This window comes from Pantoea sp. JV6 (assembly GCF_025910055.1).
GTDB lineage: Bacteria > Pseudomonadota > Gammaproteobacteria > Enterobacterales > Enterobacteriaceae > Pantoea > Pantoea agglomerans.
In genome coordinates, this window is record NZ_JAPCIM010000023.1 from 56,864 (window position 1) to 172,206 (window position 115,343).

At 56.3% G+C, this 115,343-nt stretch carries 97 protein-coding genes, 7 tRNA genes and 1 pseudogene (2 of these 105 running past the window's edge); 81 read left to right on the forward strand and 24 right to left on the reverse strand.

The genetic code is table 11. The features are described from left to right. From recJ to lysS, 3 genes are all read left to right on the forward strand, one after another. Positions 1-199 carry the final stretch of a single-stranded-DNA-specific exonuclease RecJ gene (gene recJ / locus OK412_RS21355; RefSeq protein WP_010671048.1) on the forward strand. 1,535 nt of this gene lie to the left of the window's left edge, so only the last 199 of its 1,734 coding nucleotides appear in the window; the start codon falls outside the window, past its left edge; its stop codon occupies positions 197-199. A gap of 231 nt (positions 200-430) precedes the next feature. Then, positions 431-1,529 (forward strand): peptide chain release factor 2 gene (gene prfB / locus OK412_RS21360; RefSeq protein ID WP_099257461.1). Its coding sequence is split into 2 segments (ribosomal slippage): positions 431-505 and positions 507-1,529, totalling 1,098 coding nucleotides; the frame shifts between segments, so codons are not numbered across the junction. A 9-nt stretch (positions 1,530-1,538) separates the two neighbouring features. After that, on the forward strand, positions 1,539-3,059 hold the full coding sequence (gene lysS / locus OK412_RS21365; protein WP_264353526.1) for a lysine--tRNA ligase: 1,521 nt from the start codon (positions 1,539-1,541) through the stop codon (positions 3,057-3,059). 378 nt (positions 3,060-3,437) lie between these two features. Here lysS and OK412_RS21370 read toward each other — a convergent pair whose 3' ends face one another. Continuing rightward, positions 3,438-4,064: a serine protease gene (locus OK412_RS21370; RefSeq protein WP_029519406.1), complete on the reverse strand. Its 627-nt coding sequence runs from the start codon at positions 4,062-4,064 to the stop codon at positions 3,438-3,440. Positions 4,065-4,425: 361 nt separating this feature from the next. On the opposite strand from OK412_RS21370, the gene OK412_RS21375 reads away from it, so the two are divergent. Then, complete coding sequence (locus OK412_RS21375; RefSeq protein ID WP_010248677.1) at positions 4,426-5,589, forward strand: MFS transporter; 1,164 nt, start codon at positions 4,426-4,428, stop codon at positions 5,587-5,589. On the opposite strand, the gene OK412_RS21380 is transcribed toward OK412_RS21375, so the two are convergent. Next, on the reverse strand, positions 5,586-6,506 hold the full coding sequence (locus tag OK412_RS21380) for a LysR family transcriptional regulator (protein WP_010248675.1): 921 nt from the start codon (positions 6,504-6,506) through the stop codon (positions 5,586-5,588). The genes OK412_RS21375 and OK412_RS21380 overlap by 4 nt on opposite strands. Positions 6,507-6,608: 102 nt before the next feature. Between OK412_RS21380 and lysA the strand changes: the two genes are divergently transcribed. After that, positions 6,609-7,865, forward strand: a complete 1,257-nt coding sequence (lysA, locus tag OK412_RS21385) for a diaminopimelate decarboxylase (RefSeq protein WP_033758716.1) — start codon at positions 6,609-6,611, stop codon at positions 7,863-7,865. 32 nt (positions 7,866-7,897) lie between these two features. On the opposite strand, the gene OK412_RS21390 is transcribed toward lysA, so the two are convergent. Beyond that, positions 7,898-8,206 carry a PTS lactose/cellobiose transporter subunit IIA gene (locus OK412_RS21390; RefSeq protein ID WP_264353527.1) on the reverse strand — a complete coding sequence of 103 codons (309 nt, stop codon included), beginning with the start codon at positions 8,204-8,206 and terminating at the stop codon, positions 7,898-7,900. A gap of 178 nt (positions 8,207-8,384) precedes the next feature. Here OK412_RS21390 and OK412_RS21395 point away from each other — a divergent pair, with 178 nt between their 5' ends. The 5 genes from OK412_RS21395 to OK412_RS21415 all read left to right on the forward strand — a co-directional run bounded on the left by OK412_RS21395 (position 8,385) and on the right by OK412_RS21415 (position 12,819). Further along, the gene (locus OK412_RS21395) at positions 8,385-9,743 is read left to right on the forward strand and encodes a PTS sugar transporter subunit IIC (protein WP_010248669.1); all 1,359 of its coding nucleotides are present in this window, start codon (positions 8,385-8,387) and stop codon (positions 9,741-9,743) included. After that, on the forward strand, positions 9,740-11,167 hold the full coding sequence (locus tag OK412_RS21400; RefSeq protein ID WP_264353528.1) for a glycoside hydrolase family 1 protein: 1,428 nt from the start codon (positions 9,740-9,742) through the stop codon (positions 11,165-11,167). Before OK412_RS21395 ends, OK412_RS21400 begins: the two co-directional genes overlap by 4 nt. Before the next feature lie 15 nt (positions 11,168-11,182). After that, positions 11,183-11,500 carry a PTS sugar transporter subunit IIB gene (locus tag OK412_RS21405; RefSeq protein WP_010248665.1) on the forward strand — a complete coding sequence of 106 codons (318 nt, stop codon included), beginning with the start codon at positions 11,183-11,185 and terminating at the stop codon, positions 11,498-11,500. Between the two features lie 96 nt (positions 11,501-11,596). After that, a complete protein-coding gene (locus OK412_RS21410) occupies positions 11,597-12,370 on the forward strand; it encodes an FCD domain-containing protein (protein WP_010248663.1) in 774 nt (257 codons plus the stop codon). Then, positions 12,367-12,819: a GNAT family N-acetyltransferase gene (locus OK412_RS21415; RefSeq protein ID WP_022623821.1), complete on the forward strand. Its 453-nt coding sequence runs from the start codon at positions 12,367-12,369 to the stop codon at positions 12,817-12,819. The genes OK412_RS21410 and OK412_RS21415 overlap by 4 nt, the downstream gene beginning before the upstream one ends. A gap of 40 nt (positions 12,820-12,859) precedes the next feature. On the opposite strand, the gene OK412_RS21420 is transcribed toward OK412_RS21415, so the two are convergent. The 4 genes from OK412_RS21420 to mutH form a co-directional block, all read right to left on the reverse strand. Beyond that, positions 12,860-13,900: an NADP(H)-dependent aldo-keto reductase gene (locus OK412_RS21420; RefSeq protein WP_010248659.1), complete on the reverse strand. Its 1,041-nt coding sequence runs from the start codon at positions 13,898-13,900 to the stop codon at positions 12,860-12,862. A gap of 140 nt (positions 13,901-14,040) precedes the next feature. Continuing rightward, positions 14,041-14,259: a YgdI/YgdR family lipoprotein gene (locus tag OK412_RS21425; protein ID WP_003853956.1), complete on the reverse strand. Its 219-nt coding sequence runs from the start codon at positions 14,257-14,259 to the stop codon at positions 14,041-14,043. Between the two features lie 118 nt (positions 14,260-14,377). Next, the gene (locus tag OK412_RS21430) at positions 14,378-15,088 is read right to left on the reverse strand and encodes a TerC family protein (RefSeq protein WP_010248654.1); all 711 of its coding nucleotides are present in this window, start codon (positions 15,086-15,088) and stop codon (positions 14,378-14,380) included. Positions 15,089-15,187: 99 nt separating this feature from the next. After that, the gene (gene mutH / locus OK412_RS21435) at positions 15,188-15,865 is read right to left on the reverse strand and encodes a DNA mismatch repair endonuclease MutH (protein WP_010248652.1); all 678 of its coding nucleotides are present in this window, start codon (positions 15,863-15,865) and stop codon (positions 15,188-15,190) included. A gap of 684 nt (positions 15,866-16,549) precedes the next feature. Here mutH and rppH point away from each other — a divergent pair. From rppH to recD, 12 genes are all read left to right on the forward strand, one after another. Beyond that, on the forward strand, positions 16,550-17,077 hold the full coding sequence (rppH, locus tag OK412_RS21440; protein ID WP_009087042.1) for an RNA pyrophosphohydrolase: 528 nt from the start codon (positions 16,550-16,552) through the stop codon (positions 17,075-17,077). Between the two features lie 12 nt (positions 17,078-17,089). After that, on the forward strand, positions 17,090-19,336 hold the full coding sequence (ptsP, locus tag OK412_RS21445; RefSeq protein WP_010248647.1) for a phosphoenolpyruvate--protein phosphotransferase: 2,247 nt from the start codon (positions 17,090-17,092) through the stop codon (positions 19,334-19,336). A gap of 326 nt (positions 19,337-19,662) precedes the next feature. Beyond that, positions 19,663-20,544, forward strand: a complete 882-nt coding sequence (gene lgt, locus OK412_RS21450; RefSeq protein WP_010248645.1) for a prolipoprotein diacylglyceryl transferase — start codon at positions 19,663-19,665, stop codon at positions 20,542-20,544. Further along, the gene (gene thyA / locus OK412_RS21455) at positions 20,541-21,335 is read left to right on the forward strand and encodes a thymidylate synthase (RefSeq protein ID WP_010248642.1); all 795 of its coding nucleotides are present in this window, start codon (positions 20,541-20,543) and stop codon (positions 21,333-21,335) included. Before lgt ends, thyA begins: the two co-directional genes overlap by 4 nt. 187 nt (positions 21,336-21,522) lie before the next feature. Continuing rightward, positions 21,523-21,993, forward strand: a complete 471-nt coding sequence (locus OK412_RS21460) for a prepilin-type N-terminal cleavage/methylation domain-containing protein (protein ID WP_132499429.1) — start codon at positions 21,523-21,525, stop codon at positions 21,991-21,993. Further along, entirely contained in the window at positions 21,990-22,517 is a 528-nt protein-coding gene (locus OK412_RS21465; protein ID WP_187501498.1) for a prepilin peptidase-dependent protein, read from the forward strand. Before OK412_RS21460 ends, OK412_RS21465 begins: the two co-directional genes overlap by 4 nt. Then, positions 22,514-22,918: a DUF2509 family protein gene (locus OK412_RS21470; RefSeq protein ID WP_033758709.1), complete on the forward strand. Its 405-nt coding sequence runs from the start codon at positions 22,514-22,516 to the stop codon at positions 22,916-22,918. The genes OK412_RS21465 and OK412_RS21470 overlap by 4 nt, the downstream gene beginning before the upstream one ends. 25 nt (positions 22,919-22,943) lie before the next feature. Next, complete coding sequence (locus tag OK412_RS21475) at positions 22,944-23,204, forward strand: prepilin-type N-terminal cleavage/methylation domain-containing protein (protein WP_022623816.1); 261 nt, start codon at positions 22,944-22,946, stop codon at positions 23,202-23,204. A 101-nt stretch (positions 23,205-23,305) separates the two neighbouring features. Further along, positions 23,306-26,683 (forward strand): exodeoxyribonuclease V subunit gamma, encoded by a 3,378-nt coding sequence (recC, locus tag OK412_RS21480; protein WP_264353529.1) that lies wholly within the window; start codon positions 23,306-23,308, stop codon positions 26,681-26,683. Between the two features lie 108 nt (positions 26,684-26,791). Beyond that, positions 26,792-29,689, forward strand: a complete 2,898-nt coding sequence (gene ptrA, locus OK412_RS21485; RefSeq protein ID WP_264353530.1) for a pitrilysin — start codon at positions 26,792-26,794, stop codon at positions 29,687-29,689. Next, entirely contained in the window at positions 29,686-33,225 is a 3,540-nt protein-coding gene (recB, locus tag OK412_RS21490; RefSeq protein WP_264353531.1) for an exodeoxyribonuclease V subunit beta, read from the forward strand. Before ptrA ends, recB begins: the two co-directional genes overlap by 4 nt. Then, on the forward strand, positions 33,222-35,063 hold the full coding sequence (gene recD, locus OK412_RS21495) for an exodeoxyribonuclease V subunit alpha (RefSeq protein ID WP_010671032.1): 1,842 nt from the start codon (positions 33,222-33,224) through the stop codon (positions 35,061-35,063). Before recB ends, recD begins: the two co-directional genes overlap by 4 nt. A 50-nt stretch (positions 35,064-35,113) precedes the next feature. Here the strand turns inward: recD and argA are convergent, their stop codons facing one another. Then, positions 35,114-36,442, reverse strand: coding sequence for an amino-acid N-acetyltransferase (argA, locus tag OK412_RS21500; RefSeq protein ID WP_010248624.1), 1,329 nt, complete (start codon positions 36,440-36,442; stop codon positions 35,114-35,116). Positions 36,443-36,674: 232 nt separating this feature from the next. Between argA and amiC the strand changes: the two genes are divergently transcribed. Then, positions 36,675-37,919, forward strand: a complete 1,245-nt coding sequence (gene amiC / locus OK412_RS21505) for an N-acetylmuramoyl-L-alanine amidase AmiC (RefSeq protein ID WP_264353532.1) — start codon at positions 36,675-36,677, stop codon at positions 37,917-37,919. Between the two features lie 110 nt (positions 37,920-38,029). On the opposite strand, the gene OK412_RS21510 is transcribed toward amiC, so the two are convergent. The 3 genes from OK412_RS21510 to OK412_RS21520 form a co-directional block, all read right to left on the reverse strand. Next, positions 38,030-38,106, reverse strand: a tRNA-Met gene (locus tag OK412_RS21510). Positions 38,107-38,160: 54 nt separating this feature from the next. Continuing rightward, positions 38,161-38,237, reverse strand: a tRNA-Met gene (locus OK412_RS21515). A gap of 65 nt (positions 38,238-38,302) precedes the next feature. Continuing rightward, a tRNA-Met gene (locus tag OK412_RS21520) sits at positions 38,303-38,379 on the reverse strand. Between the two features lie 203 nt (positions 38,380-38,582). On the opposite strand from OK412_RS21520, the gene mltA reads away from it, so the two are divergent. Then, complete coding sequence (gene mltA / locus OK412_RS21525; protein ID WP_010248620.1) at positions 38,583-39,731, forward strand: murein transglycosylase A; 1,149 nt, start codon at positions 38,583-38,585, stop codon at positions 39,729-39,731. A 48-nt stretch (positions 39,732-39,779) separates the two neighbouring features. Beyond that, positions 39,780-40,592, forward strand: a complete 813-nt coding sequence (tcdA, locus tag OK412_RS21530) for a tRNA cyclic N6-threonylcarbamoyladenosine(37) synthase TcdA (RefSeq protein WP_010248618.1) — start codon at positions 39,780-39,782, stop codon at positions 40,590-40,592. Here tcdA and csdE read toward each other — a convergent pair. Together csdE and csdA are read right to left on the reverse strand one after the other, a co-directional pair. Further along, positions 40,571-41,026, reverse strand: coding sequence for a cysteine desulfurase sulfur acceptor subunit CsdE (gene csdE / locus OK412_RS21535; RefSeq protein WP_010672147.1), 456 nt, complete (start codon positions 41,024-41,026; stop codon positions 40,571-40,573). The genes tcdA and csdE overlap by 22 nt on opposite strands. Positions 41,027-41,028: 2 nt before the next feature. Further along, positions 41,029-42,237, reverse strand: a complete 1,209-nt coding sequence (gene csdA, locus OK412_RS21540; RefSeq protein ID WP_264353533.1) for a cysteine desulfurase CsdA — start codon at positions 42,235-42,237, stop codon at positions 41,029-41,031. 209 nt (positions 42,238-42,446) lie between these two features. Between csdA and OK412_RS21545 the strand changes: the two genes are divergently transcribed. The 4 genes from OK412_RS21545 (at position 42,447) to rlmM (ending at position 45,462) form a co-directional block, all read left to right on the forward strand. Next, complete coding sequence (locus tag OK412_RS21545) at positions 42,447-42,671, forward strand: YgdI/YgdR family lipoprotein (protein WP_010248613.1); 225 nt, start codon at positions 42,447-42,449, stop codon at positions 42,669-42,671. A gap of 334 nt (positions 42,672-43,005) precedes the next feature. Further along, positions 43,006-43,923: a transcriptional regulator GcvA gene (locus tag OK412_RS21550; RefSeq protein ID WP_003854641.1), complete on the forward strand. Its 918-nt coding sequence runs from the start codon at positions 43,006-43,008 to the stop codon at positions 43,921-43,923. A 50-nt stretch (positions 43,924-43,973) separates the two neighbouring features. Further along, on the forward strand, positions 43,974-44,369 hold the full coding sequence (locus OK412_RS21555; RefSeq protein ID WP_010248611.1) for a DUF423 domain-containing protein: 396 nt from the start codon (positions 43,974-43,976) through the stop codon (positions 44,367-44,369). Then, positions 44,362-45,462 (forward strand): 23S rRNA (cytidine(2498)-2'-O)-methyltransferase RlmM, encoded by a 1,101-nt coding sequence (rlmM, locus tag OK412_RS21560; protein ID WP_010248609.1) that lies wholly within the window; start codon positions 44,362-44,364, stop codon positions 45,460-45,462. The genes OK412_RS21555 and rlmM overlap by 8 nt, the downstream gene beginning before the upstream one ends. 24 nt (positions 45,463-45,486) lie before the next feature. Here the strand turns inward: rlmM and xni are convergent. From xni to queF, 3 genes and pseudogenes are all read right to left on the reverse strand, one after another. Beyond that, positions 45,487-46,241, reverse strand: a pseudogene (gene xni / locus OK412_RS21565) (flap endonuclease Xni). Positions 46,242-46,275: 34 nt separating this feature from the next. After that, positions 46,276-47,640, reverse strand: coding sequence for a nucleotide 5'-monophosphate nucleosidase PpnN (gene ppnN / locus OK412_RS21570; RefSeq protein WP_010672144.1), 1,365 nt, complete (start codon positions 47,638-47,640; stop codon positions 46,276-46,278). Between the two features lie 169 nt (positions 47,641-47,809). Then, on the reverse strand, positions 47,810-48,655 hold the full coding sequence (gene queF / locus OK412_RS21575) for an NADPH-dependent 7-cyano-7-deazaguanine reductase QueF (RefSeq protein ID WP_022623809.1): 846 nt from the start codon (positions 48,653-48,655) through the stop codon (positions 47,810-47,812). 62 nt (positions 48,656-48,717) lie between these two features. Between queF and syd the strand changes: the two genes are divergently transcribed. The 4 genes from syd (at position 48,718) to OK412_RS21595 (ending at position 51,421) form a co-directional block, all read left to right on the forward strand. After that, the gene (gene syd / locus OK412_RS21580) at positions 48,718-49,266 is read left to right on the forward strand and encodes a SecY-interacting protein (protein WP_022623808.1); all 549 of its coding nucleotides are present in this window, start codon (positions 48,718-48,720) and stop codon (positions 49,264-49,266) included. A gap of 587 nt (positions 49,267-49,853) precedes the next feature. Next, entirely contained in the window at positions 49,854-50,183 is a 330-nt protein-coding gene (locus tag OK412_RS21585) for a YqcC family protein (protein ID WP_264353534.1), read from the forward strand. Further along, a complete protein-coding gene (truC, locus tag OK412_RS21590; protein ID WP_033772508.1) occupies positions 50,183-50,962 on the forward strand; it encodes a tRNA pseudouridine(65) synthase TruC in 780 nt (259 codons plus the stop codon). Before OK412_RS21585 ends, truC begins: the two co-directional genes overlap by 1 nt. A gap of 12 nt (positions 50,963-50,974) precedes the next feature. Then, positions 50,975-51,421: a flavodoxin gene (locus tag OK412_RS21595; RefSeq protein ID WP_010248594.1), complete on the forward strand. Its 447-nt coding sequence runs from the start codon at positions 50,975-50,977 to the stop codon at positions 51,419-51,421. Positions 51,422-51,499: 78 nt separating this feature from the next. Here OK412_RS21595 and garD read toward each other — a convergent pair whose 3' ends face one another. Next, the gene (gene garD, locus OK412_RS21600) at positions 51,500-53,059 is read right to left on the reverse strand and encodes a galactarate dehydratase (protein ID WP_264353535.1); all 1,560 of its coding nucleotides are present in this window, start codon (positions 53,057-53,059) and stop codon (positions 51,500-51,502) included. 574 nt (positions 53,060-53,633) lie between these two features. Between garD and OK412_RS21605 the strand changes: the two genes are divergently transcribed. The 6 genes from OK412_RS21605 to OK412_RS21630 all read left to right on the forward strand — a co-directional run bounded on the left by OK412_RS21605 (position 53,634) and on the right by OK412_RS21630 (position 60,615). After that, positions 53,634-54,995: an MFS transporter gene (locus tag OK412_RS21605; RefSeq protein WP_010248591.1), complete on the forward strand. Its 1,362-nt coding sequence runs from the start codon at positions 53,634-53,636 to the stop codon at positions 54,993-54,995. Continuing rightward, entirely contained in the window at positions 54,992-56,338 is a 1,347-nt protein-coding gene (locus OK412_RS21610; RefSeq protein WP_010248589.1) for an enolase C-terminal domain-like protein, read from the forward strand. Before OK412_RS21605 ends, OK412_RS21610 begins: the two co-directional genes overlap by 4 nt. A gap of 10 nt (positions 56,339-56,348) precedes the next feature. Further along, positions 56,349-57,680 (forward strand): glucarate dehydratase, encoded by a 1,332-nt coding sequence (gudD, locus tag OK412_RS21615; RefSeq protein WP_264353536.1) that lies wholly within the window; start codon positions 56,349-56,351, stop codon positions 57,678-57,680. A gap of 45 nt (positions 57,681-57,725) precedes the next feature. Continuing rightward, positions 57,726-58,496 (forward strand): 2-dehydro-3-deoxyglucarate aldolase, encoded by a 771-nt coding sequence (garL, locus tag OK412_RS21620; protein WP_010248585.1) that lies wholly within the window; start codon positions 57,726-57,728, stop codon positions 58,494-58,496. Between the two features lie 19 nt (positions 58,497-58,515). Then, a complete protein-coding gene (gene garR / locus OK412_RS21625) occupies positions 58,516-59,400 on the forward strand; it encodes a 2-hydroxy-3-oxopropionate reductase (protein WP_010248583.1) in 885 nt (294 codons plus the stop codon). A gap of 75 nt (positions 59,401-59,475) precedes the next feature. After that, positions 59,476-60,615, forward strand: a complete 1,140-nt coding sequence (locus OK412_RS21630; RefSeq protein WP_033758769.1) for a glycerate kinase — start codon at positions 59,476-59,478, stop codon at positions 60,613-60,615. A gap of 54 nt (positions 60,616-60,669) precedes the next feature. Here the strand turns inward: OK412_RS21630 and barA are convergent, their stop codons facing one another. Beyond that, positions 60,670-63,399 carry a two-component sensor histidine kinase BarA gene (gene barA, locus OK412_RS21635; protein WP_157353622.1) on the reverse strand — a complete coding sequence of 910 codons (2,730 nt, stop codon included), beginning with the start codon at positions 63,397-63,399 and terminating at the stop codon, positions 60,670-60,672. 94 nt (positions 63,400-63,493) lie between these two features. Between barA and rlmD the strand changes: the two genes are divergently transcribed. The 6 genes from rlmD (at position 63,494) to queE (ending at position 72,329) form a co-directional block, all read left to right on the forward strand. Then, positions 63,494-64,810 (forward strand): 23S rRNA (uracil(1939)-C(5))-methyltransferase RlmD, encoded by a 1,317-nt coding sequence (gene rlmD, locus OK412_RS21640; protein WP_264353537.1) that lies wholly within the window; start codon positions 63,494-63,496, stop codon positions 64,808-64,810. 29 nt (positions 64,811-64,839) lie between these two features. Next, on the forward strand, positions 64,840-67,071 hold the full coding sequence (gene relA, locus OK412_RS21645; protein ID WP_264353538.1) for a GTP diphosphokinase: 2,232 nt from the start codon (positions 64,840-64,842) through the stop codon (positions 67,069-67,071). 158 nt (positions 67,072-67,229) lie between these two features. Then, positions 67,230-68,018: a nucleoside triphosphate pyrophosphohydrolase gene (gene mazG, locus OK412_RS21650; RefSeq protein ID WP_010248574.1), complete on the forward strand. Its 789-nt coding sequence runs from the start codon at positions 67,230-67,232 to the stop codon at positions 68,016-68,018. A gap of 229 nt (positions 68,019-68,247) precedes the next feature. Further along, the gene (gene pyrG / locus OK412_RS21655) at positions 68,248-69,885 is read left to right on the forward strand and encodes a glutamine hydrolyzing CTP synthase (protein ID WP_010248572.1); all 1,638 of its coding nucleotides are present in this window, start codon (positions 68,248-68,250) and stop codon (positions 69,883-69,885) included. Between the two features lie 76 nt (positions 69,886-69,961). After that, a complete protein-coding gene (gene eno, locus OK412_RS21660; RefSeq protein ID WP_010248571.1) occupies positions 69,962-71,257 on the forward strand; it encodes a phosphopyruvate hydratase in 1,296 nt (431 codons plus the stop codon). 400 nt (positions 71,258-71,657) lie between these two features. Next, positions 71,658-72,329 (forward strand): 7-carboxy-7-deazaguanine synthase QueE, encoded by a 672-nt coding sequence (queE, locus tag OK412_RS21665; RefSeq protein ID WP_264353539.1) that lies wholly within the window; start codon positions 71,658-71,660, stop codon positions 72,327-72,329. 109 nt (positions 72,330-72,438) lie between these two features. Here the strand turns inward: queE and queD are convergent, their stop codons facing one another. After that, positions 72,439-72,798 (reverse strand): 6-carboxytetrahydropterin synthase QueD, encoded by a 360-nt coding sequence (gene queD / locus OK412_RS21670; RefSeq protein ID WP_010248568.1) that lies wholly within the window; start codon positions 72,796-72,798, stop codon positions 72,439-72,441. Between the two features lie 299 nt (positions 72,799-73,097). Here queD and cysJ point away from each other — a divergent pair, with 299 nt between their 5' ends. The 3 genes from cysJ to OK412_RS21685 are packed head-to-tail and all read left to right on the forward strand — an operon-like array spanning position 73,098 to position 77,361. Beyond that, positions 73,098-74,909 carry an NADPH-dependent assimilatory sulfite reductase flavoprotein subunit gene (gene cysJ / locus OK412_RS21675; RefSeq protein WP_022623799.1) on the forward strand — a complete coding sequence of 604 codons (1,812 nt, stop codon included), beginning with the start codon at positions 73,098-73,100 and terminating at the stop codon, positions 74,907-74,909. Then, a complete protein-coding gene (cysI, locus tag OK412_RS21680; RefSeq protein WP_022623798.1) occupies positions 74,909-76,630 on the forward strand; it encodes an assimilatory sulfite reductase (NADPH) hemoprotein subunit in 1,722 nt (573 codons plus the stop codon). Before cysJ ends, cysI begins: the two co-directional genes overlap by 1 nt. Beyond that, a complete protein-coding gene (locus tag OK412_RS21685; RefSeq protein ID WP_010672133.1) occupies positions 76,627-77,361 on the forward strand; it encodes a phosphoadenylyl-sulfate reductase in 735 nt (244 codons plus the stop codon). The genes cysI and OK412_RS21685 overlap by 4 nt, the downstream gene beginning before the upstream one ends. 60 nt (positions 77,362-77,421) lie before the next feature. On the opposite strand, the gene OK412_RS21690 is transcribed toward OK412_RS21685, so the two are convergent. Continuing rightward, on the reverse strand, positions 77,422-77,706 hold the full coding sequence (locus OK412_RS21690; protein WP_158131416.1) for a YciI family protein: 285 nt from the start codon (positions 77,704-77,706) through the stop codon (positions 77,422-77,424). 9 nt (positions 77,707-77,715) lie between these two features. Further along, positions 77,716-78,729 (reverse strand): aminopeptidase, encoded by a 1,014-nt coding sequence (locus tag OK412_RS21695; protein ID WP_264353540.1) that lies wholly within the window; start codon positions 78,727-78,729, stop codon positions 77,716-77,718. Positions 78,730-79,092: 363 nt separating this feature from the next. On the opposite strand from OK412_RS21695, the gene cysG reads away from it, so the two are divergent. The 13 genes from cysG (at position 79,093) to rpoS (ending at position 90,465) form a co-directional block, all read left to right on the forward strand. Beyond that, the gene (cysG, locus tag OK412_RS21700) at positions 79,093-80,508 is read left to right on the forward strand and encodes a siroheme synthase CysG (RefSeq protein ID WP_033758695.1); all 1,416 of its coding nucleotides are present in this window, start codon (positions 79,093-79,095) and stop codon (positions 80,506-80,508) included. 9 nt (positions 80,509-80,517) lie between these two features. Next, complete coding sequence (gene cysD, locus OK412_RS21705; protein ID WP_010248554.1) at positions 80,518-81,426, forward strand: sulfate adenylyltransferase subunit CysD; 909 nt, start codon at positions 80,518-80,520, stop codon at positions 81,424-81,426. Positions 81,427-81,437: 11 nt separating this feature from the next. Beyond that, the gene (cysN, locus tag OK412_RS21710; protein WP_264353541.1) at positions 81,438-82,865 is read left to right on the forward strand and encodes a sulfate adenylyltransferase subunit CysN; all 1,428 of its coding nucleotides are present in this window, start codon (positions 81,438-81,440) and stop codon (positions 82,863-82,865) included. Further along, positions 82,865-83,470, forward strand: coding sequence for an adenylyl-sulfate kinase (gene cysC, locus OK412_RS21715; RefSeq protein ID WP_010672130.1), 606 nt, complete (start codon positions 82,865-82,867; stop codon positions 83,468-83,470). Before cysN ends, cysC begins: the two co-directional genes overlap by 1 nt. A gap of 54 nt (positions 83,471-83,524) precedes the next feature. Continuing rightward, positions 83,525-83,845, forward strand: a complete 321-nt coding sequence (locus OK412_RS21720) for a DUF3561 family protein (protein ID WP_010248547.1) — start codon at positions 83,525-83,527, stop codon at positions 83,843-83,845. A gap of 177 nt (positions 83,846-84,022) precedes the next feature. Beyond that, positions 84,023-84,340 (forward strand): cell division protein FtsB, encoded by a 318-nt coding sequence (gene ftsB, locus OK412_RS21725; RefSeq protein WP_010248545.1) that lies wholly within the window; start codon positions 84,023-84,025, stop codon positions 84,338-84,340. Between the two features lie 3 nt (positions 84,341-84,343). Further along, the gene (ispD, locus tag OK412_RS21730) at positions 84,344-85,060 is read left to right on the forward strand and encodes a 2-C-methyl-D-erythritol 4-phosphate cytidylyltransferase (protein WP_010248543.1); all 717 of its coding nucleotides are present in this window, start codon (positions 84,344-84,346) and stop codon (positions 85,058-85,060) included. After that, positions 85,060-85,542 carry a 2-C-methyl-D-erythritol 2,4-cyclodiphosphate synthase gene (gene ispF / locus OK412_RS21735; RefSeq protein WP_010248541.1) on the forward strand — a complete coding sequence of 161 codons (483 nt, stop codon included), beginning with the start codon at positions 85,060-85,062 and terminating at the stop codon, positions 85,540-85,542. Before ispD ends, ispF begins: the two co-directional genes overlap by 1 nt. Next, positions 85,539-86,579: a tRNA pseudouridine(13) synthase TruD gene (truD, locus tag OK412_RS21740; RefSeq protein ID WP_264353542.1), complete on the forward strand. Its 1,041-nt coding sequence runs from the start codon at positions 85,539-85,541 to the stop codon at positions 86,577-86,579. Before ispF ends, truD begins: the two co-directional genes overlap by 4 nt. A gap of 191 nt (positions 86,580-86,770) precedes the next feature. Then, entirely contained in the window at positions 86,771-87,532 is a 762-nt protein-coding gene (gene surE / locus OK412_RS21745; protein WP_003849099.1) for a 5'/3'-nucleotidase SurE, read from the forward strand. Beyond that, a complete protein-coding gene (locus OK412_RS21750) occupies positions 87,526-88,152 on the forward strand; it encodes a protein-L-isoaspartate(D-aspartate) O-methyltransferase (RefSeq protein ID WP_010248537.1) in 627 nt (208 codons plus the stop codon). The genes surE and OK412_RS21750 overlap by 7 nt, the downstream gene beginning before the upstream one ends. Positions 88,153-88,314: 162 nt before the next feature. Continuing rightward, positions 88,315-89,415, forward strand: coding sequence for a murein hydrolase activator NlpD (gene nlpD, locus OK412_RS21755; RefSeq protein WP_264353543.1), 1,101 nt, complete (start codon positions 88,315-88,317; stop codon positions 89,413-89,415). 57 nt (positions 89,416-89,472) lie between these two features. Then, positions 89,473-90,465, forward strand: coding sequence for an RNA polymerase sigma factor RpoS (gene rpoS / locus OK412_RS21760; protein WP_003849090.1), 993 nt, complete (start codon positions 89,473-89,475; stop codon positions 90,463-90,465). Positions 90,466-90,604: 139 nt separating this feature from the next. Here the strand turns inward: rpoS and mutS are convergent, their stop codons facing one another. Beyond that, positions 90,605-93,166 (reverse strand): DNA mismatch repair protein MutS, encoded by a 2,562-nt coding sequence (mutS, locus tag OK412_RS21765; RefSeq protein ID WP_033786727.1) that lies wholly within the window; start codon positions 93,164-93,166, stop codon positions 90,605-90,607. 306 nt (positions 93,167-93,472) lie between these two features. Next, positions 93,473-94,120: a two-component system response regulator NarL gene (gene narL / locus OK412_RS21770; RefSeq protein WP_080717680.1), complete on the reverse strand. Its 648-nt coding sequence runs from the start codon at positions 94,118-94,120 to the stop codon at positions 93,473-93,475. 316 nt (positions 94,121-94,436) lie between these two features. Here narL and OK412_RS21775 point away from each other — a divergent pair, with 316 nt between their 5' ends. The 7 genes from OK412_RS21775 to OK412_RS21805 all read left to right on the forward strand — a co-directional run bounded on the left by OK412_RS21775 (position 94,437) and on the right by OK412_RS21805 (position 104,279). Next, complete coding sequence (locus OK412_RS21775; RefSeq protein ID WP_010672126.1) at positions 94,437-95,828, forward strand: NarK family nitrate/nitrite MFS transporter; 1,392 nt, start codon at positions 94,437-94,439, stop codon at positions 95,826-95,828. 101 nt (positions 95,829-95,929) lie between these two features. Further along, positions 95,930-99,691, forward strand: a complete 3,762-nt coding sequence (locus tag OK412_RS21780) for a nitrate reductase subunit alpha (protein ID WP_264353544.1) — start codon at positions 95,930-95,932, stop codon at positions 99,689-99,691. After that, positions 99,688-101,232 (forward strand): nitrate reductase subunit beta, encoded by a 1,545-nt coding sequence (narH, locus tag OK412_RS21785; protein ID WP_010248525.1) that lies wholly within the window; start codon positions 99,688-99,690, stop codon positions 101,230-101,232. Before OK412_RS21780 ends, narH begins: the two co-directional genes overlap by 4 nt. Next, a complete protein-coding gene (gene narJ, locus OK412_RS21790; RefSeq protein ID WP_033780764.1) occupies positions 101,229-101,957 on the forward strand; it encodes a nitrate reductase molybdenum cofactor assembly chaperone in 729 nt (242 codons plus the stop codon). The genes narH and narJ overlap by 4 nt, the downstream gene beginning before the upstream one ends. Further along, positions 101,954-102,631, forward strand: coding sequence for a respiratory nitrate reductase subunit gamma (narI, locus tag OK412_RS21795; RefSeq protein ID WP_010248521.1), 678 nt, complete (start codon positions 101,954-101,956; stop codon positions 102,629-102,631). The genes narJ and narI overlap by 4 nt, the downstream gene beginning before the upstream one ends. 149 nt (positions 102,632-102,780) lie before the next feature. After that, positions 102,781-103,863: a lytic murein transglycosylase B gene (gene mltB / locus OK412_RS21800; protein ID WP_010248519.1), complete on the forward strand. Its 1,083-nt coding sequence runs from the start codon at positions 102,781-102,783 to the stop codon at positions 103,861-103,863. A gap of 80 nt (positions 103,864-103,943) precedes the next feature. Further along, positions 103,944-104,279, forward strand: a complete 336-nt coding sequence (locus OK412_RS21805; RefSeq protein ID WP_010248517.1) for a zinc ribbon domain-containing protein YjdM — start codon at positions 103,944-103,946, stop codon at positions 104,277-104,279. A gap of 34 nt (positions 104,280-104,313) precedes the next feature. Here the strand turns inward: OK412_RS21805 and OK412_RS21810 are convergent, their stop codons facing one another. Beyond that, the gene (locus OK412_RS21810) at positions 104,314-105,201 is read right to left on the reverse strand and encodes a dihydrodipicolinate synthase family protein (protein WP_033758690.1); all 888 of its coding nucleotides are present in this window, start codon (positions 105,199-105,201) and stop codon (positions 104,314-104,316) included. Positions 105,202-105,368: 167 nt separating this feature from the next. Between OK412_RS21810 and tam the strand changes: the two genes are divergently transcribed. The 13 genes from tam to gshA all read left to right on the forward strand — a co-directional run. After that, positions 105,369-106,145 (forward strand): trans-aconitate 2-methyltransferase, encoded by a 777-nt coding sequence (gene tam / locus OK412_RS21815; RefSeq protein ID WP_264353549.1) that lies wholly within the window; start codon positions 105,369-105,371, stop codon positions 106,143-106,145. Between the two features lie 105 nt (positions 106,146-106,250). Next, positions 106,251-106,745 (forward strand): nicotinamide-nucleotide amidase, encoded by a 495-nt coding sequence (pncC, locus tag OK412_RS21820; RefSeq protein WP_264353545.1) that lies wholly within the window; start codon positions 106,251-106,253, stop codon positions 106,743-106,745. Between the two features lie 95 nt (positions 106,746-106,840). Continuing rightward, complete coding sequence (gene recA, locus OK412_RS21825; protein ID WP_010248510.1) at positions 106,841-107,908, forward strand: recombinase RecA; 1,068 nt, start codon at positions 106,841-106,843, stop codon at positions 107,906-107,908. Positions 107,909-108,030: 122 nt separating this feature from the next. After that, positions 108,031-108,549, forward strand: a complete 519-nt coding sequence (locus tag OK412_RS21830) for a regulatory protein RecX (protein ID WP_010248508.1) — start codon at positions 108,031-108,033, stop codon at positions 108,547-108,549. Positions 108,550-108,682: 133 nt separating this feature from the next. Continuing rightward, positions 108,683-111,310 (forward strand): alanine--tRNA ligase, encoded by a 2,628-nt coding sequence (alaS, locus tag OK412_RS21835; protein ID WP_010672120.1) that lies wholly within the window; start codon positions 108,683-108,685, stop codon positions 111,308-111,310. Positions 111,311-111,560: 250 nt separating this feature from the next. Further along, the gene (gene csrA, locus OK412_RS21840) at positions 111,561-111,746 is read left to right on the forward strand and encodes a carbon storage regulator CsrA (RefSeq protein WP_008927091.1); all 186 of its coding nucleotides are present in this window, start codon (positions 111,561-111,563) and stop codon (positions 111,744-111,746) included. Positions 111,747-112,029: 283 nt separating this feature from the next. Beyond that, positions 112,030-112,122, forward strand: a tRNA-Ser gene (locus OK412_RS21845). Positions 112,123-112,130: 8 nt separating this feature from the next. After that, positions 112,131-112,207 (forward strand) — tRNA-Arg (locus tag OK412_RS21850). Between the two features lie 75 nt (positions 112,208-112,282). Then, a tRNA-Arg gene (locus tag OK412_RS21855) sits at positions 112,283-112,359 on the forward strand. A 208-nt stretch (positions 112,360-112,567) separates the two neighbouring features. Further along, a tRNA-Arg gene (locus tag OK412_RS21860) sits at positions 112,568-112,644 on the forward strand. 596 nt (positions 112,645-113,240) lie between these two features. Then, entirely contained in the window at positions 113,241-113,807 is a 567-nt protein-coding gene (gene yqaB, locus OK412_RS21865) for a fructose-1-phosphate/6-phosphogluconate phosphatase (RefSeq protein ID WP_022623783.1), read from the forward strand. Further along, entirely contained in the window at positions 113,804-114,232 is a 429-nt protein-coding gene (locus OK412_RS21870; RefSeq protein ID WP_010248498.1) for a YqaA family protein, read from the forward strand. Before yqaB ends, OK412_RS21870 begins: the two co-directional genes overlap by 4 nt. Before the next feature lie 31 nt (positions 114,233-114,263). Further along, on the forward strand, positions 114,264-115,343 hold the 5' portion of the coding sequence (gshA, locus tag OK412_RS21875; RefSeq protein WP_264353546.1) for a glutamate--cysteine ligase. Its footprint extends 528 nt past the window's final position; only the first 1,080 of its 1,608 coding nucleotides appear in the window; the start codon lies at positions 114,264-114,266; its stop codon lies off the right edge, out of view.

The following is a 115,343-nucleotide window of genomic DNA, read 5'->3' on the forward strand; positions in this document are numbered from 1 at the left end:
GGGCGAGCGACATCTGAAAGTGATGGTCGAACCGCTGGACGGCGGTCCGCTGATCGACGGGATCGCCTTTAATGTCGATACCACCCTGTGGCCCGACAGCAGCATTCGTCAGGTCGAGCTGGCCTATAAGCTGGATATCAATGAGTATCGCGGTAACCGCTCGGTACAGCTGATCATTGACCATATCTGGCCGCTTTGATTTTTATAAGGCGCGCGCGTCTCCGGTCACGGCAGAGGCGCGTCAGCCTGTTTTTTCCCTGCGTTAACCTGCTGTGCGAGCGGTTGTCGTCGCAGCCCGATAAGCAAATGCAACGCGTCACGCCGCCCCGGCATCAGCCCGCTGTCTCAGCGCTACAATCTGCCGCCAGTTTCGGGTAAACTTGTGCGTTAAATTTCCTGTCCCATCGAACATAAGAAAGACGCTAAAGCCATGTTTGAAATCAACCCGGTCAAAAACCGTATTCAGGACCTCAGTGAGCGCAGCGACGTTCTTCGGGGGTATCTTTGACTACGATGCCAAGAAAGAACGCCTCGAAGAAGTAAACGCCGAGCTGGAACAGCCCGATGTCTGGAACGAACCTGAGCGTGCTCAGGCGCTGGGCAAAGAGCGCTCCTCGCTGGAAGCGATCGTGCAGACGCTGGATCAGATGTCGCAGGGCCTGGAAGATGTGCAGGGTCTGCTTGAACTGGCGGTAGAAGCGGAAGACGAAGAGACTTTCGACGAAGCGGTTGCCGAGCTGGATGTCCTTGAGGGCAAGCTGGGCGAGCTGGAATTCCGCCGCATGTTCTCTGGCGAGTATGACAGCGCCGACTGCTACATCGATCTGCAGGCGGGTTCCGGCGGCACCGAAGCGCAGGACTGGGCCAGCATGCTGATGCGTATGTATCTGCGTTGGGCTGAAGCCAAAGGCTTCAAAACCGAAATTATCGAAGAGTCTGAAGGTGAAGTTGCAGGCATTAAATCTGTGACCATTCGCGTGTCAGGCGACTACGCCTTTGGCTGGTTACGTACAGAAACGGGCGTGCATCGCCTGGTGCGTAAGAGCCCGTTTGACTCCGGCGGCCGTCGTCACACCTCATTCAGCTCCGCCTTTATCTATCCGGAAGTGGATGACGATATTGATATCGACATCAACCCGGCCGATCTGCGCATTGACGTCTATCGCGCGTCAGGGGCGGGCGGCCAGCACGTTAACCGGACGGAATCTGCGGTACGTATTACCCATATTCCAACCGGTACCGTCACCCAGTGTCAGAATGACCGTTCTCAGCACAAGAACAAAGATCAGGCGATGAAGCAGATGAAAGCGAAGCTGTACGAGCTTGAGATGCAGAAGAAAAACGCTGAGAAACAGGCGCTGGAGGACAACAAGTCCGACATCGGCTGGGGAAGTCAGATCCGTTCTTACGTTCTCGATGATGCACGCATCAAAGATCTGCGCACCGGCGTAGAGACGCGTAACACCCAGGCGGTGCTGGACGGCGACCTGGATCGATTCATTGAAGCTAGTTTAAAAGCAGGGTTATAAGGAACCGACATGTCTGAACAACAACCGCAGAGCGCTGATGCCGCCGTTGAGTTAAATAACGAACTGAAAGCGCGTCGCGAAAAGCTGAGCGTGCTGCGTGCAAATGGCGTGGCGTTTCCTAACGATTTTCGTCGTGACAGTCTCTCAAACCAGCTGCATGAGAGCTATGGCGAGAAGAGCAACGAAGAGCTTGAAGATCTCGGCATCGAAGTCAGTGTTGCCGGACGTATGATGACCCGTCGTATCATGGGTAAAGCCTCTTTCGTGACCCTGCAGGATGTGGGTGGCCGGATTCAGCTTTACGTCTCGCGTGACGATCTGGCTGAAGGCATCTACAACGAGCAGTTCAAAAAGTGGGATCTCGGCGATATCCTGGGCGCGCGCGGCAAACTGTTCAAAACCAAAACCGGCGAACTGTCGATTCACTGTTCTGAACTGCGCCTGCTGACCAAAGCACTGCGTCCGCTGCCGGACAAGTTCCACGGCCTGGCCGATCAGGAAACGCGCTACCGTCAGCGTTACCTTGATCTCATCGCCAACGAGGAGTCGCGCAACACCTTCAGAATTCGTTCGCAGATCATGGCCGGTATTCGCCAGTTCATGGTGGGCCGCGACTTTATGGAAGTGGAAACCCCGATGATGCAGGTGATCCCTGGCGGCGCGTCTGCGCGTCCGTTCATCACCCATCACAATGCGCTGGATATCGACATGTATCTGCGTATCGCTCCAGAGCTTTATCTGAAGCGTCTGGTGGTGGGCGGATTCGATCGCGTGTTCGAGATCAACCGTAACTTCCGCAACGAAGGTATTTCGCCACGTCATAACCCAGAGTTCACCATGATGGAACTCTATATGGCTTATGCGGATTACAAAGATCTGATCGAGCTGACCGAAAGCCTGTTCCGTACGCTGGCGCAGGATGTGCTGGGCAGCACCGTGGTGCCTTACGGCGAGCAGGAGTTTGATTTCGGTAAGCCGTTTGAAAAACTGACCATGCGTGAAGCGATCAAGAAATACCGTCCGGAAACGGATCTGGCCGATCTGGAAGACTTTGATAAAGCGGTGGCGATTGCTCAATCACTGCACATCAAGGTTGAGAAAAGCTGGGGTATGGGCCGTGTCGTAACCGAAATCTTCGAAGAGACCGCAGAAGCGCATCTGATTCAGCCGACCTTCATCACTGAATATCCGGCTGAAGTCTCTCCGCTGGCCCGTCGTAACGACGAGAACCCGGAAATCACCGATCGCTTTGAGTTCTTCATTGGCGGTCGTGAAATCGGTAACGGCTTCTCCGAGCTGAACGATGCGGAAGATCAGGCTGAGCGTTTCCTGCAGCAGGTGAATGCCAAAGATGCTGGCGACGACGAAGCGATGTTCTACGACGAAGACTATGTCACCGCACTGGAGCACGGTCTGCCGCCAACCGCCGGTCTGGGTATCGGTATTGACCGTATGGTGATGCTGTTTACCAACAGCCACACTATCCGCGATGTGATTCTGTTCCCGGCACTGCGTCCAGGCAGCAAGTAATCGTTATGAGTCGCTGTCAGGCCTGATCTTCAGGCCTGACAGCGTGATGACAAAGCCGAATCAGAGTGAATTTGGCAGCAACTGATAAACTCACGGCACAGGGAACACGGTCAGAAGAGGAAAGCGTCCCGCGAATGGACAAAAACGCCGGGAGCGTTTTTGAACAACGCAAAGCGTTGGCCCGGGCTACGGGCGCACCTCAGGGATGAGGTGCGTAATCGCGTGGGCCGAGCGGTCATGGATGACAGTTTTTGCGTCTTTCCGATCTGACCGTGTTACCTGTGCAGGCTCGGTCTTACAGCGAACCAGGCCCGACTTTGTCACCAAGCTTAAGGCCGGAAATTCCGGCCTTTTTTACATCTGTTCGTTCAGCAGATATCAGGATTTAATCGCCTGATCCAGCCATGTCTGAAATCGCGAGTAAGGCACATAGAGCGCAACGTTCTTATAGAGTGTCTTACCGCTGACATTGTCGTTGATGTTATTGCTGTAGCCAATAATCACGCCCGCCAGCGTATCGTCAGAGGCGTTATAGACTGCGCCGCCCGACATCCCTTTGACCACACCCGCATTCGCCGCCACCACGACGCAGTCTGATTTGTTCCAGCTGTTCGCCAGCGTGGTATTGATCAGGTTCTGCCCGCTGGAACTGACCGGCATGGCCGAAATAAAACTGTAGCCGTAGAGATTGACCTGATCGCCGATGTGGCTGTTACGAAAGTTGGGTGGCAGGTTCATTTCGCTGTTTTTATGGTAGACCACGGCCAGATCGCATTGCGGATGCCAGGCTTTGACCCGGTAAAGCGAAAACTTTGCCACATGTGCGGCGGTCAGGCTGTACTCCGGCGTCAGTGGGATGGTGGTACCGAGCGTGCCTAAACCCAGCACGGTGGGAATGCCGGTCACAGTCATATCCACCCGTTTTTCAGCTTCTTTACTGTACTCATAATGACCTACCGAGCAACCGGTTAAGCCAAACACCATTAAGGCTATGAGTCGTTGCATTCTCTCTCCCTGCGTCAGAAGTTGATCACATCACCTGGCAATTGATTAGGGATATATCGGCAACGTTAAGGATTTATTAATTAAATACGCACTAAAAAGCGTAACGGGTTCGCGGGAAATGACAACCTGACCCTGGGTCATGTGCGCTTTAACGGGCTTAGCCAGCAGGCTGACAAAGCCATTTGTTCCGGCAAAGCGGCAGGATTATTGCGGCCCCGGCAATAATCCTTTGCTGCGCGCAGGCTATGTCGCGCATCAGCACTGTGCTGTAATGCTCACCGTGACGCAGATCAAATTTTAATAAGCGTCGAGGGGCTGCGCGTCTGTGCAGTTCACCTGCAAATGATATTGGGAGAGTGTTATGCCTGTAGCATTAATGGCGCTGGCGTTGAGTGCGTTCGCCATCGGAACCACTGAGTTTGTCATTATGGGATTGCTGCCGGAGGTGGCGCGTGACCTTCAGGTGTCAATTCCGTCGGCGGGCTGGCTGATCAGCGGCTACGCGCTGGGCGTGGCGATTGGTGCGCCGATTATGGCGCTGCTCACCGCCAGGCTGCCGCGTAAAAAAACGCTGATTCTGCTGATGGTGATATTTATTGTCGGCAACCTGCTGTGTGCGCTGGCTTACAACTATAACCTGCTGATGCTGGCACGCATCGTCACCGCGCTTTGTCACGGTGCCTTCTTCGGTATTGGCGCGGTGGTCGCCGCCAGTCTGGTACCAGCCGGTCGCCAGGCTTCCGCTGTCGCACTGATGTTCACCGGACTGACCTTAGCCAACGTGCTGGGCGTTCCGCTGGGAACCAGTTTCGGACAGATGTTTGGCTGGCGAGCCACCTTCTGGGGCGTGGCAGTGATTGGCGTGCTGGCGTTTATCGCCCTGATCGTGAGTCTGCCCAACAATAAACAGGAAAAGCCGGTTCACCTGGCGAGTGAAATTGGTGCACTGGCCAACGGGAAACTGTGGCTGTCGCTGCTGATGACGGTGTTCTTTGCCGCGGCGATGTTTGCGCTGTTCAGCTACATTGCGCCGCTGCTGCTAGAGGTGACGGGCATCAGCGATCGCGGCGTCAGCTGGACGCTGTTCCTGATTGGCGCAGGCCTGACGGTCGGTAATATTCTTGGCGGCAAACTGGCCGACTGGAAAGTCTCCTTTAGCCTGATCCTCAGCTTCTCACTGATCGCCATCTTCTCGCTGCTGTTCAGCTGGACCAGCCATGCGCTGTGGCTGGCGGAGATCACCCTGTTCCTGTGGGCGATGGCGACCTTTGCGACGGTGCCGGGTCTGCAGATCAACGTGGTACGGCACGGCAAAGAGGCGCCTAACCTGGTCTCAACCCTGAACATTTCGGCGTTTAACGTGGGCAATGCGCTGGGTGCCTGGGTCGGCGGTGCGGTGATTGGCCGTGGATATGGTCTGACGGCGGTGCCGGTTGCTGCCGCTGCGCTGGCGGCAATCGGCCTGCTGATCTGTCTGATCACCTTCCGCAAATCGGGCCGCGCAGCCGCCAGGGTTCGCGCTTAAGCCAGGCGGGCGGCGATGCGTGCCGGAAAGTCAGCCACCTGCCGTTGCAGATGGCTGACAAAGGCATCGACCAGCGCCGATGCAGGGCGGTGCTGCGGCCTCACCAGGCTGACGGTAAACGGAACCGCCACGCTGAACTTACGCATCACCACACCGCTGTCGGCGTAATCCAGCGCCGTCAGCGGATTCACAATTGAAATGCCCACGCCCGCTCTGACCATGGCGCACACCGAAGCGGCACTGTGCGTCTCCATCACCAGCCGCCGCTCGACGCCCTGCTCATGAAACAGCGCATCCAGCAGCTGACGATAGCTGTCACTGCGCGACAGGCTCACATACTGTTCGCCCGCAAAATCGTGCGGCGTCAGCTCTGAACGCTGACTCAGAGGGTGATGCTGAGGCAATACGCACACTTCATCGCAGGTGAGCAGGGCGAGACGGTCAGTACCGGCCGGAGCGTGCTGAGTTTCAGTTAAGCCGATATCGTAGCGCTGTGCTGACAGCCACTCCTCCAGCAGCGGCGACTCCTGCGGAATCACATTCAGGCTCACATCCGGGTAGCGCTGTAAAAAGGGCTGACACAGTGGTGGCAGCAGCGACTGCGAAAAAACGGGCAGGCAGGCGATCGACAGCTCACCCTGACGGAACTGGCGCAGCCCTTCAGCCGCTTCCATGATGCGATCCAGTCCGTACCAGGATCGCTGCACCTCTTCAAACAGACGCAATCCCTGCACCGTCGGTTGCAGGCGACCACGAACCCGTCCGAACAACTCTAATCCCAGCTGCTGCTCCAGGCGTGCCAGCTCCCGGCTCACCGTCGGCTGTGAGGTGTGCAGCAGTGTCGCGGCCTGAGTCAGATTGCCGCTAGTCATCACCGCATGAAAAATCTCGATATGCCGCCAGTTAATGTTCGCCACGCACCCTTCCTATATCCATTCTGCATAGATGCTATTAAAACAGATATTTTTCGCTATGACACGATTCTGGCTTAATGCAGCTATTGCCACAGGAGAATTGCCATGCCACGTTCCTTACAGAGTACCGAAACCGCACTCAGCGCCGCTAACCTGCTGCCGCTGGCACGCCGCTACACCGGGCCATTCTGGGCTTATGATGCGCAGATTATTCAGGCGCGTATTGCCCAGCTGCAGGCATTTGATGTGGTGCGCTTTGCGCAGAAGGCCTGCTCGAATACGCATATCCTGCGCCTGATGCGCGCAGCAGGCGTGAAAGTGGACTCGGTATCGCTGGGTGAGATCGAACGTGCGCTGGCCGCGGGTTACCAGCCTGGCGGTGATGAGATCGTCTTTACCGCGGATCTGTTCGATCAGCCGACGCTGGAGCGGGTGACCGCGTTAAAGGTGCCGGTTAATGCCGGATCGATCGATATGCTGCATCAGCTCGGCGCGGTCTCACCGGGACATGCGGTGTGGCTGCGGGTCAATCCTGGTTTTGGTCACGGCCACAGTCAGAAAACCAATACCGGTGGCGAAAACAGCAAGCACGGTATCTGGCACGCCGATTTAGCCGAGGCGCTGGCGGCGATTAAGCAGCACGGCTTGCAACTGGTGGGCATTCATATGCATATCGGCTCAGGCGTCGATTATGCGCATCTGCAGCAGGTCTGTGATGCGATGGTTGAACTGGTGATGGCGTCGGGTCAGGATCTGACCGCGATCTCTGCGGGCGGCGGCCTCTCTGTGCCTTATCGCTATGGCGAAGAGGCGATCGATACCGATCACTATTTCGGCCTGTGGGATGCAGCGCGGCAGCGTATCGCCCAGCATCTGGGTCACGCGATAAAGCTGGAGATCGAACCGGGCCGTTTCCTGGTGGCCGAGGCCGGTGTGCTGGTCTCTCAGGTACGGGCGGTTAAATCGATGGGCAGCCGTCACTTCGTGCTGGTCGATGCCGGTTTCAGTGACCTCATGCGTCCCTCAATGTATGGCAGCTATCACCATATCTCGCTGATGGCGGGCGATGAGCGGGCCATTGATGAGCAGCAGACTATCGACACCGTGGTCGCTGGCCCGCTGTGCGAATCGGGTGATGTTTTTACCCAGCTGGAGGGCGGCATGGTCGAACCACGCGCGATTCCGGCGGCAAAGGTTGGCGATTACCTGGTCTTCCACGACACCGGTGCTTACGGTGCATCCATGTCCTCTAACTACAACAGCCGTCCGCTGATCCCGGAAGTGCTGTTTGAGCAGGGCCAGCCGCGCGAGATCCGCCGCGCGCAGACTATTGAGTCGCTACTGGCACTGGAAATCAGCTAATCACCTCACTCGGGCGGCCAGCGCGCCGCCTGTCAGCCATAGATCTCTTTGCGCAGCATGACCAGCTCCTCTGCCAGCTCGCGGCACAGCATTGCATTCATCAGATGATCCTGCGCATGCACCAGAATCAGCGTGACCGGCAATTTTCCGCTTCCCTCGTCTGCACCAATCAACGCGGTCTGAATTTTATGTGCCGCTTTTGCCGCGGTATCTGAAGCTGCCAGCGCCGCTTCAGCCCCGGTCCAGTCGCGTTTGCGCGCACACTGAATCGCCATCATCGCCGACGAACGGGCTTCCCCTGCATTGATCAGCAATTCCATCATGGTCTGTTCGTAATCCATAACGCCTCCGCTATTGGTATGCCAAATTGGCCGTTTTAATCATACTGGAATGCCAATAAGCGTTTCCGGGAGGCTCGTCACAGAAAAAACCGAGGGGATTCGTCATTTTGGTATGCCACTAACAGGGAAGACCACGACGATTACAGGAATACCGATCTTACATCTCTGAGGGTTGATCATGTCTCTACAGGACCGCCTTATCGATTCCCTGGGCAGCTTTGCTACCCGCTTTAACAGTTATCGCTACATCATGGCGATTAAAGCCTCATTCATTACCCTGATGCCGGTGATCATTGTTGGCGCTTTCTCGGTATTGATCTCTAACATGGTGCTGGACAGCAAAAATGGCCTTGCCAGCTTTGCCGCCCTGGCTTTTTTAGCTGACCTCAAGCCCATCACCAGCAGTATCAATTACGCCACGCTCAGCTTTCTCAACATTGGTGCGGTGTTCCTGATTGGTATTGAGCTTGGGCGCATCAACGGTATAAAAACGCTGTTTCCCGGCCTGCTGGCGATCATCTGCTTTGTATCCGTGACGCCGACCACCTTACAGATGATGGTCGATGGGCAGATGCACCTGGTCACCGACGTGCTGGCCAAACAATTCTCCGATACCAAAAGCCTGTTTCTCGGCATGTTTATCGCCATCCTATCAGTAGAGATCTACTGCCGCCTCGAACAGGTTGAGCGGCTGAAAATCAAAATGCCCGACACGGTGCCGCCCAACGTGGCCGCCTCTTTCTCCGCGCTAATCCCCTCAATCATCACCGTGACGCTGATAGCGACTTTTGGCTTTATCTTCCATCGCGTCACCGGCATGTACCTTTACGATGCGGTATACCAGGTGGTGCAGCAGCCGCTGGAGTCGGTGGTGCAGAGCCTGTGGGGCATTCTGATTCTGATGTTCGTCGCCCAGCTGTTCTGGGTGATTGGTATTCACGGCAACCAGATGGTGAAGCCGATCCGTGAGCCGCTGTTGCTGGGCGCGATTATGGTCAACATGACCGCTTTTGAGCAGGGAAAAGAGGCACCGAACATCATCACCATGCCGTTCTGGGATGTTTATATGAGCATCGGCGGCTCCGGCCTGACCATCGGGCTGCTCACCGCCGTGATGCTGGCAACGCGACGCAAAGAGATGCGTGAAATCGCCAAACTGTCGTTCGGGCCAGGCATTTTCAATATCAACGAGCCGGTTATATTTGGTATGCCGATTATGCTTAACCCGATACTGGCTATCCCTTTCATCATCACACCGCTAGTGACAGGTTCTATCGGCTACTTCGCTACGGTGATGGGATTTGCCGGGAAAGCCGTGGTGATGGTGCCATGGACCACGCCTCCGATTATCAATGCCTGGCTGTCAACGGCCGGATCGATGGGTGCGGTGGTGACGCAGATCGTCTGCATTCTGGTGTCAGTACTTATCTATCTGCCATTTGTGAAAGTCGCAGCCCGCCGCGCGGATGCAGCAGAAGCAGCGGAAGCAAAGAGCCTGCAACCTGAGCTGAACCCTAACCGAACGGAGGTGTTATGAGTCGTCAGACTGTCCACATACCTGAGAATTTCATTCTGGGAGCTGCTGCCTCCGCCTGGCAGACGGAAGGCTGGAGCGGAAAAAAAGCGGGGCAGGACTCCTGGCCTGACGCCTGGTATCAGCAGGATCGTCACGTCTGGCACAACGGCTACGGCCCGGCGGTTGCCACCGACTTTATCAACCGCTTTAGTGAGGATGTGGCGCTAATGAAGGCCAGCGGGCTGACCCACTACCGCACTTCAATCAACTGGTCGCGTTTCCTGATCGATTACGAAACCGCTACGGTCGATGAGGAATACGCGGCTTACTATGACCGGCTGATTGATGAAATGCAGCGCCAGGGCATTGAACTGATGCTCTGTCTGGAGCATTACGAGCTGCCCGCCACGCTGCTGGAGCAGTATGGCGGCTGGCAGTCAAAGCATGTCGTTGAACTCTTTATCCGTTATGTCGAACAGGTGTTTAAACGCTATGCCGGTCGGGTCACGCGCTGGTTTGTGTTTAACGAGCCGATTGTGGTGCAGACCCGCGTCTATCTCGACGCGCTGCGCTGGCCTTATGAGCAGAACACCCATAAATGGATGCAGTGGAACCACCACAAGAATCTTGCTACCGCCCGGGTAGTGAAGCTGTTCCGCGCGGCAGGCTATGCCGGTCGCATTGGTACCATACTCAATCCGGAAGTCACCTATCCGCGATCGTCAGCCCCGCACGACCAGAAGGCGGCGCATATTTATGACCTGTTCTACAACCGGGTGTTTCTCGATCCCGCCATTAAAGGCGAGTATCCGGCGGAGCTGCTGGCGCTGCTTGATAAGCATCAGATTGAGTGGGAAACCACCCCGGAAGAGCTGGCGATTATTGCCGCCAATACCGTCGATGAAGTCGGGCTTAATCTCTACTATCCGCATCGCGTGAAGGCACCGTCCCGCGCCTGGCATCCCGAGACACCCTTTCATCCCGCCTGGTATTACGAACACTTTGAACTGCCGGGGCGACGGATGAACCCTTCACGCGGCTGGGAAATTCAGCCTGAAATTATCTGGGATATGGCGCAGCGGATGCGCGATGAGTACGGCAATATCCCGTGGTTTGTGGCGGAAAGCGGTATGGGAATAGAGAACGAAGCGCAGTTCAAAAATGCCGACGGGGAGATTCAGGACGATTACCGCATCGCGTTTATCAGCGAGCACCTGCATCTGGCGATACGCGCCAGTCAGGCGGGGATTAACTGTCAGGGCTACATGCTGTGGGCGTTTACCGACAATGTCTCGCCAATGAATGCCTTTAAAAATCGCTATGGTCTTATCGAAATCGACTTAGATAAGCAGCGTCAGCGCCGTATGAAGAAATCTGCCCACTGGTTCCGTACGCTGCGCGACACGCAGCAATTTACCCTGTGGCTTGATGATGAGCCGAAATAACGCGAGGAAACGAGCATGAAACGAATTGTTCTGGCCTGTGCTGCGGGCATGTCGACCTCAATGGTGGTGACGCGGATGGAAAAGGAGGCTGCCGCTCGCGGACTGGCATTTCAGATCTACGCCATTCCGGAGCAAAACCTGCGTGAAGAGCTGCAAAACTACGGCAACGAGGTGGTGGTCGTGCTGCTCGGGCCACAGGTGCGCTTCAAACTGGAGGAGAACAGAAAACTCACCGACAGCTATCAGTTGCCCATCGCGGTGATCGATACGGTTGCTTACGGCACGCTGAATGGTGCAAAGGTACTCGATCAGGCGCTGGCTTTGATACACTGAGCCCCAGTTTGCGAGCCAGCCTCTCCGGTTCGCGGGCATTGTCGCGCAGGGAACCGCGGCAATGCCGTTAGCGCATTGATTGCAAAGGGTGACAGTGTGGACAAAGCCGAAGCGCCGCAAGAAAAAAAGCAGTATCAGGAAATTGGTCAGCACCTGCGTCAGCAGATCTGTGACGGGCACTATCCGGTGGGATCGCGCCTGCCGCCTGAACGTCAGCTGGCTGAAACCTGGGGCGTCAGCCGGACCATCGTGCGCGAGGCATTATTGATGCTGGAGCTGGAAGGTACGGTGGATATCCGCCAGAGCTCCGGCGTCTATGTGATGCGTATTCCTTCCGCCAGTGATGATGAAGAAGAGGCCTTCTTCCGCAGCGACGTTGGCCCGTTTGAAATGCTACAGGCACGTCAGTTGCTGGAGAGCAATATTGCAGCCTTTGCCGCAAAAATGGCGACCAAAGCGGACATTGAAAATCTGCGCCGAACGCTGGAACAGGAGCAGCGTGCTATCGCCGCCAACGACAGCAGTCAGGACAACGACAAGTTGTTTCATCTGCTGCTGGCGGGTGCCAGTCAGAACCAGATGCTGCTCGATACCGTCACCAGCATCTGGCGACATCATGACAGCAGCCCGCTCTGGCAGCAGCTGCGCCCGCAGTTTGAAACCCGCGCCTATCGCCTGAAGTGGCTTGGCGATCACCAGACTATCCTGGCCGCTCTGCGTCGGCGTGATGTGATGGGGGCCTGGCAATCTACCTGGCAGCACCTTGAGAACGTCAAGAATACGCTGCTGGAGCTTTCCGACGCCGATGCGCCTGACTTTGATGGCTACCTGTTTGATTCAGTCCCGATCTTTCAGGGGAAACTGATGTGATTGAGATTGTATCGCTCAGCGATGCCCCCCAATTTGCCGATCAGATCATCGACTGGCAGTGGCGCGCATTTGGTGAAGCCACCAGCCGGGCGTTCTTTGCCAGTGTGGTGAACAGCAGCCTTATCGGTGCTGATTTTCCGGTGACTTTCGTTGCCGTGGAGGCGGGCAGGGCAGTCGGCACGGTGGGATTCTGGCGCTGCGACCTGATCAGCCGTCAGGATCTTTTCCCCTGGCTGGCGGCGCTCTATATTGATGAGTCGGTGCGCGGCAAAGGTGTCAGTGAAGCACTGCAGCAGCATGTCATCGCCTATGCGCAGGCACAGGGCTATCCACGGCTGTGGTTATGGTCAACGTTTGGGGGCTACTACGAACGTTATGGCTGGCTGCCACAGGGCGAAGCGCTGGAGTATCCCGCTAAGCCGGTAAAACTCTATTATCGCGACCTGTAAGTGATGCCAGCCGCCATCGCGGCAGCTGGCAACAGAACGCTCAGGGAGCCGGATAAGTATAACGACGGTGGATCGCCTCAATGCCTTCCAGGATCTCTGCATTTAAGGTCAGATTGAAGCTGTCGATATTGATCTGCAACTGTTCAGGCGTAGTGGCGCCCAGCAGCGTGCTGGCCACAAACGGCTGCTGACGCACATAGGCCAGGGCCATCTGCGACGGGTCGATCTGATGCTGCTGAGCCAGTGCCACATATTCGGCAATCGCCTTTTGTGACTGCTCGCCGCTGTAGCGGGTAAAGCGGCTGAACAACGTGTTGCGTGCGCCCGCAGGCTGCGCGCCATTCAGGTATTTGCCGCTCAGCGTTCCAAACGCCAGGCTGGAATACGCCAGCAGCTCTACGCCTTCATGCTGGCTGATTTCGGCCAGACCCACTTCAAAGCTGCGGTTCAGCAGGCTGTAGGGATTCTGAATGCTGATAATGCGCGGCAGCTCATGCTTCTCCGCCAGCTGCAGATAGCGCATCACGCCCCACGCGGTTTCGTTCGACACCCCGATATAGCGGATCTTACCAGCGCGCACCTGTTCGGTCAGCGCTTCCAGCGTCTCCAGCAGCGTCACCTGAGCAGTGGTTTCGCTGTACTGATAGCCAAGCTTGCCAAAATAGTTGGTCTGACGCTGTGGCCAGTGCAGCTGGTAGAGGTCAAGGTAGTCAGTATTCAGGCGTTTCAGGCTGGCATCGAGTGCTGCGCGGATGTTTTTACGGTCCAGCGCCATATCCGGGCGAATCGACGCATCATTGCCACGTGAAGGCCCGGCCACTTTACTGGCAAGAATGATTTTGTCGCGGCTGCCGCGCTGTTTAAGCCAGCTGCCAATATATTGTTCGGTCAGACCCTGGGTTTCCGGACGCGGGGGCACCGGATACATCTCGGCAGTATCAATAAAGTTGATGCCGGAACGGATAGCTAAATCCAGTTGAGCATGGGCGTCGGCTTCGCTGTTCTGTTCGCCAAACGTCATGGTGCCCAACCCCAGCTGACTCACTTCCAGCGTGCTGTGGGGAATACGATGATAGTGCATTGCCAGCTTCCTTTTCTTTATGGAATGGAATGTTGTGTCCTCAGGGACTATAGCGCGAGCAATGGCGGGGAAGGAAGGGGGAAAAGTCGGGGAAATCACCTGCCAGCCGGGAATCGGTGGCAGGTGATTAAATCGGGCACTTAACGTTCAATGATCGTAGAAACCTCATCGCTGTTAATCTGCACCATATGACCCGTCTGGTCAGTGTACTCCACCAGGCCGGTCTCTTTATCAATGCTCGGCTTGCCTTCGGTCATGATCATCCGGCCATCTTTGGTCGCCATGACATAATCAGAACTGCATCCACTTAAGAATGCGGCGGTTACCATCACCAGTGCTACTCCTGCCAACCCTTTCATCACGCCTAATCCTCACAAATGGTCAAGTGCAAACAGTGTAGTAATAAATGGTTTTGCCGGCAGGGTTAATCGTATGAATCTGAAAATAACCGGGCGAGCAGGCTCGCCCTTGACTTTATCAGGCGTGCTTTTTCTTACTGCGCATCAGGTTAAGACACTCAACCGCCATTGAGAAGAACATAGCGAAATAAATGTAACCTTTTGGTACGTGGACCGCAAAACTCTCCAGGATCAGGGTGAAACCGACCAGAATCAGGAAAGAGAGAGCCAGCATTTTCACTGACGGATGGCGGTCAACAAACTCACCGATCGCGCGCGCAGCGAACATCATCATCAGCACGGCAATAACCACCGCCGCCATCATAATGAACAGATGATCGGAGAGGCCGATGGCCGTGATCACCGAGTCGAGGCTGAAAATAATGTCGAGCATCATGATCTGTACAATCGCACCCAGGAAGGAATGGACGCGGGTGTTGTGTTCGCCTTCGCTGCCTTCGATCGTTTCATGGATCTCCATGCTCGATTTCCACAGCAGGAACAGTCCGCCAAACAGCAGAATCAGATCGCGCGCCGAGAACGCATGATCCATAAGCGTAAAGAGCGGGTTAGTCAGACGGGCTACCCACGCGATAGAAGCCAGCAGGCCAAGACGCATCAGCATCGCGCCCATCAGACCAATGCGACGTGCGCTGGCTTGCTGGTGTTTTGGCAGTTTAGCGACCACCAGCGACAGGAAAATGATGTTATCAATACCCAGCACCACCTCAAGGATGGTCAGGGTGCCCAGCGCCAGCCAGGCGTTGGGATCGGAAATCCACTCAAACATACCGACATTTAATCCTAAACGAAAAGTAAACGGCGATTATACGCATTCATTTCGCCGATCTCCCACAAAATTGCGACACATCAACGCGGGTGGCGATATTCAGAGGAGAAAATGACGCGCCAGCAGGGGCCCGGTGAAGCTTTTCTTCAGGTAGAAACCGCGCGGCAGCGTCATGATTGGCTGGCCCTGATCGCCGATTCCTTCTGTCAGCGCTTTGCTATTGGCGGCTTTGGGCCGGATTTGCAGCCAGGCACCATGTCGCGCGGTAATCTGCTCTACGCGACCCAGCACAATCATATCCATCAGCTCTTCCCAGTCCTGTCGCAGCATCTCATCTTCTTCCGCATCGGGGCTCCATAACAGCGGCGCGCCGACACGGCGTTCCCGCAGCGGAATCTCACGCCCGCCTTCAACCGGGATCCACAATACCCGCGCCAGCTTGTGGCGCACATGGCTGGTGAGCCAGGTCACGCCGCTGTTGCCGGTCAGAGGTGCCACGCAGACAAAGGTGGTTTCCAGCGGTTTACCCTGCGCATCAATCGGGATGGTTTTCAGTTCGATACCCAGATGGGCAAAGTCCTGCTCCGCTTTGCTGCCTGCGCTAGCACCAAGATGCCACTCCAGCAGCATGCCGACCCAGCCCTTATCACGTTTGAGATCCGCAGGCATGGGCAGACCGGCGCGCGCGGCCAGGGTTTCCAGGGTCAAACCGGCTAAATCCTGCGCGCGTGCCAGCAGGCTGGCTTCATCTTCAGGTGGTCCTGGCTGGTAACTCATGGTGAACACTCGCAATGATTAAAATTTGTACAACAGCAGGTGAGTCACGTTTCTCACATAAATAATCCGCGTCAGGGATCGATAATAACATGATAGATCGTGCTTTTTTTAGCGGATTGCACGCTCGCCGCCCCAGGTGCTTCAGGGTTATCCCAGCTTACCCGCAACAATGAACAGGATCTCCAGCCCGGTTATCCACAGAAAAATGGGATAACCACCGTCTGAGTGCGGTACTGGTTCCATTTACAGCCTTGACTTTTCACGATCTGGCCATAATTTCGCTGCTCTGGCCTAACCCTGAGCGATTATCTGTGGATAAAAAGCAGTGTGCTTATATTTTAAGCAATTGTCAGTTGCCATGAAAATATTCACTGTTTATAAAAGATTTACCGGTAAGATTTTCGATTTAATTTCATTAAAAATCATACTGATGTGTTGTTGGTTCTTTTTGGCTCTTCAGAGCGCACTGAAAAGGTTATTCAGATAACTCCCGCGTTCTGCACAAAGCTATCCACAGAAAAGGTGAATAAGATCGATCTTTTTCTCGGTCATTGTTTATAACTTTGCCATTTTCTGTGAGTTATCCCGACGATGATGGCTTAACCCCCCATGAATCCAGTGGTTTACCGCCTGTAAGGAGTGTGAAACAATCAGCTCATTCAAATTTTGCTTTGAGGTAGTCCGGTGATCGATGATGATGGCTACCGCCCGAATGTTGGTATCGTAATCTGTAACCGGCAGGGACAAGTGTTATGGGCCAGGCGCTTTGGACAGCACTCCTGGCAATTTCCTCAGGGAGGCATCAATCCCGGTGAAACCGCAGAACAGGCGATGTATCGCGAACTGTTCGAAGAGGTCGGATTACACCGGAAAGATGTTCGAATACTTGCTTCTACCCGTAACTGGTTACGTTACAAGTTGCCAAAACGTTTGGTGCGTTGGGACACAAAGCCGGTATGTATCGGCCAGAAACAAAAGTGGTTTCTTCTGCAGTTAATGTGTAATGACGCGGATATCAATGTGCAGCACAGCAGCACGCCCGAGTTCGATGGCTGGCGCTGGGTCAGTTTCTGGTATCCGGTGCGTCAGGTTGTCTCCTTTAAGCGCGACGTTTATCGTCGGGTGATGAAGGAATTCGCTGGCGTGGTGATGTCTATGCAGGAGAGTGCGGGGCAGCGAAATAATCCTGCCCATCGACGTAAGAGAGGATAGGCCACGCCCTTTATGCTCACTCAGTTGCGCGAAATTGTAGAAAAAGTGGCGAGTGCGCCGCGTCTCAATGAAGCACTCGACATCCTGGTTAATGAGATCTGTCTGGCGATGGATACGGAAGTCTGTTCCGTTTACCTCGCCGACCACGATCGTCACTGCTACTACCTGATGGCGACGCGCGGACTTAAAAAACCGCGTGGCCGCACCGTGACCCTGGCGTTTGACGAGGGGATCGTCGGTTTAGTGGGCCGTCTGGCCGAACCGATTAACCTTGCTGACGCCCAGAGTCATCCCAGCTTTAAATATATCCCCGCAGTGAAAGAGGAGCGCTACCGCTCCTTCCTCGGCGTGCCGATTATCAGCCGTCGCCAGTTACTGGGCGTGCTGGTGGTACAGCAGCGCGAGCACCGTCAGTTTGATGAAAGCGAAGAGTCGTTTCTGGTCACCCTTGCCACCCAGATGGCGGCATTGCTGTCGCAGTCGCAGATGGCTCAGCTGTTTGGTCAGTTCCGGCAGACGCGGGTGCGCGCGATTGCAGCTGCGCCTGGCGTGGCGGTGGCACCGGGCTGGGTAGATGAGACGCAGCCACTGCTCGATCAGGTTTCGGCTGCCTCAACGCTGGATGTTCATCGCGAACGTGAGCGTCTGTCGCTCGCCATGAGTGAAGCCACCAGTGAATTTCGTCGCTTCAGTAAACGCTTCAGCGCCAGCGCTCAGAAAGAGAGTGCGGCCATTTTCGACCTTTACTCTCACCTGTTAACCGATGCCCGACTGAAAAAAGATCTGTTCGATGAGATCGAACGCGGATCGGTCGCCGAATGGGCAGTGAAACAGGTGATCGAGAAGTTTGCTGAACAGTTTGCCAGCCTGACGGACACCTACCTGCGTGAACGCGCAGGCGATCTGCGGGTGCTGGGTCAGCGCCTGCTGTTTCACCTTGACGATACGCTGGTCGGCACCAATGCCTGGCCGGAACGCTTTGTGCTGGTGGCCGATGAGCTGACCGCCACCACATTAGCTGAGCTGCCGCATGAGCGGCTGGCGGGCGTGGTGGTGCGTGACGGCGCAGCCAACTCCCATGCGGCGATTCTGACGCGCGCGATGGGGATCCCGACGGTCATGGGCGCTGATATCCAGCCCCATCAGCTCAACAAACGTTTGCTGATCGTCGATGGGTATCGCGGTGAGCTGTTGATCGATCCCGAGCCGGTGCTGGTGCAGGAGTACCAGCGTTTGATCAGCGAAGAGAATGCGCTGAGCAAAATGGCGGAAGGCGTGGTCGATCAGCCCGGTGAGCTGAAAAGTGGCGAGCGCGTGCAGGTGATGCTGAATGCCGGCTTAAGCCCGGAGCATGAGCAGACGCTGGGCAACTGGGTGGATGGCATCGGTCTCTACCGCACCGAAATCCCGTTTATGCTGCAGAACGGCTTCCCGTCGGAAGAGGAGCAGGTGGCACAGTATCAGGGCATGTTACAGCTGTTTCACAACAAGCCTGTGACGCTGCGTACCCTGGATGTGGGGGCAGATAAACAGCTACCCTACATGCCTATCAGTGAAGAGAATCCCTGTCTGGGCTGGCGCGGCATCCGCCTGACGCTTGACCAGCCGGAAATTTTCCTGGTGCAGGTGCGCGCGATGCTGCGTGCTAACGCCGCATCCGGCAACCTCAGTATTCTGCTGCCGATGATCAGCCATATCGATGAGATCGACGAAGCGAAAAAGCTGATCGATCGCGCAGGACGCGAAGTCGAAGAGATGCTGGGCTATACGATCCCCGCGCCGCGCATCGGCATCATGATTGAAGTGCCGTCGATGCTGTTTATGATCCCGCATCTGGCGTCACGGGTCGATTTTGTCTCGGTTGGCACCAACGATCTGACCCAGTATCTGCTGGCGGTGGATCGCAACAACACCCGCGTGGCCAATCTCTACGACTCGCTGCATCCGGCGATGCTGCGTGCACTGAATACGATTGCGCAGGAAGCCCGTCTGGCCAATCTGGAATTGTGCCTGTGTGGTGAAATGGCCGGCGATCCAATGTGCGTGGCGCTGCTGGTCGGGCTGGGGTATCACCATCTCAGCATGAACGGCAAAAACGTACCACGGGTGAAATACCTGCTGCGCCATCTGGATCACGAAGAAGCGCAGCAGCTCAGTGAGCAGGGGATGAATGCTCATACCGCCACCGAGGTTCGTCATCTGGTCTCGACCTTTATGGAGCGTCGCGGGCTGGGTGGATTGATCCGCGGCGGTCGCTAAGCGCCACTTCAGGCTATTTTATTTGCCATTCTGGCCCCGGGCAGTGCTCACACAGGCTGCTTTAGCAACCTGAACGCCCGTCAGGGCGGCCCTGAAGGGGCGAGCACAGCGAGTAATCCTTACGTACTACGTGTACGCTCCGGTTGTTGCGCGCTGTCCGTGACCAGTCTGGCTGCAACAATGTACGCCTGACGGGTCAGACTCTGGGCGTTATCCGCGTTTACATTTGCGGGACAATTCACAAAACCGGCTGTGCTATGATGCGCAGCCTTAATTTATGTGCCTGACAACGCCCCTTTTCAGGGTTGAAAAATAGACGGTGAATGATGAATAACGGTTATATTGCATTTCCGCAGTTCGATCCGGTGATCTTCTCGATTGGACCGGTTTCGCTTCACTGGTACGGTCTGATGTATCTGGTGGGCTTTGTTTTCGCCATGTGGCTGGCTGTCCGCCGCGCCAATCAGCCGGGCAGCGGCTGGAAAAAAGAGGAAGTGGAGAACCTGCTTTATGCCGGTTTCCTGGGTGTCTTCCTGGGTGGACGCATCGGCTATGTGCTGTTCTACAACTTACCGCTGTTCCTGGAAAATCCACTCTATCTGTTCAAAGTCTGGGATGGCGGCATGTCGTTCCACGGTGGCCTCATCGGGGTGATTGTCGTCATGCTGGTCTTTGCCCGCCGCACCCGACGTAATTTCTTCCAGGTGGCTGATTTCATCGCGCCGCTGATCCCGTTCGGTCTGGGTGCCGGTCGTCTCGGCAACTTCATTAACGGTGAGCTCTGGGGCCGTGTCGATCCGGGCTTCCGCTATGCCATGCTGTTCCCTGGCTCCCGCAGCGAAGATGTCGCGCTGGCCGCCACCAATCCGCAATACCAGGCGCTGCTCAACACCTACGGCGTGCTGCCGCGTCATGCTTCGCAGCTCTATGAACTGGTGCTGGAAGGGATAGTGCTGTTTATCATCCTGAATCTGTTTATTCGTAAGCCACGCCCGATGGGCAGCGTCTCTGGCCTGTTCCTGATTGGCTATGGCGCCTTCCGTATTATCGTTGAGTTCTTCCGCCAGCCGGATGCCCAGCTTGGCCTGTTTGAAGGCGGAATCAGTATGGGACAGATCCTCTCTGTGCCAATGATTATTGCCGGTATTATTATGATGATCTGGGCGTATCGTCGTCGCCCGCAGCCACAATTTCGCGAGGAAAAATGAAACAGTATCTGGATTTAATGCAACATGTGCTGCACGAAGGCACGCCAAAAGCTGACCGTACCGGCACCGGTACGCTTTCAATTTTTGGTCACCAGATGCGTTTCAACCTGCAGGATGGTTTTCCGCTGGTCACCACCAAGAAATGTCATATCCGCTCGATTATTCATGAGCTGCTGTGGTTTCTGAAAGGCGATACCAACATCGGTTATCTCAAAGAAAACAACGTCTCCATCTGGGATGAGTGGGCGGATGAGAATGGCGATCTCGGCCCGGTGTATGGCAAACAGTGGCGCAGCTGGGGAACGGCCAGCGGCCAGGAGATTGACCAGTTAAGCCAGGTGATGGAGCAGCTGAAGCGCGATCCCGACTCACGCCGGATTATCGTTTCTGCCTGGAACGTCGGCGAGCTGAGCGAGATGGCGCTGGCCCCTTGCCACGCGTTCTTCCAGTTCTACGTGGCGGACGGCAAACTCTCCTGCCAGCTCTATCAGCGCTCGTGCGACATCTTCCTGGGCCTGCCGTTTAACATCGCCAGCTATGCGTTGCTGGTACATATGGTGGCGCAGCAGTGCGATCTGCAGGTGGGCGACTTCGTCTGGACCGGCGGTGATACCCACCTCTACAGTAACCATCTGGAGCAGGCGCGCCTGCAGCTGACCCGCGAACCGCGTCCGCTGCCATCACTTGTTATCAAACGCAAACCGGCGTCGCTGTTTGACTATCAGTTCGAAGATTTTGAGATTGAAGGCTACGATCCGCATCCCGCGATCAAAGCCCCTGTCGCCATCTGATTCGCGGTAAAAGATAACGCCCTGGCACTTCGCCGGGGCTTTTTTTTTGCCCGCAAACCGGTAAATCTGCGGCAACGCTCGCACGCTTCTGCCAATTCATGCTATTGGGGAAGATTCTCTGCGACGTGCTTTCCAGCCTGCCAAACCGCACCTTGTTTCATCTGTTCATCACCCGCACTCTGACACCATGAAAACAGCACACTTACGCGGCTTTACCCTACCGGAACTGCTGCTGGTGATGGTGATTGCCGGCATGCTGAGCGTTGCCGCGCTGCATGGCTGGCAGCGCTGGCAACAGCGGCAGCAACTGCGCGACAGCGCTCAGCAACTGCAGGGATTCCTGCTTGGGCTGCGTGCCCAGGCCAACCGGCAAAATAGCGACCTGATTTTATGGTCACGGCCTGGCGATCCCTGGTGCATCGGTGCCGGAAGCCGCCCCGTTGCAGGCTGTGATAGCCGAAAACGGCTGCAATTCGTAGCGCCGCACGCTGGCGTTGCGCTCTATGACATCCGGGGTGAACCGGGCTTCTATGGCCGACGTAATGTGGCCCGGGCGGGCAGCATTGAGTTGGGTAACAGCACCGGACGAATGCGGCTGATTATCTCGGCAAGAGCCCGTATTCGCCTCTGCATGACGGATGAGGAGACGTGCCGTTGAAAATGGCCGGATTCAGCCTGCTGGAGATGCTGATCGCCTTAGCAATCAGCGCCGTCGTGATGTTAAGTGCTGGCCGTTTTCTGCCGCTGCTGCTGGCAGAGAACGCCGGCGTGATGCAACGAGCGCAGCTGCGTCAGGAGTTACAGCAGATGATGGCGACACTGGAAAAAGCGGTGCGGCGTGCCGGTTATTGTCACGGTGAGTGTGGCAGTGGGGCGCTGCAAATCAGAGAGAACTGCCTGCTGCTGCGCTGGGATGAGAACAGCAACGGTAAATGGGAAGGGGTGAGCCATGCAGAGAGTGACTATTACGGTTATCGCCTGCGACAACAGCAGCTTGAGATGCAGCGAGGTGTTGACCAGTGTCAGTCAGCGGGCTGGGAGCGGCTCTCCGACCCCGCGTTTATGACGCTGGAGCAGTTCAGCGTCAGCCAGCAGGGCACGCAGGTCAGATTAGTGCTGCAGGGACGGGCCGGACGCTGGCTTGAAACGATGGAGAGCTGGATTGAGGCAGAGAACCTGTGAAGCAGCGAGGCAGCAGCGCTCTGGGCATGGTGTTGATGATTATGGTCATTGGCAGCTTTACGCTGCATGCCAGCCGTAAGATGTCTGAGCAGGGAATGCGACTGCTGGCGGATGAGCAGCAGTTTATTCAGGATTTCTGGCGGGCGCAGTCTGCGCTGCAATGGGGCTTCTCCCTGAGCTGGTCAGCCAGTGAGGCGGCCAGCTGTCAGCAGGATGATCGCCAGGGCTGGCGCAGCTGTTTACAACGAGGTGAAAAGGATGAAGGTCTGCTTAAAGGGGAGGCCAGCGGCAGTGGCATGGCAGTCTGGCAGTGGGTGCGGTTACGGGGCAATCAGATTACCGCGTTGCCGCACGGCTGGATTGACTACTGCCCGCTTACGCCCCCGGCCACCTGCCAGTAAGCGCGGTGGATTCAGCCTGCCGGAAGTGTTGTTTGCTCTGCTGTTAATGGCATTAAGCAGCAGCACGCTGTTGCACTATCATCGCGCACTGGCACTGGGATTCAGCCAGCAGTGGTATCAGCGTGAGGCATGGCGGGTGGCTGAGCAGCAACTGATGGGACATGAGAGCCCCGGCTGGACCTCAATACTGCAACAGCAGAGCGGCCCTTCAGGTTGCACCCTGGATCGGGCTGACGTGACGGGGCCTTATCAGCGCCGTGCCACCCTGACGCGGCTGCGATGTTAACTCTCCCCGGTCGCCCTTTTGATGGGTTTCAACCGCGATACGCGGTAAAGTGACAGAGCCGCAATACCGCAGTCACGTTCTGAGTTATCACAGGAGTTTTCATGTTTCACGTTTATCACTCAAATCAGCTTGATGTGCTGAAGATTCTGGCGGCTGCGGTGATTAAACATGACCCTCTTGATGATCCTTTCGCCTCAGAAATGGTGCTGGTGCAGAGTCCGGGTATGGCGCAGTGGCTGCAGATGGAGCTGGCGCAAACCTTTGGTATTGCTGCTAATATCGAATTTCCGCTGCCCGCCAGTTTTATCTGGGAGATGTTCGTCCGCGTACTGCCCGATATCCCGGTAGAGAGTGCTTTCAGTAAGGCCAGCATGGGCTGGAAGCTGATGCACCGGCTGCCGGAGATGCTGAAGCATGAAGAGTTTACCTCTCTGCGTCACTATCTCCATGACGACGGCGACAAGCGTAAACTGTTTCAGCTCAGCTCCCGCGTGGCCGATCTGTTCGACCAGTATCTGGTCTATCGTGCCGACTGGCTCAACAGCTGGGAGCGCGGCGAAACCATTGAGGGGCTGGGCGAGGCGCAGCGCTGGCAGGCCGCACTGTGGCGCGATCTGGTGAGTTATACCCAGGCCCTGCGCCAGCCTGAATGGCACCGCGCCAACCTCTATGCGCGATTTATCCAGACGCTGGATCAGGCGAAAAGCACGCCGGAAAATCTGCCCAAACGGGTCTTTATCTGTGGCATCTCTGCGCTGCCGCCGGTCTATCTGCAGGCGTTGCAGGCGCTGGGACGTCACATCGACATCCATCTGCTGTTCACCAATCCCTGCCGCGATTACTGGGGCGATATTCAGGATTATGCGTTTCTGGCGAAACTGCAAAGTCGTCAGCGCCGCCGCCATGGTGCTGATGAATCACGCGGACTCTTCCGGGATGCAGAGCAGGCACCGGCGCTGTTTAACGACGCTGGTGAACAGCAACTGACCAACCCTTTGCTCGCCTCCTGGGGCAAGCTGGGGCGTGACAACCTGTTTCTGCTCAGTCAGATGGAGTCAAACGACGACATCGATGCTTTTGTCGATGTGGAGCCGGACAACCTGCTGCACTGTATGCAGCACGATCTTCTCAATCTGCAGGATAACGCCATCATCGGACTGAATGCGGCGGAACTGGCACACAGCGATCAGAAGCGCTGCCTTGATCCGGAGGATCGATCAATTGCGGTGCAGGTCTGCCACAGTGCCCAGCGCGAAGTTGAAGTGTTGCAGGATCATCTGCTGGCAATGATGGAGGCCGATCCGACGCTGAAAGCACGTGACATCATCGTCATGGTGGCGGATATCGACGCCTACGCCCCTTTTATTCAGGCGGTGTTCGCCAATGCACCTGCCGATCGCTATCTGCCGTTTGCGATTTCAGATCGCCGTGCCAGTCAGGCTCATCCGGCCATTGTGGCGTTTTTGCATCTGCTGGCACTGCCGGACAGCCGTTTTGTCTCGGAGGATGTGCTGGCGCTGCTCGATGTCCCGGCGCTCGCTTCCCACTTCGCCATTGATGAAAGCGGCCTACGTTTACTGCGGCGCTGGGTCAGCGAATCGGGGGTACGCTGGGGGCTGGATGATGCCAGCGTAGAAGCCCTGTCACTTCCGGTTACCGGCCAGCACACCTGGCGCTTTGGCCTGCAGCGTATGCTGTTGGGTTATGCGATGGAGAGCCACAACGGTGACTGGGAAGGAATTCTGCCTTATGACGAGTCGGGTGGTCTGGTGGGGGAGCTGGCGGGACATCTGGCCGAGCTGCTCTCCCGGCTTAATCACTGGCGGCAGCTGCTTGCCGAACCCCGGCCACTGGCGGCCTGGCTGCCCATGTGCCGGGAACTGCTCAATGCCTTTTTCAGCCCCGATGCAGAAACCGAGGCCGCCTTGCTGCTGGTGGAAGAGCAGTGGCAGCAATTGATTGAATATGGCATGGATGCGCGGTTTGAAGAGGCGATTCCGGTGGCGCTGTTGCGCGATGATCTGCGTAGCCGGCTTGATCAACAGCGCATCAGTCAGCGTTTCCTGGCGGGGCAGATTAACTTCTGTACCCTGATGCCAATGCGCTCCATTCCTTTTCAGCTGGTCTGTTTGCTGGGCATGAACGACGGCGTCTATCCCCGTACTTTAGCACCGTTAGGTTTTGATCTGATGCAGCAGCAGTCCCGCAAAGGCGACCGCAGTCGCCGCGATGATGACCGCTATCTCTTCCTGGAGGCGATGATTTCGGCGCAGCAGCAGCTCTATATCAGTTATATCGGCCGGGCGATTCAGGATAATACGGAACGCTACCCCTCGGTGCTGGTCACAGAACTGCTGGATTACATTGGACAGAGTTTTTATCTGGACGGTGATGGCCATCTTGAGCTGGATGAGAGTGCCGAACGGGTGCGGATGCACCTGCAGCACCTGCACAGCCGGATGCCGTTTGCCGCCGAGAATTTCCAGCCTGCTGCCAGACTGCAAAGTTTCGCCCGTGAGTGGCTGCCTGCTGCGCGAGGCGCGGGGCAGCCGCAGCCCGATTTTGTGCAGCCGCTGGAGGCGCCGTTAATTGACACGCTGACGCTGGAGGCGTTCCTGCGCTTCTGGCGACATCCGGTCCGGGCCTGGTTCCACCAGCGGCTTGGCGTGAGTTTCTGGCTGGAGGAGAACGAACTGCCCGACAGCGAGCCGTTTGCGCTCGACAACCTTGAGCGTTATCAGATTAACGCGCAGTTGCTGAATGCCCTGGTCGAAGGCGAGGATACTCAGCGGCTTTATGCGCATCATCGTGCGGCCGGTAATCTGCCTTATGGCGCGTTCGGTGAGCTGTTCTGGCAGGCGCAGCGCGATGAGATGCAGGAAGTAGCGGCAGAAGTGGTCACCCAGCGCAGCGACGGCGAGAGCTGGGAAGTGAATCTGCAACTGGAACAGGTCAGCTTAACCGGGTGGCTGACGCAGGTTCAGAGTGATGGATTGCTGCGCTGGCGGCCTGGCGTACTCAACATGAACGACGGACTGCTACTCTGGCTGGAACATCTGGTCTACTGCGCGCTGGGCGGCACCGGCAGCAGCCGGATGTTTGGCCGGCAGCAGAGCCGCTGGTGCTTCCTTGCTGTGCCGCAGGCAGAGGCGATTGCTGCGCTGAATGAGTATGTCACGGGGTATCTCGCGGGTATGCGTCAGCCGCTGATGCTGCTTAACAAAAGTGGCGGCGCATGGCTGACCGCCAGCTACGACAAAAAAAGTCAGCAGTTACTGACTGATGAGGCAACCCAGCTTAAGGCGCGTAATCGCCTGCTGACGGCCTGGTCAGGCAACTATCAGCTTGAGGGTGAAGGCAGCGATCCCTATCTGCAACGTCTTTGCCGGGTGCTGGATGAGCCACAACTACAGCAGATAACTGAGGCGGCACAGCGCTGGTATTTACCGGTACTGGCTGCACATCAGGATGATGAATAGCCGATCAGAAGGCGTTTTTGCTGACTGACTCATTACACAGAAATTTTGCTCTGCTTTGAGCCGCCGCGTCCGACATTGGCGGTTTATCGGGAAACGAGAGGGGTTTACATGCGGGTACACGCACGCTGGATAGCGGCGCTAATGTTAAGCCTGATGGCTTGCACAGCGCAGGCGCAGGAGCAGGCATCATCAGGCTGGCAGCCGGTTAACGACACTATTCGCAAAAGTGAACAGGATCCCCGCCACTATCAGGCTATCCGGCTTGATAATGGGATGACGGTGTTACTGGTTTCCGATCCTGTGGCACCGAAATCGCTGGCGGCGCTGACGCTGCCGATAGGATCGCTGGACGATCCCGATCAGCAGGCGGGACTGGCGCACTACCTTGAGCATATGGTGCTGATGGGTTCAAAGCACTACCCGCAGCCCGACAACCTGGCTGAATTCCTGAAAAAACATGGCGGCAGCCACAACGCCAGCACAGCCTCTTACCGCACCGCCTTTTATCTGGAAGTGGAAAATGACGCGCTGGAACCGGCGGTTGATCGCCTGGCGGATGCGGTGGCTGAGCCGCTGCTGGATCCGGTTAACGCTGACCGCGAGCGCCACGCCGTGAATGCCGAGCTGACCATGGCGCGCTCGCGCGATGGCCTGCGTATGGCCCAGGTCGGCGCAGAAACCCTGAACCCGGCGCATCCGGCGTCACGTTTTTCGGGCGGCAATCTTGAGACCCTGAAAGATAAGCCAGGCAGCAAACTGCACCAGGCGCTGCAGGACTTTTATCATACGCATTACTCCGCCAATCTGATGAAAGCGGTGATCTACAGCAACAAACCGCTGCCGGAGATGGCGTCGATTGCGGCTAAAACCTTTGGCCGGGTACAAAATCATGACGCCAGCGTGCCGGAGATTACGGTGCCGGTGGTGACCGATGCGCAGCAGGGCATCATCATCCATTACGTTCCGGCTCAGCCGCGCAAGCAGCTCAAAATTGAATTCCGCATTGCCAACAACAGCGATCGGTTCCGCAGTAAAACCGACACGCTGATCAGCTATTTAATCAGTAACCGCAGCAAAAACACGCTGACTGACTGGCTGCAAAAACAGGGACTGGCCGACGGGGTGAATGCGGGCGCTGACCCAATGACCGAGCGTAACAGCGGCGTGTTTGCGATTACCGCGTCACTGACTGATAAAGGGCTGGCGCAGCGCGACCAGGTCGTGGCGGCGATATTCAGCTACATCAATCTTCTGCGTCAGCAGGGGGATGATAAGCGCTATTTCGATGAAGTTTCGCATGTGCTGGCGCTCGACTTCCGCTATCCCTCAATTACCCGCGATATGGATTACATTGAATGGCTGGCCGACACCATGCTGCGCGTACCGGTTGAACATACGCTGGATGCACCCTATCTGGCGGATCAATACGATGCCGCCGCGATTAATGCCCGGCTGGAAGAGATGACCCCGCAGCATGCGCGTATCTGGTACATCAGCCCGCAGGAGCCGCACAACAAAAAAGCCTATTTTGTGGATGCGCCTTATCAGGTTGAGAAGATCACCCCACAAACCTTTGCAGACTGGCAGCAGCGCGCCAGCCAGATTACGCTGGCGATGCCCGTGCTGAACCCCTATATCCCGGACGACTTCACCCTGTTACCGTCAGACGGCAAAACGTATCAGCATCCGGTGAGACTGGATAGCCAGGATGATATGCGTATTTACTGGATGCCCAGTCGTTATTACGCCAGCGAGCCAAAAGCGGCGATCACCCTGGCGTTACGCAATAAGCACACCATCAGTGATGCCCGTCAGCAGGTGCTGTTTGGCCTGAATGACTACCTTTCCAGCCTGGCGCTGGACGAGCTAAATTCACAGGCTTCAGTGGGCGGCATCAGCTTCTCAACGGGTGAAGATGAAGGGCTGGTGTTCAGCGCCAACGGCTTCACCCAGCGTCTGCCGACGCTGCTGAAGAAACTGGTGGAAGGTTACGCCACTTTCCAGCCGACAGAACAGCAGCTGGAGCAGGCTAAATCCTGGTATCTGGAGCGGCTGGACGCGGCGGAAAAGGGCAAAGCGTTTGAACAGGCGATTCAGCCGATGCAACTGCTGTCGCAGCTGCCATATACCCAGCGCGAGGCTCGCCGCAAGCTGGTAAGCACACTTTCACTTAAGGATGTTACTGACTATCGCGATACGCTGTTCCGCGACGCGACGCCGGAGATGCTGGTAGTGGGCAACCTCAGTGCTGACAGCGTGACGCAGCTGGGGCATGAGCTCAAACAGCAGATGCAGAGTCATGCGACCCGCGACTGGCATAGTCAGTATGTCTCGATTAAAAAACCGCTGAAAGCCAACCTGCAACAAAAAGGCAGCAGCACCGACTCCGCTCTTGCCGCGCTCTATGTTCCACTGGGATACAGTGAATATCAGAGCATGGCGCACAGCTCCATGCTGAGCCAGATTGTGCAGCCGTGGTTCTACAATCAGCTGCGGACCAAAGAGCAGCTCGGCTACGCGGTTTTTGCCTTCCAGATGCCTGTGGGTCGCCAGTGGGGGATCGGCTTCCTGCTGCAAAGTAACAGCAAACAACCGGGCTGGCTGTTGCAGCGCTATCAGGCCTTCTACCCGCAGGCGGAAAAACGTCTGCGCAGTATGAGCCAGGCAGACTTTGCCCAGTATCAGCAGGCGATGATCAATGATTTGCAGCAGCGTCCTCAGACGCTCTTTGAGGAAGCGGATCGCTTTAGCCGCGACTTTGATCGGCAGAATGATCAATTTGATACCCGGCAAAAAATGACAGAGCAGGTTCAGCGGTTAACCCCGGCGAGCCTGGCAGACTTTTTCCGGCAGGCCGTGATCGAACATAAGGGCATGGTGATGACCTCGCAGATTGCAGGCACCGGCAATGGCAAAGTTGAGTTTGCCCGTCAGCCTGGCTGGAAAACCTGGAGTGAAGTGGCACAACTGCAGCAGTCGCTGCCGGTAAAGAGTGAGACCCAATGACGCAGTTACCTCCCGTATCGCTGAATCCTTTAACGCTGCCGCTCAGAGGCGAGCGGCTGATTGAGGCGTCAGCGGGCACCGGAAAAACCTTTACCATTGGTCTGCTCTATCTGCGCCTGCTGCTGGGGCTGGGCGGTGAAAACGCCTACAGCCGGCCGCTCTCTGTCGAAGAAATTTTAGTCGTGACCTTTACCGAGGCCGCGACCGCCGAATTGCGCGGGCGCATCCGCGAGAATATTCATCAGCTACGTCTGGCCTGTATCCGCGGCAAAAGCAGCAATCCGATGCACCAGTTACTGCTGGAGCAGATGCCTGATCTGGCTCAGGCCGCCGCGCAGCTGCTGGCTGCCGAGCGGCAGATGGATGAAGCCGCCATTTTTACCATTCACGGCTTCTGTCAGCGGATGCTGAATCTCAATGCCTTTGAGTCGGGCATGCTGTTCGAGCAGGAGTTGATTGAAGATGAGCAGGCGCTGCTGAAGCAGTCGGCCGCCGATTTCTGGCGTCGTCAGTGCTATCCACTGAGTCTGGATGTGGCACGGATCATCGCCGCAGAGTGGAGCGGGCCGGACAGCCTGCTGACCACGCTGCGCCCCTGGCTGCAGGGGGAATCGCCGGGGCTGAAACGTCCGCCTGCCGCCGATGAGACGCTGGCATCACGCCACGCACGCAATCTGGCGCGCATCGAGGCCATCAAGCAGCAGTGGCAGGCGCTCAGCGCCGATGTTGAGGGCATTATCACTGCATCTGGCGTTGATAAGCGCAGCTACAGCAGTAAACATCTGCCCAACTGGGTCGCCCGCGTCACGCAGTGGGCCAGCAGCGACACGCTGGATTATCAGCTGCCCAAAGAGCTGGAGCGCTTTGGACAGCAGGTGCTGGAGGAGAAAACTAAAAAGGGTGAAGCGCCGCGTCATTCGCTTTTTGAGGCGATCGATCAGTTTCTGGCAGAACCGCTGTCGCTGCGGGATGTCATCATTGCGCAGGCGCTGACCGATATGCGCGCCACGGTGCAGCGCGAGAAACGGTTACGTGCACTGTTAGGCTTCGACGATCTGCTCAGTAAACTGGATGAAGCGCTGCAGCAGCCAGGTGGCGTTTTGCTGGCAGAAACCATCCGGGCGCGTTACCCGGTGGCCCTGATTGATGAATTCCAGGATACCGATCCGCAGCAGTACCGCATCTTCCGCACGCTCTATATTAATCAGCCTGAACAGGCACTGTTTCTGATCGGCGATCCTAAGCAGGCGATCTATGCGTTTCGCGGTGCGGATATTTTTACCTATCTGCGGGCCAGAAACGAAGTCAGCGCTCACTACACGCTCGATACCAATTGGCGTTCATCACCTGAGATGGTCGGGAGCGTCAACCGCCTCTTTTCTCAGCTCGATTCGCCTTTTCTGTTCTCGGCGATCCCCTTTCAGCCAGTTAAGCCTGCTGCGCCCAATCAGTCGCTGAGACTGATTTTTGACGAGCAGCAGCAACCGGCGTTACGGTTCTGGCTGCAGCCTGGCGAGGGCGTGGGTAACAGCGATTACCAGCAGTTTATGGCACAGCAGTGTGCGGCCGATATCAGCCGCTGGCTGGTGGCCGGACAGCAGGGGCGCGCCCGCCTGGGCAAAGGCGAGGCGCTGCAGCCGGTGCGGGCTTCCGATATCACCGTGCTGGTGCGCAGTCGTAATGAGGCCGGTTTAATCCGCGACGCGCTGAATGCGCTGTCGATTCCTTCGGTCTATCTCTCCAGCCGGGACAGCGTCTACACCACGCCGGAAGCGCGCGAACTGCTCTGGTTACTGCAGGCGATACAGGCACCTGAGCAGGAACGTCTGCTGCGCAGCGCGCTGGCGACCTCAATCTTTGCTATTGATGCAGCAACGCTCGACGCGCTGACACAGAATGAACGCGAGTGGGATGCGCTGGTGGAGCAGTTTGCCGTCTGGCAGCAGCTGTGGCATCAGCGCGGCGTGTTACCGATGCTGCGTGACGTGATGATCAGGCGGCAGCTGGCAGAGAATATGCTGGCCTCGGAGAACGGTGAACGTCGCCTGACCGATCTGATGCATCTGGGTGAACTGCTGCAGGAGGCTTCGGTGCAGCTGGAGAGTCCGCACGCCCTGGTGCGCTTCCTGGCGCAGCAGATTGCCCGGCCAAACAGCCAGGCCTCCAGCCAGCAGTTGCGTCTGGAAAGCGACCGCCATCTGGTGCAGATCATCACCATCCATAAATCGAAAGGACTGCAATATCCGCTGGTCTGGCTGCCATTTGCTGCCGGGTTCCGCGAGGCGGCCAGCGCGCTTTATCACGATCGCGACACGTTCACGGCACTGCTGGATGTGCAGGGTGATGCACAAAGTCTGGCGCTGGCCGAAGAGGAGCGCCTGGCGGAGGATCTGCGTCTGCTCTACGTGGCGCTGACCCGTTCGGTCTATCACTGCAGCGTCGGCATTGCGCCACTGATCAAAGGCACCCGCAAAAAAGAGGGCGAAAGCGATCTGCACAAGAGCGCGCTGGGCTACCTGGTGCAGCAGGGCGAGGCGGCGGATGCGCAGCAGCTCAGTCAGCGATTGAATGCGTTAACCGGTGAAGGGATTGCGCTGGTTGAAGAGGCTCTGCTGCCGGGAGAAATGTGGCAGGATGCGCAGCAGGGCGATGAGGTTTTAAGCAGTCGCGACATTACGCGCGCGCTGGCTGACGTCTGGCGGGTAACCAGTTATTCAGGCCTGCAACAGCATCACAGCTCGCCGCTGCTGGATGCGATGCCCAATTTTGATATTGATGCAGCGGGCGAAGAAGAGAAGGGTGAAGAGGCTGCATTGACACCCCACCACTTTCCGCGCGGAGCGGCACCCGGTACGTTTTTGCACGGTCTGTTTGAGTCGATCGACTTTACCGAACCGCCGGACAGCGTCTGGCTGGAAGATCAGCTGCAGCATAATGGCTATCCGCTGACCTGGTTGCCGGTTCTGGAACAGTGGATTGACCGGGTCTTACATACGCCGCTCAATGCTGAGGGGCTGACGCTGTCGGCGATAAAAAGCAGCGAACGCCTGATTGAGATGGAGTTCTATCTGCCGATCAACAATCTGCTGACTGCGGCGGATCTTGACGCTCTGCTGCGCCGGCACGACAGCCTCTCTCAGCAGGCCGCCCCCCTGGATTTTCGTCAGGTGCGGGGCATGCTGAAGGGCTTTATCGATCTGGTCTTCCGCTGGCAGGGAAAATATTATCTGCTCGACTACAAATCGAACTGGCTGGGGGATAGCCACGCCGCTTACACGCCAGAGGCGATGGCGCAGGCGATGATTGGCCACCGCTACGATCTGCAATATCAGCTCTATACGCTGGCGCTGCATCGCTATCTGCAGCATCGCCTGCCGGACTACGACTATCAGCGTCACTTTGGTGGGGTGTTTTATCTGTTTTTGCGCGGGATGGATGGCAGCTCGCCGGACAACGGCATTTTCGCCACCCGACCTGCTGAAGCCTTTGTGGAAGAAATTGATGCACTGTTTGGTGAAACCGGGGAGATGTTATGAGTGACATGCTGAGTCTGCTGCTGCAGGCGGTAGAGAAGCGTCTCCTGCGGCCGCTGGATATACAGTTTGCCCAACTGGTGGCCCCGGAATCACAGCCTGGGCTGCTGCTCGCTGCGGCCTGCGTCAGCGCTGACGCGGGTGAGGGGCACGTCTGTTTACCGCTGAGCAACCTCTGCGAAGCGAATCTGTTCGCTGGTCGCCAGCCTGCGCTGGCTCAGGCGATCTGGCACGCTGCTGGTGCGCCGGAAGACTGGACAGCACGCTTTGCTGACTGGTCGGCAGTCAGTGATGGCAGCCTGGTTACGCCGCTGGTACTGAGCAATCAGCGTTTATATCTGCATCGGCTGTGGCAAAGCGAAGGCCGGGTTGCCGACTTCTTCGCTGCGCAGGAAGTGAAAACTGCGTTTGATATGCATGCTGCAGGCGACGTGCTGAACAGCCTGTTTGACGACCAGCCGGAGAACTGGCAGAAAATTGCGGCGGCCGTGGCGCTGACCCGCAAGACTGCGGTTATTTCCGGCGGGCCGGGTACCGGTAAAACCACCACAGTGGCGAAACTCCTCGCTGCCCTGATTCGCCTGAATCCCGGTGCACTGCGGATTCAGCTGGCGGCACCGACCGGCAAAGCCGCCGCGCGACTGACCGAGTCACTGGGCAGTGCACTGCAGGAACTGGCGGTCAGCGACGAAGAACGCCGGCGTTTTCCTGCCGAAGCCACCACGCTGCATCGCCTGCTGGGCGCACAGCCCGACACTCAGCGGCTGCGCTACCATGCCGGTAACCCACTGCACCTTGATGTGCTGGTGGTTGATGAAGCGTCGATGGTCGATCTCTCAATGATGGCAAAACTGATCGCCGCGCTGCCTGCCCATGCCCGCGTCGTGTTTCTGGGCGATCGCGATCAGCTGGCCTCGGTCGAAGCCGGTGCGGTGCTGGGCGACATCTGCCGCTGCACCGAAAGCGGCTACAGCCTGGCACGGGCTGAACAGCTCGCGCTGCTGACCGGCTGCACACTGCAGGGCAGTGACGATGTGCAGGCACCCGCAGTCCGCGACAGTATCTGTCTGCTGCAGAAGAGTTATCGTTTTGATGACTCATCAGGCATCGGCCAGCTGGCAAAAGCGATCAACCGTGGCGATGCAGAGCAGGTCAGGGCGGTGTTTGCTGCGGCTTATGAGGATATCAGTTACCAGCCGCTGAACAGCGCTGACGCTTATCAGGCGATGCTGGATGAGGTAGCCCAGGGTTATCAGCCCTTCCTGCAGTTGATCAGACAGCAGTCGTCGCCCGCAGAAGTGATTGCCGCTTTTGGCCGTTATCAGCTGCTGTGTGCATTACGTGACGGGCCATTTGGCGTGCAGGGTCTGAACCAGCGTATTGAGCAGCGACTGATGCAGCTGCAGCGCATCCGTCGTCCTGGCATGGGCAGCCGCTGGTATGAAGGGCGTCCGGTGATGATCACCCGAAATGACAGCGCGCTCGGCCTGTTTAATGGCGATATCGGCATGACGATGCGGGATGAAGAGGGCAACCTGAAGGTCTTTTTCCCGCTGCCGGATGGATCGATCAAGGCGATTCAGCCGAGCCGGTTACCCTCACATGAAACGGCCTGGGCGATGACGGTGCACAAATCACAGGGCTCGGAGTTTGATCATACCGCGCTGGTGATGCCCACGCAGTTTCTGCCGGTGCTGACCCGTGAACTGGTCTATACCGCGATTACACGTGCACGGCGGCAACTGACCATCTACAGCGAACCCGGCGTATTTCAGCGTGCCGTGCAGCTGCAAACGCAGCGACGCAGCGGTCTGGTGGAGCGACTGGGGGAATCTGGCTGAGAAGAGAGGGGACAGACCACGCGGGGGGGGCCTGTCCCTTACGGATTGAATCAGGTGAGATCGGCCATCAACACTTTTGAACGGCGCTGATAGTTATACATCTCTTTCTTACTCTCGGGCAGCGACTCAATATCTACCGGCGTAAAGCCGCGTTCCTGGAACCAGTGGATGCTGCGGGTGGTTAACACAAACAGTTTTTCCAGCCCCATCTGGCGTGCCTGAAGTGCCACGCGTTGCAGCAACATCTCACCGCGTGAAGAGCTGCGATAGTCAGGATGAACCGCCACACAGGCCATTTCGCCAATCTTCTCATCCATAAATGGATAGAGTGCTGCACAGGCGATGGTCAGATTATCGCGCTGAATGATGGTGAACTTATCAATTTCCATTTCCAGCTGCTCGCGCGAGCGACGCACCAGAATACCCTGCTGCTCCAGCGGACGGATCAGTTCGAGGATGCCGCCGATATCATTGATATTGGCGCGACGGATCTGCTCTGCCGACTCCATAACGATCTGGGTACCGATACCGTCGCGTGAGAAGAGCTCCTGCAACAGCGCGCCATCTTCCTGATAACTGATTAAATGGCTGCGGCGTACACCACTGCGGCAGGCTTTCACCGCCCCACGCAGGAAGCGGACAGTCCCGGAAAGATAATCGCCTTCCTTTTCAATCTCATCGATACGGGCCTGCGCATCATTCGGGAAAAGCTCGGAGATGATTTCACCCTCGCTGTTCAGCACGCCCTGCTCAGAACAGAAGCCGATCATTTTTTCCGCTTTGAGTTTAATCGCCAGCTGGGTAGCCACTTCTTCCGAAGTCAGGTTAAAGCTTTCGCCGGTAACAGAAACCGCAACCGGGCCCATCAGCACAATCGCATCGTTATCCAGCTGGCGATGAATGGCCTCTTCATCAATACGACGGATACGGCCGCTGTGACAGTAATCCACGCCATCATCCACGCCCAGCGGCTGTGAAATAATGAAGTTGCCGCTGACCACGTTGATATGCGCGCCCTGCAGCGGCGTGTTGTTGAGACTCATTGAGAGGCGGGCCGTGATATCTAACTGCAGCCGGCCGGCGGCCTGCTTCACTAACTCCAGCGATTGCGCGTCGGTGACCCGGGTAAACTTATGGTAAACCGGCTCCAGCTGCTGCTGAGCCAGGCTGGCATCAATCTGCGGGCGTGCGCCATACACCACGACGAGGCGAATGCCCAGGCTGTGCAGCAGGCCGATATCATTAACGATGCCAGAGAAGTTCTCATGCTCAATCGCTTCGCCACCCAGCATGATGACAAAGGTTTTACCCCGGTGGGCATTGATATAGGGAACGGTATGGCGAAAACCCTGAACCAGTTCGGTACTACGTTCCTTCACGGCCAACCCTCAGTGAATGTTTATTCGTATTTTTTGTATTTTTATGCTTTTACGTCCGGTTTTGCAAGTCTTAATCCTGACGAAAATTTACGTTTTTCTGGGTGTCAAAGCCGCTAACAGCCTGCATTATTTAGGGTTTCCGGGGTGACATCATGCTGCGGATTGGATAAAGTTTTCGCCGCCATTTTAGTAACTGGCGCTTTTTTAGACATTACACAGCAGCTGGAGCGGCATGTCAGACGTTAATTCCCATTTTTCACGCAGACGATTTTTACAGGGGACGGGCGCCTTACTGCTGTTAAGCGTCAGCCGGACAGGGTTGGCGGCGAAGAACCACATTGTGGCGGTGCGTATCTGGCCCTCATCGACCTACTCGCGGATGACGCTGGAGTCCAATGTCGCGCTGAAGTACAAGCAGTTTGCGCTGAGCAATCCCGAACGCCTGGTGATTGATATTCAGGGCCTGCATCTCAATCCGGTTCTGAAAGGGGTAGATAAGCAGGTTCGGGTCGACGATCCCTTTATTAAAAATGCCCGTGTCGGCCAGTTCGACAGCAACACGGTGCGCGTGGTACTGGAATTAAAGCGCAATGTCGCGCCGAAGATCTTTAATCTCTCGCCTGTCGCCGGGATCAATCACCGGCTGGTGGTCGATCTCTATCCGAGCCAGAACCAGGTTGAGGATGATCCTCTGCTGGCCCTGCTGAAAGATTATAACCAGGGCGATCTGGAGAAAGATGAAGGGGTGCAGGCGCCCTTACCCGGCAGAGCGGGGCGCGATCGTCCGATCATTATCATGATCGATCCCGGTCACGGCGGGGAAGATCCAGGTGCGCACGGCAAATATAAGACCCGCGAGAAAGATATTGTGCTGAAGATTGGACGGCGACTCAAAGCGCTGATCGATAAAGAGTCCAATATGAAAGCCTATATGACGCGCAATGAAGATGTCTTTATTCCGCTGCGCGTCAGGGTTGCCAAAGCCCGTAAACAGCGTGCCGACCTCTTTGTGTCGATCCATGCGGATGCCTTTACCAGTCGCGCGGCACGCGGCTCTTCAGTGTTTGCCTTATCAACCAGTGGTGCCACTTCGGCGGCGGCTCGTTTCCTGGCTCAGACTCAGAATGAATCAGACCTGATTGGCGGCGTCAGCAAAAGCGGTGACCGCTATCTCGATCACACCATGTTCGATATGGTGCAGCGTCAGACGATTCATGACAGCCTTAAATTCGGCAAAGAGGTGCTGCATCGCATGGGGCGCATCAACCATCTGCACAAACGCACCGTGGATCAGGCCGGATTCGCAGTGTTGAAAGCCCCTGATATCCCGTCAATTCTGGTCGAGACGGCGTTTATCAGTAATGTGGAGGAGGAGCGCAAGTTGCGAACGACCCGTTACCAGCATCAGGTGGCAGAGGCGATTCTGAACGGCATCAAAGCGTATGTAGAGAGTGGGGCGGCGCTGGCCCATCGGTAAAGGAGTGCGGGTAGCCGGGCTATCCGCGCGCTTTTCAGGGCAGAGAGAGGCTGAAGCGGCTTTTGGGAACGTCAGAAACAAAAAAACACCCTTTCAGGTGTTTAAATGATTGGTTGCGGGGGCCGGATTTGAACCGACGACCTTCGGGTTATGAGCCCGACGAGCTACCAGGCTGCTCCACCCCGCGTCCGTATCATACTTTTTTCACATTGTGACTTCTGTAAAACAACTGCAGAAGTATTGGTTGCGGGGGCCGGATTTGAACCGACGACCTTCGGGTTATGAGCCCGACGAGCTACCAGGCTGCTCCACCCCGCGTCCGTATTGCTTCTATTACTTTTACTTCTCACATTGTGACTTCTGTAAAACTGCTGCAGAAGTATTGGTTGCGGGGGCCGGATTTGAACCGACGACCTTCGGGTTATGAGCCCGACGAGCTACCAGGCTGCTCCACCCCGCGTCCGTGGAAGCGCACTATACTCTCCGCGCTAATTCATGCAACCCCTTTTTGCAGATAAAAGCCAAATTAACAGCCAGTTGCTGAAGGATTCAGCCATCTGGTTAATTATTAAACTGATATGCGTGACGTCTGAGCGGATGCATTTCATTCTGTCGGGGGCTTTGCTATCGTCGCGGGGCGAACAGTTATAAAAAGAGAAGATAATGAAATCACATTGGGTGAAGTATGCACTCACTGGCGCGTTAATTACGCTGCTGGCGGCCTGTAGCTCCAAACCGACCGATCGCGGTCAGCAATATAAAGATGGCAAACTGGAACAACCGCTGGCGCTGGTGAATCAGCCCAATGCCAAAGGCGCACCGGTTAATGGCAGAGACTTTGGCGAGCAGGTCCGTCAGATTCAGTCTGCCTCATCTGCCCTGTATAGCCGTCAGAACGGCACCTATAGCGCGATTGAGAGCTGGCTGATGGCGGGTGCCGATACCCGACAGCTTCGTCAGTATGGGCTTAACGCCTGGCAGATGGAGGGAACGGATAACTACGGTAACGTGCAGTTCACCGGTTACTACACGCCGGTAGTAGAAGCGCGCTACACCCGTCAGGGTGAATTCCAGTATCCTATCTACCGTATGCCGCCGCGCAAACGCGGAGAAAAATTACCGAGCCGCGCCTCTATCTATAGTGGCGGACTCGATGACCGCTACATCATCGCCTACAGCAATTCCCTGATTGATAACTTCATGATGGATGTGCAGGGCAGTGGTTATGTCGACTTTGGCGATGGCCGCCCGATGACCTTCTTTGGTTACGCCGGTAAAAATGGCTGGGGTTATCACAGCATTGGCAAAGAGCTGATCGATCGCGGTGAAGTGAAGCGCGAAGATATGTCGATGCAGGCGATTCGGCAGTGGGCGCAGGAGCACTCACCGCAGGAGGTCCGTGCGCTGCTGGAAACCAACCCATCATTCGTCTTCTTTAAGGCTGAGCCGTTTACGCCGGTGCGCGGTGCCAGCGCAGTTCCGCTGGTGGCGAAAGCCTCCGTTGCGTCTGACCGCTCAATTATTCCGGCGGGCACCGTACTGCTGGCTGAAGTGCCGCAGTTAAATGAGAAGGGCAAATTCAACGGCAAATATGAGATGCGCCTGATGGTGGCACTCGACGTGGGTGGCGCGATTAAAGGCCAGCACTTTGATATCTATCAGGGTATCGGCCCGGACGCCGCGCATCTGGCGGGCTTCTATAATCACTACGGACGCGTCTGGGTAATTAAAGCCGCGCCGGGTGCCGGACAACCGCTGTTCTCCAGCCCGCAAAACGGTAATAATGGTTCACTGCTTCTCGGCGCTAACTAACTTCTTCTCTGCGGGCCTTCGGGCCCGCACGACGTAACAGGTTCAACTATGAAAGTGTTAAATGACGCCTGGCATCAGCGCTTTGGCGGCACGGCGCGTCTCTATGGCCAGGATGCGCTGCAACGTTTTGCTGACGCACACTTCTGCGTCATCGGGATTGGCGGTGTCGGATCCTGGGCGGCGGAAGCGCTGGTGCGCACCGGAATTGGTAAAATCACCCTGATTGATATGGATGATGTCTGTATCACCAACACCAACCGACAGCTTCATGCGCTGCAGGGCAACGTCGGCAAAGCCAAAACGGAAGTGATGGCAGAACGGCTGCGTGCGATTAATCCTGACTGTGAAGTGATCTGCATTGATGACTTTATTACGCCAGAGAACACCGCCGAACTGATGGCAGCCGGTTTCGACTATGTGATCGATGCTATCGACAGCGTGCGACCGAAAGCGGCGCTGATCGCCTGGTGCCGCCGGAATAAGATCCCGCTGATCACCACCGGTGGCGCGGGTGGGCAGATCGATCCCACTCAGATCCAGGTCGCCGATCTGGCGAAAACCATCCAGGATCCGCTGGCGGCAAAGCTGCGCGAACGACTGAAAAGCCTGGGCGTGGTGAAAAACAGCAAGGGCAAACTTGGCATCGACTGCGTCTTTTCTACCGAAGCGCTGGTCTATCCGCAGGCTGATGGCAGCGTCTGTGCTTCACGCAGCACAGCGGAGGGGCCGAAGAGAATGGATTGCACCTCCGGCTTTGGCGCGGCCACCATGGTAACCGCCACCTTCGGCTTTGTTGCCGTCTCGCATGCGCTGAAGAAGTTTCTGGCGCGTGCTGCCCGTCAGGACGCCGTCAGCGCCTGACGCGCGGCGTGCTCCACTGCGGCGGCCAGCGCCTGCAGGCCGCTGCTGCGGGAGGCACTGAGCTGGGCGCGCAGGCCCAGTTCATCAAACAGTTTTAAGGGATCCATCGCCAGCAGCTGTTGCGGCGTCTGGCCCTCAGCGGCGGTCAGCAGCACGGCCAGCAGGCCGCGCACAATACGTCCTTCACTGTCACCATAGAAATGCAGCGTGCCATCTTCGCGTAACTGGCTGCCCAGCCAGACCCGATTTTCACAACCGCTCAGTTCAATTTCTGCTGTTTTCAGTTCCCCGGGTAAGGCAGGCAACTGGCGGCTCAGCTGGATCAGCTGACGATAACGATCTTCCCACTGATGAAAGCGGCCAAAGCTCTCTTTCAGGCTGGCAACGGTAATCTGTTCGCCAAACGGGTGTGGCGCTAACGGCGATGAATGCATAATCAAAACTCCGATAACAGCGAGATGGCGCTCTTCATAGCGCGCACCAGCGCATCAACATCCTGCAGATTATTATAGGGTGCAAAAGAGGCCCGCAGCGTGCCGCTGACGCCCAGCGCCGCCAGCAACGGCTGCGCGCAGTGCTGGCCAGCGCGCAGGGCGATTCCCTGCTCAGCCAGCAGCGTCACCAGATCGCTGTGATGCAGGCCAGCGAATTCAAATGCCAGCAGGCTGGCATTTGAACAGCGGAAGCTGTGGAAACCGGGTAATTCCGTCAGCTGCTCTTCCGCCAGCGTCGCAAGATGCTGACTCCAGCGCTCCGCTTCGGGCAGATCGTACTGCGCCAGCCAGCTCAGTGCTGCACTCAGGCCCACCACGCCCGCCACATTCGGGGTGCCAGCCTCAAAACGCCACGGCACCGGCTGCGGCGTGAATCCGCTGAAATCGACATCCGTTATCATCTTACCGCCGCCCTGCCAGGGCTCCATCGCCTCCAGCAGTTCCGCTTTGCCATATAACGCGCCAATGCCCATCGGACCGTAAATCTTATGTCCGGAAAAGGCGTAAAAGTCGATATCCAGCGCCTGTACGTCAGGCGGACAATGCACCACGCCCTGTGCGCCATCGACCATCACTTTCGCGCCCACGGCGTGAGCGAGCGGTATCGCCTGAGCGAGTGCGGGACATCCGCCGGTGACGTTCGACATCTGTCCGACCGCCAGCAGGCGGGTACGGCTGTTGAGCAGGGCGGGCAGCTGGCTGATATCCGGCAGGCGATCCGCGCCTAACGGCCATTTTACGACGCGGGCACCGCACGCCTGCGCAGCCATCAGCCAGGGCACCAGGTTGGCGTGGTGTTCTGCCTCGCTGACCACAATCTCATCACCAGGCTGTAAGCGCGGGCGCAGCCAGCTGTTCGCCACCAGGTTTATCGCTTCGGTGGTACCGCGCGTCCAGACAATCTCACGATCGTCAGCGGCGTTAAGCCAGCGGGCAACCTGATTGCGCGCCTGCTCATAGCGATGGGTTAAGGCCTGGGCGGCGGCAAACTGGCTGCGATGGACTGTACCCGCGCTGAGGCTGTAAAACTGCTGCGTGCTGTCAATGACGGCCTGCGGCTTCAGCGTGGTCGCTGCGCTGTCGAGATAAACGCCTGCGTCGGCGAGTGCGGGAAACTGCTGGCGAAATGCGGTGGGATTAAATGCGGTCATGCCTGGTCCATGATAAGAAAAATTAGGACCACACTGAAAGAATGGTCTGCGTCTGGCAAAGCTGGAAAAGCGCGTTATGCTGAATATTGCAAGGTTTGAACCAAACCCGCATAACGATCGGACGTTTACTAGTCGATCTCACTTATCGGCTGCCTCTGGTTAGCGTAACGCGGGTGGTTTGATGCAATCAATCTACAAGGAGATAGCAGATGAAAAAATTAACCGCAGTACTGGCCGTGTGTACCCTGGCTTTTACCCTGAGTGCCTGTTCAAGCAATTACGTGATGCATACCAATGATGGTCGCACCATTGTGGCTGCCGGCAAGCCTAAAGTCGATAACGATACCGGCATGATCAGCTATAAAGATGCGAATGGCAACGAGCAGCAAATCAACCGCTCTGATGTCAAAGAGATGGTAGAGTCTGGCAACTAAGCAGCAAAAAAAAAGCACCGCAATTTGCGGTGCTATTTAAAAATCACTATGGACAGACAGGGTAAATCTACAGGAATTAAGAGTTCGATCCGCAATCGTCGGATCAAAAATTGCAAACACAACATCACGACCACAAGCCAAAAGCTTTCAGAAAATCTGCGAACTCACTCACAAATCTAAAAACTTTTCGTTCCGACTCAGGAAGTGCGGCAACTATAGGTATTTGCTGGAGGTTCCTCAACGGACAAATTATAATGCCTCGGATTAAAAATTCTAATACGTAAACGCTTTGTATAAGCCAGCGTATTTTTTGCCGATCCGGATACGGAAAACCATGTCGAAACGCCTTCCTCCTCTCAACGCACTGCGTGTTTTTGATGCAGCTGCACGCCATTTAAGCTTTACCAAAGCCGCAGAAGAGCTGTTTGTCACCCAGGCTGCTGTAAGCCATCAGATTAAATCTCTGGAAGATTTTCTGGGGTTAAAGCTATTTCGCCGGAGGAATCGTTCGCTATTACTGACCGAAGAAGGACAAAGCTACTATCTCGATATCAAAGAGATTTTCTCGGCAATCAACGAAGCGACCCGCAAACTGCAGGCACGCAGTGCCAAGGGTGCGCTGACCGTTAGTTTACTGCCGAGCTTTGCCATTCAGTGGCTGGTTCCCCGCCTCTCCAGCTTTAATATGGCTTATCCGGGAATCGACGTGCGTATCCAGGCGGTTGACCGCGACGAAGAGAAACTGGCCGACGATGTCGACGTGGCGATTTTTTACGGTCGGGGTAACTGGCCCGGCCTGCGGGTTGAAAAACTTTATGCCGAATATCTGCTGCCGGTCTGTTCACCGTCGCTGATGACCGGGGATAATCCGCTGAAAACGCCGATGGATCTGTCGCGTTTTACTCTGCTGCATGATGCCTCCCGCCGGGACTGGCAATCTTATATCCGGCAACTGGGCCTGCAGCATATCAATGTGCAGCAGGGGCCAATCTTCAGCCACAGCGCCATGGTATTGCAGGCGGCGATTCATGGTCAGGGCGTGGCGCTGGCGAATAACGTCATGGCGCAGAGCGAAATAGAAGCCGGGCGATTAATCTGCCCGTTCAATGATGTATTAGTCAGTAAAAACGCTTTTTATCTGGTTTGTCATGACAGTCAGGCAGAACTGGGTAAAATAGCCGCCTTCCGGCAGTGGATCCTGGAAAAAGCTGCAACCGAACAAGAAAAATTCCGCTTTCGCTATCAACAATAACGTATTGATTTATTTGCATTCAGATGCAAAAGGACTCTGAGGATCGGTTAATGTCCAGTCGTGCCATGTTTGTTTTTTCGGCTATCAGCGGATTTCTGCTGGTGGCTTTTGGCGCATTTGGTGCCCACGTTTTGAGTCAGTCGCTTGGTGCGGCTGAAATGGCCTGGATTCATACCGGGCTGGAATATCAGGCTTATCACACCTTAGCGGTGATGGGGCTGGGTGCTGCGATGTTACGCCGCGCCAATATCTGGTTTTACTGGAGCAGTGCGCTGATGGCGCTCGGCACCGTGCTGTTTAGTGGCAGCCTCTATTGTCTGGCGCTGTCACATCTGAAGTTTTGGGTTTTTATCACCCCCGTGGGCGGGGTCTGTTTCCTCGCCGGTTGGGTATTGATGTTGATTGGCGCGCTGCGTCTTAAACGAAAGGCAGAACGCCATGAATAAAGTTTTACTCTATTGTCGCCCCGGTTTTGAAAAAGAGTGTGCGGCGGAAATCAGCGCCAAAGCGGCTGAACGTGAAATCTACGGCTTTCCACGGGTTAAAGATGACTCTGGCTACGTGCTGTTCGAGTGCTATCAGTTTGAAGATGCCGAGCGGCTGGCACGTGAGTTGCCGTTTGACGAGCTGATTTTTGCCCGTCAGATGCTGGTCGTCGGCGAAATGCTGCGTGACCTGCCGCAGGAAGATCGCATTACCCCGATTGTCGGCATGCTGACCGGCGTAGTGGAAAAGGGCGGCGAACTGCGTGTTGAAGTGCCAGACACCAACGAAGCCAAGGAGCTGACTAAGTTCTGCCGCAAGTTCACCGTGCCGCTGCGCTCGGCACTGCGTGAAAGCAAAATCCTGTTGAATTATGAGAGCCCGAAACGCCCGGTCGTGCATGTGTTTTTCATCGCGCCGGGCACCTGCTACGTCGGCTACTCCATCCGGGAAAACAGCTCGCCGTTTTACATGGGTATTCCACGCCTTAAGTTCCCCTCCGATGCGCCAAGCCGTTCCACCCTTAAGCTGGAGGAGGCGTTTCACGTCTTTATCCCTGCGGATGAGTGGGATGAGCGTTTAGCCAGCGGCATGTACGCCGTGGATCTCGGTGCCTGTCCGGGCGGCTGGACTTATCAGCTGGTGCAGCGCAGCATGATGGTATATGCGGTGGACAACGGACCGATGGCACCGAGCCTGATGGATACGGGCCAGGTGATGCACGAGAAAGCGGATGGCTTTAAATTCCGTCCGCCACGCACCAACATCAGCTGGCTGGTGTGTGACATGGTGGAGAAGCCGGTGCGCGTGGCTAACCTGATGACCGACTGGCTGGTCAACGGCTGGTGCCGTGAAGCGATCTTCAACCTTAAGTTGCCCATGAAAAAGCGCTATGAAGAGGTGACGCAGAATCTGGCCATGATGCAGGAACGATTTGATGATAATGGTATTAACGTGCAGATTCGCGCTCGTCAGCTTTACCATGACCGCGAAGAGGTGACCGTACATGTGCGCCGAATCTGGGCGGCTGCCGGTGGTCGTCGCGACGAACGTTAATCGCCGGGCTGAGTGCAGGGGCACTCAGCCGGTATAACGCAGCGTATTCAGATTCCCCTGCAACACCAGATCCCGCTTCAGAGTTGCGACCTGACGGCTGATCTCTGCCATCTGCTGACCCTCAGCGAGCTTCTCCCGCCATCTGGCCGGCACCTGATCCAGTTGCTGATAGATCCCCTCAAGCGTGTGAAACTCTGTCAGCAGCTGTTTCGCGCTTTTCGGACCGATGCCGGTGATGCCCGGAATTTTACTGCTGCTGATGCCGCACAACCCCCAGTAGTCGGGTAACCGCTGTGGCGCCACACCAAATTCAGCCTCGATAAAAGGCAGATCAAGCCAGCGTTTCTGGAAGTAGTCGCGGATGCGGATCTCGGGTGCCAGCAGCTGACAGTAGCCTTTGTCGGTTGAAACAATGGTGGCCTGATGTCCGGCCTGAGCCATTTTCACCGCCAGCGTCGCCGCTAAATCGTCCGCTTCATCCTCGCCCGCTATCCAGCAGCTTACGCCTGCGGCGCGAAAGGCCTCCTGTAACGCCGGCATCTCTGCCTGTAAATCGTCTGGCATCGGCGGGCGACCGATTTGTAATCGGGTAGCAGCTGATGACGCCAGCCCTGATGACGCGCTTCGCCATCAAATACCGCCACCGCATGAGTCGGATGGGCGTGACCCAGTATCTGGCGCAGCGCAGCCACGCAGCCTTCGACACAGGGGGAGCCCTGTACCGCATGCAGACGGCGAATCAGATTCAACGCGTCAACAATAACAAGATGAAGAGCCATGAGAGTATGGGCAGCCCGGGGGCTGCCTCCTGGTTTATTTGATAATTTCGTAGCAGGGAATGTAGGCGGTGCCTGGCAGTTTCATGCGTTGCTGTGCAACGAATCCCTGCAGCAGCTCATCCATGCGGTGCATGATGTCGGGGTCGCCATGCAGTTTGTAGCGTCCCTTCTCGCGGATTTCGCGGATGCCCATCTCTTTGACGTTACCGGCTACGATGCCTGAGAAGGCGCGGCGCAGGTCAGCAGCCAGCTTTTCGGGTGGCTGATTGGTGTAGAGATTGAGATTCGCCATATTTTCATGGGTTGGCAGGAACGGCACCTGCAGATCGGGTTCAATGCGAATCGACCAGTTAAAGCTGTAAGCATCGCCGGTTTCGCGACGATTCTCTTTTACCTGCGGCATCGCTTTCTTCATCAGACGCGCCACTTCGGCTGCATCGTTGATGATGATCTGATAATGCTTACGCGCCTGTTCGCCCAGGGTGTTAACGATGAAATCATCCAGCACGCGGAAGTAGTCGGCGCTCTCTTCCGGCCCGGTCAGGATCAGCGGTAATACCTGATCGCTGTTCTGCGGATTCATCAGGATGCCCAGCAGATAGAGCAACTCTTCTGCGGTCCCTACGCCGCCCGGGAAAATGATGATGCCATGGGCAATGCGCACAAAAGCTTCCAGACGTTTTTCGATGTCCGGCATGATGATCAACTCATTCACCAGCGGATTCGGCGGTTCTGCCGCAATGATGGAGGGTTCGGTCAGGCCGATAAAGCGGCTGTCACGATAGCGCTGCTGAGCATGGCCTACGGCGGCCCCTTTCATTGGCGCTTCCATCACGCCCGGCCCGCAGCCGGTACAGATGTTCAGTTCACGCAGTCCAAGCTGAGTTCCGACATTGCGGCAATACTGGTACTCAACGGCGTTGATCGAGTGACCGCCCCAGCAGACCACGGTGTTGGGATACTCGCCGATATGCAGCGCCCGCGCGTTACGCAGAATGGAAAACACGGTGTTGGTGATAGTGGCGGAGTCATTTTCTTCAGCCGCAGTGAACCGACCCGGCATGTTGAGCTGACCGCTGACAAACAGGATGTCACGCAGCACCGCAAACAGGTTAGCCTGCAGTGAACGGATGATGCGGCCATCCACAAACGCCTCTTCCGGTGGATTGATCAGCTCCAGTTTGACGCCGCGCTCACGGCGCAACACATTGATGTCGAAATTTTCAAAGCGGGAGAGCAGCTCCTGGCTGCTGTCAGTCTGGCTGCCGGAGTTAAGCACGGCAAGAGAGCAGTTGCGAAACAGCTGGTAGAGGTCGCTGCTGGCTGTGCGCTTGAGCATATCGACTTCCAGCTGTGAAAGCAGATCCATCGAGCCAAGAGGGCTGATATGGGTAATCAAATGAACTCCTTTACACCCGCCTGGGTGCGTGTTGGCACTGCAACGGCAGTGACGAAAATCCCTGGTCGGCCACCCGCAGGTAGCCGCCATCACCAGAGTAGCCTTGTCGGCCCGCACAGCTCAAGCGGAACTGCGCTTACGGCACGCAGCCTGCGAGAAGTCTCGCAAACTACTGACGAACCAGTCGCGAAAAACCGGGCGAGAAGGGCACATTAGTGCGCCATGGATTGATATCCAGTCCGCCACGACGGGTGTAGCGTGCATACACCGTCAGCGCTTCCGGATGGCAGAAACGCATCACATCATTAAAAATGCGTTCGACACACTGCTCGTGAAATTCGTTGTGCTGGCGGAATGAGACCAGATAGCGCAGCAGCGCTTCACGGTCGATACGCGGGCCTTTATAACGAATCATCACGGAGCCCCAGTCGGGCTGATTGGTAATCAGACAGTTTGACTTGAGCAGGTGGCTGACCAGCGTCTCTTCAACGATTTCGCTGCCCGCAGCATCGGCCAGATAGTCAGCATTGAAGCGGTAATCCTCTATGGCGATATCCTGCTCATCAATACAAACCCCCTCAAAATGGCCGATGGGCTGACCTTCCACTTCATTGAGACGGAACAGCGCGACCCGCGCTTCACCTTCAGCACAGGCACTCAGGTCCCGCTCCAGCGTCTGACGAACCTCGCCCCAGTCGGCAAAGCGGGTCTGGTTGAAACTGTTAAGGTAGAGCTTGAAGCTTTTTGACTCGATAAGGTTGCGGCTCTGTGCATCGAGCACCACTTCGCCAACGGCAACCTGTGGCAGACCTTTGCTGTTGAGCCACGAGAGTTCATACAGGGTCCAGATATCACTGCCGGTAAAGGGCAGACTGTCGGGAAACAGGCCAAGGGGTTCACGATTCAGGCTGCGCGGCACCGCCTGCAGTAAGCTGTTGTCATAATGATCGTGATAGGCTGTGGGTTTGCCCAGCGTCAGGTTGCTGAGTGCCTGATCCTGTTCGTGAGTAGTCATTGCGGTTACCACCAAAATTAATCAAAGTGGCTAAGTGTAACCCATCAGAAGTGAGAATATGAATGATGCAGCAAACTGCCGCCGCGTTGCGCGACTTTACTACCCGATACTGCCAGCACTGGCTTCAGCAGGCCGGGCATGCGCCGGCCAGCAGCGATCTCTTTGGCATACCTTCGCCCTGTGCCCTAGAGGATCGCGATCAGCGAGTCGTCTGGCAGCCGCAGCCTTTTACTCTGCCACAGACGCTGGATGCGGTTGAGCGGGCGATCGACATCCAGCTCCAGCCGCAGATCACAGCTTTCTATACCACGCAGTTTGCCGGCGATATGCAGGCCAGTTTTGGTGAGAATCAGCTGACACTCTTACAGGTCTGGAGTGAGGATGATTTCCTGCGGTTACAGGAGAATCTGATCGGGCATCTGGTGATGCAGCGCCGCCTTAAACAGTCGCCTACGCTGTTTATCGCCACCACCGAGTCAGAACAGGAGATCATCTCGCTTTCTAATCTCAGCGGCGAAGTGATTCTGGAGCAGCCCGGCGGTAAACAGCGTGTGAAATTAGCGGAAACGCTTGAGATATTTCTTAAGTCATTACAACCGGTTATCATCTGAGTTGCAGTGATTTGCCCCTGACCTTGTGAGATATCTCTTACATGTGCTGTGAGAGATCGCTATATAACAGGTGAGACTTCCGGAAGGCTGAGATGTAAAAATATTGTGAATCATCAACTTAATGGCGTTTATCTGAATTTACGCCGCACATTTCGTAAAGTTCTGCTGTGAGTACCTTGTGCGCGTAACGAGTTCTGTCAAAATGTTTCGCACTGCAGGAAGCTCAGGAAAAAGATATCGTCAGGATGATGATAAGCCATGAGGCAGGAACGTAACGGAGCTTACGGCACACGGAAGGTTTCAGGATGAAACAGGATCGCTCAGGATTGAGCAAGGGACACCTCCAGGATGGAGAATGAGAACCCCCTCAGAAGAGGTGGTGGGCCAGGATGCTAAGGATACATCAGGACGATGCGCGACAGGAGTTCGCACTGGACAAGTTGTCATGGAAGAGCAGGGAGCATTAACGTGGCGGGATGGCTGCAAACGAACCGGGAGCACTGTTTATACAGTGCTCCCTTTTTTTGTGCCTGTGCCAACAAGTGATATGCTTGCCGCCCATTTTTGACTGCTCGCGGAGGTGGCGCATGACGCCTGAACAATTGATTACGCAACGGCTGGAACAACTGGAAGCGGTGATGCGTGAGCATCATCTCTGGCAGAGTACCCCGCCGGCCGAGGGGGCGCTCGAGAGCCGCGAACCCTTTTGCCTGGATACACTGGAGCCGCTGCAGTGGCTCCAGTGGGTGTTAGTCCCGCGGATGCATGCCCTGATTGCGGCCCGACATCCGTTACCACAAAATTTTGCCGTGGCCCCCTATTATGAGGTGGCTCTGGTGCCTGACCAGCCGGGTATTGCGCCGCTGTTGCTGACCCTGCGTCAACTTGATGCGTTAATCACTAATGCTGCCCACTGATGCTGGAGATACTCTATCAGGATGAGTGGCTGGTTGCCGTCAACAAGCCCAGCGGCTGGCTGGTTCATCGCAGCTGGCTGGATCGCCATGAAACGGTGTTTGTGATGCAGACCGTTCGTGATCAGATTGGGCAGCATGTGTTTACGGCGCATCGTCTCGACAAGCCCACGTCAGGGGTACTGCTGATGGGGCTCTCCAGTGAAGTCGGACGTCTGCTTTCGCTGCAGTTTGAACAGCACCAGATGCAGAAAACCTACCATGCTGTGGTTCGCGGCTGGCTGGAGAGCAGCGGGACGCTCGATTATCCGCTGGTGGAAGAGCTGGATAAAATTGCCGATAAACACGCCACGGAAGCGCGCACCGCACAGCCCGCGGTCACCGATTATCAGTCACTGGCAACGGTCGAGATGCCGGTCGGCATTGGCCGTTATCCCACTTCGCGTTATAGCCTGGTTGAACTGGCTCCTAAAACCGGTCGCAAGCATCAGCTGCGTCGTCATATGTCACACCTGCGTCATCCGATTATTGGCGATTCGGCGCACGGCGATCTGCGTCAGAACCGGGGTGCTGCCGAACATTTTGGCGCTAACCGCCTGATGCTGCACGCCAGCAGCCTGGCATTAACTCATCCGGTAACCGGTGAACCGTTGCTGCTTCGCGCCGGACTGGATGGCGTCTGGCAGAATCTGATGAACCAGTTTGGCTGGCAGGATCGCATTCCTGAGGTGCCGCGGGTTGAGTTTGACGCAGCGCCAGGACAGGATAACGTTTCAGAATAAGGGGGAAAGCAGATGGCAAAGATTGGCATTTTTGTAGGTACGGTATATGGCAATGCGCTACTGGTCGCGGAAGAAGCAGAGCCCATTCTGCAGCAGCAGGGGCACAGCGTAACGGTGTTTGACGATCCGACGCTGGCTGACTGGCAAAACTATGCCAGCGACGTGGCGTTAATTGTCACTTCTACTACCGGGCATGGCGATTTTCCCGACACGATTTCAGGTCTGTTCCATGCGATTAAAGATCAGCTCGGTCATCAGCCCGCGCTGCGCTATGGCGTGATTGCGCTGGGTGACAGCAGCTATGACCATTTCTGTGGCGCGGGTAAAACCTTTGACGCGCTGCTGCAGGAGCAGGGCGCTCAGCGGGTTGGTGAGGTGTTACTGGTTGATGCCACTGAAAATCCGGAACCGGAGGCGGTTACCTCGCCGTGGGTTGAAGCCTGGGGCGCGCAGCTCTGATTGCAAGGCCAGGCTTATCTCTGCCTTAACAGAGATAAGCCTGTAGTGCGCGCACGGCGATATCGGTTGAGTGCACTGTCAGGTGACAGGCGCCGGGTTAAACACCGCCAGCTGATTACGAATGCCCCAGCGATCGGACCAGGTCTGCTTTCTGCCACTGGCGATATCCAGAATCAATTCAAACAGTCGCCAGCCCACCTGCTCAATACTCTCTTCACCGGTAGCAATCGTCCCGGCATTGATGTCCATCAGATCGTGCCAGCGCTCTGCCAGCGCATTACGCGTCGCCATCTTGATCACCGGAATTGCGGCCAGACCGTAAGGCGTACCGCGACCAGTAGTAAACACCTGCAGGGTGATACCGGATGCCAACTGCTGTGTACCGCAGACAAAATCGCTGGCGGGCGTGGCCGCGTAGATCAATCCGCGTCGCGTGGGCCGCTGGCCGGGCGAGAGCACTTCAACAATGGCGCTGCGTCCCGATTTTGCGATCGAGCCAAGCGCTTTTTCCACTACGTTCGCCAGCCCGCCTTTTTTATTGCCCGGCGACGGGTTAGCGCTGCGATCGGTCTGGCCCTGGTCGAGGTAATTATCATACCAGGCCATCTCCTCCAGTAAGCGCTTACCGACTTCCTGATTAATCACCCGCGGCGTCAGCAGGTGAATCGCATCACGCACTTCAGTGACTTCCGAGAACATCACGGTGGCACCGCAACGCACCAGCAGATCAGAGGCGAAGCCCACTGCCGGATTTGCCGTCACGCCCGAAAACGCATCGCTGCCACCACACTGAATGCCGACAATCAGTTCTGCTGCGGAGCAGGTTTCGCGCTGGCGCTGATTCAGCCGCTGGAGATGACGCTCCGCCACCTGCAGAATCTCATTGACCATCGCGCCAAAGCCCACCAGCTTTTCATCCTGCAGACGCACGATGTCATGGTCGTCCAGCGAAATCGCCTGCACGTCGGGGGTGCCAGTCAGCAGACGCTCTGGCTGTAACTTTTCACAGCCGAGGCTGACGATCATCACTTCGCCGCCGAAATTCGCATTCAGCGCCAGGTTATGAATGGTGCGAATCGGCACGACCGCCGCGGGAGCGTTGATCGCCACACCACAGCCATAAAGGTGGTTCAGGGCAACCACACCATCCACGTTCGGATAGCGCGGCAGTAACTCCCGTTCAATGATCTGTACGACATGATCCACCACACCGGCCACGCAGTGGACGCTGGTGGTGATGCCGAGCAGGTTACGCGTGCCTACGCTGCCATCCGCATTGCGGTAACCTTCAAAGGTATAGCCCTCCAGCGGCGGCAAATCAGGTGGAACCTGAGTAGCTAACGGCAGACTCTCCAGCGGAGGGGCTTCCGGCAGCGCGACCAGTGACTCATCAATCCAGCTGCCCTGGGCAATATCCCGCAATGCATAGCCAATGACTTCGCCATAACGCACGATCTCTGCACCCTGATTAATCGCGCTCAGCGCCACTTTGTGGCCCTGCGGCACATGCTCTGTGAGGGTCAGGCCATCCGCAAACTGCGTACCGGCTGGCAGACCCAGACTGTTAACCACAATCGCCACATTGTCGTGCTCATGGACTTTGATATAGAGCGGTTGTTCATCTGTTTTTGGGTTCATCGCTCACCTTCCTGTCTGTCGTACCGTACTTGTGCGGCACGCTGTAATGATCTGACCTATCACGCCCTTGTTTGCCAGCTTCAGTATAGGGAGGCGGGGCGGGTCGCGCATTGTGCAAATGACCACCATTAAGGCAATTCGTCTCGCTGTTTTGGGTCGATTATCCAAAAGCAAGTGAAGACCCTCACAAACAGCGGGGGAAAGCGTTATCCGGGGCGGATTTTGCACGGGTATTTGCCACTTTCGTGAGCTATACCGCAGGCTTTTGTGCATCCGCAAGACAATCACTTCAATAAGGCGATTATTCCAGGGCGATGCGCCAATGTGATCGCCACAGGCTGTTCTTATACTGAGTTCCGTTAGCCAAAGTCAGGTTATCTGTCACGACGTATTATTCATCCGAAAGAGGTTGCCTGGGATTATTAACCGCCGCGGCTGCCAGACACCGGATGGATAAATAAAGTTTGCCAAAACAAAAAGATCGCCGTGTTTAACCCAACTTCTCTCTGATACCCAACGCGATGTGTATGCAGTCAGAGCGAATGTAGCTCACGCTATATTTCAGGAGTGCATCATGAATAGTTTCAGCCAGACCGCGGAAACGGTGCAGAAACGCACCAATGCCCGTTACTGGATTGTGGTGATGTTATTTATCGTCACCTCATTCAACTACGGTGACCGCGCAACGATTTCGATTGCCGGTTCGGCGATGTCAAAAGATATTGGCCTCGATTCGGTCGGACTCGGCTATATCTTCTCTGCCTTCTCATGGGCGTATGTTATTGGTCAGATTCCGGGCGGCTGGCTGCTTGACCGCTTCGGCTCAAAACGCGTCTATTTCTGGAGCATCTTTACCTGGTCGCTCTTTACCTTTTTGCAAGGGTTCGTCGATCTGTTCAGCGGCTTCGGCATCATCATGTCGCTGTTTATTCTGCGCTTCCTGGTGGGACTGGCCGAAGCGCCCTCTTTCCCTGGCAACAGCCGCATCGTCGCGGCCTGGTTTCCGGCGCAGGAGCGCGGCACGGCCGTGGCGATCTTCAACTCGGCCCAATACTTCGCCACCGTTATCTTCGCGCCCATCATGGGCTGGCTGGTCTCTTCCGTGGGCTGGGCGCACGTGTTCTGGTTCATGGGCGGCCTGGGCATCATCCTCAGCTTCATCTGGCTGAAAGTGATCCACGATCCCACCGATCACCCTGGCGTGAATAAAGCCGAACTGGAGTACATGGAGCAGGGCGGTGCGCTGATCAACATGGATGTCAAAAAGGATAGCCGCAAAGTGAGCTGGAGCGAGAAGTGGTTCCAGATCAAACAGCTGCTGACGTCACGCATGATGCTGGGTATCTACCTCGGTCAGTACTGCGTTAACGCCTTAACCTACTTTTTTATCACCTGGTTCCCGGTCTATCTGGTACAGGCGCGCGGCATGTCGATTCTCAAAGCGGGCTTTATTGCCTCGATTCCGGCGGTGTGCGGCTTCCTCGGCGGCGTACTGGGCGGGGTGATCTCCGACTGGCTGATGCGTAAAACCGGCTCGCTGAATATCGCGCGTAAAACACCGATCGTGCTCGGCATGCTGCTCTCTATTTCGATGGTGATGTGTAACTACACCGATACCGAATGGGTGGTGGTGTTCTTCATGGCACTGGCGTTCTTTGGTAAAGGCATCGGTGCGCTGGGCTGGGCGGTGATGGCAGATACTGCGCCGAAAGAGATCAGTGGCCTGAGCGGCGGTCTGTTCAACATGTTCGGTAACTTCTCTGGCATCGTGACGCCTATCGCCATCGGTTACATCATCGCCACCAGCGGCTCCTTTGAAGGCGCGCTGATCTATGTCGGTATTCACGCCTTTGTCGCCGCATTCAGCTTCCTGGTGATCGCGGGCGATATCAAACGTGTCGAACTGAAAACCTGGCCCGGTAAGGATGCATTATGAATACGCAAAGTTCGCCGGTGATTACTGAGATGCAGGTTATCCCGGTCGCCGGTTATGACAGCATGCTGCTCAATATTGGCGGTGCGCACAACGCCTGTTTTACCCGCAATATTGTGGTTCTCACTGACAGCGCCGGTCACACCGGCGTCGGTGAAGCCCCCGGCGGCGACACCATCTATCAGACGCTGGTAGAGGCGATTCCGCAGGTGAAAGGCCAGCAGATTGCGCGAATGAACCGTCTGGTACAACAGGTGCACAAAGGCAATCAGTCGGCTGACTTCACCACCTTCGGCAACGGTGCCTGGACTTTTGAGTTGCGGGTCAACGCGGTAGCTGCGCTGGAAGCGGCGCTGCTTGATCTGCTGGGACAGTGTCTGGGCGTACCGGTGGCTGAACTGCTGGGGCCAGGTAAACAGCGTGATGAAGTGACGGTGCTGGGCTATCTGTTCTATCTCGGTGACCGCCGCAAGACCGATCTGCCCTATCTGAGTGGTGAGCAGGCCAGCCACGACTGGTATCACCTGCGTCATCAGGAAGCGCTGACCAGCGATGCCGTGGTGCGGCTGGCTGAGGCGGCTGCGGATAAATATGGCTTCAAAGATTTTAAGCTCAAAGGCGGCGTGTTGCCTGGCGAGCAGGAGATTGCCACCGCGGCGGCGCTGAAGCAGCGCTTTCCCGACGCCCGCATTACGGTCGACCCGAACGGCGCCTGGCTGCTGGACGAGGCGATAGCGCTGTGTAAAGGGATGCAGGATGTGCTGAGCTACGCTGAAGATCCGTGCGGCGCGGAGCAGGGCTATTCGGGACGTGAAGTGATGGCCGAGTTCCGGCGCGCAACCGGCTTACCGGTGGCCACCAATATGATCGCCACCAACTGGCGCGAGATGAATCACGCGGTGATGCTCAATGCGGTCGATATTCCGCTGGCGGATCCTCACTTCTGGACGCTGAGCGGTGCCGTGCGGGTCGCGCAGCTCTGCGATGAGTGGGGCCTCACCTGGGGCTGCCACTCCAATAACCACTTCGATATTTCGCTGGCGATGTTCACCCATGTGGGTGCAGCGGCGCCAGGCAATCCTACCGCGATTGATACCCACTGGATCTGGCAGGAGGGCGATCAGCGCCTGACGAAAAATCCGCTGCAAATCCGCAACGGGAAAATTGCCGTACCGGATGCGCCGGGTCTGGGCATTGAGCTCGACTGGGAGCAGGTAAACAAAGCCAATCAGCTTTATCAGTCACTGCCCGCCGGCGCGCGTAACGACGCCACGGCGATGCAATATCTGGTCCCCGGCTGGACATTTGATCGCAAACGCCCGGCATTTGGCCGTGCAACAGCATAAGGAGCAGGAGATGAGTTCAACACCGAAAGTCACCGCCATGCAGGTTATTCCGGTCGCAGGCTACGACAGCATGCTGCTGAACCTCAGCGGCGCTCACTCGCCATTCTTTACCCGCAACATTGTGATTATCAAAGATAACGCCGGACACACCGGCGTCGGCGAAATCCCGGGCGGCGAAAAAATCCGCCAGACGCTGGAAGATGCGGCGTCGCTGGTGATTGGCAAAACCGTGGGCGAATACAAAAACATTCTCAGCCTGGTGCGCAGCACCTTCGCCGACCGCGATGCCAGCGGGCGCGGCACCCAGACCTTCGATCTGCGCACCACTATTCATGTGGTGACGGGCATTGAAGCGGCGCTGCTCGACCTGCTGGGTCAGCATCTGGAGGTTAATGTGGCCTCGCTGCTGGGCGACGGACAGCAGCGCGACCGCGTTGAGATGCTCGGCTACCTCTTCTACATCGGCGACCGCGGCAAAACGTCCCTCTCTTACCAGAGCCAGGAGAGCGATCCCTGCGACTGGTATCGCCTGCGCCACGAAGAAGCACTAACCCCGGAGACGGTGGTGCGGCTGGCGGAAGCGGCGTATGAGAAATATGGCTTCAACGATTTCAAACTCAAAGGCGGCGTACTGCGCGGCGGCGAAGAGGCCGAAGCGGTTACTGCGCTGGCTAAGCGTTTTCCTGAAGCCCGTATCACCCTTGATCCCAACGGGGCCTGGTCGCTCAACGAGGCGATCATGCTCGGCAAACAGCTCAAAGATGTGCTCGCCTACGCAGAAGATCCCTGTGGCGCAGAGCAGGGCTACTCCGGCCGTGAAGTGATGGCGGAGTTCCGCCGCGCCACCGGCATGCCAACCGCCACCAATATGATCGCCACCGACTGGCGTCAGATGGGCCATACCCTGTCGCTGCAGTCGGTGGACATTCCGCTGGCGGATCCGCACTTCTGGACCATGCAGGGTTCGGTGCGGGTAGCACAGATGTGTCACGACTTCGGCCTGACATGGGGCTCGCACTCCAATAACCACTTCGATATTTCGCTGGCGATGTTCACCCACGTCGCCGCTGCCGCGCCGGGCGCGATCACCGCCATTGATACCCACTGGATCTGGCAGGAGGGCAATCAGCGCCTGACCAAAGAGCCATTCCAGATCAAAGGCGGCATGGTGCAGGTACCGCAGAAGCCCGGTCTCGGCGTCGAGCTGGATATGGATCAGGTGATGCAGGCCAACGCGCTCTATCAGAAGCAGGGGCTGGGCGCGCGTGACGATGCCGAAGCGATGCAATTTTTAGTGCCGGGATGGACCTACGACAACAAACGTCCCTGCCTGGTACGTTAACCTTTTCGGCTCCCCACGGGGAGCCATCGTCACAGGAGTTTAACCATGAGTAATGCAGCCTGGCCAAATGGATTTCGTCGTCGTTTGTTAGCGGGTGAAACCCTGATCGGCAGCTGGTGTGCGCTTGCCAGCCCGATCTCAACCGAGATTTTAGGGCTGGCCGGTTTTGACTGGCTGGTCCTGGATGGCGAACACGCGCCCAACGATATCACCACGTTTGTGCCACAGCTGATGGCGCTTAAAGGCAGCCACAGTGCGCCCGTGGTACGTCCGCCCTGCAACGAGCCGGTGATTATTAAGCGTCTGCTGGATATCGGGTTTAACAACTTCCTGGTGCCATTTGTCGAGACCGAAGAGGAAGCAGTGCGTGCCGTCGCCTCAACCCGCTATCCGCCAGCCGGCATTCGCGGTGTCTCGGTTTCGCACCGCAGCAACATGTACGGCACCCTGCCGGATTACAACAGCACCATCAATGACAACATCACGGTGCTGGTGCAGATCGAAACCCAGCAGGCGGTCGACAACATTGACGCCATCGCGGCGGTGGACGGTGTCGACGGTATTTTTGTCGGGCCGGGCGATCTCTCTGCTGCGCTGGGCTATCTCGGTCAGCCTGCGCATCCTGAAGTGCTGAAAGTGATTAAACACATTTTTGAACGCGCCAAAGCCGCCGGTAAGCCGAGCGGCATTCTGGCACCGGTGGAAGCGGACGCGCGTCGTTATCTGGAGTGGGGTGCCACTTTTGTCGCCGTCGGCAGCGATGTCGGTATGTTCCGCAACGCCTCTCAGGCGTTATGCGACAAATTTAAGCGCTAATCAATCAAGGGGAAACGCAATGAAAATTGGATTTATCGGCCTGGGTATTATGGGCAAACCAATGAGTAAAAATCTGGTGAAAGCCGGTTATTCGCTGGTGGTGCGCGATCATAACGCTGACAACGAAGCGGAACTGACTGAACTGGGCGCGACCGTGGCGAAATCGCCAAAAGAGGTGGCTGAGCAGTGCGATGTGGTGATTACCATGGTGCCCAACTCGCCGCAGGTCATCGAAGTCTGTCTGGGTAAAAATGGCATTATCGAAGGGGCGAAGCCAGGCCTGGTGGTCATCGACATGAGCTCCATTGCGCCGCTGGCGAGCCGTGAAGTCCATGATGCGCTGGCAGAAAAAGGGATCAAAATGCTGGATGCGCCGGTCAGTGGCGGTGAACCTAAAGCGATCGAAGGCACGCTCTCTGTGATGGTCGGCGGTGATAAAGCGGTGTTCGATACCTGCTACGACATCATGAAATCGATGGCGGGATCGGTGGTGCATACCGGCGACATCGGTGCGGGTAACGTGACTAAGCTGGCCAACCAGGTGATTGTGGCGCTGAATATTGCGGCGATGTCCGAGGCGTTATCACTGGCGACCAAAGCGGGTGTGAATCCGGATCTGGTCTATCAGGCGATTCGTGGCGGCCTGGCCGGCAGTACGGTACTGGATGCCAAAGCGCCCATGGTGATGGATCGCAACTTCAAACCCGGCTTCCGCATTGACCTGCATATCAAAGATCTGGCGAACGCGCTGGATACCTCGCACAGCATCGGCGCGCATCTGCCGCTGACGGCGGCGGTGATGGAGATGATGCAGGCGCTGCGTAACGACGGGCAGGGTAGCGCCGACCACAGCGCGCTGGCCTGCTATTATGAGAAGTTAGCGAAGGTTGAAATCGCCCGCTAAAACCCGGTGTCGGTCTCTGCGGAAACCGGACTGGTTCAGAGCCGTTTCAATTACTCAACTGCGCTCGGATTGCCTATGAAAATCGTAATCGCACCGGATTCATATAAAGAGAGTTTATCCGCCCTGGATGTGGCATCGGCGATTGAAGCGGGTTTCCGTGACATCTTTCCCGATGCGCATTACGTGAAAATACCGGTCGCCGACGGCGGTGAAGGAACGGTAGAAGCGATGGTGGCGGCGACGAAGGGAAAAATCGTCAGGCTGAAGGTGACGGGGCCGCTGGGAACAGAGGTTGACGCCTTCTATGGCCTGTCCGGCGATGAGTCCACCGCCTATATCGAAATGGCAGCGGCCAGTGGACTGGAGCGGGTGCCTGCATCACAGCGTGACCCGCTGATAACGACCTCATTTGGCACCGGCGAGTTGATCAGACATGCGCTGGATAAGGGGGTCGGCCACATCATCATTGGTATCGGCGGCAGCGCCACCAATGATGGCGGAGCCGGCATGATGCAGGCGCTGGGCGCCCGGCTGCTGGACGACCAGGGTTGCGAGATCGGTCACGGTGGCGGTGCACTCGCCGATCTTGCCAGCATCGATATTGACGCGCTGGACACCCGCATTCATCAGTGCCGCATTGAAGTGGCCTGTGACGTCACGAATCCGCTGACGGGCAAAGAGGGTGCATCGGCCATTTTCGGCCCGCAGAAAGGGGCGACACCGGCGCTGGTGCAGCAGCTCGATCAGGCGCTGGCCCATTACGCCGCGATTATTCACCGCGATCTCGATATTGATGTGCTGCATATTCCGGGCGGCGGCGCAGCGGGCGGTATGGGGGCGGCGCTGCACGCCTTCTGTCAGGCGGAGCTGCGACGCGGCATTGAGATTGTTACTGAAGCGCTGGGGCTGGCGGAAGAGGTAAAAGATGCTGACCTGGTAATTACCGGTGAAGGGCGTATCGACAGCCAGAGTATTAATGGCAAGGTGCCGATCGGGGTCGCCAGCGTGGCAAAGCGCTTTAATAAGCCGGTGATTGGCATCGCCGGAAGCCTGACGGCCGATGTCGGCGTGGTGCATCAGCACGGGATCGATGCGGTATTCAGCGTGCTCTACAGCATCTGTACCCTGGATGAGGCACTCGCCAGCGCCGGAAAGAATGTTGAGATGACGGCGCGTAATGTGGCAGCCACGTTAAAGCTGGCCGGGTTTAACTAACTACCAGCCTTACCCGGCCACTGCACATCGGCCGGGTTTAACTCACCGCCAGCCTTATCCAATCCCTAACAGCTGGCGGGCTTCTCGGGCGACGTTCTCCATCTCATCCTGCAGCTCCAGCAGTTCCGGCTCCAGCGCAGCGATATCGCTGGCCTCCAGCAGCTCTCTTTCCAGCTGATGGCAGAGTTGCTTCATGCGCGGCACGCCGCTGTAGCTGGCACTGCCGTGCAGCTTGTGAATAATCTCACGCAGGGCGTTGACCTCATTGGTCGACATAAACTGCGCCATCTTCGCATGCACTTCCGGTAAAAATTCCAGCAGCATCCGCAGCAGATCGCGCGCCAGATCGGCTTTGTTCGCTGCCTGTCGCAGCGCCAGTTGCCAGTCCAGCGTGGGTAATATTGGCAGCAGTTCCGGCACGGTGACCACCGGTGGTGGCGTATAGCGCGCCAGCAACTGTCTTAACTTGCTCTCATCAATCGGTTTGGCAAGATAGTCATTCATGCCCGCCTTGATCAATTGTTCACGCTCGCCATCAATCGCATGGGCGGTGACCGCCACAATCGGTGTACTGGCATGATGCGGCATGCTGCGGATAATTTCGCTGGCGCGAATGCCATCGATGTCCGGCATCTGAATATCCATCAGAATCACATCCAGCGACTGCTGACGTGCCTCACGGATGGCGTGTTCGGCGCTGCTGCACAGCAGGATGTTCTGCACCTGCTCCTCCAGCAGCGCGCCAATCAGCTTGAGGTTGGCGGGGTTATCATCCACCGCCATCACCGTCAGCGGCAGCCGGGGTGAAAGCGGCAGTTCACTGATCTGACGGGTATGCAGATCCAGTAACATCGGCAGGAGTCGCGTCAGGGAGATCGGTTTAGCGATGCAACCGTCAATGCCGCGTACCTTCAGTTCATCCGCCAGCAACATCATCGGGCTGGGGAGCGCCATCAGCACGTTGTCGGCCCGATCCAGCAGCGCATTAATCATGCGTTCATTGAGCAGCTCGGGCTGACTGATGTCGATCGGCATCGCCATCAGCAGCAGCGGATAGTGAGACGCTTTTAAACCCTCCAGCGTTTCGCTGTAATCGATCTGCAATGGTGTGGCGCTCAACATCTCCAGTGCTGCGCTGGCAACGTTAGCATCCGCTTCCACATAGGCAATGCGCGCATGTGACAGCGCATCCAGCACGCGTGGCATGCCGGGCGCATTGGGATTGAGATCCAGCTGCACGCGAATCACAAAGGTGGAGCCCTTGTCCGGCTGGCTGCTGAAGGTGATTTCGCCGCCCATCTCCCGCACCAGTTTCTGGGTGATCACCAGCCCCAGCCCGGTGCCGCCATGACGGCGCGAAATGCTGGCGTCAGCCTGACGGAACGCCTGGAACAGCTGTGTCTGTTGCTGCTCAGAGATGCCGATACCGCTATCTTCAACCTGAATCTCCAGCTCGACGCGCGACTGCGTAATCACCCGCTGTCCGACACGCAGGCCGATATACCCTTTCTCGGTAAACTTGATGGCGTTACCGATCAGGTTAATCAGAATCTGTTGCAGGCGCAGCGCATCGCCAATCACGTTGTCCGGCACGCTGCTGTCACACACCACCGTCAGCTCCAGCCCTTTGTCATGCGCCGACGGGGCCAGCAGCACCAGCGTTTCATCCAGTGTGGCACGCAGCGGGAAGGGGATCGCCTCCAGCATCAGTTTGCCCGCTTCCAGCTTCGAGAAATCGAGCACGTCATTGATAATACTAAGCAGGTTATTGGCTGAACGTTCAATGGTCTGCATATAGTCGCGCTGGGTGGTGCGCAGCTGGGTTTTCAGCATCTGCCGGGTAAAGCCCAGCACGCCATTAAGCGGCGTCCGCAGCTCATGCGACATATTGGCCAGAAACTCAGATTTGATACGCGCCGCTTCCTGGGCGCGTTTCTTCGCCAAATCCAGCTCAACGTTCTGAATCTCCAGCTGTTCCAGCGTCTCTCGCAGATCGTAGGTCGCCTGATCGATATTGTGCTGCATCTCTTCGTGATAGGCGGTCAGCGACATCGCCATCGCATTAATCCCGTTTTTCAGAATGCTGAGTTCACCCAGCATGTATCCCTCAACGCGGCTGTCGAGCTGGCCGCGACGGATGCGGTCAACGGTGGTGACCATATTGCGGATCGGGCCGGTGACATCGCGCATCAGACGATAGGCAAACAGCATGGCCAGGCAGAGGCAGAAGAGCAGCATCAGCGTGGCGACAAACACCTCTTTGTACTGCTGCAGGCGCACCGACTGCAGATCCAGCTCTATCGCCACGTAGCCCAGCGGATTGCCCGACGGCTTGGCATCTTCGTCCGGCAATTCATCCACATCGTAACGCTCGGTGGTGATCGGTGTGCGCAGAATCAATACGTTGCCGTGACGTTCCATGGAGACATCGTCGGGCAGGGCGCGGATATCATCCTGTTGCAGCAGGCTGAGGTTCTGCTTGTGATTGGAGGTGACATAGAGCTGGTTGTGATTATCAAACACCGAGATCGCCCGGACGATGCCCGAATGGCGGCGGTGCAGCAGGCTGACCAGTTCACGCATGGCGTCACGATTGTGCCAGGTCATGCTGTATTCGCTGGAGATCGCCAGCGGTTCAATGATATTGGCTCCGGCATCGATAACCTGGCGCTGCAGTTCATTGTAGCGGTGCACCACAAAAAATGAGCTGAGCAGCAGGCCAACCATCAGCGTGGGTGCCAGAATTAAAATCATCATTCGCGCCCGCAGGCTGTATTTGGTCATAATAGTCGCCTGGCTACTCCGGCATTAACGTCCCTGTGCATGCTGTCGACAAAAACAATGCAGGTCGTTTTCGATAAAGAGAATTAATAACACTATGGCGCAATTTTACGTTGCAAAACAGCGCGTGACGACGCAACAACGGATCACCGTCACCATTGAGGCGCTCGATCCGTTCGGACAAGGGGTGGCGCGTCACAAGGGCAAAACCCTTTTTGTCGCCGGTGCCCTGCCTGGGGAACAGGCGGAGGTCATGCTGACAGAGGATAAACGTCAATTTGCCCGGGCGAAAGTGACACGACTGATTAGCCGCAGTCCGGCGCGCGTCACGCCGCGCTGCCCGCATTATGAACGCTGCGGCGGCTGCCAGCAGCAGCATGCCGATGTGGCGCTGCAACAGCAGAGCAAAGCCCAGGCGCTGAGCCGGATGCTGCGCCAGGTCGCCGCACAAGACGTGGCGGTGGATGAGGTGATCGCCGGTCAGCCCTGGGGCTATCGTCGTCGCGCCCGTCTGGGGCTGCAATGGCAAAATAAGGCGCAGCGGTTGCAGATGGGCTTCCGTCAGGAAGCCAGCAACGATCTGGTCGATATTCAGCAATGCCCCATTTTAGTGCCCGAACTTGAGGCTTTACTGGTTCCATTGCACCAGTGTCTCAGTGACTTACGCGCCGTCAGGCGTCTCGGGCATGTGGAGCTGGTGCTGGCAGACAACGGGCCGCTGATGATTCTGCGCCATCTTGATGCGCTGCATGCGGATGACCGTGAAAAACTGGAACAGTTTTCGCATAAGCATCAGCTGATGCTGTTCCTGGATGCGGGCGAGGAAGAGTTGAGTGCGTTAAATGAGTCGACGCCGTTTTATCAATCTCACCAGCTTAAGCTAACCTTCAGCCCACAGGATTTTATTCAGGTTAACGATGGTGTTAATCAGCAGATGGTCGCGAAGGCAATTGCCTGGCTCGATCTGCAGCCGGAAGACCGGGTGCTGGATCTGTTTTGCGGCATGGGAAACTTCACACTTCCTATAGGAATCTTCGTACATAATGTGGTTGGTGTGGAGGGGATTGCAGCATTAGTGCGGCAGGCAGCGTATAATGCTGATTTGAATAATCTTAAAAATGTCAGTTTCTTTCAGCATAATCTGGAAGAAGAAGTGTCGCGCCAGCCGTGGGCGGCACAGGGATTTAACAAGGTATTACTCGATCCGGCACGCGCTGGGGCTGCGGGCGTAATGGCGCATGTGGTTAAACTTGCACCAGATCGCGTGGTCTATGTTTCGTGTAATCCCACCACACTCGCCCGCGACAGCCAGACATTGCTGTCGGCAGGCTACCAATTGGAAAGGGTCGCGATGCTGGATATGTTCCCACATACCCGTCATCTCGAATCCATGGTGCTGTTCAGAAAAACATAAGCGATGTATGTCGTTGTGCAGGAGAGGTTATGGTTGCGGTCAGAAGTGCGCATTTAAATACTGAGGGGGATTTCGCCCTCGACCAGTGGATCGCCAGTCTCGGTATTGCCAACCCGCAATCATGTCAACGTGTGGCCGAGACCTGGCGCTACTGCGAAGCGCAGACGCAGGGCCATCCTGATCAGTCGCTGCTGCTGTGGCGCGGTATTGAGATGGTTGAAATCCTCTCAATGCTCAGCATGGATATCGAAAGCCTGTGTGCGGCGCTGATTTTCCCGCTGGCTAACGATGAAGTGGTGAGTGAAGAGGAGCTGGAAACCGCCGTCGGCAAAGGCATTGTCTCGCTGGTACACGGCGTGCGCGATATGGATGCTATCCGCCAGCTGAAAGCGATCCACAACGACTCCATGGCCTCTGAACAGGTGGATAACGTCCGCCGCATGCTGCTGGCGATGGTGGAAGATTTCCGCTGCGTAGTGCTGAAGCTGGCTGAACGCATCATGAACCTGCGCGAAATGAAAGATGCGTCGGAAGATGAGCGGGTACTGGCCGCCAAAGAGAGCACCAATATCTATGCGCCACTGGCCAACCGTCTCGGTATTGGTCAGCTCAAATGGGAGCTGGAAGATTACTGCTTCCGCTACCTGCATCCCGACGAATATAAGCGCATCGCCAAATTACTGCATGAACGGCGTATTGACCGTGAGCAGTACATCGAAAACTTCGTCAGCAATCTGCGCAAAGAGATGGTCAAAGAGGGCGTGCGCGCCGAAGTCTATGGCCGTCCGAAACATATCTACAGCATCTGGCGCAAGATGCAGAAAAAATCGCTGGCCTTTGATGAGCTGTTTGACGTGCGGGCGGTGCGCATCGTCGCCGATCGCCTGCAGGATTGCTACGGTGCGCTGGGTACGGTGCACACGCTCTATCGCCATCTGCCCAGCGAATTCGATGACTACGTCGCTAACCCCAAACCCAACGGCTACCAGTCGATTCATACGGTGGTGTTAGGGCCGCAGGGCAAAACGGTGGAGATCCAGATCCGTACCCGCCAGATGCATGAAGATGCGGAGCTGGGCGTGGCGGCGCACTGGAAATATAAAGAGGGGCCAACTTCCAGCAGCGCGCGTGGCGCGGCCGGTCATGAAGAGCGGATCGCCTGGCTGCGTAAGCTCATCAGCTGGCAGGAAGAGATGGCGGACTCCGGCGAACTGCTGGAAGAGGTCCGCAGCCAGGTGTTCGATGACCGGGTCTACGTCTTTACCCCGAAAGGCGACGTGGTGGATCTGCCCGCTGGATCGACGCCGCTCGACTTTGCCTATCATATTCACAGCGACATCGGTCACCGCTGCATCGGCGCGAAAATCGGTGGCCGCATCGTGCCGTTCACCTACCAGCTGCAGATGGGCGATCAGGTTGAGGTGATCACCCAGAAGCAGCCGAACCCGAGCCGCGACTGGCTCAATCCGAATCTGGGCTACATCACCACCAACCGTGGACGCTCGAAGATCCACAACTGGTTCCGCAAGCAGGATCGCGACAAGAATATTATCGCCGGACGGCAGATTCTGGATAACGAACTGAATCAGCTGGATATCAGCCTGCGTGAAGCCGAAAAACTGCTGCTGCCGCGCTATAACGTGACCTCGCTTGAAGAGCTGCTGGCGGCGATTGGCGGCGGCGATATTCGTCTTAACCAGATGGTTAACTTCCTGCAGGCGAAGCTCAATAAGCCGAGCGCCGAAGAGGAAGATCGCGAAGCGCTGCGTCAGCTGACCCAGAAATCGTACACTCCCTCTTCACGCAAAGAGAGCGGACGTGTCGTCGTGGAGGGCGTGGGCAACCTGATGCACCACATTGCCCGCTGCTGCCAGCCGATTCCGGGGGATGATATTGTCGGCTTCATCACCCAGGGGCGCGGCATCTCTATTCATCGCGCCGACTGCGACCAGCTGGCTGAACTCATTTCGCATGCGCCGGAACGTATCGTCGATGCGGTGTGGGGCGAAAGTTACTCCAGCGGCTATTCGCTGGTGGTGCGCGTGACCGCCAACGATCGCAGCGGCTTACTGCGTGACATCACCACCATTCTCGCCAACGAGAAAGTGAATGTCCTGGGCGTCTCAAGCCGCAGCGACACCAAAAAACAGCTGGCGACCATCGACATGGATATCGAGATCTACAACCATCAGGTACTGGGACGTGTCCTGGCGCGTCTGAACCAGGTCTCTGATATCATTGACGCCCGTCGCCTGCACTGATATTCAGGCAGGCACTGAGGCAACCGGCAGCTGGAGGTTGCGCAGGCGTTTTCTGCACCACCAGACACGGCCGGAGGCGGTGAATAGCGTCCTGCCGTGTTGTACGCTTTGCCTCTTCGCCCGTTGCCTGTCATCTCACTAATCAAGGATCCTCCTGAATGAACGCTATTGAGCGCCTGCTTGGCATAATGAAAACCCTGCGCGATCCACAACATGGCTGTCCGTGGGATCGTGAACAGACCTTCGCCACCATCGCGCCCTATACGCTGGAAGAGACCTACGAAGTGCTGGACGCTATCCAGCGCGAAGATTTTGACGATCTGCGCGGTGAGCTGGGCGATCTGCTGTTTCAGGTGGTGTTCTATGCGCAGATGGCCAGCGAACAGGATCGCTTTAATTTTGAGGATGTCTGCCACGCAATCAGCGACAAGCTGGAGCGCCGTCATCCACACATTTTTGGCGATGCCACAGCAGAAACCAGCAGCGAAGTGCTGAAAAACTGGGAAGCGATAAAAACCGCTGAGCGGGCTGACAAAGCCCAGCATTCGGCGCTGGATGATATCCCTAAGGCACTGCCCGCACTGATGCGCGCCCACAAGATTCAGAAGCGTTGTCACAATGTCGGATTCGACTGGACCACGCTGGGGCCGGTGGTGGCTAAGGTGCATGAAGAGATTGATGAAGTGATGCACGAGGCGCAGCAGAGCGTGGTGGATGGTGAGAAGCTGGAAGAGGAGATTGGCGACCTGCTGTTCGCCACGGTTAACCTGTCGCGTCATCTGGGCAGCAAAGCAGAGACCGCGCTGCAAAAGGCCAACGACAAGTTTGAGCGCCGCTTCCGCGAAGTCGAAGCGATCATCGCTGCACAGGGGTTAAGTATGCCGGGTGCCACGCTGGAGCAGATGGAAGCCGCCTGGCAGCAGGTGAAACGGGGCGAGAAGCGCTGATTATTCCAGCGCTGTGCATAAAGTCACCGCTTTCGCTTACTCGATTCAGCCTGACGGCAACTTTGTGACGCACGTCAACATTTCATTGGCGGCTATCGGCTATGTTAGCCGCAGCAATGCGTTGGAGGATGGCGGTGATTCATCAATTGTGGCTGATAGCGGTTTCCAGTATACTGTTTTCCCGTCCTGGTTATTCCACCGTCTTTAAACCTAAACTCTCAGGTTCAGCATGACAACGAATTATATTTTTGTGACCGGCGGGGTCGTTTCCTCTCTGGGTAAAGGCATTGCCGCAGCCTCCCTCGCAGCCATTCTCGAAGCCCGTGGTCTGAACGTGACCATCATGAAGCTGGACCCGTATATCAACGTGGATCCAGGCACCATGAGCCCGACGCAGCACGGTGAAGTTTTCGTCACTGATGACGGCGCTGAAACCGATCTGGATTTGGGTCACTACGAGCGCTTCATCCGTACCAAAATGTCGCGTCGTAACAACTTCACCACTGGCCGTATCTACTCAGAAGTCCTGCGCAAAGAGCGCCGTGGCGACTATCTGGGCGCAACCATTCAGGTTATTCCGCACATCACCAACGCCATCAAAGAACGCATTATTGAAGGCGGTGAAGGTCATGATGTGGTACTGGTCGAAATCGGCGGCACGGTCGGGGATATCGAATCACTGCCGTTTCTGGAAGCGATTCGCCAGATGGCCGTTGATGTGGGCCGCGAACACACCATGTATATGCACCTGACGCTGGTGCCGTATATGGCGGCTGCCGGTGAAGTGAAAACCAAACCGACCCAGCACTCGGTGAAAGAGCTGCTGTCGATTGGTATTCAGCCAGACGTGCTGATTTGCCGTTCTGACCGTGCCGTACCGGCCAACGAACGCGCTAAAATCGCCCTGTTCTGTAACGTCCCTGAAAAAGCGGTTATCTCGCTGAAAGACGTTGATTCCATCTACAAGATTCCTGGCATGCTGAAATCGCAGGGCCTGGATGACTATATCTGCAAGCGCTTCAACCTGAATGCACCGGAAGCCAATCTGGCCGAATGGGAGCAGGTGATCTACGAAGAAGCCAATCCGGGTGGTGAAGTCACCATCGGTATGGTGGGCAAGTATGTGGAATTGCCGGATGCCTACAAGTCGGTCATCGAAGCGCTGAAACATGGCGGCCTGAAAAATCGCGTCACCGTGAACATCAAACTGATCGATTCGCAGGATGTTGAATCACGCGGTGTCGAATTACTGAAAGATCTGGATGCGATTCTGATCCCGGGTGGCTTCGGTTACCGTGGCGTGGAAGGCAAGCTGATGACCGCGCAGTATGCACGTGAAAACAACGTGCCGTACCTGGGCATCTGCCTGGGCATGCAGGTTGCGCTGATGGAGTTCGCCCGCAATGTCGCCGGGATGCCGGGCGCCAACTCCACGGAATTTGTGCCAGACTGTAAATATCCGGTGGTGGCATTAATCACCGAATGGCGTGACGAAGATGGCAACGTCGAAGTCCGCAGCGAGCAGAGCGATCTGGGCGGCACCATGCGTCTGGGCAGCCAGCAGTGTCAGTTAACGCCGGGCAGCCAGGTTCGCCAGCTCTACGGCTCTGACACTATCGTTGAGCGCCATCGCCACCGCTATGAAGTGAACAATATGCTGTTAAAGCAGATTGAAGCAGCCGGTCTGCGCGTAGCAGGTCGCTCTGGTGATGATCAACTGGTTGAGATTATCGAGATCCCGAACCATCCGTGGTTTGTGGCCTGCCAGTTCCATCCTGAGTTTACCTCCACCCCACGCGACGGCCATCCGCTGTTTGCCGGCTTTGTTAAAGCCGCACATGAGCATCAGAAGCGTTTAGCGAAGTAAGTTTCACAGGCAGCGCGCGAACTTTTCGCGCGTTGCTTGTCTTAGGATTGACTAACTTGTACTGAGGAAAATCGTAATGTCCAAAATCGTAAAAGTCATCGGTCGCGAAATTATCGACTCACGTGGTAACCCGACTGTTGAAGCTGAAGTGCATCTGGAAGGCGGTTTCGTAGGCCTGGCAGCTGCACCATCAGGTGCCTCTACCGGTTCACGCGAAGCGCTGGAACTGCGTGACGGTGACAAATCACGTTATCTGGGCAAAGGCGTAACCAAAGCCGTTGCTGCAGTAAACGGTCCGATTGCTGAAGCGGTAAAAGGCAAAGACGCGAAAGATCAGGCGAACATCGATAAGATCATGATCGACCTGGACGGTACTGAGAACAAATCTAACTTCGGTGCTAACGCCATTCTGGCTGTTTCACTGGCAGCTGCTAAAGCCGCTGCAGCCTCTAAAGGTCAGCCGCTGTATGAGCACATCGCTGAACTGAACGGCACCCCAGGCAAATACTCTATGCCACTGCCAATGATGAACATCATCAACGGCGGCGAACATGCCGACAACAACGTCGACATCCAGGAATTCATGATCCAGCCGGTTGGTGCTCCGAACCTGAAAGAAGCCATCCGTATGGGTTCTGAAGTGTTCCACAGCCTGGCAAAAGTGCTGAAAAGCAAAGGCATGAGCACTGCAGTGGGTGACGAAGGCGGCTACGCGCCTAACCTGGGTTCCAACGCCGAAGCGCTGGCTGTTATCGCTGAAGCGGTAAAAGCAGCAGGCTACGAGCTGGGCAAAGACATCACTCTGGCGATGGACTGTGCGGCATCTGAGTTCTACAAAGATGGCAAATACGTTCTGGCCGGTGAAGGCGGTAAATCGTTTACCTCTGAAGAGTTCACCCACTTCCTGGAAGATCTGACTAAACAGTATCCGATCGTTTCTATCGAAGATGGCCTGGACGAATCTGACTGGGACGGCTTCGCTTACCAGACCAAAGTACTGGGCGACAAAATCCAGCTGGTGGGTGATGACCTGTTCGTTACCAACACCAAAATCCTGAAAGAAGGTATCGATAAAGGTATCGCTAACTCCATTCTGATCAAATTCAACCAGATCGGTTCTCTGACCGAAACTCTGGCTGCGATCAAAATGGCGAAAGATGCGGGCTACACTGCCGTGATCTCTCACCGTTCAGGCGAAACCGAAGATGCGACCATCGCTGACCTGGCGGTAGGTACTGCAGCGGGCCAGATCAAAACCGGTTCAATGAGCCGTTCTGACCGTGTTGCTAAGTACAACCAGCTGATCCGTATCGAAGAAGCGCTGGGTTCTAAAGCGCCATTCAACGGTCTGAAAGAAGTTAAAGGTCAGTAATGACTGTGCGTTGATGTCGCGCTAGGCGACATCATCGGCCCCTGAAGCCCCGCCTTGTGCGGGGCTTTTTGTTGGTGACGGTGTGCAGACGCAGATGGAAAGGCCCGATCGCCAAAGCGGCATCTCTGCCGGCCGGGTCCGCGCGATTACGCACCTCATCCCTGAGGTACGCCCGTTACCGGGACAACGTTTTGCGTTGTTCAAAAACGCTTCCGGCGTTTTTGTCCTGAGCGCGGGACGCTTTGCTCTTCGGTCCTGGCCATCCACGTTTTGCGCCTGTCAGCCATCTGAAGCCCCTCTTTTGGGTTTTGTCCGGCGCGGAGAAAAGGCACAACGCGTGGTTGAGCTGCGCGGCAAATCTGCCATAATCAGCGCCCTGTTTTTTTCAAGCGAGTCCGTAATGCAATACCCGATTAACGAAATGTTCCAGACACTGCAGGGCGAAGGTTATTACACCGGCGTGCCTGCCATTTTCATTCGTTTGCAGGGATGCCCGGTGGGCTGTAGCTGGTGCGATACCAAACACACCTGGGAAAAGCGGACAGATCGGGAAACGTCGCTGGGCGATATTTTGATCAAGACGGTGGAAAGCGACGCCTGGGGTGATGCCGACGCGGCGACCCTGGTGAGTGCTATTGCGCAGCAGGGCTGGACGGCGTGTCATGTGGTCATCACCGGTGGTGAACCGGCGATATACGATCTGCGTCCGTTAACCACTGCGCTGGAGCAGCACGGTTTCCAGTGCCAGATTGAGACCAGCGGAACCCACGAGATTCACTGTTCCGAACGGACCTGGGTGACCGTCTCGCCGAAGGTCAACATGCGCGGCGGCTACGATGTTCTGCCCCAGGCGCTGAGCCGGGCCGATGAAATCAAGCATCCGGTAGCGCGCGAGCGTGATGTGGAAGCGCTGGATCGGCTGCTGGCAGGCATTGATGACACCAAAGCGCGTATCATCGCCCTGCAGCCAATCAGCCGCAAAGATGATGCGACCCGGCTCTGTATTGAGACCTGCATTGCCCGTAACTGGCGTCTGTCGATGCAGACCCATAAATATCTCAATATCGCCTGATCCTGATAAAGCGGCACGCAATGAGCCGTTAACTACAGGAAAGCGTTGAGCGTCAGAGGCAGGACGGAGAGAAGAGCCGCGTCGGATCGAAGAGTTCGATCCGACAGGGTTAGCCGCGGTAAACGCAGCCTGCGGTGCAGGTTTCTTTGATCATCACCGCGCTTAGCAGCGGCAGTTGCGGTTTCATCTGATCCCAGATCCATTTCGCCAGCACTTCGCTGGTGGGATTTTCCAGGCCGGGAATATCATTCAGATAGTAGTGGTCCAGCCGATTGTAGACAGGCTTAAACGCCGCCTTCAGCTCAGCAAAATCCATAACCCAGCCGGTATGCGCATCCACTTCGCCGGTAATCTCCAGACGAACCAGGAACGAATGACCGTGCAGACGGCCACATTTGTGTCCGGCCGGCACATTCGGTAGATGATGCGCGGCTTCGAACTGGAACTCTTTAAACAAGGTGGTAGACATAATGGTTCTCAGACATTAAAAAACCGCTGAATTCTACCTGATTACCGCTTTTTTCGCACCCGAACCGCACAAACCGATACTTTTCCTGCGCGTTTATACAGTGGCGTCCAGCTAATTAACTGATATATCACCGCTTTGCTTACCACTTTTAACGATTATTTCTACCTGGAAAACCATTTAGTCATTTTGGTTATTTGATATGTCGAAGGTGTATTTAATCGTTAATATACGGACCGGTAACCTACGCACTCTTCCGCCATTTTACGGTCCGGACTTCTGATACTGGAATTTTTAACGCGATGACGACTCAGGCACCTGGTTCAATGCTTCCGCTCTCTCCGGAACAACTCGCTCGCTTACAGGCGGCGACGACAGATTATTCCCCGACTCAACTGGCGTGGCTGTCAGGCTATTTCTGGGGCAGGGTGGAACAGACCCCGGGTAGCGCCGTCGCCAGCACTGCATCTGCTCCGGCTCCGGCCGAAGCGCCCGCCATTACGCTGCTTTCTGCCTCCCAGACCGGCAACGCACGTCGTCTGGCTGAGCAGTTGCGTGATGACCTGCTGGCCGCAAAGCTGAACGTAAACCTGGTGAATGCCGGTGATTACAAGTTCAAACAGATTGGCCAGGAAAAAATGCTAGTGGTTGTAACCTCCACCCAGGGCGAAGGCGAACCGCCGGAAGAGGCGGTGGCGCTGCATAAATTCCTGATGTCGAAAAAGGCACCGAAAATGGAGGGTGCCGCCTTCGCAGTGTTTGGCCTGGGCGACACCTCTTATGAATTCTTCAGTCAGGCGGGTAAAGATTTTGACAGCCGACTGGCGGAGCTGGGCGGCGAGCGTCTGCTGGATCGCGTTGATGCGGATGTTGAGTATGCGGAGCAGGCCGCCGCCTGGCGCAATGCACTGACGGAAATTCTCAAGAAACGCGTTCCCACTGAATCCCCGGCGCAGGCTGCGGCGACAGCAGCCGGCAGCGTCAACGAAGTCACCACCAGCCCCTATACTAAAGAGTCGCCGCTCAGCGCGAGTCTGGCGGTGAATCAGAAAATTACCGGACGGGACTCAGATAAAGATGTGCGCCATATCGAAATCGATCTGGGCGATTCCGGTCTGCGCTACCAGCCTGGCGATGCGCTGGGCGTCTGGTATGAGAACGACGCGGCGCTGGTCAGCGAACTGCTGGAGCTGGTCTGGCTGAAAGGCGATGAGCCGGTAGAGGTTCAGGGGAAAACCCTGCCGCTGGCGGAGGCGCTGCAGAAGCATTTCGAGCTGACGGTTAACACCGCGCAGATCGTGGCGCAGTATGCCCAGCTGTCACGCAACGCGGAGTTGCTCTCACTGGTGGATGATAAAGCCAGGCTGCAGCACTATGCGCAGCACTATCCGATTGTGGATATGGTGCGCCTGGCACCGTCCGAACTCAGCGCTGAACAGCTGACCGGACTGCTGCGACCGCTGACGCCGCGACTCTACTCTATCGCCTCTTCGCAGGCTGAAACCGATACCGAAGTGCATATCACCGTCGGTGCCGTTCGCTTTGATATTGAAGGTCGCCAGCGTGGCGGCGGTGCATCGACCTGGCTGGCCGATCGCATCGAAGAAGAGGGCGAAGTCCGGGTCTTCATCGAACACAACGACAACTTCCGCCTGCCGGCTAATCCGGATGCGCCGGTGATCATGATTGGCCCGGGCACCGGCATCGCGCCGTTCCGCGCCTTTATGCAGCAGCGCGACAACGACGGTGCCGGCGGCAAAAACTGGCTATTCTTTGGTAATCCGCACTTCACCGACGATTTCCTCTATCAGGTAGAGTGGCAGAAATATGTTAAGGATGGTCTGCTGACCCATATCGACCTCGCCTGGTCACGCGATCAGGCAGAGAAGATTTACGTACAGGATAAGATCCGCGCGAAAGGGGCCGAAGTGTGGCGCTGGATTGAAGAGGGCGCGCATCTTTATGTCTGTGGCGACGCGAATCGTATGGCAAAAGACGTCGAGCAGGCATTGCTGGATGTGGTGGTCGAACACGGCGGAATGGATCGTGAAACGGCCGACGAATTTTTAAGTGAGCTGCGCATTGAGCGCCGTTATCAGCGAGACGTTTACTAATGAGCGATAAACACCCTGGACCGCTGGTTGTAGAAGGCAAATTAGCAGACGCTGAGCGTCTGAAGAAGCAGAGCAACTATCTGCGCGGCACCATTAAAGAAGATCTGGAAGAGGGTCTGACCGGCGGTTTTACCGGCGACAACTTCCTGCTGATCCGTTTTCACGGCATGTACCAGCAGGACGATCGCGATATTCGTGCCGAACGTGCTGAGCAGAAGCTGGAGCCGCGCCACGCCATGATGCTGCGTTGCCGGTTGCCGGGCGGCATTATTACGCCGACCCAGTGGCTGGCCATCGACAAATTTGCCACCGATAAAACCATCTATGGCAGCATCCGTCTGACTAACCGTCAGACCTTCCAGTTTCACGGCATTCTGAAGAAGAACGTTAAGCCGACGCATCAGATGCTGCATGAGGTGGGGCTGGATGCGCTGGCGACCGCCAATGACGTCAACCGTAACGTGCTCTGTACGTCGAACCCGGTTGAGTCGGAGCTGCATCAGGAAGCGTATGAGTGGGCGAAGAAACTCTCTGAGCATCTGCTGCCACGCACCCGAGCCTATGCGGAGATCTGGTGGGATAAAGAAAAAGTCGCCACCACCGACGAAGAGCCGATCCTCGGTGAAACGTATCTGCCGCGTAAATTCAAAACCACCGTGGTGATCCCGCCGCATAACGACGTGGATCTGCACGCCAACGATCTGAACTTTGTCGCTGTCGCCGAGCACGGCAAGCTGGTGGGCTTTAACCTGCTGGTGGGTGGCGGGCTGTCGATTGAGCACGGTAACAAAGCGACCTATGCGCGCACCGCCAGCGAGTTTGGCTATTTCCCGGTGGAGAAGATCCTCGACGTCGCCGAGGCGGTGGTCACGACGCAGCGCGACTGGGGCAACCGTACCGACCGTAAAAACGCCAAAACCAAGTACACCCTGGAACGTGTTGGCGTCGAGACCTTTAAAGCCGAAGTTGAAAAACGGGCAGGCGTGACGTTTGAGCCGATCCGTCCTTATGAGTTCACCACCCGTGGCGATCGCATTGGCTGGATTAAAGGCATCGACAACAAATGGCACCTGACGCTGTTTATCGAAAATGGTCGTCTGCTTGACTATCCGGGCCGACCGCTGAAAAGCGGCATCGCTGAAATTGCGAAAATCCATCAGGGCGATTTCCGCCTGACCGCTAACCAGAACCTGATTGTGGCCGGCGTGCCGGAAAGCGAAAAAGCGCAGATCGAAGCAATCGCGCGCGAACATGGTCTGATGGATCACGTTACGGCACAGCGCGAAAACTCGATGGCCTGCGTGGCGTTCCCGACCTGTCCGCTGGCGATGGCAGAAGCCGAGCGCTTCCTGCCTGCCTTCGTGACCAAAGTGGAAGGGATCATGCATGCGCATGGCGTTGGCGATGAGCACATAGTGTTACGCGTTACCGGTTGTCCCAACGGCTGTGGCCGTGCCATGCTGGCTGAGCTGGGGCTGGTGGGTAAAGCGCCAGGTCGCTACAACCTGCATCTGGGTGGAAACCGCAGCGGAACGCGTATTCCCCGCATGTACCGTGAAAACATTAACGAAAGCGAAATTCTCGCCACCATTGATGAGCTGGTGGGACGCTGGGCCACTGAGCGCCAGGCCGCTGAAGGCTTTGGTGACTTCACCATCCGCGCGGGCATTGTTGCGCCGGTGCTGGACCCGGCACGCGATTTTTGGGAGGAAGCAAAATGAGTCACCCCGACCTCGCAGCACTGAATGAGATGTCCAAAGTCCAGCGTGCTATGGCGCTGGCCGCGACCAATGCGCAGCTGGAGAAGTCATCAGCGGAAGAGCGGGTCAGCTGGGCGCTGGAGAATCTGCCGGGTGCCTATGTGCTCTCCTCCAGTTTCGGTATTCAGGCCGCGGTGTCGCTGCATCTGGTGACGCGTCTGCAGCCCGATATTCCGGTGATCCTGACCGACACCGGCTATCTGTTCCCGGAGACCTATCGTTTTATTGATGAGCTGGCGGACCAGCTCAATCTCAACCTTAAAGTGTTCCGCGCCGAAACCTCACCGGCCTGGCAGGAAGCGCGCTACGGCAAACTGTGGGAGCAGGGCGTCGAGGGGATTGAGAAATATAACGAGATCAACAAAGTTGAGCCGATGAATCGCGCCATTGAAACCCTTGGCGCGCAGACCTGGTTTGCTGGATTGCGCCGCGACCAGTCGGGCAGCCGGGCGAATCTGCCGGTGCTGGGCGTCCAGCGTGGCGTCTTTAAGCTGCTGCCGATTATCGACTGGGATAACCGCCAGATTCATCAGTATCTGGAACAGCATAAGCTGAAGTACCATCCGCTGTGGGATGAAGGCTATCTATCGGTGGGCGATACCCATACCACCCGCAAGTGGGAGCCGGGTATGGCAGAAGAAGAGACGCGCTTCTTCGGTCTCAAGCGCGAGTGTGGTCTGCACGAAGGCTGACGCAGGACTTCTCTCCCCCAACACAGGGAGAGAAGTTTTTGGCTGCAGTCAGGCGGGAAGCTAAACGCCTTTTAATCCGGCAAACGCCTCTGCTGCACGGGTCACATTCACTTTCGTCACCTCATACTCTGCCACCGTGACAAACGGATCTTCCGCTAAAATTGCATCCAGCTCTTCTCGTTCCATCTCCCTGACCAGTAACATGCCGCCCGTGCGCGGATCTTTACGTCCCGCTGCAATAAAAAAGCCCGCGTCAAAATAGCGATCCAGCCATTCGATATGGGCTGCCAGCAGCGCTTCAACTTCTTCTACCGGACGAACGTAATTCAGAAAGACCACGTACATGTCAGATCCTTACACTTTGGGATTGGTCAGTTCACTGAGCAGCGGCAGTAGCACGCGAACGCTGTCGCGGGTTCGCAAGGTTATCTGCCCCGGCAGCCAGCGGTCGAGATAGCTCAGATTATCCAGGTCAGTCTGATGGCGGGTAACGCCATCAGGAAAGTGGGGACTACGATGACGCTGCAGCGCACCATCTTTATTACCCAGCGTCCAGTTGCTGGCGGTCACATCCAGCAGCGGAAAGCCCGCCTTGTCGAAGGCATTAAGAGCGTCAAAATCTTTACGGTTCAGCTGATGACTGGCGGCGGGAATGCCCTGCTGGCGTGCCAGTAACAGGGCTCGTTCGCTGGTCTGCTTGCGCACCGCCCGGGGCGTATTCATGCCGCTTTTAAAATAGAGATGATCGCCGGTGATCAGGCTATTCAGATCGATGACCAGCAGGGTATTCTTCTTCTCACGCGTGCTCATCCGCTCAACATAATCATCCATGCCGTGCAGATCCGCCTCTCCGGCGCTCAGCGCCACAAAGCGTATGCCGTAGTGCAGCGGTTTGCGGCTCAGCTGCTGCGCCAGCTCCAGCATCACACCAAGACCCGATGCATTATCATCGACGCCCTGCAGACGTAAGCCGCCCAGATTGTGCTGGGCCTGGCTGCTATTTTGCGGCGTCCAGGTATCCAGATGTGCCACGATCAGAATCTCCTGCGGCACACTGCCTGCACGCGCGGCAATCACCGAGGTTGCCGTGAGCTTATGCCAGCGCTGCGTGCCGTCCTCTTCCTGCCACTTATAGCCGGTCCTGAACTGGCGGGTATTGGTCTTATACCCCAGCGCGGTAAATTGCTGTTGCAGGTAGTCGGCTGCCATCAGCTCAGCCGGGCTGCCGCTCATCCGGCCAGGAAACAAGGTGGCGATGTGCCGGACCTGCTGTTCGGCAAACTGACCAGGCGGAGTGGCCAGAGCCAGCGGAGAAATGAGTGCGCCACATAAAATTGTCGCTACCCTCAAGCGGAGGGAATAAAACATAGTGCATCCTTTTTCATTATTCGGGAGCCGTTCCGCATGGGGGCCAGGGCCAGCCATGCCGCGCGCATTATATCCTTTTTGTCCCGTGACTTTGTTAGTGGAATCGGGCGCTGTCACTACCGAAAGGCGTAACGGACCATTATCGCTGGCACTTATCTGCTTTTGCTGCCGCAGGTGTGGCTTTCAATATGTGAGCCTGTTCACGAAAAAGCCATTAAATTTCATCTGTTAAGACCAAATTGTTCTGTGCTTTGCGGCGTCGTTATTCCATTCGGTAACTACTCATTCCAATTCGTAATTTCATCTGGATAAACCCAGCGACGTATAGTCGCGTTAATACAAAGTTAAAACATCAGGGTTAACGTGGACTATTTGCCTCTTTTTGCCGATCTTTCTGGCCGCCCGGTTCTGGTTGTCGGCGGGGGAGATATTGCGGCGCGAAAAATTGAACTGCTGCGCCGTGCACGCGCGCGCGTTCTGATCGCATCTCGTGAACTCTGCCCTGAACTGCAGGCGCTGCTGGATAAGCAGGAGCTGGAGTGGCTGGCGACCGAATTTGACCCGGCCCAGCTGGATGGCGTTTTCCTGGTGATTGCCGCCACCGACGACAACCATCTCAACAGCCAGGTGTTTGAAGCCGCCAACGCGCGGCATAAGCTGGTTAACGTGGTGGATGACCAGCCAAAATGCACCTTTATCTTCCCCTCGATTGTTGACCGCTCACCGCTGGTGGTGGCGATCTCCTCCAGCGGCACCGCACCGGTGCTGGCACGCATGCTGCGCGAAAAAATCGAAACGCTACTGCCTGCCAGTCTGGGTCAGATGGCTGAAGTGGCCGGACTCTGGCGCGATAAAGTCAAACAGCGCTTCAGCCGCATGTCTGACCGTCGGCGCTTCTGGGAACGCGCTTTCGATGGCCGGTTCGCCAGTGAGATGTCTGCCGGTAACGTCGAAGAGGCGAAACGCACGCTGGACCGTGAGCTGCTGGAAGAGCCGACCCGTCAGGGCGAGATCTTTCTGGTGGGCGCCGGGCCGGGCGACAGCGGTCTGCTGACGCTGCGTGGCCTGCAGGTGATGCAGTTAGCCGATGTGGTGCTCTACGACCATCTGGTCAGCGAAGAGGTGCTGGATCTGGTGCGCCGCGATGCCGATCGCATCTGCGTCGGCAAACGGGCCAGCGCCCACACGTTGCCGCAGGAAGAGATCAATCAGATGCTGGTTTCACTGGCGCTGAAAGGCAAGCGCGTCGTGCGCCTCAAGGGCGGCGATCCCTTTATCTTTGGCCGCGGCGGCGAAGAGCTGCAGGCGGCTCAGCAGGCGGGTGTGCCGTTCCAGGTGGTGCCGGGCGTCACCGCGGCAGCCGGTGCGACAGCCTATGCCGGTATTCCGCTGACCCACCGCGACTACGCGCAGAGCGTGATGTTTATTACCGGTCACTGCCGTCCCGATGGGGATGACATTGACTGGCCATCGCTGGCGCGTGCGCGTCAGACGCTGGCGATCTACATGGGAACCGTTAAAGCCGCTGCCATCAGCGAGGCGCTGATTCAGCACGGTCGCGCGCCATCAACGCCGGTGGCGGTGATCAGTCGCGGCACCCGTCAGGATCAACAGGTGCTGACCGGTACCTTAGAACAACTTGAGGCGCTGGCCGCCTCGGCACCCACTCCGGCGCTGCTGGTGATCGGAGAGGTGGTAAATCTGCACGGGCAACTCGCCTGGTTTAAACATTCAGCACAGCAGGGGGCTCGCGAGTCCGCCGTTGTCAATCTGGCTTGAGGGAAAATCATGGACCAAAAACGACTCACTCATCTGCGTCAGCTGGAGGCGGAGAGTATCCACATCATTCGCGAAGTGGCGGCGGAGTTCAGCAATCCGGTGATGATGTACTCCATCGGCAAAGACTCCTCGGTCATGCTACATCTGGCGCGTAAAGCCTTCTACCCAGGCACGCTGCCCTTCCCGTTGCTGCATGTGGATACCGGCTGGAAATTCCGTGAAATGTACGAATTTCGCGACCGCACCGTGAAAGCGATGGGCGCAGAGTTGCTGGTTCACCGCAACCCGGAAGGCGTGGCGATGGGCATCAATCCCTTTGTTCACGGCAGTGCCAAACACACTGACATCATGAAAACCGAAGGGCTGAAGCAGGCGCTGAACAAATATGGTTTTGATGCGGCCTTTGGCGGCGCACGTCGTGATGAAGAGAAGTCACGCGCCAAAGAGCGTATCTACTCATTCCGTGACCGCTTCCATCGCTGGGATCCGAAAAACCAGCGCCCTGAGCTGTGGCACAACTACAACGGACAGATCAACAAGGGTGAAAGCATCCGCGTCTTCCCGCTGTCGAACTGGACCGAACTGGATATCTGGCAGTACATCTTCCTGGAAAACATCGAGATTGTGCCGCTCTATCTCGCCGCACCGCGTCCGGTGCTGGAGCGTGATGGCATGCTGATGATGATCGATGACGATCGCATCAACCTGCAGCCGGGTGAAGAGATCACCGAACGGATGGTCCGTTTCCGTACGCTCGGCTGCTGGCCGCTGACCGGCGCGGTAGAGTCTGAAGCGCAGACGCTGCCGGAGATCATCGAAGAGATGCTGGTTTCCACCACCAGCGAGCGTCAGGGCCGCATGATCGATCGCGATCAGTCCGGTTCGATGGAACTGAAAAAACGTCAGGGTTATTTCTAAGGAGACGCCAGATGAATACCGTAATTGCACAACAGATTGCCGACCAGGGCGGCGTTGAAGCCTGGCTGACCACGCAACAGCACAAGAGCCTGCTGCGTTTTCTGACCTGCGGCAGCGTTGACGACGGAAAAAGTACCCTGATTGGACGTCTGCTACACGACACCCGTCAGATCTATGAAGATCAGCTCTCATCGCTGCACAACGACAGCAAACGTCACGGCACCCAGGGCGAGAAGCTCGATCTGGCGCTGCTGGTGGATGGTCTGCAGGCTGAGCGTGAGCAGGGCATTACCATTGATGTGGCCTACCGCTACTTCTCGACCGAAAAGCGTAAATTTATTATCGCCGACACGCCGGGACATGAGCAGTACACCCGTAACATGGCGACCGGCGCGTCAACCTGCGATCTGGCGATCCTGCTGATCGATGCGCGTAAAGGCGTACTGGATCAGACCCGCCGCCACAGCTTTATCTCGACGCTGCTGGGGATCAGACACCTGGTGGTGGCGATCAATAAGATGGATCTGGTGGAGTACAACCAGGAGCGCTTCGAACAGATCAAACAGGATTACCTCGACTTTGCTGCGCAGCTGCCGGAAGACCTCGATATCCGCTTTGTGCCGATGTCGGCGCTGGAAGGGGATAACGTCGCCTCTGCCAGTCAGACCATGCCGTGGTATAGCGGCCCGACGCTGCTGGATGTGCTGGAGACCGTGGAGCTGAAGCGCGTCGTCGATCATCAGCCGATGCGTTTCCCGGTGCAGTATGTCAACCGTCCGAACCTCGATTTTCGTGGCTATGCCGGCACCCTGGCGTCGGGCAGCGTGCAGGTAGGCCAGCGCGTTAAAGTGCTGCCTTCTGGCGTGGAGTCGACCATTGCCCGCATTGTGACCTTCGATGGCGATCTGCAGGAAGCGGGTGCAGGCGAAGCGATTACCCTGGTGCTGCAGGATGAGATTGATATCAGCCGTGGCGATCTGCTGGTGGATGCCAGTGAAGAGCTGGCAGCGGTTCAGTCTGCCAGCGTTGACGTGGTCTGGATGGCAGAACAGCCACTGCAGGCCGGTCAGAGTTATGACCTGAAAATCGCCGGTAAGAAAACCCGTGGCCGGGTAGAGAAGGTGCTGCATCAGGTCGAGATCAACTCGCTGGAGACGCGTCAGGTCGATACGCTGCCGCTGAACGGTATCGGTCGCATTGAGATCACCTTTGATGAACCGATGGTGCTCGACAGCTATCAGCAGAACCCGGTAACCGGCGGCATGATCTTTATCGATCGCCTGAGCAACGTCACCGTGGGTGCCGGCATGATCCATCAGCCAAACCATGATGCCCCGGTTAATACCGGCGAGTTCAGCGCGTTTGAGCTGGAACTGAATGCGCTGGTGCGCCGCCACTTCCCACACTGGAATGCGCGCGACCTGCTGGGCGGTCAGTAATGGCGCAGCACGACGATAACGTGGTGTGGCATGATCATCCGGTGACACGCGCCTCACGCGAACAGCAGCATGGCCATCAGGGCGTGGTGCTGTGGTTCACCGGGCTTTCGGGCTCGGGGAAATCCACCGTTGCCGGTGCGCTGGAGCAGGCGCTGCACCGCATCGGCGTCAGCACCTATCTGCTGGATGGTGACAATGTGCGTCACGGCCTCTGTCGTGACCTCGGTTTCAGCGATGATGACCGTAAAGAGAATATCCGTCGCGTCGGTGAAGTGGCGAAACTGATGGTGGATGCCGGACTCGTGGTGCTCACTGCCTTTATTTCGCCGCATCGCGCCGAGCGTCAGATGGTGCGCGATCTGCTGGAGCCGGGACAGTTTATCGAGGTATTTGTCGATACGCCGTTAGCCGTGTGTGAAGCGCGTGATCCGAAAGGGTTGTATCGCAAAGCGCGCGCCGGTGAACTGCGTAATTTCACCGGTATCGACAGCGTCTATGAGGCACCCGATAGCCCGGAAATCCAGCTGGATGGCGAACAATTGGTTACAAAACTGGCCGCCCAATTGTTAGACCTGCTGCGTGACCGCGATATCATCAAATCCTGAAGAGACAGCGGCAAATCGTTTCTGATTTGCCGCCCTCGCGCCAACAGGATGCCTATGCAGAACATTACCCCAATGCTCGCCCGAAAAGATGACTCCTCCCCGGATGAGCCGCGCTCATTGCTGCCGGGCGGCGTTATCGGCTTTCTCGCTTACTGGTGCGCGCTGGCGATTCCTTTCCTGCTGTTCGGCTCTAACACGCTGTTCTTCTTTCTTTATACCTGGCCATTCTTTCTGGCGCTGCTGCCGGTTGCGGTGGTCACGGGTATCGCGCTGAATACGCTGCTGAGTGGACAGTGGCTGTGGGCCGCGCTCGCCACGGTGATCATGGTGGTCACGCTCTTCTGGTTAATGTTCTCTTTTCTCTCTGGCTGGTAAGCCCTCAGTGCGCCCGCGCTGATGTGCAAACGCATCGGCAGGTTACAAATCTTTTCCCGTCTGAATCGGTACTGATTCATATTTTGCGCAGACGCGCAGCAAAGCGCGCCATTTTCTCCGCTGGTGTGGAGTCCTGTGCAAAGTTATGGGATGATTGGGCCGTTTTTAGGGGGCGGGATGGGAAAACTGACGTTACTGTTATTGGTGCTGCTTGGCTGGCTGCAATATTCGTTGTGGCTGGGGAAAAATGGCATCCATGACTATACGCGCGTCAATGATGATGTCGCGGTGCAACAGGCAAACAATGCCAAACTGAAATCGCGAAACGATCAGCTGTTTGCCGAAATTGACGATCTCAATGGCGGCTCGGAAGCGATCGAGGAGCGTGCACGCAATGAACTGGGCATGATTAAGCCCGGTGAGACTTTCTATCGTCTGGTGCCTGACCAGAACAAACGCAACGCGCAACAAGCAGCGCTTAACCAACAACGATAAAACATGAACACTCTGGCCTCCCTTGCGGATGTGATTGCCGTGGTGCCCGCTGCCGGGATCGGCAGCCGCATGCAGGCAACCTGTCCGAAGCAGTATCTGACGATTGGTCAGCACACCCTTCTGGAACACAGCATTGCGCGTCTGTTTTCCCATCCCGCTATCAAACAGGTGATTGTCGCCCTCAGTCCTGATGACCAGCACTTCGCTTCACTGCCGCTGGCACGCGATCCGCGCGTGCTCAGGGTGACAGGCGGAGAGACCCGCGCCGAATCGGTGCTGGCCGGATTGCAGGCCGCACAGGGTTCCGCCTGGGTGCTGGTCCATGATGCCGCGCGTCCCTGTCTGCATCCCGACGATCTCCAGCAACTGCTCAACGTGCGTGAACAGAGCCACGTTGGCGGGATTCTGGCCGCGCCAGTGCGTGACACCATGAAACGGGGCGAGCCGGGCAAAGCCGCGGTGGCCCATACCGTAGAGCGCGACGATCTCTGGCACGCCTTAACGCCGCAATTTTTCCCTCATGCGCTGCTCACCGCCTGCCTGACGCGGGCGCTGGCAGAAGGCGCAACCATCACCGATGAAGCCTCGGCGCTGGAGTATTGCGGCTACCACCCGCTGTTAGTCAGCGGACGCAGTGATAACATCAAAGTCACCCGGCCAGAAGATCTGGCGCTGGCGGCTTTTTATCTGAGTCAGATTCAATTAAAGGAGAGCGCATGATGCGTATCGGTCACGGTTTTGACGTTCACGCCTTTGGCGGAGAGGGTCCGTTAGTGATTGGCGGTGTGCGGATCCCGTTTGAGCAGGGTTTTATCGCCCATTCGGATGGCGATGTGGCGCTGCATGCGCTGACTGACGCGCTGCTGGGCGCAGTGGCGATGGGCGATATCGGCAAGCTGTTTCCTGACACCGATCCGGCCTTTAAAGGGGCGGACAGCCGCGGTCTGCTGCGTGAGGCCTGGCGCCGTATCGAAGCCAAAGGCTATCGCATCGGTAATGTCGACGTCACGATTATTGCTCAGGCACCGAAAATGCTGCCGCACGTGCCACAGATGCGGATCAATATTGCAGAAGATCTGGGCTGCCATATGGATGCGGTCAACGTCAAAGCGACCACCACCGAGAAGCTGGGCTTTACCGGGCGCGGCGAAGGCATCGCCTGTGAAGCGGTGGCGTTAGTCCTGAAAGCTGACAGCCAATGATGCTGAATTACCTGCACGGCACACCCGTGGCCTCCGGCGTGATCAAAGCCAATCCGGAAGATTTCGTGGTAGTTGAAGATCTCGGTTATGGCGCGGATGGTGAAGGTGAGCACCTGCTGGTGCGCATCCGTAAAGTGGGGGCCAATACCCGCTTTGTGGCTGAGGCACTGGCGAAGTATCTCGGTATTCATCAGCGCGACATGAGTTACGCCGGAATGAAAGATCGCCATGCGGTGACGGAACAGACACTCTGTTTTCGCCTGCCGGGTAATGCGATGCCCGATCTGCGCGGTTTTGAGCTGGAAGGGGTCGAGATTCTGCAGGCGGTGCGCCACAAACGTAAGCTGCGCATCGGCGCACTGGCGGGGAACGCGTTCCGGCTGATCATCCGCCAGATCAGTGACCGTGATGCGGTTGAAACGCGTCTGGCGCAGATTCGCGATGCGGGCGTGCCGAACTATTTTGGTGAACAGCGTTTTGGTCGCGGCGGCAATAACCTAGTGATGGCAGAAAAGTGGGCGCGCAATGAGATCATTATTCGTGACCGCAACAAGCGCAGCCTGATGCTCTCTGCCGCGCGCAGTGCGCTGTTTAATCAGGTGACCAGTGCACGTCTGCAACAGCAGGGTGGGCTGACTCAGGTGCTCAAAGGCGATGCGTTGCAGCTGACCGGACGAGGCAGCTGGTTTGTCGCCCAGCCTGATGAACTGGCAGAGTCACAGCGCCGGGTTGATCAGCATGAGCTGCGCATCACCGCGCCGCTGCCGGGACGGGGCGAGCCTGGCCCGCAGGCTGACGCGCTGGCCTTTGAACAGCAGGCGCTGGCTGATGAGACGCTGCTGCTGGGACTGATTGAACGTGAGAAGGTTGATGCTGCACGCCGTGCCATGCTGGTGGTGCCGCGCGATATACAGTGGAGCTGGTGGGATGATGTCACGCTGGAACTGGCATTCTGGCTGCCAGCGGGCAGCTTTGCCACCAGCGTGGTCCGGGAGCTGCTGACCCACGCGGACTCGCCCGATCAGATTGATGAGTAATCTTCGCCGCAACCTGACCCGCAGTGTGGGTAATGTTGCGGCAAACCCCCACCGTCGTGTGATTTACGCCTACCACTTCCTTGCGCGCCTCGCTAGAATGCAAAAATCGCCGTCTATTCCTCACCTGTTGCCATGCCGTTAAAACAGGTTCCGTCACGGCGACCAGTCGAATAAAAAAAGGTCAGAACGAAATGCGGATATTGCTCAGTAACGATGACGGCATTCATGCGCCAGGCATTCAGACTCTGGCGAAAGCCCTGCGGCAGATTGCTGACGTGCAGGTTGTTGCCCCCGATCGTAACCGAAGCGGTGCCTCGAACTCATTAACGCTGGAAACGCCTCTGCGCACCTTCACCCATGAAAACGGCGATATCGCCGTCCAGATGGGGACGCCGACCGACTGCGTCTATCTGGGGGTGAATGCGCTGATGCAGCCGCGTCCCGACATTGTGGTGTCGGGCATCAATGCCGGCCCCAATCTGGGCGATGATGTGATCTACTCCGGCACGGTGGCGGCAGCGATGGAAGGGCGACATCTTGGCTTGCCGGCTATCGCGGTTTCGCTCAACGGCCATCAGCACTACGCCACCGCTGCGGCCGTGACTTGCGCTCTGCTCAGGGCGCTGACGCATGAACCGCTGCGCACCGGCCGCATTCTCAACATCAACGTTCCCGATCTGCCGTTGTCTGAACTCAAAGGCATCCGCGTGACGCGCTGTGGCAGTCGCCATCCGGCGGATCAGGTGATTGCGCAGCAGGATCCGCGTGGCAATACACTCTACTGGATTGGTCCGCCAGGCGAAAAACTGGATGCGGGCCCGGATACGGACTTCGCCGCCGTGGATCAGGGCTACGTCTCTGTCACGGCACTCCATGTCGATTTAACGGCGCACAGCGCGCAGAACGTGCTCAGTGACTGGCTGGCTAAAGCTGAGGTGAACCTGGCATGGTGAATCGGCGTATTGAGACGTTGCTGTCACAACTGCGTCAGCAGGGCATCGATGATGAAAACCTGCTGAAAGCCATCAGTGAGGTGCCGCGCGAACGTTTTATCGACGAAGCGTTCGAGCATAAAGCCTGGGACAATGTTGCCTTGCCCATCGGCTCCGGTCAGACGATATCACAGCCCTACATGGTCGCGCGGATGACCGCGCTGCTCGGACTTAATCCGCATTCGCGTGTGCTGGAGATTGGTACGGGTTCAGGTTATCAGACGGCGATTCTTGCCCATCTGGTGGACCATGTTTATTCAGTGGAACGCATCAAAGGGCTGCAGTGGCAGGCCAAGCGCCGTCTGAAACAGCTGGATCTGCATAATGTCTCAACCCGTCATGGTGATGGCTGGCAGGGCTGGCCTTCACGTGGCCCCTTCGATGCCATCATCGTCACGGCTGCACCGCCTGAAATTCCGATTGCGCTGATAGCACAACTGGCAGAAGGCGGCATCATGGTGCTGCCGGTTGGCGAAGATCAGCAGGTACTGAAGCGCCTGCGTCGTCAGGGCGAAGAGGTGATGGAAGAGACCATCGAACCAGTGCGTTTCGTCCCGCTGGTGCAGGGCGATCTGGCCTGACCCTCTTCGTATTTCTTCACAACTGTTTCATAGCACCACGTACCTGATGTTGTTACTATCCAGTTTATTCATCGAAAACGCAGATTTTATCGCGCCGCGCAGAGTATCCTGCTGGCAGATACAGTGAAACAGATAGATCAGAGTTGCCATCACGGGGGATTAATGAGCACGGGAAGCACACTTTTTCAGTTACGCCGTCTGGCGGCGCTTTCACTGGTAGGTTTTTGGCTGGCAGGCTGCAGCTCCAGCGACAACTCACAGGCACCCATCAGTCGCGTTGGCGATAATGGTGGCATGAACACTAACCAGTCTGGAGCAGACACGAGTTCAGGCGGCGTTCCTGCCACGCCAGCCCAGGGACAAATGTTAAGCAAAAATTCAGCATCTGCCCCCGCTAGTGGTGGAATGATTAGTACCAACACCAATGTTGAGACGCAGAATGGCCGGATTGTTTACAATCGCAGTTATCAGAACATTCCTAAGGGTAGCTACTCCGGTGAAACTTATACCGTTAAGCGTGGCGACACATTGTTTTACATCGCCTGGATTACCGGCAACGATTTCCGTGATTTAGCCCAGCGCAACAATGTTCCTGCGCCATATGGCCTGAATGTCGGCCAGACTCTGCAGATTGGCAATGGGTCGGGTCAGCCGATTACTGGCGGCAATCCCATTACCGTTGCTGATGCAACGCAGGGCGGCGTTCCGGCGGCGCCACAAATTAAATCGCCTGCTGTTGCACAGCAACCTGTTATTACGTATTCTGATGATTCAGGTAATTCGGGTGGCAGCAAAATGTTGCCTTCGAATGGAGCAAATGTTGCAACGACAACAGCTCCAGTCGTTACCGCACCCCCAACGGTTAGCAGTACAACCAACAGTTCAACGCCGGTCGGAAGCTGGCGCTGGCCGACTGACGGGAAGATCATCGATAACTTCTCTGCCGCCGAAGGTGGCAATAAAGGTATCGATATCGCCGGGACGCGCGGACAATCTGTGGTCGCCACTGCTTCAGGACGAGTGGTTTACGCAGGTAACGCACTCCGGGGTTACGGTAATTTAATCATCATTAAACACAACGATGATTACCTGAGTGCCTACGCCCACAACGATACAATGCTGGTCCGGGAACAACAGGAAGTTAAGGCGGGGCAAAAGATCGCTACCATGGGTAGCACCGGAACCAGTTCAGTCAGATTACACTTTGAAATTCGTTACAAGGGGAAATCCGTAAACCCGTTGCGTTATTTACCGCAGCGATAATCCGGCAGAACAAAACAGGTTTATGTTCTGCCCTGGAATCACGGGTAGGAGCCGCTTATGAGCCAGAATACGCTGAAAGTAAACGAGTTACATGAGAACGCGGAATTCGATGAGAACGGAGCTGAAATTTTTGATGAGAAGGCACTCGTTGAAAATGAAGCCAGTGATAGCGACGTAGCGGAAGAAGAGTTGCTATCACAGGGTGCGACGCAACGTGTGTTAGATGCGACGCAGCTCTATCTCGGGGAGATTGGCTATTCTCCGTTGTTAACGGCAGAGGAAGAAGTCTTCTTCGCTCGCCGTGCATTGCGGGGTGATATCCCTTCCCGTCGCCGTATGATCGAAAGTAACTTACGCCTGGTGGTGAAAATCGCTCGTCGTTACAGCAATCGTGGTTTAGCTCTGCTGGACCTGATTGAAGAAGGTAACCTCGGCCTGATTCGCGCCGTAGAGAAATTTGACCCGGAGCGCGGGTTCCGTTTCTCAACGTACGCCACCTGGTGGATTCGTCAGACCATTGAACGGGCGATCATGAATCAAACCCGTACCATCCGTCTGCCGATTCACATTGTGAAAGAACTGAATGTTTATCTGCGTACTGCGCGTGAACTTTCCCACAAGCTCGACCATGAGCCGAGTGCGGAAGAGATCGCAGAGCAGCTTGATAAACCAGTTGATGACGTAAGCCGCATGTTACGTCTCAACGAACGCATTACCTCGGTTGATACGCCATTAGGCGGTGATTCTGAAAAAGCGCTGCTGGATATTCTGGCCGATGAGAAAGACAACGGCCCGGAAGACACCACGCAGGACGATGATATGAAACAAAGCATCGTTAAATGGCTGTTCGAACTGAACGCCAAGCAGCGTGAAGTGCTGGCACGTCGTTTCGGCCTGTTGGGCTATGAAGCGGCAACACTTGAGGATGTGGGTCGTGAAATCGGCTTAACCCGCGAGCGTGTACGCCAGATTCAGGTTGAAGGTTTACGCCGTCTGCGTGAAATCCTGCAGGCGCAGGGCCTCAGCATTGAAGCACTGTTTCGTGAATAATCGTTAACAGTAAATCTGAGTTTGAATGCGAAAAGCGATGGTGAAAACCATCGCTTTTTTTATGTCTGCAGAAAAGTGATTTGCGGGCGAGCGAGCATAGCACCGCGCATTAACGCGGTGCGATGTACGGGATGTAATGTCAGACCAGCGATTTAAGACGATAAATCCAGTCGAGTGCCTGACGCGGTGTCAGCGTATCGGGATCCAGCGCCTCAAGCGCCTCCATGGCAGGCGAGGTCTCTTCAACCAGCAGCGGCAGCTGAGAGCCATCGACCGTCGATGACGCGGAGTGGTTTGAAACGGTCTCAAGTTCCTTCAGCTTATTGCGTGCCCGCTTAATCACCTCTTTGGGTACGCCGGCCAGCGCCGCCACCGCCAGACCATAGCTCTTACTTGCCGCACCCTCCTGGACGCTGTGCATAAAGGCGATCGTGTCGCCATGCTCAACGGCATCCAGATGGACGTTGACCACGCCTTCCATTTTTTCCGGCAGGGTTGTCAGCTCGAAGTAATGGGTGGCAAACAGCGTCATCGCCTTGATACGGTTCGCCAGGTTTTCGGCGCAGGCCCAGGCCAGCGATAAACCGTCGTAGGTAGATGTTCCGCGTCCAATCTCATCCATCAGCACCAGGCTGTTTTCGGTGGCGTTGTGCAGGATGTTAGCAGTTTCGGTCATCTCAACCATAAAGGTCGAGCGCCCGGAGGCGAGATCGTCAGCGGCACCGACACGGGTAAAGATGCGATCCAGCGGGCCAATCAGCGTCTCATCGGCAGGAACAAAACTGCCAATCCATGCCATCAGCGCAATCAGTGCCGCCTGGCGCATATAGGTACTTTTACCGCCCATGTTGGGGCCGGTAATAATCAGCATTCTGCGCTGGGGTGCCAGTGACAGTGGGTTGGCAATAAACGGCTCTTTCAGAACCTGTTCCACCACCGGATGGCGTCCGCCGCTGATTTTAATCCCGGCTTTATCCTGCAATACCGGGCGGCAATAGTTCAGGGACCAGGCACGTTCTGCCAGGTTGCTTAACACATCCAGCTCTGCCAGCGCGGCGGCACTCAGCTGCAGCGCTTCAAGATGCGGCAGCAACTGATCGAACAGCGCCTCATACAGGCTTTTTTCCAGCGACAGCGCTTTACCCTTGGAGGTGAGTACTTTGTCTTCGTACTCTTTCAGCTCCGGAATGATATAGCGTTCAGCATTTTTCAGGGTCTGACGACGGACATAGTGCATCGGTACCTGATGGCTCTGTCCGCGGCTCACCTGAATGTAATAACCATGCACGCCGTTAAAGCCGACCTTCAGGGTATCCAGTCCCAGCTTCTCGCGTTCGCGGATCTCCAGCCGGTCTAGATAGTCGGTTGCGCCATCTGCCAGTGCGCGCCACTCATCCAGCTCCGCGTTGTAGCCGGGCGCAATCACTCCGCCATCGCGGATCAGCACAGGCGGGGACTCAATCACCGCCTGTTCCAGCAGCTCACGTAACGCAGTGAACTCGCCCATCTGCGTGCGCAGCTTTTGCAACTGCGGTGCCTCAACATCGGCCAGCAACTGGTTAAGTTCCGGCAGTTGCTGAAACGCATGACGCATGCGAGCCAGATCGCGCGGACGTGCGGTGCGCAGGGCCAGGCGAGCCAGGATTCGCTCCAGATCGCCGACCTGACGCAGCACCGGTTGCAGCACGTCGCTGAGATTTTGCAGCTCAGCAATCGACTCCTGACGCTGGTTAATGATGCGCACATCGCGCAGCGGCATATGCAGCCAGCGTTTCAGCATCCGGCTACCCATCGGGGTGACCGTTTTATCCAGCACCGCCGCTAAGGTGTTGTCGGTGCCGCCTGCCAGGTTCTGGGTGATCTCCAGATTACGGCGGGTGGCCGCATCCATGATGATGCTGTCCTGCTGCCGCTCCATGCTCAGCGAGCGAATGTGGGGCAGCGTGGTGCGCTGGGTATCTTTAACATACTGCAGCAGGCAGCCCGCCGCGCTCAGTCCGAGGTGCGCATTCTCCACGCCGAAGCCATTGAGATCGCGGGTGCCGAACTGCAGGTTCAGCTGCTGGCGCGCGGTGTCGATCTCAAACTCCCACAGCGGACGGCGTCGCAGGCCGCGTCGCTGATCGATCAGCGACATCGCCTGGAAATCTTCGGGGTAGAGCAGCTCCGCCGGATTGGTGCGCTGCAGTTCTGCCGCCATGGTTTCAGCATCGGCAGGTTCGCTGAGGCGAAAACGGCCTGAGCTGATATCCAGCGTGGCGTAGCCAAAACCGCGCGGGCTTTGCACAATCGCCGCCAGCAGATTGTCGTGCCGCTCCTGCAACAGCGCCTCATCACTGATGGTACCTGGGGTAACGATGCGCACCACTTTGCGTTCGACCGGGCCTTTGCTCAGCGCCGGATCGCCTATCTGCTCGCAGATGGCTACGGATTCGCCCAGCTGCACCAGTTTAGCCAGGTAACCTTCAACCGCATGATAGGGCACACCCGCCATCGGGATCGGTTCGCCCGCTGACGCACCGCGCTTGGTGAGTGAAATCTCCAGCAGCTGCGAGGCACGTTTTGCGTCGTCATAAAACAGCTCGTAGAAGTCACCCATACGGTAAAACAGCAGAATGTCAGGATGCTCCGCCTTGAGACGCAGGTACTGCTGCATCATCGGCGTGTGGGAAGGAAAGTCCTTTTCGGTTGGCTCTTGCATAAGGTTTTAGCTCATTTTTAATGCGGTAAATTTCTGGCGGTCAACGCCCATGAAACCGAAAGGGATTCCAGGCGCGCAGGATAATCAGATGATAACGAATAGGGCAGGGCATATGCCAGCGTGATGCACAGCCGCGATCCTGACCGGGTGTAACCTGACAGGCATCCTGGCAAATGTGGCGGCGGCTGGCGACAAAAAAGTGCCTGTTCTCATGACGCTGATGCGAGGCTGCGAGGCGGCTCGCGATTTCTGCGGCAGTTTATGGCCAGCAGGACGGCACTGCGCCGCATCGGGAAGGGGGAAAAGTCAGTGCAGCCCGTTCTGCAGCGCCCAGACGGCGGCTTCAAGTCGGGATTTAAGGTTCATCTTCTTCAGCAGATATTTAACGTGAACCTTAACCGTGCTTTCACTGATGGCCAGCTTGCGGGCAATCGCTTTATTAGTCATCCCGTCGCTGATCAGTTGCAGAATATCGCGCTCGCGCCGGGTCAGCTGATTGATGTCGCGCGTCTGAGCAGGCTGCGCTTCACGCAACCGGGCGACCAGAATCGGGGTTAACGCCTCGCTCAGCACGATCTGACCGGCAGCAGCCTGATGCAGCGCTTTCAGTAAGGCTTCCGGTTCCATATCTTTCAGCAGATAACCATCAGCGCCGCGCTTCAACGCGCTGACCACATCCTCTTCATTATCTGAAACGCTGAACACCACTACCCGGCCAGAAAGGGCTATCTCACGCAGCTGGGTCAGGGTATCCAGTCCGTTCAGACCTGGCATATTAAGATCAAGCAGGATCAGGTCGGGATCATGCTGCTGTGCCAGCGCCAGGCCATCAATGCCATTACCCGCTTCGGCAACCACCTGCAGCCTTTCATCCAGCGCAATCAGCTGCTTCAGGCCGTTGCGCAGCATGGGATGGTCGTCGATCAATAAAAGCGTCAATTTCTCTGCCGTCACAATGGCTCCTGCTCCTGTCACATACGCCAGCCCTGAGCGGGCGGAGAGCCTATCTTACCGGTGAAACGGGGTCGCTATATACCCCCAATGGACTACTCCTTTATTTCCAGTCGGACACCCTTTTACAGAAGGCATGGGCGGCCGTGTTTAAACCCTATGATTTATAAGGGTTATCTGAATTCAGTCAACTACTTAACCGGGGTGAAGAGAGGGCGCTGCACCTCTGTAACCTGCATTGCCGTTGATTTGTATCAAGCCCGACACCACGGCGGATGCGCAGGATACGCACAATTATTATTCTGCTGATGAGAGATTTATGACCCAATCCACCTCTTTGCAAACCCCGACGCGCGGCGCGTTAATTCAGGACTGGCAACCGGAAAACGATGCGTTCTGGCAGGCGCGTGGTAAACGTATCGCCAGCCGTAACCTGTGGATTTCTGTCTTCTGTCTGCTGCTGGGCTTCTGCGTCTGGATGCTGTTCAGCACCGTTGCGGTTAACCTGAATAAAGTTGGCTTTACCTTCAGCACTGAGCAGCTCTTTTTACTGACCGCACTGCCGTCGGTTTCTGGCGCGTTGCTGCGTGTGCCTTACTCTTTTGTTATTCCCATCTTTGGGGGACGTCGCTGGACCGCCTTCAGCACCGGCATCCTGATCATTCCCTGCCTGTGGCTCGGCTTTGCCGTACAGGACAGCCAGACCTCATTCACCACTTTTATGGTGATTTCCCTGCTGTGCGGTTTTGGTGGCGCTAACTTCGCGTCGAGCATGGGCAATATCAGCTTCTTCTTTCCCAAAGCCCGTCAGGGCGGCGCGCTGGGCATCAACGGTGGCCTCGGTAATCTTGGCGTCAGCGTAATGCAGTTTGTCGCCCCGCTGGCGATCTCCTGTGCCATTTTTGGTTTTGCCGATGTGGGTCAGACCACCGTCACCGGCGACAGCATCTGGCTGGAGAATGCCGCCTGGATCTGGGTGCCGTTCCTGGCGATCGGCACGCTGGCGGCCTGGTTCGGCATGAACGACCTGGCGGCGGCGAAATCCTCGCTGCGTGAGCAGTTACCGGTGCTGAAACGTCCCCACCTGTGGGTTATGGCGCTGCTCTATCTGGCCACCTTTGGCTCGTTTATTGGTTTCTCTGCCGGTTTTGCCATGCTGACGAAGACGCAATTTCCTGATGTCGTGATCATGCATTACGCCTTTTTCGGCCCCTTTATTGGCGCGCTGGCCCGTTCAGCAGGCGGCATCATTTCTGACCGCTTCGGCGGTACCCGCGTCACGCTTGTCAACTACGTGCTGATGGCGCTGTTTGCTGCGCTGCTGTTCCTTACCCTGCCGGGTGCCGGACATGATGGCTCGTTCGTTGCCTTCTTCGCCGTGTTTATGGGCCTGTTCCTGACGTCCGGGCTGGGCAGCGGCTCCACCTACCAGATGATTGCGGTGATCTTCCGTAAGCTGACGCTGGAACGTATCAAAGCTGAGGGCGGCGACGATGCGCTGGCACAGCGTGAAGCGGCAACAGAAACCTCTGCTGCGCTCGGCTTTATCTCCGCCATTGGCGCGCTGGGCGGTTTCTTTATTCCGCAGACTTTTGGCCTGTCGCTCGCGATGACCGGTTCACCCGCCGGCGCGATGAAAATCTTCCTGGTCTTTTATCTCTGCTGCATCGCGGTGACCTGGCTGGTTTACGGCCGAAAATCACGCGCCTGATAACGACAAAGCCGGTGTGGCGCACCGGCACAATTTCACTTTCTGTGTCGGGACAGATGCAGAGTCAGCAATGTCACATTAAGCCTTCAGGAGTATTCCGGATGAGCAAGTTTCTTGATCGGTTTCGCTATTTCAAACAGCTGGCCGAACCCTTTTCCGGCCAGCATGGCCAGACGTTAAACAGCAACCGCGACTGGGAAGATGGCTATCGCAGTCGCTGGCAGCACGATAAAATCGTGCGCTCCACGCACGGTGTTAACTGTACCGGCTCATGCAGCTGGAAAATCTACGTTAAAAATGGACTGGTCACCTGGGAGACCCAGCAGACCGACTATCCGCGTACCCGTCCCGATCTGCCAAACCATGAGCCGCGTGGCTGCCCACGCGGTGCCAGCTACTCGTGGTATCTCTACAGCGCTAACCGCCTGAAATATCCGTTAATGCGCAAGAAGCTGATTCAGCTCTGGCGCGACGCGAAAGCGCAGCACAGCGACCCGGTGGACGCCTGGGCATCCATCATCAGTAATCCTGAAAAGGCCAGAAGCTACAAACAGGCGCGTGGACGCGGCGGCTTTGTCCGCTCCAGCTGGCAGGAAGTCAACGAGATGATCGCCGCCGCGAACATCTGTACCGCGAAGACTTACGGCCCTGACCGCATTATGGGATTCTCACCGATTCCGGCGATGTCGATGGTCTCTTACGCTGCGGGCGCACGTTACCTGTCACTGATTGGCGGAACCTGTCTGAGCTTCTACGACTGGTACTGCGATCTGCCGCCGGCCTCACCGATGACCTGGGGCGAGCAGACCGACGTGCCGGAATCGGCTGACTGGTACAACTCCTCCTACATTATTGCCTGGGGCTCTAACGTGCCGCAGACCCGTACCCCGGATGCGCACTTCTTTACGGAAGTCCGCTATAAAGGGACGAAAACCGTGGCGATCACGCCGGACTATGCTGAGGTCGCGAAGCTGTGTGACCAGTGGCTGAGTCCGAAGCAGGGCACCGACAGCGCGATGGCGCTGGCGATGGGCCACGTGATGCTGAAAGAGTTTCATCTTGATCGCGAAGTTGGCTATTTCCGCGACTACGTGCGCCGTTACACCGATATGCCGATGCTGGTGCTGCTGGAACCCCGTGAGGGCGGTTTTTACGCCGCCGGCCGTCAGCTGCGCGCCAGCGATCTGGTGGATGGGCTCGGTCAGGAGAATAACCCGGAGTGGAAAACCGTCGCGATCAACGAGGCGACCGGGGAGCTGACCGCGCCGCAGGGATCTATCGGCTTCCGCTGGGGCGAAAAAGGCAAATGGAACCTCGAGCAGCGTGATGGGGCGTCACATCAGGAAGTTGAACTGCAGCTCAGCCTGCTCGGCAGCCATGATGAGGTGGTGGAGGTCGGTTTCCCTTACTTCGGTGGCATTACCAGCGAGCATTTCAACAGCGTTGCGCTGGACGAAATCCTGCTGCATAAGCTGCCGGTGAAACGCCTGCAACTGGCGGATGGCAGTGAAGCGCTGGTCACCAGCGTCTACGATCTGACGCTGGCGAATTATGGTCTGGATCGCGGTCTGGATGATGTCAACTGCGCGCAAACCTACGACGACATCAAAGCGTACAGCCCGGCCTGGGCGGAGCAGATTACGGGAGTCTCCCGTCAGAACATCATTCGCATTGCCCGTGAATTTGCCGAAAACGCCGAGAAGACCCGCGGTCGTTCGATGATCATCGTCGGTGCCGGTATGAACCACTGGTATCACATGGACATGAACTATCGTGGCCTGATGAACATGCTGATTTTCTGCGGCTGCGTCGGTCAGAGCGGCGGTGGCTGGGCGCACTATGTCGGCCAGGAGAAACTCCGTCCGCAGACCGGCTGGACCCCGCTGGCCTTTGGCCTGGACTGGCAGCGTCCGCCACGCCAGATGAACAGCACCTCCTTCTTCTACAACCACTCCAGTCAGTGGCGCTATGAAACCCTGGCCACCAGCGAACTGCTCTCCCCGCTGGCGGATAAAAGTCGCTACAGCGGCAGCCTGATCGACCTTAACGTCCGTTCCGAACGTATGGGCTGGCTGCCTTCAGCGCCGCAGCTTAACGTCAACCCGCTGCACATCGCGGCGCAGGCGAAAGCCGCCGGTCAGTCGCCGCTGGATTACACCGTGGAAAGCCTGAAGCAGGGCACCATGCGGTTTGCCGCTGAACAGCCGGACGATCCGCAGAACTTCCCGCGTAACCTGTTTGTCTGGCGCTCCAACCTGCTCGGCTCATCCGGAAAAGGGCATGAGTACATGCTGAAGTATCTGCTGGGCACGGAAAACGGCATTCAGGGCAAAGATTTAGGCCAGCAGGGCCGCGTGAAGCCGGAAGAGGTGGAGTGGCTGGATCAGGGTGCCGAAGGCAAACTGGATCTGGTGGTCACACTCGACTTCCGCATGTCGAGCACCTGTCTCTACTCCGATGTCGTGCTGCCAACGGCGACCTGGTATGAAAAAGACGATATGAATACCTCGGATATGCATCCGTTTATTCATCCGCTTTCGGCGGCCGTCGATCCTGCCTGGGACTCAAAAAGTGACTGGGAGATCTACAAAGGCATCGCCAAAGCCTTCTCCGATCTCTGCCCGGGTCATTTAGGCGTTGAAACGGACGTCGTTACTCTGCCGGTGTTACATGACTCGCCCGCGGAACTGGCGCAGCCTTTTGAGGCGAAAGACTGGAAAAAAGGCGAATGCGATCTGATTCCGGGTAAAACCGCGCCACACATTATGGTGGTGGAGCGCGACTATCCGGCGACCTGGGAGCGCTTTACCTCGCTGGGACCGTTGCTGGAGACCCTGGGTAACGGCGGCAAAGGTATCAGCTGGAACACCAGCAAAGAGGTCGATTTCCTCAAGCAGCTGAACTACGTCAAAGCGGATGGCCCGGCAGCGGGGCGGCCAAATATCGACACGGCGATCGATGCGGCAGAAGTGATCCTGGCGCTGGCACCGGAAACCAATGGTCAGGTGGCGGTGAAAGCCTGGCAGGCGCTGGGCGTAATTACCGGTCGTGACCACACCCACCTGGCGCTCAATAAAGAAGATGAGAAGATTCGCTTCCGCGATATCCAGGCGCAGCCGCGCAAAATTATCTCCAGTCCGACCTGGTCAGGGCTGGAAGATGAACATGTCTCTTACAACGCCTGCTACACCAACGTTCATGAGCTGATCCCGTGGCGAACCCTGAGCGGCCGTCAGCAGCTCTATCAGGATCATGAGTGGATGCGCGCCTTTGGCGAGAGCCTGATGGTCTATCGTCCGCCAATCGATACCCGTGCGGCGAAGCCGTTGCTGAACAGCAAACCCAACGGTAACCCGGAGAAGGCGCTGAACTTCCTGACGCCACACCAGAAGTGGGGCATTCACTCCACCTACAGCGACAACCTGCTGATGCTGACACTGTCACGCGGCGGACCGATTGTCTGGATGAGTGAAGATGACGCCCGTGAGCTGGGTATTGTGGATAACGACTGGATCGAGGCGTTCAACGCCAACGGTGCGCTGACCGCACGTGCAGTAGTGAGCCAGCGTATCCCGGCGGGTATGACCATGATGTACCACGCGCAGGAACGTATCGTGAATATCCCTGGCTCGGAGATCACCAGCCAGCGCGGCGGGATCCATAACTCGGTGACGCGGACCTGCCCGAAACCGACCCATATGATCGGCGGTTATGCGCAGCTCTCCTGGGGCTTTAACTACTACGGCACCGTTGGCTCTAACCGCGATGAGTTCGTGGTAGTGAGAAAAATGAACAACGTTAACTGGTTAGATGGGGAAGGCAACGATGCCTGCCAGGGCAGCCAGCAGGAGGTAAAACCATGAAAATTCGTTCACAGGTCGGCATGGTGCTGAACCTCGACAAATGTATCGGCTGCCACACCTGCTCGGTAACCTGTAAAAATGTCTGGACCAGCCGCGAGGGCATGGAGTACGCCTGGTTTAACAACGTTGAAAGCAAACCTGGTGTCGGCTATCCGCACGCCTGGGAAGATCAGCAGAAGTGGAAGGGCGGCTGGATCCGTAAGATCAACGGTAAGCTGGAGCCGCGCATGGGCAGTCGCATCGGCCTGCTGTCGAAGATCTTCGCCAACCCGGATGTGCCCGCGCTGGATGATTACTACGAACCGTTCGATTTTGATTATCAGCATCTGCACAATGCGCCCGCCGGTAAGCATCAGCCGATTGCGCGTCCGCGCTCGCTGATCACCGGTCAGCGGATGAAAAAGATCGAAAACGGCCCGAACTGGGAAGAGATCCTCGGCGGCGAGTTTGCCAAACGTTCGCAGGATAAGAACTTCGATAACATCCAGAAGGAGATTTACGGTCAGTTTGAGCACACCTTCATGATGTACCTGCCGCGCCTGTGTGAGCACTGCCTCAACCCGGCGTGTGTGGCGACCTGCCCAAGCGGCGCGATCTACAAACGCGGCGAAGATGGCATCGTGCTGATCGACCAGGATAAATGTCGCGGCTGGCGGATGTGCCTCACCGGCTGTCCGTACAAGAAGATCTACTTCAACTGGAAAAGCGGCAAATCAGAAAAATGTATTTTCTGTTATCCGCGCATTGAAGCGGGCCAGCCCACCGTCTGTTCAGAAACCTGTGTCGGCCGTATCCGCTATCTCGGCGTGTTGCTTTATGACGCTGACCGCATTGAACAGGCGGCCGCAGCGGAAAACGAGAAAGATCTCTATCAGAGCCAGCTGGATATCTTCCTTGATCCCAACGATCCGGCGGTGATTGCGCAGGCGCTGAAAGATGGCGTTGCGCAGAGCGTGATCGACGCAGCACAGCGTTCACCGGTCTATAAAATGGCGATGGAGTGGAAGCTGGCGCTGCCACTTCACCCTGAATACCGCACGCTGCCAATGGTCTGGTATGTGCCACCATTGTCACCGATTCAGTCGGCGGTGGATGGCGGGGCGCTAGCGCACACCGGCGTGCTGCCGGATGTGGAAAGCCTGCGCATTCCGGTTGAGTATCTGGCGAACCTGCTGACCGCAGGCGACACCGCACCGGTGCTGCTGGCACTGAAGCGGATGCTGGCAATGCGTCATTACAAACGCGCAGAAAGCGTGGACGGTGAGCATGATATCCGGGCGCTGGAGCAGGTCGGCCTGACCGAAGCGCAGGCGCAGGAGATGTACCGCTATCTGGCGATCGCGAACTATGAAGATCGCTTTGTGGTGCCCTCCAGCCATCGCGAACTGGCACGTGAAGCCTTCCCGGAAAGCAAAGGCTGCGGCTTTAGCTTTGGCGATGGCTGTCACGGCAGCGACAGCAAATTCAACCTGTTCAACAGCCGCCGTATTGATGCCATCGACGTCAGTAAGAAAACCATTCGTCCGGAGGATGCCTCATGATGACGTTACGGATTCTTTCGCGGCTGCTGGACTACCCGGACGAGGCGCTGTTTACCCACTCTTCCGACCTGATCGCGGCGCTGGATGACGCCACTGAACTCAACCTGCAGCAGAGCGCACGGCTGGTGCGGTTTATCAATCAGCTCTGTGCCCGGGCACTGCTCGACGTGCAGGCTGACTACTGCGAACTGTTTGATCGTGGCCGCGCCACCTCGCTGCTGCTGTTTGAACACGTGCATGGTGAGTCACGCGATCGCGGTCAGGCGATGGTTGATCTGCTGGAACAGTATCGTGCCGATGGTCTGGAGCTGGACAGCAAAGAACTGCCCGATTTCCTGCCGCTCTACCTGGAGTATCTCGCCTGTAAAAGCGATGAGGCCGCGCGTCAGGGACTGGACGACATCGTGCCTATCCTGGCCTTGCTGGCGGCGCGGCTTGAAGAGCGTCAGAGCCCCTACGCCGATCTCTTCACAGTGTTACTGACGCTGTCCGGTAGCGCGGTTGATCCTGCGGCCCTCAAGCCACAGGTGGCGCAGGAAGCGCGCGACGATACGCCGGCAGCACTGGATGCTGTCTGGGAAGAGGAGCAGATTAAATTTCTCGGCGAACAGGGCTGCGCCTCGGCGCAGCAGGCGATGCATCAGCGTCGCTTCGCCGATGCGGTCGCGCCGCAGTATCTGGACATCGCCGCGGCGACGGCGCGTACCACAGGAGAATCAGCATGAATTTTATTAACACTTTCTTCTTCGATATTTACCCCTATCTCGCCGGAACGGTCTTCCTGGTGGGAAGCTGGCTGCGCTATGACTACGGGCAGTACAGCTGGCGTGCCGGTTCCAGTCAGATGCTGGACAAAAAAGGGATGCGTCTCGCCTCCAACCTGTTCCACATCGGCATCATCGGTATTTTCTTCGGTCATATCGTCGGGATGCTGACGCCGCACTGGATGTATGAATCCTTCCTGCCGATCGACGTGAAGCAGAAACTGGCGATGATTGCCGGTGGCCTGTTCGGGGCGATGACACTGCTGGGTGGTGGACTGCTGCTGAAGCGCCGTCTGACCAATCCACGGGTGCGGGCGACCAGTAGCGTCGGTGATATTCTGATCATGACCCTGCTGGTGGCTCAGGCGACGCTGGGCCTGCTGACCATTCCCTTCTCCGCCCAGCATATGGACGGCAGTGAAATGATGAAGCTGGTGGGCTGGGCGCAGGCGGTGGTGACCTTCCACGGTGGCGCTTCGCAGCATCTCGATGGCGTGGCGTTTATCTACCGCGTGCACATGGTGCTGGGAATGACGCTGTTCCTGCTGTTCCCGTTCTGCCGGCTGGTGCATATCTGGAGCGCGCCGGTTGAGTATCTGACCCGTCGTTATCAGCTGGTGAGAAACCGCCGCTAAGCGCATGATGGTTGCGGGGCAGAGAGAGCCCCGCAGCCATTTTAGCCCACGGCTGCCTTGACGTTTTTTTAAGATTTTGCCCTGTATGTCATTGCGCTGAACGTCTACTATTACCGCATCTGAAATTACCCCTCGTTTATGGATAACCGATGCGCCTCAAGTTAGCCTTCCTTGCGTTCATCCCGCTTCTGGCCTCCTGCAGCAGCAAACCTGAAGTCCCGTCCCAGCAGAAGATGCTGGCTGCGCCACAGGGCGGTTTTTTACTGCAGCCGTCGCACAGCGGACAGGCGATGTTTGGCGACTTTGCCGGTAACCCGGCAGCAGAGCAATTTATCGATAAGATGGTAGAGAAGCATGACTTTGACCGTCAGCAACTGCACAACATCATCGGTCAGGCCAAACGACTGGATTATGTGCTGCGACTGATGGACCGTCAGGCACCAAGCTATACGCCAGCGCCAGGGCCTAATGGCGCCTGGATCCGCTATCGCAACAAGTTCATTACGCCCGATAACGTGCAAAATGGGGTGGCGTTCTGGAATCAGTATCAGGATGCCCTGCAACGCGCACAGCAGGTTTATGGCGTGCCACCGGAAATTATCGTGGGCATCATTGGCGTGGAAACCCGCTGGGGTCGTGTGATGGGGAAAACGCGGATTCTGGATGCGCTTGCGACCTTATCCTTTAACTATCCGCGCCGCGCAGAGTACTTCAGCAGCGAGCTGGAAACCTTTCTGTTGATGTCGCGCAAAGAGCAGGATGACCCGCTGGCGCTGAAAGGCTCCTTTGCCGGGGCGATGGGCTATGGTCAGTTTATGCCCTCCTCTTACAATGATTATGCGGTTGATTTCAACGGAGACGGTCATGCAAACCTGTGGGATCCGGTGGATGCTATCGGCAGCGTGGCGCACTATTTTCAGAAGCATGGCTGGCGCAGCGGCGAAAATGTGGCGGTACCGGCCAGCGGTCAGGCACCGATGCTGGAAGATGGCTTCAAAACCCGTTACAGCGTGAGCATGCTGGCGGCGTCAGGATTGTCACCACAGGGCTCGCTGAACGGTAACGATCAGGTCAGTCTGCTACGCCTGGATTTGGGCACCAGCTACCAGTACTGGTACGGCTTACCCAATTTCTATGTCATTACCCGCTACAACCACAGTACCCATTATGCGATGGCGGTGTGGCAGCTGGGTGAGGCGGTGAGCAAGGCACGCCAGGGCGGCCTGTTATAAAGGCTGTCCTTGTTAACTGTAAGGTTATATGATGACGCCCTTTTTCAGGCCACACAGCCACTGATATTTCTGGAGTCACTATGTCTTTACCTGCCTGCCCGGCTTGTCACGCCGATTACACCTGGCAAGATGGCGATAACCTTAACTGCCCCTCCTGCGGTCACATCTGGACCGAGGGAGAAGGTGACAGCAGCAACGCAACACTGGAAGTGCGTGATGCCAACGGCAATCTGCTGGCAGATGGCGACAGCGTCACGGTGATCAAAGATCTCAAGGTGAAGGGCAGTTCTTCATCGCTGAAGATCGGCACTAAAGTGAAAAGCATTCGTCTGGTTGAAGGGGACCACAACATCGATTGTAAAATCGACGGTTTTGGCCCGATGAAATTAAAATCTGAGTTTGTGAAAAAGAACTGAGATCGGGGGCGCAGGGATGCGCCCGCTTTCCTGCTTAGCTGAACAGCTTATCAATTGCGGCACACTGTTCCGCATTCAGCGTGCCACCGTAGTTTCGTGAGCCGCTGCTCATCGAGTCATAGCGCCGTGCCACGGCCGTTTTAATTGTCGTTACGAAATCATCTCCAATACTGTAAATCGCCATCAGACGGCCGATCTGCTGCTGCAGGCGCGTCAGCTCCGGCAGATTGCCACTTCGCCACGCCGTCATCATCTGCGCAAAGTACTCCGGCACAATATTATTCAGTCCTGAAATGACACCGGCACCGCCCGCCAGCAGGTTCGGGAGCAGGTACTCGTCATACCCCGACAGTACGGCGAAATCGCTACGCACCTTGCGGGTCTCTTCAATCATCATCCGGTTGTGCGACAGGCAATCCACCGTATCTTTAATGCCGGCGAAGTTGGGCAGCTTTGCCGCCAGGGCGGCAATCAGCGCGGGCGTCAGATCGCAGCCAGTGCGGGCTGGAAAGTTGTAGGCAAACCATTTACCACCCAGCTGCGCGTCCAGTGCTTCGAAGTAGTGCATCAGCTGGTTTTGCGTCTGGCCATAATAGTAGGGTGGCAGCACCATCACCGCGTCAAAATCATTTTTCCAGGCGGCTTCAGCCAGCTCCAGCATGTCAGGAATGCAGGTTGCCGAGACGTTCGCGACCATCTTCAGCGATGACAAGGGTCTGGCTTCCTGAATCAGTTGTAAGCGTTCCTGCTGCGTCAGTGAGGCGAACTCGCCAATGCTGCCCATCACCAGTAAGGTATCGATACCGGAGTCATTGAGGCGGGAGAAATGTCGCCCGAGCGCATCAATATCGACCGCACCCTGCGCATTAAACGGGGTGACTGAAGGGCACCAGACACCGGCAAAGGGCGATTTTTCACTCATAAATGACTCCTGAATCGGATGTTAAAAAAATGAAACAGTGTTTTAACTTAATGACTCCGGCCGGTCTCTGCCAGCGCATGATTCAAAAGTGAGCAACGGGTCGCACTTTTTCCTCTTTCATCCGTCTCAGTAAGCGGATGCATCTGATAACTGAGCGAGAGGTCATGATGAAAGAGTGGGATCCTGTGCTGTACCGTAAGTTTGAAGCAGAACGAACCCGTCCAGCCCGCGAACTTCTGGCGCGCCTCAGCCTGGAACAGGTTGAGCAGGTGACCGATCTGGGATGCGGGCCCGGTAACAGCACCGAGCTGCTCGCCGATGCCTGGCCACTGGCGCAGATTACCGGGCTGGACAGTTCCGCCACGATGTTAACTCAGGCCGCTGAACGCCTGCCGCACTGTCGTTTTATCCAGGCGGACATCCGCAACTGGCAGGCCGATGTGCCGCAGCAGGTGGTCTACGCCAATGCGTCTCTGCAATGGCTGGATAATCACGCAACGCTGTTTCCCCATCTGGTCAGCCAGCTGGCGCCCGGTGGCGTGTTAGCGATCCAGATGCCTGATAACCTGAATGAGCCGTCGCACCGGCTGATGCGCGAGGTGGCGGCAACAGATCGCTGGCGTTCACGCATCAATGCCGATGCCGCTGAACGTACACAGCTGCTTTCCACGGGCGAGTATTACGATCTGCTGACGCAGGCCGGCTGTGAGGTGGATATCTGGCGTACCACCTATTATCACGTGATGGCCGATGCGCAGGCAATTATCAGCTGGCTGCAGGCGACCGGTTTACGGCCTTTCCTGGCAACGCTGGATGAGACCGAACAGTCGGCGTTTCAGACCGATTATCATCAGCGTCTGCTCGCGGCTTATCCGGCTCAGGCCGATGGTCAGGTGTTGCTCGCCTTCCCGCGTCTTTTTATGGTTGCGGTGAAAAACCGGTAAGCGCAGTGGAAAGCTGGCCGCAAAAACAGCGTAATAATGGTGAGTGACCTTGAAAAAGCGGTTTTTCTGCACCACCTTCAACCCACAGCCAAAGGGAGAGTCGCAATGGATGATCAGCAATTGCAGGCGCTTAGTGCGCAGATAGGTGAGAAGCTGAAGCAGCGCAATGCCACCGTAACCTGTGCGGAATCCTGCACGGGGGGATGGATTGCCAAAGTCTTTACCGATATCAGCGGCAGCTCCGCCTGGTTCGAGCGGGGTTTTGTGACCTACAGTAACCAGGCCAAACAGCAGATGGTCAGTGTTCAGGCTGCTTCCCTGTTGCAGTATGGTGCGGTAAGTGATGTGGTGGTGCGGGAGATGGCGCTGGGTGCCCGCAGGGCGGCCCATGCTGACTACGTGATCTCCGTCAGCGGTATTGCCGGTCCGGATGGCGGCAGTGAAGAAAAACCGGTGGGTACGGTATGGTTTGGCTTTGCCGGGCCGCAGGGTAACGTATTGACTTTTCAGCAGCATTTTAGCGGCGATCGTGATGCCGTACGCCGCCAGTCGGTGGCATGGGCCCTGCAGAAACTGTATGGCGAATTTCTGACAAATTAAACTTGATACTGTATGACTATACAGTATAATTGTCGGCAACAGAAAGAGTACAGGCACCCTGAGTGCGTGTTTACCCGGCTTGATTAGGAGTTGAAATGGCGATTGATGAAAACAAACAGAAGGCTTTAGCTGCCGCGCTTGGCCAGATTGAGAAGCAATTTGGTAAAGGCTCCATCATGCGCTTGGGTGAAGACCGCTCAATGGATGTGGAAACTATCTCTACCGGCTCGCTGTCGCTGGATATCGCATTAGGCGCAGGCGGTCTGCCAATGGGCCGTATCGTTGAGATCTACGGACCTGAGTCTTCAGGTAAAACCACGCTGACTTTGCAGGTTATCGCATCTGCACAGCGTAAAGGTAAAACCTGTGCCTTTATCGATGCCGAGCATGCGCTTGATCCGGTTTACGCCAAGAAACTCGGCGTAGACATTGATAACCTGCTCTGCTCTCAGCCAGACACTGGTGAGCAGGCGCTGGAAATCTGTGATGCGCTGGCGCGCTCTGGTGCCGTTGACGTGATCATCGTCGACTCCGTCGCGGCGCTGACGCCTAAAGCGGAAATCGAAGGTGAAATCGGTGACTCACACATGGGCCTCGCGGCACGTATGATGAGCCAGGCGATGCGTAAACTGGCCGGTAACCTGAAGCAGTCCAATACCCTGCTGATTTTCATCAACCAGATCCGTATGAAAATTGGTGTGATGTTTGGTAACCCGGAAACCACCACTGGTGGTAACGCGCTGAAGTTCTACGCCTCTGTCCGTCTTGATATCCGCCGTATCGGTGCAATCAAAGAGGGCGATAACGTGGTCGGCAGTGAGACCCGCGTTAAAGTGGTGAAAAACAAAATCGCCGCGCCATTCAAACAGGCTGAATTCCAGATCATGTACGGCGAAGGTATCAATACCTTTGGTGAGCTGGTCGACCTGGGCGTGAAGCACAAGCTGATTGAAAAAGCGGGTGCATGGTACAGCTACAATGGCGACAAGATTGGTCAGGGTAAATCGAATGCCGGCAACTTCCTGAAAGAGAATGCTGCTGTGGCAAACGAGATTGATCTGAAGTTACGTGAGATGTTGCTCAACGGCGCGGATGAAAAACTCGCAGCAGCCGACAAGGCTGCTGAGAAAGAAGACGCGGCTGAAGCGAACGAAGACTTCTAATCTCTGATGCGGGAGGGGCGAAAGCCTCTCCCGTAGTTTTATCCCCCTCTATTGCCTTTCTTGCCTTCCCTCTGTCCTGTTCTGTCGCCATAATCTCCCTCTGTTTGTACAAGGTGCGCAGTATGACTGAACCCTCTCAGCCCCAACCTAATGTCGTCTCTTACTCTCGTCTGCTTGACCGTGCGATGCGTATTCTGGGTCAGCGCGACCACAGCCGTGCAGAGTTAGCGCGTAAACTGCAACAATCAGCGCAGCGTGCTGCGTGGGCGCAAAAAAAAGAGCCCGAAATTGTTACCGAAGCGTTGCTGGAACAGGTTCTTAACTGGTGTCAGGAAAGCGGCTGGTTAAACGACGAGCGTTTCACCGAACGATTTATTCAGAGCCGGAGCCGTAAGGGCTTTGGATCGCAGCGCGTGCGCCTTGAACTGGGCCAGAAAGGCATCGACCGTGAAGCCATTGATCTTGCAATGGAAGAGACTGAGGTAGACTGGGCGGCGTGCGCGGCTCAACTGGCTGAACGAAAATTCGGACACCCGCTGCCCACAGAGTGGAAAGAGAAAGCGAAAGTACTACGCTATCTGCAATCAAAGGGTTTTATGAGCGAAGATATCCAGTCCATTTTCAGAAATTTTGATGACTAAAAGCCGATGTAATTTTACTTCCCACTGAAGAAAATTTATCTTATTACCACTTTTTGTTCCGCTAATCAGGCACCACCAGAATGTGGTCGCGCCGATCAGAGGGAACGTTCGTTAGCGTGATTCCAGGATATATATGAGCAAGAGCACTGCTGAGATCCGTCAAGCGTTTCTCGACTTTTTTCATAGCAAGGGACATGAGGTTGTAACCAGCAGCTCCCTCGTACCGAATAACGATCCAACGTTGTTGTTTACTAACGCCGGGATGAACCAGTTTAAAGATGTGTTCCTCGGTCAGGACAAACGTGACTACACACGTGCGACCACGTCACAGCGCTGCGTACGCGCAGGCGGCAAACACAACGATCTTGAAAACGTCGGTTACACCGCACGTCACCACACCTTCTTTGAAATGCTGGGTAACTTCAGCTTTGGTGACTATTTCAAGAGAGAGGCGATTGGTTTTGCCTGGGAACTGCTGACGAGCGAGCAGTGGTTCAGCCTGCCAAAAGAGCGTCTGTGGGTGACGATCTATGAAACCGACGATGAAGCCTTTGATATCTGGGCGAACGAAATCGGTGTGCCACGTGAACGCATTATTCGCATTGGCGACAACAAGGGCAGCGCGTATGCGTCAGATAACTTCTGGCAGATGGGCGATACCGGTCCTTGTGGTCCGTGCAGCGAGATTTTCTACGATCATGGCGATCACATCTGGGGTGGCCCGCCGGGCAGCCCGGAAGAAGATGGTGACCGTTACATTGAGATCTGGAACATCGTCTTTATGCAGTTCAACCGTCAGGCTGATGGCACCATGCTGCCGCTGCCAAAACCGTCGGTTGATACCGGAATGGGCCTTGAGCGTATTTCTGCCGTTCTGCAACACGTCAACTCCAACTATGAAATCGACCTGTTCCAGAAACTGATTCAGGCCGTGGCACAGGTTACCGGTGCCACTGACCTCAGTAACAAATCGCTGCGTGTCATTGCCGACCACATTCGCTCCTGTGCATTCCTGATTGCCGATGGCGTCATCCCGTCTAATGAGAACCGTGGCTACGTGCTGCGTCGTATCATTCGTCGCGCCGTGCGTCATGGCAACATGCTGGGCGCTAAAGAGGCCTTCTTCTATAAGCTGGTTGCGCCACTGGTTGAGGTCATGGGTGCCGCAGGCGAAGAGTTACAGCGCCAGCAGGCTCAGGTTGAGCAGGTGCTGAAAAGCGAAGAAGATCAGTTTGCCAGAACCCTGGAGCGCGGACTGGCGCTGCTGGACGAAGAGCTGGAAAAACTGCAGGGCGACACGCTGGATGGCGAAATCGTCTTCCGTCTCTACGATACCTTTGGTTTCCCGGCTGATTTAACGGCTGACGTCTGTCGCGAACGCAATCTGAAGATCGACGAAGCTGGCTTTGAGCGGGCGATGGAGCAGCAGCGTCAGCGCGCACGTGAAGCGAGTGGCTTCGGTGCTGACTACAGCAACGTTATTCGTATTGATGCCGCCTCATCCTTCAAAGGCTACGACCAGCTCGATTTAGCTGCCACGGTGAAAGCGCTCTATGTTGCAGGCGAGGCGGTTGATGAAGTGACCGCGGGTCAGGATGCTGTGGTCGTGCTGGATGAAACGCCATTCTATGGCGAATCGGGTGGCCAGGTAGGCGATACTGGTCTGTTGAAAGGGAAGAATGCTGAATTTAGCGTCCAGGATACACAAAAATATGGTCAGGCAATCGGTCATGTCGGTAAGCTGACCGCAGGGCAGTTGCGTATCGGTGATCGCCTTGAGGCACAGGTTGATGCGGCACGCCGTGCGCGCATCCGTCTTAACCACTCTGCTACTCACTTACTGCATGCCGCCTTGCGTCAGGTTTTAGGTGAGCATGTGGCGCAGAAAGGCTCGCTGGTTAACGACAAGTACCTGCGTTTCGATTTCTCGCATTTCGAAGCGATGAAACCTCAGGAGATTCGTCAGGTCGAAGATATCGTCAATGCGCAAATTCGTCGCAACCTGCCGGTTGAAACCGAAGTGATGGATCTGGATGCGGCGAAGTCTAAAGGGGCAATGGCACTGTTTGGCGAGAAATATGATCAGCGCGTGCGCGTTCTGACCATGGGTGATTTCTCTGTTGAGCTGTGTGGTGGTACCCATGCTGCGCGCACGGGTGACATCGGGCTGTTCCGTATTCAGGCGGAGTCAGGTACCGCAGCCGGTATTCGTCGTATCGAAGCGATTACGGGTGAAGGCGCGCTGGCGCAGGTCAATGCGCAGAGCAGCCAGCTGCAGGATCTTGCGCAGCTGGTAAAAGCGAACAGCAGCAACCTGAATGAGAAAGTGCGTGGTCTGGTCGATCATGTACGGGCTCTGGAGAAAGAGTTGCAGCAACTGCGCGATCAGCAAGCCGCGCAGGAGAGCGCTTCACTGAGCAGCAATGCTATCGACATTAAGGGAGTGAAACTGCTGGTCAGTGAGCTCAACAATGTTGAACCTAAAATGTTGCGTACCATGGTTGATGATCTTAAGAATCAGCTGGGGTCGGCGATTATTGTGCTGGCAACGGTTACTGAAGGTAAGGTGTCGCTGATTGCGGGTGTGACCAAAGATCTGACTGACCGTGTTAAAGCGGGTGAGTTGATTGCCGGTCTGGCTCAGCAGGTTGGCGGGAAGGGCGGTGGCCGTCCTGATATGGCACAAGCTGGTGGTAACGATGCGGGTGCTCTGAAAGGCGCATTAGCAGGGGTTGAGGACTGGGTCAGCAGCCGTCTGTAAGTGAATTAAAACAAGGCATCGTAAAAAGCGTCAGAACGGTTGTTCCGGCGCTTTTTAATACGATGCTAAAGCAGCAAATGACAAAGTCAGGTTGATGTAGTGTATTTCGGCTAAACTAACTATCAGCAGAATGTATTGGCGCATCGATGTGCATTGGTGTATTTCTCATACACATTGTGCAGCGTTAAATGATGGATAATGCCGGGAGCCTGTACAAGCCCGACTCTTTTAATCTTTCAAGGAGCAAAGAATGCTTATTCTAACTCGTCGAGTTGGTGAAACCCTCATGATCGGTGATGAGGTAACTGTAACGGTGCTGGGTGTTAAGGGTAACCAGGTTCGTATCGGTGTTAACGCGCCGAAAGAAGTGTCTGTGCATCGCGAAGAGATCTATCAACGCATCCAGGCTGAAAAAACGCAACAAACCAGCGTTTAACGGATTCAGCGTCTCGCACCTGTGCGAGGCGCTACCGCTTTCTGTAAAAATCCTGCCTTTTCTTTCTACCTGTTCCTCCTCTGTTTTGTTAACGCCATCATCTTTCATTGTTGATAATTCACTCTTTTTGTCGCCATTTTGTCCCAATTGTGTGTGATTTGCTCAATCAAACAAAGTTTCGGAAAAATTGTTTGACTTAAAAGTCCGGGAAAGTAATATGTGCGCCACGCAGTGCCGATGAGCAGAAACAACGTTCAGACGCACAGTTCGAAAGAAAGCGTAAGGTGAGGTGGCCGAGAGGCTGAAGGCGCTCCCCTGCTAAGGGAGTATACGGTCAAAAGCTGTATCGAGGGTTCGAATCCCTCCCTCACCGCCATTTTCGATGCATCCATAGCTCAGCTGGATAGAGTACTCGGCTACGAACCGAGCGGTCGGAGGTTCGAATCCTCCTGGATGCACCATCGAAACAAAGCGAATTAGCAATTCCTTTCATGGTGAGTAGTTAGCACCCTGCGTTGTACAAGAATTTGTTTTATGCATCCATAGCTCAGCTGGATAGAGTACTCGGCTACGAACCGAGCGGTCGGAGGTTCGAATCCTCCTGGATGCACCATATTCTTCCCGAATATGGACAGTGCCTAAGTGTGTCATGACGTGATTATCGTTCAGGCCGCACTAAGGAGGATAACGTTGCATCAGCAACGGCCCATAGGGCGAAGCGCAAGCTGAGTAATCCTCCTGGATGCACCATTCTTTGTAACATCCTCAGGTTGGTTTCTGTAAGTCCATAAAAATTTGTACCTCAAAAGATAGACCCCAATGCATCCATAGCTCAGCTGGATAGAGTACTCGGCTACGAACCGAGCGGTCGGAGGTTCGAATCCTCCTGGATGCACCATCTTCTCGAATGTTGGCAGTTCCTCAGTGTGACATGACGCAATAAGCGTTCCGGCCGCACGAAGGGGGATAACGTTGCATCAGCAACGGCCCGCAGGGCGAAGCGCAAGCTGAGTCATCCTCCTGGATGCACCATCTTCTTCTTTAGCCTCAAAATCCCTCAAAGTATCATGGCGCGATGATCGCTAAGACCTCACTAAACACGATAGCGTTACTTCCGTAACCGCCCGTACAGCAAACGCTGAGTGAGTATCCTGAAAAACCTCTGCAGTTTCCCTCTGGCTTCACACGCACTCTTTTCCTGTTTAATCTGCTCCATTGATTCATCATCCTGACTTAAGCGATCCGAAACGCCTGTTTCCCGCATCAACGCCTTCTGTTTTGCTGCCCATGCCCGTCCGCCGCCGCTTGTCTGCCAGAAGAATGTTAAAAAAACGCTGGAATTTCGTACGTTTATCGCTGGTCGTGCACGATCACCTTTATCTGAAAACAAAAATTGTTAATGCTTTCAAAGCATTTGCTGTTCATCCCCCCTGGCGACAACCTGTCCACATTAGGCTAAAGTAATGTCTCATTTGATGAATGTCCGGAGTGACAATGTACGATCAATATGACGCCCTGATTTTCGATATGGACGGCACGATTCTTGATACTGAGCCGACACATCGAAAAGCGTGGCGTCAGGTGCTCCAGCGTTATGGATTAACGCTGGATGAAGCACGTATTATCGACTTCAATGGCGCACCAACCTGGCGGCTGTCGCAGTTCATCATTGAATCCAATCAGTCGTCACTCGACCCTCATCTTCTTGCCGCAGAAAAAACCGCTGCCGTGAAAGCGATGCTGCTGGAAAACGTGAAGCCACTGCCTTTAATGGAGGTGGTGAAAGCGTATCACGGGCGTCGTCCGATGGCGGTCGGTACCGGAAGCGAACACAGCATGGCAGAGGCGTTACTGACGCAGCTGGGCGTACGTGAGCTCTTTTCGGCCGTCGTCGGTGCTGACGACGTACAGCGTCATAAACCTGAGCCTGAAACCTTCTTACGCTGCGCTGAGCTGATGGGTGTGACGCCGGCACGTTGTGTGGTGTTTGAGGATGCGGACTTTGGTATTCAGGCAGCGAAGGCGGCAGGTATGGCTGTGGTGGATGTCCGCTTACTGTGAGTGACGTTCTTACCTATGCCTCGATGTTCGGCAGCAGCTTTTTAAGTGCAACGCTCCTGCCGGGAAGTTCTGAAGCACTGCTGATAGCACTATTGATAGCAAAAAAGACATCAGTTTACGGGTTGCTTTTGGCCGCATCACTGGGAAACACCTTGGGCGGCTTAACCAACATTCTTATTGGTCGCTTGCTGCCGTTAAAACGTCAGGGGCGATGGCATGACACAGCAATGACGTGGTTGCACCGACTGGGACCTGCAGCACTGTTATTCAGCTGGCTGCCAGTGATAGGTGATCTGCTCTGCGTTCTGGCAGGCTGGTTACGTTTCGCCTGGCTACCCGCGATGCTGTTTCTCGCTGTCGGCAAAACACTGCGTTATATCGTTATCGCGACTGCCACATTACAGGGTATGCAATGGTGGCATTGATTCGCACAGATTCGAGGCTACGGTTAACATTATGCTGAACAAAAATAAATTATTATCACAGCGGGGGGGTAATGTGATCCCGGACGTATCTAAAGCGCTCTCCTGGCTGGAAGCGCATCCCAATGCCCTTAAAGGTATTGGCCGTGGCATCGAGCGTGAAACGCTGCGTGTAGAGGCAAATGGCGAGCTGGCAAAAAGCGGTCACCCGGAATCTCTGGGGTCGGCGCTGAAACATGACTGGATCACCACTGACTTTGCCGAAACGTTGCTGGAATTTATTACGCCAGTGGATCACAGCATTGATCATATGCTGGCATTCCTGCGCGATATCCATCGTCACGTTGCCCGTGAACTGGGTGATGAACGCATGTGGCCATTTAGTATGCCGTGCGTGATTGACGATGCGGACAATATTGAGCTGGCGCAATATGGCACGTCCAATATTGGTCAGATGAAGACGCTCTACCGCGAAGGGCTGAAAAACCGCTACGGCGCGTTGATGCAGACCATCTCCGGCATTCACTATAACTTCTCACTGCCACTCTCATTCTGGCAGGAGTGGGCTGACGTGAAAGATAAGGAAAGCGGAAAAGAGACCATCTCGGCGGGCTATCTGCGGCTGATCCGCAACTATTATCGCTTCGGCTGGGTGATCCCCTATCTGTTTGGCGCATCGCCTGCTATCAGCTCCAGCTTCCTGCAGGGCCGTGAGAGCGCGCTGCCGTTTGAAACCAACGACAAAGACACGATGTGGCTGCCGTACGCCACCTCACTGCGTCTGAGCGATTTAGGCTATACCAATAAATCGCAGAGCTCTCTGGGCATCACGTTTAACTCACTGGAAGGCTATGTCACTGCGCTGAAGAAAGCGATCAAGACACCGTCAGAAGAGTATGCAGCGATGGGCACTAAAGATGCCGACGGTAACTGGCTGCAGCTCAACACCAACGTGCTGCAGATTGAAAACGAGCTCTATGCGCCAATCCGGCCTAAGCGTGTGACACGCTCGGGTGAAGCGCCCTCTGATGCGCTGCTGCGTGGTGGTATTGAGTACATTGAAGTGCGTTCGCTGGATATCAATCCGTTCTCTGCAATCGGCGTAGATGAGAAT

Excerpts from the sequence above, each read along its gene's own strand:
- lysS (WP_264353526.1), top strand. The coding sequence starts at position 1,539 with ATGTCTGAACAACAACCGCAGAGCGCTGATGCCGCCGTTGAGTTAAAT.
- OK412_RS21370 (WP_029519406.1), bottom strand. The coding sequence starts at position 4,064 with ATGCAACGACTCATAGCCTTAATGGTGTTTGGCTTAACCGGTTGCTCG.
- OK412_RS21375 (WP_010248677.1), top strand. The coding sequence starts at position 4,426 with ATGCCTGTAGCATTAATGGCGCTGGCGTTGAGTGCGTTCGCCATCGGA.
- lysA (WP_033758716.1), top strand. The coding sequence starts at position 6,609 with ATGCCACGTTCCTTACAGAGTACCGAAACCGCACTCAGCGCCGCTAAC.
- OK412_RS21390 (WP_264353527.1), bottom strand. The coding sequence starts at position 8,206 with ATGGATTACGAACAGACCATGATGGAATTGCTGATCAATGCAGGGGAA.
- OK412_RS21395 (WP_010248669.1), top strand. The coding sequence starts at position 8,385 with ATGTCTCTACAGGACCGCCTTATCGATTCCCTGGGCAGCTTTGCTACC.
- OK412_RS21400 (WP_264353528.1), top strand. The coding sequence starts at position 9,740 with ATGAGTCGTCAGACTGTCCACATACCTGAGAATTTCATTCTGGGAGCT.
- OK412_RS21405 (WP_010248665.1), top strand. The coding sequence starts at position 11,183 with ATGAAACGAATTGTTCTGGCCTGTGCTGCGGGCATGTCGACCTCAATG.
- OK412_RS21420 (WP_010248659.1), bottom strand. The coding sequence starts at position 13,900 with ATGCACTATCATCGTATTCCCCACAGCACGCTGGAAGTGAGTCAGCTG.
- OK412_RS21425 (WP_003853956.1), bottom strand. The coding sequence starts at position 14,259 with ATGAAAGGGTTGGCAGGAGTAGCACTGGTGATGGTAACCGCCGCATTC.
- OK412_RS21430 (WP_010248654.1), bottom strand. The coding sequence starts at position 15,088 with ATGTTTGAGTGGATTTCCGATCCCAACGCCTGGCTGGCGCTGGGCACC.
- mutH (WP_010248652.1), bottom strand. The coding sequence starts at position 15,865 with ATGAGTTACCAGCCAGGACCACCTGAAGATGAAGCCAGCCTGCTGGCA.
- ptsP (WP_010248647.1), top strand. The coding sequence starts at position 17,090 with ATGCTCACTCAGTTGCGCGAAATTGTAGAAAAAGTGGCGAGTGCGCCG.
- lgt (WP_010248645.1), top strand. The coding sequence starts at position 19,663 with ATGAATAACGGTTATATTGCATTTCCGCAGTTCGATCCGGTGATCTTC.
- thyA (WP_010248642.1), top strand. The coding sequence starts at position 20,541 with ATGAAACAGTATCTGGATTTAATGCAACATGTGCTGCACGAAGGCACG.
- OK412_RS21460 (WP_132499429.1), top strand. The coding sequence starts at position 21,523 with ATGAAAACAGCACACTTACGCGGCTTTACCCTACCGGAACTGCTGCTG.
- recC (WP_264353529.1), top strand. The coding sequence starts at position 23,306 with ATGTTTCACGTTTATCACTCAAATCAGCTTGATGTGCTGAAGATTCTG.
- ptrA (WP_264353530.1), top strand. The coding sequence starts at position 26,792 with ATGCGGGTACACGCACGCTGGATAGCGGCGCTAATGTTAAGCCTGATG.
- recB (WP_264353531.1), top strand. The coding sequence starts at position 29,686 with ATGACGCAGTTACCTCCCGTATCGCTGAATCCTTTAACGCTGCCGCTC.
- recD (WP_010671032.1), top strand. The coding sequence starts at position 33,222 with ATGAGTGACATGCTGAGTCTGCTGCTGCAGGCGGTAGAGAAGCGTCTC.
- amiC (WP_264353532.1), top strand. The coding sequence starts at position 36,675 with ATGTCAGACGTTAATTCCCATTTTTCACGCAGACGATTTTTACAGGGG.
- mltA (WP_010248620.1), top strand. The coding sequence starts at position 38,583 with ATGAAATCACATTGGGTGAAGTATGCACTCACTGGCGCGTTAATTACG.
- tcdA (WP_010248618.1), top strand. The coding sequence starts at position 39,780 with ATGAAAGTGTTAAATGACGCCTGGCATCAGCGCTTTGGCGGCACGGCG.
- csdE (WP_010672147.1), bottom strand. The coding sequence starts at position 41,026 with ATGCATTCATCGCCGTTAGCGCCACACCCGTTTGGCGAACAGATTACC.
- csdA (WP_264353533.1), bottom strand. The coding sequence starts at position 42,237 with ATGACCGCATTTAATCCCACCGCATTTCGCCAGCAGTTTCCCGCACTC.
- OK412_RS21545 (WP_010248613.1), top strand. The coding sequence starts at position 42,447 with ATGAAAAAATTAACCGCAGTACTGGCCGTGTGTACCCTGGCTTTTACC.
- OK412_RS21550 (WP_003854641.1), top strand. The coding sequence starts at position 43,006 with ATGTCGAAACGCCTTCCTCCTCTCAACGCACTGCGTGTTTTTGATGCA.
- OK412_RS21555 (WP_010248611.1), top strand. The coding sequence starts at position 43,974 with ATGTCCAGTCGTGCCATGTTTGTTTTTTCGGCTATCAGCGGATTTCTG.
- rlmM (WP_010248609.1), top strand. The coding sequence starts at position 44,362 with ATGAATAAAGTTTTACTCTATTGTCGCCCCGGTTTTGAAAAAGAGTGT.
- queF (WP_022623809.1), bottom strand. The coding sequence starts at position 48,655 with ATGACTACTCACGAACAGGATCAGGCACTCAGCAACCTGACGCTGGGC.
- syd (WP_022623808.1), top strand. The coding sequence starts at position 48,718 with ATGATGCAGCAAACTGCCGCCGCGTTGCGCGACTTTACTACCCGATAC.
- OK412_RS21585 (WP_264353534.1), top strand. The coding sequence starts at position 49,854 with ATGACGCCTGAACAATTGATTACGCAACGGCTGGAACAACTGGAAGCG.
- truC (WP_033772508.1), top strand. The coding sequence starts at position 50,183 with ATGCTGGAGATACTCTATCAGGATGAGTGGCTGGTTGCCGTCAACAAG.
- OK412_RS21595 (WP_010248594.1), top strand. The coding sequence starts at position 50,975 with ATGGCAAAGATTGGCATTTTTGTAGGTACGGTATATGGCAATGCGCTA.
- garD (WP_264353535.1), bottom strand. The coding sequence starts at position 53,059 with ATGAACCCAAAAACAGATGAACAACCGCTCTATATCAAAGTCCATGAG.
- OK412_RS21605 (WP_010248591.1), top strand. The coding sequence starts at position 53,634 with ATGAATAGTTTCAGCCAGACCGCGGAAACGGTGCAGAAACGCACCAAT.
- OK412_RS21610 (WP_010248589.1), top strand. The coding sequence starts at position 54,992 with ATGAATACGCAAAGTTCGCCGGTGATTACTGAGATGCAGGTTATCCCG.
- gudD (WP_264353536.1), top strand. The coding sequence starts at position 56,349 with ATGAGTTCAACACCGAAAGTCACCGCCATGCAGGTTATTCCGGTCGCA.
- garL (WP_010248585.1), top strand. The coding sequence starts at position 57,726 with ATGAGTAATGCAGCCTGGCCAAATGGATTTCGTCGTCGTTTGTTAGCG.
- garR (WP_010248583.1), top strand. The coding sequence starts at position 58,516 with ATGAAAATTGGATTTATCGGCCTGGGTATTATGGGCAAACCAATGAGT.
- OK412_RS21630 (WP_033758769.1), top strand. The coding sequence starts at position 59,476 with ATGAAAATCGTAATCGCACCGGATTCATATAAAGAGAGTTTATCCGCC.
- barA (WP_157353622.1), bottom strand. The coding sequence starts at position 63,399 with ATGACCAAATACAGCCTGCGGGCGCGAATGATGATTTTAATTCTGGCA.
- rlmD (WP_264353537.1), top strand. The coding sequence starts at position 63,494 with ATGGCGCAATTTTACGTTGCAAAACAGCGCGTGACGACGCAACAACGG.
- relA (WP_264353538.1), top strand. The coding sequence starts at position 64,840 with ATGGTTGCGGTCAGAAGTGCGCATTTAAATACTGAGGGGGATTTCGCC.
- mazG (WP_010248574.1), top strand. The coding sequence starts at position 67,230 with ATGAACGCTATTGAGCGCCTGCTTGGCATAATGAAAACCCTGCGCGAT.
- pyrG (WP_010248572.1), top strand. The coding sequence starts at position 68,248 with ATGACAACGAATTATATTTTTGTGACCGGCGGGGTCGTTTCCTCTCTG.
- eno (WP_010248571.1), top strand. The coding sequence starts at position 69,962 with ATGTCCAAAATCGTAAAAGTCATCGGTCGCGAAATTATCGACTCACGT.
- queE (WP_264353539.1), top strand. The coding sequence starts at position 71,658 with ATGCAATACCCGATTAACGAAATGTTCCAGACACTGCAGGGCGAAGGT.
- queD (WP_010248568.1), bottom strand. The coding sequence starts at position 72,798 with ATGTCTACCACCTTGTTTAAAGAGTTCCAGTTCGAAGCCGCGCATCAT.
- cysJ (WP_022623799.1), top strand. The coding sequence starts at position 73,098 with ATGACGACTCAGGCACCTGGTTCAATGCTTCCGCTCTCTCCGGAACAA.
- cysI (WP_022623798.1), top strand. The coding sequence starts at position 74,909 with ATGAGCGATAAACACCCTGGACCGCTGGTTGTAGAAGGCAAATTAGCA.
- OK412_RS21685 (WP_010672133.1), top strand. The coding sequence starts at position 76,627 with ATGAGTCACCCCGACCTCGCAGCACTGAATGAGATGTCCAAAGTCCAG.
- OK412_RS21690 (WP_158131416.1), bottom strand. The coding sequence starts at position 77,706 with ATGTACGTGGTCTTTCTGAATTACGTTCGTCCGGTAGAAGAAGTTGAA.
- OK412_RS21695 (WP_264353540.1), bottom strand. The coding sequence starts at position 78,729 with ATGTTTTATTCCCTCCGCTTGAGGGTAGCGACAATTTTATGTGGCGCA.
- cysD (WP_010248554.1), top strand. The coding sequence starts at position 80,518 with ATGGACCAAAAACGACTCACTCATCTGCGTCAGCTGGAGGCGGAGAGT.
- cysN (WP_264353541.1), top strand. The coding sequence starts at position 81,438 with ATGAATACCGTAATTGCACAACAGATTGCCGACCAGGGCGGCGTTGAA.
- cysC (WP_010672130.1), top strand. The coding sequence starts at position 82,865 with ATGGCGCAGCACGACGATAACGTGGTGTGGCATGATCATCCGGTGACA.
- OK412_RS21720 (WP_010248547.1), top strand. The coding sequence starts at position 83,525 with ATGCAGAACATTACCCCAATGCTCGCCCGAAAAGATGACTCCTCCCCG.
- ftsB (WP_010248545.1), top strand. The coding sequence starts at position 84,023 with ATGGGAAAACTGACGTTACTGTTATTGGTGCTGCTTGGCTGGCTGCAA.
- ispD (WP_010248543.1), top strand. The coding sequence starts at position 84,344 with ATGAACACTCTGGCCTCCCTTGCGGATGTGATTGCCGTGGTGCCCGCT.
- ispF (WP_010248541.1), top strand. The coding sequence starts at position 85,060 with ATGCGTATCGGTCACGGTTTTGACGTTCACGCCTTTGGCGGAGAGGGT.
- truD (WP_264353542.1), top strand. The coding sequence starts at position 85,539 with ATGATGCTGAATTACCTGCACGGCACACCCGTGGCCTCCGGCGTGATC.
- surE (WP_003849099.1), top strand. The coding sequence starts at position 86,771 with ATGCGGATATTGCTCAGTAACGATGACGGCATTCATGCGCCAGGCATT.
- OK412_RS21750 (WP_010248537.1), top strand. The coding sequence starts at position 87,526 with ATGGTGAATCGGCGTATTGAGACGTTGCTGTCACAACTGCGTCAGCAG.
- nlpD (WP_264353543.1), top strand. The coding sequence starts at position 88,315 with ATGAGCACGGGAAGCACACTTTTTCAGTTACGCCGTCTGGCGGCGCTT.
- rpoS (WP_003849090.1), top strand. The coding sequence starts at position 89,473 with ATGAGCCAGAATACGCTGAAAGTAAACGAGTTACATGAGAACGCGGAA.
- mutS (WP_033786727.1), bottom strand. The coding sequence starts at position 93,166 with ATGCAAGAGCCAACCGAAAAGGACTTTCCTTCCCACACGCCGATGATG.
- OK412_RS21775 (WP_010672126.1), top strand. The coding sequence starts at position 94,437 with ATGACCCAATCCACCTCTTTGCAAACCCCGACGCGCGGCGCGTTAATT.
- OK412_RS21780 (WP_264353544.1), top strand. The coding sequence starts at position 95,930 with ATGAGCAAGTTTCTTGATCGGTTTCGCTATTTCAAACAGCTGGCCGAA.
- narH (WP_010248525.1), top strand. The coding sequence starts at position 99,688 with ATGAAAATTCGTTCACAGGTCGGCATGGTGCTGAACCTCGACAAATGT.
- narJ (WP_033780764.1), top strand. The coding sequence starts at position 101,229 with ATGATGACGTTACGGATTCTTTCGCGGCTGCTGGACTACCCGGACGAG.
- narI (WP_010248521.1), top strand. The coding sequence starts at position 101,954 with ATGAATTTTATTAACACTTTCTTCTTCGATATTTACCCCTATCTCGCC.
- mltB (WP_010248519.1), top strand. The coding sequence starts at position 102,781 with ATGCGCCTCAAGTTAGCCTTCCTTGCGTTCATCCCGCTTCTGGCCTCC.
- OK412_RS21805 (WP_010248517.1), top strand. The coding sequence starts at position 103,944 with ATGTCTTTACCTGCCTGCCCGGCTTGTCACGCCGATTACACCTGGCAA.
- OK412_RS21810 (WP_033758690.1), bottom strand. The coding sequence starts at position 105,201 with ATGAGTGAAAAATCGCCCTTTGCCGGTGTCTGGTGCCCTTCAGTCACC.
- tam (WP_264353549.1), top strand. The coding sequence starts at position 105,369 with ATGAAAGAGTGGGATCCTGTGCTGTACCGTAAGTTTGAAGCAGAACGA.
- pncC (WP_264353545.1), top strand. The coding sequence starts at position 106,251 with ATGGATGATCAGCAATTGCAGGCGCTTAGTGCGCAGATAGGTGAGAAG.
- recA (WP_010248510.1), top strand. The coding sequence starts at position 106,841 with ATGGCGATTGATGAAAACAAACAGAAGGCTTTAGCTGCCGCGCTTGGC.
- OK412_RS21830 (WP_010248508.1), top strand. The coding sequence starts at position 108,031 with ATGACTGAACCCTCTCAGCCCCAACCTAATGTCGTCTCTTACTCTCGT.
- alaS (WP_010672120.1), top strand. The coding sequence starts at position 108,683 with ATGAGCAAGAGCACTGCTGAGATCCGTCAAGCGTTTCTCGACTTTTTT.
- csrA (WP_008927091.1), top strand. The coding sequence starts at position 111,561 with ATGCTTATTCTAACTCGTCGAGTTGGTGAAACCCTCATGATCGGTGAT.
- yqaB (WP_022623783.1), top strand. The coding sequence starts at position 113,241 with ATGTACGATCAATATGACGCCCTGATTTTCGATATGGACGGCACGATT.